Here is a 115,343-nt window from a genome sequence, read left to right as displayed (position 1 = left end):
ACGTGCACAGCGCCGCCCGGGTTCACCAACAATATCCCCTAGAAATAAAATGTTCATTGCACTTTCCTTTCCCTGATTGCCACTCTCGTACCGTAAAAAAATAGAGTAGCCGACGGCTACCCTATTTTGCGTATTCAACGGCTCTAGTTTCTCGAATAACAGTCACCTTAATCTGACCAGGATAATCGAGCTCATTCTCGATCTTCTTCGAAATTTCTTTGGCCACAAGGGCGGACTCAGCATCGTCGACCAATTCTGGTTTCACGATGATACGAATCTCACGTCCTGCCTGGATGGCATAGCTCTTCTCCACCCCGGCAAACGACTCCGCAATATGCTCAAGTTTCTCCAGACGTTTCATGTAAATCTCGAGCGTTTCGCGGCGCGCTCCCGGACGAGCTGCCGAGATCGCGTCCGCAGCCGCGACGATCACCGAGATAGGCGACGAGAACTCCACATCGCCGTGGTGCGCCGCAATACAGTTGATGACAATTGGGTGCTCCTTATATCGGCGCGCCAAATCGACACCGATTTCGACATGAGAACCTTCCACTTCATGAGTCACAGCCTTGCCAATGTCGTGCAACAAACCGCCGCGCCTAGCCAGTGCTACGTCCAACCCAAGCTCGGCGGCCATCATGCCGGCCAGATGCGCTACTTCAACAGAATGTTTGAGCACATTCTGGCCGTAGCTGGTGCGGAAACGAAGCCGACCCAGAAGTTTCACTAGATCCGGATGCAAACCATGAACATTCGTATCGAACGTCGCCTGCTCGCCCTGCTCACGAATCAGCTCGTCAACATCGCGCCGAGCTCGTTCGACCATTTCCTCGATACGAGCAGGATGAATGCGACCATCGGCAACCAATCGCTCCAAAGCCACTTTAGCAATTTCACGGCGAATCGGATCAAAACCGGAAAGGATGACCGCTTCCGGCGTATCGTCGATAATTAAATCGATACCCGTTAAGGTCTCAAGTGTACGAATGTTCCGACCTTCCCGCCCGATGATGCGACCCTTCATTTCGTCATTGGGCAACGTCACGACAGATACCGTGATTTCAGACGCGTGGTCCGCCGCACACCTTTGAACTGCATTGGCGACGATATCGCGAGCACGTCTGTCCGCTTCTCGCTTCGCTTCCTGCTCAATCTGTTTGACTAGCATGGCGGCATCGTGCCGCGTCTCGCGTTCAACCTGGTCGAGAATCAGTTGTCGCGCACTTTCTCTGGTCAGCCCAGAGACGCGTTCCAATTCACGGACCTGTTCCTGACGTAACGCTTCAATCTCCTCACGCAACGCTTGTACAGACTGTTCCTCACGACGCAATTCTTCAGCTTTCTGCTCTTGCAACTCCAACTTTCGATCCAGCGACTCTTCCTTTTGGAGGATGCGCCGCTCCATCCGTTGAATCTCATTGCGCCGTTCGCGAAGCTCCTTCTCCGCCTCCAGGCGGATGCGGTGCGTCTCTTCTTTTGCTTCCAAAACCGCTTCTTTTCGGCGAGCTTCCACATCGCGTTGAGCCGATTCTATAATCTGCAATGCACGCGCTTCAGCAGTGCCGATTTTCGATTCGGCCATCATCCGCCGAACGAAATAACCAATCGCAAGTCCAATCGCTAAACAAACAACGATGACAACTACAAACAGCCAAACGGGAACGCCCAAGGCTATGCCTCCCTGCTCCGGTCGACGATCAACCGTTCGCGTCAACAATGACGTGTTCGAGCTAGAGGCCGTACATGATACGCACTTTCATTGTACGTGTTCTGCCAGAACGGTGTCAAGAAAAGGGCGTTGACGGACCGTCATCAGTATGTTCCATCGCGCTTGCGGCCTTGCGGGCGATTTCCGCGGTGAACCCCTTTTGTTGTAGATACGAAATTAAGCGCAACCTGTCCTTCTGCTCTTTCATGGCACCGCGACGCCGCAAGTATTTCAACGCGTATTGGAAGGCCGCTGTCAGTTGTGCTTCTTCCGATACGGTCTTGACAATTGTCATACGGGCAATCTCCGGAGACACTCCTCGTTGCCTGAGGCGCATCCAAATTTGCCGTTGCCCCAGTTTGTCCGCTGCAGCCTCGACGAACATCGCAGCATAGGCTTCATCGTCGACAATCCCTCTATCGTAAAGCCTTCTCATCACGCGCTCTACTGCATCTTCCGGACATCCTTTGCGCATGAGATAGTGATAGACTTGCTGAGCGGTTTTGACGCGCCCGGTCAAGTACGACAGAGCCTTTTGTTCGACCTCGGCATCTGTTGCACGCATTTCCAATTCCGCATAGAGAACGCTGTCGACATTCATACCTAATTTTAGACCGAGATCGACCCAATCAGTGACAGCGATGACGAGTGAGGCGGCCTGTTGAAAATGCACGCGAACCAGACTGGCAGATTTGCCGCCAGCTGGTTCACGACCCACAATGCTATCAAATGTGTTTTCCTTAGAGTGTATCGAACTCAAATTCATCTTCGCCTACATCCTCTGCATCTGCTTCGAGCGATTGGATAGGCTTAGCACCCGTTACATGGTAATACTCACGGACGGCCGTTTCGATCTGCGCAGCGAGCTCAGGATGTTCCTTTAAGAACAGTTTCGCGTTTTCGCGCCCCTGTCCGAGCCTTTCTTCGTTGTACGAATACCAGGCCCCACTCTTTTGGATGATGTCGATTTCTGTCGCGATGTCGATTAAACTACCTTCCCGGGAAATGCCCTCACCGAACATGATATCGACATCAGCTTGCCGAAACGGAGGTGCCACTTTGTTTTTCACGACCTTGATGCGGGTGCGGGAGCCAACGACGTCGTTCCCTTGCTTAATGGCTTCCGCACGGCGTACTTCGAGACGAACCGATGCGTAGAACTTCAACGCTCGACCACCCGTCGTTGTCTCCGGATTGCCAAACATGACGCCAACCTTTTCGCGAATTTGGTTAATGAAGATGGCGATGGTCTTCGACTTGCTGATGGCTCCCGCGAGTTTGCGCAAAGCCTGGGACATCAAACGGGCCTGTAGGCCGACGTGCGAGTCCCCCATGTCGCCCTCTAATTCATTTTTTGGAACCAAGGCTGCCACAGAATCGACGACAATCACATCAACGGCACCACTGCGGACGAGAGCTTCCGCAATTTCAAGCGCCTGCTCCCCCGTATCTGGTTGCGAGATGAGCAATTCATCGATATTCACGCCGAGCTTCTGCGCGTAGACTGGATCAAGCGCGTGTTCGGCATCGATAAACGCGGCTTGTCCACCGAGTTTTTGAACCTCGGCAACCGTATGCAAAGCTACGGTGGTCTTACCCGACGACTCTGGCCCATAAATTTCAATAATTCGTCCACGTGGCAAACCACCGACTCCAAGCGCGATATCGAGCGCGATGGAACCTGTTGGAACCGTCTCAACATTCATCGAAGCAGACGCCTCGCCCAGCCGCATGATGGATCCTTTACCGAATTGCTTTTCAATCTGCTTGAGGGCCATTTCTAAAGCCGCCCGTTTATCTCCCATCTCACACCATCCTCAAAGCCGGTCACCGGCGGTGAATATCAAACTAGTTCGCGATCCCTCGCGCCTTTCCTTTGACATTATTGTATCAGTGACTGATAGAAATGCAAACACCTGTTCGCTCTTGATGAAAATATTTTCTCCACGCACGTAGTGATAGCTTCATCAAAAAGCCGTCGAGCCACCCCATATAAGGGCTGCTCGACGGCCGCCATGCACCGCCGTCAACGCCGACTTGAACGCGGCTTTGCCGGCTCCAAATTGACACGCGTACCATTGATCCGACTTTGACGCAATGCCTCGTAAACAAAAGGAGCACTATCTTGCTCTACTTCGATAAACGTAAACTTCTCAAACATATCGATCCGCCCCACGGCTTCACCGGGAACGCCAGCCTCTTCCGAAATCGCACGGACAAAATCCGCCGGACTCATGCGCGCGGTGCGCCCAATGTTGACAAAGAAGCGAACCATGCCCGGCCGTGCGCCCGTATCGCCAAAATCGTAGTCATCTCCTTCTGCGCGTGTTCCATCGCCCGAAGTCAATAACTTTAACAGGGCCGATGCGATGTCGATGGGATCGTGCTCGTCCACCAAACCGCCGAGGATCGCCCGGTACTGACCGAGGCCGCCTTCGCGCAGAACGTCTAGCACGCGGTTGCGCCACATCTCCGCCTGGCGTTCCGCGACGTCTTCCAGTGACGGGACGTCACGCACATCCATGGTCACCTTCGTTTCGCGCTCGATCTGTTTCAAAAGCTTATACTCGCGCGGTGTGACCAAGGTGATCGCCAAACCGTGCTTGCCGGCACGTCCTGTACGACCAATGCGGTGCACATACGATTCCGGATCCTGTGGAATATCGTAGTTGACGACGTGTGTGACATCGTCGACGTCAAGACCGCGCGCCGCTACGTCGGTCGCCACGAGCAGCTCGATTTCATTGCGCCGGAATCTGCGCATGACGCGATCGCGCTGAGCCTGGCTTAAATCGCCGTGTAAACCGTCCGCCATGTAGCCGCGTGCCAGCAACGCCTCGACCAGATCGTCGACGCCCCGCTTTGTGCGACAGAAAATGATGCCAAGCTGGATTTCTTCGCTGTCGACAATTCTGCACAGGCTTTCCAGCTTATTGCGATCCAGCACTTTGTAACAAATCTGATCGATACGCGGAACCGTCACTTCGCCACGGTTGACCGTCACGTGACGCGGGTCGCGCATATATCGTCCGGAGAGCCGCTTGACTTCGCTCGGAAATGTCGCGGAGAACAGCAAGGTTTGCCGTTCCTCTGGAGTCTCTCGCAAAATCGCTTCAATATCGTCAATAAAGCCCATATCTAACATCTCATCCGCTTCGTCGAGCACGACCATGCGCACTTGACCAAGCTGCAACGTGCCGCGGCGAATGTGATCCAATACGCGGCCTGGTGTGCCAATCACGATGTGAACACCCTGTTTAAGGGCCCGAATCTGGTGACCAATCGATTGCCCACCGTAAATCGGAACCGAGCGCACACGCTTGTACTTCGCAATCTTTCGGATCTCGCCAGCCACTTGAATGGCAAGCTCGCGCGTCGGAGTGAGCACAATGGCTTGCACGTGCGGATCGGGAGTCATCATTTCGACGAGCGGAATACCAAACGCGGCGGTCTTACCGGTACCGGTCTGGGCCTGTCCGATCACGTCGACACCTTCCATGACAATGGGGATGCACGCCGCCTGAATCGGCGACGGCGCTTCGAACCCCATATCGTGAATCGCCTGCAACACGCGGCGATGTAAACCGAACTCTTCAAACAAAGACATGCTCTCAACCTTTCTTCGACAAATTACATATGGTCATCTATCAACTGCAGGAGGCGCCAACATGCCTGCTTGCAGCTGCGCAACCGAATTTGTGCTCGTGAACCGCGCAACTGTAAACGATAGACGCGCGTCTCGCGATTGTCTGCAACCGCAACATACACCAGTCCGACCGGTTTCGCTTCTGTACCACCGCCGGGCCCAGCGATGCCTGTGATACCAACGCCAAAGTCGGCCCCCAAGGCACGGCGAACACCTTCCGCCATCTCCTTGGCCGTCGCTTCGGACACCGCTCCGTCTTGCGCCAGCGTGTTGGCGTCTACGCCGAGGAGGCGCTCTTTGACCTGATTGGCGTACGCGACGACGCCCCCGACAAAGGCCTCTGAACTACCCGGAATGTCCGTTAGCAGTTCAGCCAACATACCGCCCGTACAACTTTCCGCCACCGCGAGCGTTCGCCCTTGCTTGCGCAGTCGCCCGATCACGACGGACGGCAACGAATCATCATCCTCCCCATAAATAAACGGTTGGAAGCGGCTACGAATCTCCGCTTCGACCGGTTCGATCAGCTTGCGCGCGGCCTCCTCCGTGTCGGCCGTCGCGGTGATCCGCAAAAGCATCTCGCCTTCTCCGGCATACGGAGCAACCGTCGGGTTATCTCCAGAGGTGAGATCGGCAATCTGAGCGTCGACATCCGACTCGCCGATACCACAGAAGTGTAACATTCGGGAAACCAACTTGCGCTCGCCGCCGAATCGTTCGACGAGTCGTGGAATTACATGATCCCGCAGCATGGGGCGCATCTCAAGAGGAGGGCCCGGCAGGAGGAAAAAGTGAACACCGCGATCGAAAATATACTGACCTGGCGCCGTCCCATTTGGATTCGGGAGCCACTGCCCACCCTCGATACACAGCGCCTGTTTACGATTCTGTTCCGGCATCGGCCGCTGTCTGCGCGCAAAATACTGCACGATGTCAGCCAGAGCCTCCTCCGACATCACCAACTTGCGCTCGAGAAAACGAGCGAGCGCCTCTTTGGTCAAATCATCGCCTGTCGGTCCAAGCCCGCCCGTGGCAATGACGACGTTAGAACGCTGGGCCGCCGTCGCAAAAGCATTGACAATGCGCGCTTCATTGTCTCCTACTGCACCGTGATGGTACACGTACAGTCCGTGTTTGGCAAGCTCCTGCGAAATGAACTGTGCATGTGCGTTGTGAATTTGACCAAGGAGAATTTCCGTACCTACCGCCAGCAGTTCGGCGCGGCAGTCATTCGACATGTCCACCATCCCCATCCTTAATGACGGTCTGCGCAAACAGTTGGTTCACCCGATCACGATGCGTGCGGCGTCTGGATCATCTGCTTGTTTTTCAAAAAGTAATCGAGACCCGACAACACGGTCATCGCCACCATGACATAAAGCATGATATCTGCGGCCGGGACATGTACGGCCGAAAACGGAAAATTGTTGAGCATAAGCAAGACCATGCCGACCATTTGCGTAACAGTCTTCCACTTGGCAAACTTGCTCGCAGCGATCACGACACCCTCAGCGGCCGCGATCAACCGGAGACCTGTCACGGCAAATTCGCGACTAATGATGACGATGGCGACCCATGCAGGCAAGCGTTGCATCTGCACCAAACTGATGAGCACGGCAGAGACGAGCAACTTATCAGCCAGTGGATCGAGAAACTTGCCAAAATTCGTGACCATTTTCTGTTTGCGAGCGATGTATCCGTCCAAGCCGTCCGTCGCAGCAGCCAGTACGAAAATAAACGCTGCGATAACTTCTCCGCCCGTGGTCGTCTGTCCATTCAGCGTGAACGACCCAAAATTGTAGTGCAAAAGCAAGATCACGCAAACGACGGGGACCAGAAAAATCCTGGCCAAGGTAATTCGATTCGCCAGATTCAAACGCCCACGCTCCTCTGCTCCGCGTCGATGCCGCTTACCAGCGGCGTGTCCACGGCGCGTCAGCGGTAATTCGTAAACTGCAGAGGAATATCCAAATCGGCTTCGCGAAGCATTTGGATGACCGCCTGCAGATCGTCCCGACTTTTGCCGGACACCCGCACCTGGTCTCCTTGAATCTGCGCCTGTACCTTGATTTTTGAATCCTTGATCAACTTTGTGATGCGCTTTGCTACATCCGCGTCGATGCCTTGTGCAAGCGTAACCGTCTGTCGAACAGTTCCTCCAGCGGCCGGTTCGACCTTGCCCGGCTTCAACGCCTTCAAGGACACATTTCGCTTCACCAATTTGGTCTGCAACACATCATATACTTGCGAGAGTTTGTACTCGTCGTCCGAAAGCAGCGTCAACTGCCCATCTTCCAAATGAATCTCACTCTTACTTCCCTTAAAGTCGAACCGCGTCTCGATTTCGCGGCGCGCTTGGTCGACGGCATTGGTGACCTCTTGCAGATCGACCTTGGATACGATGTCGAAAGACGCTTCTTTTGCCATGGTACCGCTCCTTCATCAAATTTCACATTAACCTTGTCGTTGCAACACAATGACAGGGGCCCAATTGATATTCGGCAAAGCAACCGGATGTCCATTTACAGACAACTGCACGCCTTGCACGTGTCCTAGATGAATCGTGACGTTCTGATTGGCCGAAAACGTCTTGGATTGACCAGCATTCAACAGATCGTTTGGATCGACATTGGCTCCATCTGCGGTTGCACTCATCCAGAGTTGCCCGGATACGACCTGAACATCCACCTGCAGGTGCGTGACATGCAAAACCTTATATGTATAAGCTCCATTGGCGTATGGCTCGGCGACGATTTGCACGGCAGGTGCTGGTTTTACTGGCTTCGACGCCGCCGTGTTGCCAGTGCTGTTAACGGTATTGCCAGTGACACTGTTGGACTGTTGACGATGGACGGTCGTCTGCGGTTTGCTCGCCGTCTTTACAGGCTCTTTCGTCGAACCTTTGGCTCCGCGATGATCGTGAATAAGAACATACGCCCCACCAATGACGACAAACGCCGCGAGGATCAGTGCACCTTGTCCAATCCAAGCCCCGGAACGCCGGACGCGATCGCGCTTTGGCTGACTGCTGGTGCGGTCAGCCCGCGGACGGCTGCGTTGAAACTCGTTGAGTGAACGCGGTTCGACCATCTTCGCGGCCGGTTTGCGCTCCATCTCCACTGAGCCCGTCTCGCGCTTCTGCGCATCTGGCGAAGGCGGGCGCACGGTTTCATGGGCCGATCCACTTTCCCGACCATCGACGTATCGTTGCAACAGTTCGACACCATCGAGCCCTAACACTTCTGCATACGTGCGAACGAACCCGCGCGCGTATACCCGACCAGGCAAGACGCTCCAATCCCCGTCTTCAAGCGCCTCGACGTATCGCTTTCGGATTTTCGTCCGCTCTTCGATATCATCCAGCGTCAACCCAAGAGATTCTCTTTTTGAACGCAGAATCTGGCCAAGTTCCTGCACGGGTCGTCCTCCCTTGTCCACTCGTCACTGATTTGTCCAGGTTGACGGATCGTCTTCCACCATATCATATCGCAATTCCTCTTGAGGCTCGCGCCGCAGTTCAATGATCAAGTCGAATAGATCCCAAGTATATCGCGAACGTTTTACAAATACGTCAGGATGCTCGATCACGATGGGAGCTTTCATGCGAAGAATTTCGTCCACACATTGCAGATGATCCTCCCCGCCGCGCAAAACCGATACAGCACCATCAATAATATACACGAATTGATCCGATAAAAACTCGTTCGACGGGAGCTCGCGCATGATGGTCTGCTTAAGAAGTGTGGAAGAAACGAACAACCACCGTTTATTCGCATAAACACTTGCCGCGACGACAGCTTCCGTCTTTCCGACGCGTGGCTGCCCCCGCACGCCAATGACCTGTTTGCCAGGACGCTTTAACAACTCGCCCAAAAAGTCGACTAGCACACCAAGTTCATCGCGGACAAAACGATACGTTCGCTTTTCCGTATCACTTCGTTCGATAAACCGCCCATGGCGCAAGGCCAACCTATCGCGCAAAGTCGGTTCGCGTAGCGCGGTCACTTCGATGTCTTCCATCGAATGAAGCATCGTCGTCAAGACATCGAGAATATCCGGGCGATCGACGCGAATTAAAAACCCCCGGCCAAACTCCGAAACACCCGATAATTGTACGATGTTCACGCCAAGCATGCCAAGCAGGGACGAGATGTCGCCAAGGAGTCCTGGCCGATCCCGCTTGATTTGATACTGAAAATAATACTCTGCCACCGATTTCGGCTCCTTTCAGCTTTGCCGCACCTTACGATAATCCGAACTCGTTCGCCAACTGCGCGCGCGTGGTTGGAGAAAGCGCGGCAAATTGGGCTTGCCACGAGCTTGCCGTCTGCTCCGCATCCACCTCAAATTTCGCCCAGGCTAGGACAACCGAGGCGGGCACTACGGCTGTATTGAGCGAGACGGAACTCAGATCCACCACGGATTGCTGGCCGGAGCTCCACGACTTTGCCTGCAATTGGGACAGTGCATCCCGAACGCGCGAGGATGCCAGATGCCCAGGTTCAATGGCAGGGGTTGTTCCTGTAAGAGACTGGGCAAAGGAATAGACAGTCGCCGTTTGTGCCGATATCGCAGCGAGTTGAGCCGCACTTGGCTGGTTGCCAACGACTGCGACGGACACAGTTGGATAAAGAATAGGAAAACCGGGTCCGTTGAGAGAAACCAGCGGAATCACGTTTGCCGCGGGATCACTTTGGTAAAGACCCGCGAAAAATGCCTTTTGTTCATCACTCGGCGCGGACGAAGGCAAATATCCAATTTTGGGTTGTCCAGCATATCCGTACGTCGATGTTGATTTCGCGACGAGTTCGTTCATGTTGACCCCTACTAAATAGCCGATGGCATAGGCAATGGTATCGGGATCCATGGCGAGCGCACTTAGGTTGGCCAACTGTGGCAAGGTAGCCGGCCAATCACTGACAACGACAAATCGAACCTTTGGATGTTGGCGTGCAAGTTGCGCAACAGATTGAAGTATCGGGTTTGCAGAGTGAACTACAATGACAACGCCATTGACGCCCTGATTGGCGAGGATTTGGTCTACCTGTGTCAACATATCTCCGGCAGTTGCGTGCACGACTTCCGTTGACACCCCCCCACCCTCTGCCACCGCGGTAGCATTGGCGGCAAACGGTGGGTTGTCTACATCGACGACGATTGCGGCCGACTTCTGAACTTGCGGTTGCATAGCACTCAAATCCGGTGCACCGCAGCCCACGAGGGCAAAACTGAAACAGAGTAAGGAACCCAGATACAGCCGTTTCAAACCCGTTGTCAACTCCTATGCAAATCCCGGTGAGCTCGACATATGCTCACACTCATAGACACCATTGTACCTGTTTCAATCCATGCTTGCCTTTACGTTTTCCGTCTTACATAATGTGTATGAAAGGATGAATCCCATTGGCCTATATGCATGGTGAACATCTCTCAGTCGCGAAGGCATTGTACCAGCTTGAGTTTTATCTAGATCAACTCAACACGACGTTCGATATCTATCATCTCTATTCAGAAGCGTATCGAGAACAGCGTGGGAGCTTCTACGACGAACGGTGGTTATATTACTTAGATGACAACCCACAAGTGCAAGACTGTCTCGATGAGTCGTTTACGTTACAGACCATCGTCGAGACGCTTTTGCGCACGGGCCATGAGCCGTTGGTTCGAGCTCTGATGCGTGCTTTTCGACGCGAGCGAATTTCTATCACGCAACGATTCATGTATGGTGCAACACCAAGGCGGCGCCCGTAACAGGCGCCGCCTTTGCCACACTTGTCTAGTTTTCCGGCTTCAACTCGAGCCACTCCTCATTCGCCGAACTCGCATCGCGCTGGGGAGAGGACGCGAGTGCGGAGGCGAGATCGCCGTTCATCGTCGATGTGGCCAGAGAGTCATACGCGTCTTTCCCCAATCCTGCAGTGCCAACGAGAGTTCCGTCCTCTGTAAATGTGATTTCTGCTTCACTAATTGGCTCCGAGAGAGAATACACATCGCGAAAGAACGCATTAACCAGCGACCGCATCGCCGTATCCGCTGTGCCAGACGGAGGAATCGCTCCGTTTTGCCCACTCACATCAACCATCGCCGACACGACAAAACGATTGTCGCCGAGCCCATCAGGAAGAATCGCCATATCATAGAGACCACTGACGTTTGCCAGAGCCGACGTCACCGTATTCACCATCGCATCTGTCGGCGCCGTATCCGCTGTCGTTCTCCCCGCCGCCACAGGGACAGACGACGCTCCGTTCGTTCTTGGCAACAACCGATTCTGCGTCAGCGCGTAGCCTGCCAGAAGCGCGACCGCAAGCGCCGTCGCGCCCCACCACACACTTTTACCCGACATTTTGACGTCCTCTCCTCGCCCCATCAAAACTGCTACAACTACATATATGGACGGGAAAGGACAAGTATGCTGACCGGGCTCAGCCTTCCTGTGGACGTGTGAAAGACGCTTTGGCCTGCAACCACTGTTCTTTAGAGATCAAAACTTCACGCGGCTTGCTCCCCTCAAACGGGCCTACAATACCACTTTGCTCCATTTGATCGACAATTCTTGCCGCCCGTGAATATCCAATGCGGAATCGGCGTTGCAACATCGACACAGAAGCCTGTCCCAAATCGACCACGAGATCTACAGCATCCATGAACAAGCTGTCCAGTTCCGGTCCATCTTCACTAGGTTCCGACTCTTCGGCCCCGGTGTTCAAATCCACCGTGTAAACAGCCTGTTGCTGGTTCTTTACGTATTCGACCAGACGTTCGATTTCCAATTCCGAAACGAACGCACCTTGAACGCGTGTCGCTTTCGCTGCACCGACTGGCAGGTAGAGCATGTCGCCTCGCCCAAGCAACTTTTCGGCGCCACCCCCGTCAAGAATTGTCCGCGAGTCGGCCATCGATGACACGGCAAACGCGATACGGCTCGGGATGTTCGCTTTGATGAGACCTGTAATGACGTCGACCGACGGCCGCTGTGTCGCTACAATCAAGTGAATTCCTGCCGCACGAGCCATCTGTGCAATCCGACAGATGGCGTCTTCGACATCACCCGGAGCCACCATCATAAGATCCGCGAGTTCGTCCACAATCACGACAATGTACGGCAAAGGATCGAGCCCTTCTTCGCGCAACAAATGATTGTAGCGTTCAATATCGCGTGCCCCCCGCTCCGCCATCAACTGATAGCGATTCTCCATTTCTTGCACGACTTTTTTTAGAGCAAAAGCAGCTTTGCGCGGGTCGATCACAACAGGTGCCAGAAGATGTGGAATGCCGTTGTAGCCGCTGAGTTCCACCATTTTGGGGTCAATCATCAACAGTTTGACTTCATGCGGTTTTGCCCGCATCAGTATCGAGGCAATCATACCGTTAATACAAACACTCTTACCAGATCCTGTAGCCCCTGCGACCAAGAGGTGCGGCATCTTTTGCAGGTCGCCTACAATCGGTGCACCCGTAATATCCCTGCCGAGTGCAAGCGCAAGTTTGGCGGACGACTTTTGAAATTCGGGCGACTGTAAAACCTCGCGCAAAGAGACGATTGCGACCTCATCGTTGGGCACTTCGATACCGATCACGGACTTGCCCGGAACCGGCGCTTCCATTCGAATGTCGCGAGCTGCCAGCGCAAGCGCGATATCATCGGTCAGACCAACGATGCGCGAGACCTTGACGCCCGCGGCCGGTTGCAATTCATACCGCGTTACCGTAGGTCCGCGATTGATCTCCACAACTGTCGCCTGCACTCCAAACGACTGTAAGGTCGCCTGTAGCTTTTGCGCATTTTCGTGCGCACTGGCCGACGAAAAACCCGATGGCGGGGCTGTCGGCATGTCGAACAAAGTGAGTGGCGGCAGTTGGTAGTTGTCGTCATGGACCATTGGCCCCACTTCGTACTCTGGCATCGCCGAGTGTTCCCGAGTCGGCGGCGAAATCGGCTTTTTTGGTGCAGTTACCGCGTCAGGAAAGCGCACGACCAAACCCTTGTCCGCCGTTTCCACCAGAGCATCCTGACCGTCGTCGAATGCTTCCTGGTGTGGCGCGGTCATCATATCCATCGCATGTTGTCGCGCGCGCGCGGCAAAGTCGTGGATGACGGGCGGGGGGACGTCCCTTTCACCCGCGTCGGCAGTCGCCGAAACAGGCTCTGTTGCCCCTGCATGGGTTTCATAGACCTCACCATCGATCACGATGGTGGGCCGCCGCCGGCGACGCGGAGCCTCTTCTTCAATTTCCGGTTGCTCGTCTTTCTCCGCCTGAAAGACAGCCCCGGTTTGCCGCTTGACGGTCTTCCACAGGCCGTCAAGTGCGCGCTCCGTAAAGCGAGACCCCTTGCCAATCGCGCTCACGAGGGAGATCTGCAAAACGAGTGCGATGCCAATCAATCCCCCTGCGACAATCACGAGCCGCGGACCGATCTCATATGTTTGCGGCGAGTTAAACAACATGTGAAGAAGATAAAATATGAAAAACCCCACCAAGCCTCCGCCAGCACTTGGCGGAGTACCAGTCGTCGGTGCGAAGATGTAGCCGCGCAGTTCTTGCAAGGCCGTCCATTCGCTTGCAAGAAAGTGATTCTGCAATCCTTGATCAGCAAGATTGGAATAAAAATTCATTTCGATGAGCGCAAGAATACATAACAATAAAATAAGCAAGCCAAGATGCCGACTATCCCATACAAAACGCGAACGACGAACCATCATGTAGATGGCTGCGTAACCAACGAGGATGGGAATTAAAAAGTACCAACTGCCAGCTAAATAAATGCTCACGGCAGCCAAAAATTGCCCGACATAACCGAGGCGTCCAAGCGCCAAGGCGCATCCCGTCAACATAGCGAGACCGGTGACCTCGTACTTGAGGACATTTTTCTGTTGTTGTTTGCGTGCCACGAACCCCACCAGCCCTTTCCTCAGACTGAAGATTCGTGGCTACGTCGGCATTTTCCTGCCTGTTCAACCGTAAAAGGGCATACCTGGCTGCCAGTCCGGTCGCAAATAATCGCTCGCATAAGGACTGATCAAGCGCTCGATCACGGCTTTCCCATTGGACTGGCGCGCTATGATCAGACGCGCTTGTCCTACGACGGCCTCTTCATATGACACCTTTGGTGGTTCGTTCCAGCCCGCAAAGATTTCAGCGTCGGACAGCGTTGTCCAATGCATTATTGAACCACCCCCGTCACGACTTGAGATGCTTTGCGTTCCTGGATGAGTTCGCGCAACTTGTGCATCGCTTGCCCCAGCCCGCCAACTTCATCACAGAGTCCATACTTGACCGCGTCGCGGCCAATCACCGTGGTTCCGATGTCCTTCGCCATTTCACCAGTGTTTAACATGAGCGACCGAAATACGTCTTCCGTGATTCGCGAGTGTTCGACGACGAAGCGGGTCACGCGATCCTGCATTTTTTCAAGGTACTCAAAGGACTGCTGTACGCCGATCACCAATCCGTTCAAACGAACAGGATGGATGGTCATACTTGCGGATTCGGCGATGAACGTGTAGTTTGCACTGACCGCGATCGGAACGCCGATCGAGTGCCCACCTCCAAGCACGATGGACACCGACGGTTTGCTCAGCGACGCCACCAACTCGGCGATTGCAAGACCCGCTTCGACATCTCCGCCCACCGTATTCAGGATGAGAAGCAAGCCGTCAATCTTATCACTTTCTTCCACCGCCACAAGCTGTGGAATCACGTGCTCGTACTTCGTCGTCTTGTTTTGGGGAGGTAACACCATGTGGCCCTCGATCTGGCCGATGATAGTCAGGCAGAAAATGTCGCTGTCCGGCGCCGTTGCTGGACTCGTCACACCCAGCGCGGAAATATTCTCGCTTTGCGAACTTTGCGCTTCTTCCTCCGCCTCCTGCAAAAGCGGCTCGGTTCGTGCAAAAGGGCGTCCGCCTGTGCTCATGATTGCATCGTAAGCAGCTTTTCCTTGCCTATTCATCGTACCCTACTCCTCTCTGCCGATGTAGTATCGACCCTGACGCAAAAACCGATACGCGCCGTCCAAACACGAAAACGGCTACCCATGCATCTGATGGGTAGCCGCTCATGCACTTGTGGCGGTTAAACATTAAGCTTCCATAATGATAGGCAGGATCATCGGACGGCGCCGCGTTTGTTCGAACAGGTATCGACCCAACGTATCACGAACCGCCGTTTTCAACGAAGACCACTCGCTCACATTGTCGGAGACCAGTTTGGCCAGCGTCGTTTCAACCAACTTGTTCGCCTCATCGAGCAATGCCTCTGACTCGCGAACATACACAAATCCGCGTGAAATGATATCAGGCCCTGACAAAATGTGTCCAGTCGCCTTGGACAACGTCACTACGACAACCAGAATCCCATCCTGAGACAGCAGTTTGCGATCACGCAGGACAATATTCCCCACATCTCCGACACCAAGCCCGTCGATCATCACAGTGCCAGCGGGTACCTTGCCGCCGAGACGAGCGCGTCCATCCTCAAACTCCACGACATCGCCTAATTCTGTTATGAAGATATGATCCGGGTCGACCCCGAGTTGAATGGCGAGATCGGCATGTGTGCGCTGCATACGGAACTCACCGTGTACCGGCAAGAAATATTTAGGCCGCACAAGTTGCAACATCCATTTCAACTCTTCCTGGCTACCGTGACCCGACGCGTGCACGCCGCGGTAAATGACATTAGCCCCAGCGCGGAACAGTTGATCAATCGTGCGTGCCACATACTTTTCATTTCCGGGTATTGGTGAGCTTGCCAAAACGACGGTATCGCCCGGTACGATCTCGATTTTACGATGTGCAGCGCGAGCCATTCGAGTCAAAGCCGACATGGGCTCGCCTTGGCTGCCCGTCGAGAGGATCACAAGCTTGGACGGATCCAGTTTGTTGACATCGTCCGCATCGATCAACGTCTCCGGCATCGCCTCCAAATATCCGAGTTGTAGCGAAGTCTGGATGTTGTTGACCATGCTACGACCAACCACCGCTACACGTCGACCGTACTTTTCAGCAGCCCGAATCATGAGTTGCAGACGGTGGATATTGGAGGCAAACGTCGACATAATCACGCGCCCTGGCGCCTGGGCAATAATCTCGTCGATTTTCGCGCCGACACTGAGTTCAGACGGCGTATACCCGGGTCGCTCCGCATTGGTGCTATCACCAACCAGCGCAAGTACGCCTTTGGCCCCCCACGCCGCTAGTTTGTGCACGTCCGCCTGACGACCGTCGACTGGCGTTTGATCAAATTTGAAATCGCCTGTATGAATCACGACGCCTTCCGGGGTTTCGATGGCGAAACCGACCGTATCCGGAATGCTGTGGTTCACGTAAAAGGCCGAGATCGTAAAATCGCCGATTTGAATATTCGAATTGCCGTCGATGGCGATTAACTTCGCGGAGTCATTCAACCCATGCTCGCGCAACTTGTGCTCGACGAGCCCGAGCGTGAGTCGCGTGCTGTAAACAGGAACATTGATTTCCCGCAACACATAGGGAAGGCCTCCGATATGATCTTCATGTCCGTGTGTCAGGAAAATACCTCGGATTTTATCGCGATTTTCCACCAAGAACGTAATGTCTGGAATCACAATATCGATTCCGAGCATATCCTCGTCTGGAAACTTCAATCCTGCATCGACAATGATCATGTCATTGCCGTACCAATAGAGAGTCATATTCTTCCCGATTTCCCCAACTCCACCCAGGGGGATAATCGAGAGTCTCGATCTGTTTTTAGCCATTCGGCACCTCCATCACAAAACTTTCCAATTCAAGCGACAAGCACACACCGCGAACAAAGCAAACCGCTTAACAGCTCGTCCCTGCTGTGTAGGCAGAATACTTCGCGAAAGCGCTTCGTCCACACGCCGTGCCATATTGTGCCTAGTCGAAAGCGGACAGACTGAACCGTTCCGTTCCCTCAGCCGTCGCGCAATTCGTTTCGCTTCGTTCATCTTGTGTTCGTCCGCACCGATGTACCGCGAATGACAAACGAACACCAAGTCGAGAAGGCCGCACATGTCACTATCGCATTCATTATACCTGGGGAACGCAAGCCGAACAACCCACACGTCCCTTTGCCCGCTAAGATGGCAACAGGCGGCCCGGGATATTCCCAGAGCCGCCTGTTGGATGCGAAGGCCATACTATTTAGATGACACCAAGACCATTAAGGAGTGTGACCAGATGTTCGCGCAGAGCCGCAGAGGCCGGTAGTAGTGGAGCCCGAACAGAGCCGACGTCCATACCGACAACAGACAAAGCCTCTTTGACCGGCGCCGGACTCGCGGTGGCAAACATCGCCTCAAAGATGGGCAACAAGCGTCCGCTCCAGTATGCAGCTTCATCTGTCTGCCCCTGCCAAAACAAATCCATCATCGTGCGAATCTGCTTGCCAACTACGTGGCTTGCAACGCTGACAACGCCTGCGGCCCCGATACTTAACATCGGCAACGTAAACTTATCATCACCGCTATAGAGCAGAAAATCGTCCGGCTTCTCCGCAGCGATATGCAGAATTTGCGTGAAATCGCCACTTGCCTCTTTCAAGGCGACAATGTTCGGGATTTCTGCCAGCTGCAGGGCCGTCTCCGCTTGGATATTGACCCCAGTGCGGCCCGGGACATTGTAAATCATGACAGGCAAAGTCGTCGACTCGGCAATCGTGGCAAAGTGCGCATAGAGCCCGTCTTGTGAAGGTCGATTGTAATACGGCGCTACCAGCAGTATACCTTGCACGCCTAAACGCGCCGCCTCGAGTGTCAATTCGACGGAATCCTTCGTCGAATTTGTACCCGTGCCCGCGATGACTGGGATGCGACCATCGACCGCGCGCAACGTGGCATCAAATACTCTTAACTTTTCGGCATGGGACAAGGTTGGCGATTCGCCTGTTGTCCCTACGGCTACGATGGCCGTCGTCCCCGTTTCGATCAGGTGATCGACCAACGGTTTGAGCGCTCCTTCGTTCAAGGCCCCTGATGTATCAAACGGCGTCACCATCGCCGTGATTAAGCTACCAAAATCCATATCGCTCTCTCCTGTTCGGTTATACCTCCGCCAGTTGAAAAGCCCGATGCAAGGCACGCACCGCATCAGCCATTTGCGAACCGTCCACAAGTACCCAAATGGTCGTATGTGAGTCTGCCGACTGTAAAATGTCGATTCCCGAGCTCGCCAAGGCGTCGACAATCCGCGCCATCACGCCAGGTACTCCCATCATGCCTGCACCTACTGCAGACACCTTCGCGCAACCGCGACGCACCTGGGATCGATAACCTAGTTGCGATAAGTGGTGGACAGCCGTATCCGCTAGCCCATCCGGAACGGTGAACGCCACCTCGGTCGGCGTCACCGAGATAAAGTCGAGCGAAATCTGATGCTCGGCCATCAATTGAAAGATGGACGAACTCCCAATTCCCTCGCCGCGAACAACGATTTGTGCAACGTTTGGCGTGTGCGCAATCCCTGTCACCGACTGATCGAACACACTGGAGTGTTCCAAGCGGCGGGCCGCCTGCGTCACCAAGGTGCCCGGATCGTCCGACATGGTACTGCGCACGCGAATTGGCACATTCCCTTGCATTGCCAATTCTACAGCGCGCGGATGAATCACCTTTGCGCCTTGATAGGCCATGTTGCAGATTTCGGTATACGTTACTTGCGCCAACTGGCGAGCATCATCGACAATCCGCGGATCAGCCGTCATGATGCCGGACACGTCGGTGAAAATGTCCACCACTTCCGCGTGCAAAGCGACGCCGAGAGCGGTTGCCGTCGTATCGCTGCCGCCCCGCCCGAGCGTCGTCACGTCGCCATCTTCATCCGCGCCCTGAAATCCTGCCACAATTGCGATTTCCCCGTCCGCCAACGCCTTGTGCAAGGCATCGGTGCGCACATCAAGAATGCGTGCGTTGCCAAAATCGGAAGAAGTGAGAATTCCCGCTTGCGCACCGGTCATTGCGCGTACCTTGTGGCCGCGTGCACGAAGTTCCTGGGCAAAAACGACCGCTGAGATGATCTCACCACACGCCATCAACATGTCGCGCTCGCGCAAATTGACAGGGGCGGCGCTCGCTTCTGAACTCTCCAACAGGCTCAGCAACGAATCGGTCGCGTAAGGATCTCCACGCCTTCCCATAGCGGAGACGACCACGACGACGGCATATCCGTCCTCCTTCGCCTGCTCAATGTGGCGATATGCGGCGCGCCGCGACTCAGGCGTCGCGACCGACGTACCGCCGAACTTCTGTACCACAATCTTCACAGCGTTTCGACTCCCCCATTCGGGCCCAAACTCAGTTTGCCCGAGCAATCAACGCTTCCGCAATCTGCACGGCGTTCCAGGCCGCACCTTTGAGCAAATTATCAGCGACGACAAAGAACAGTAGCGTATGTGGATCACCTAGGTCCTGACGGATGCGACCGACATAGGTCTCACCTGTATCCTCAGCCATGCGCGGATGCGGATACGCATACGTAGCCGGATCATCAACCACAATCAGATTTTCTGCTTTGCGCATTCTCTCCCGGGCCGCCTCAGGCGTCACCGGCTGCGTAAAGCGAACCGCGACAGACTCGGCATGGCCGTATAACACGGGAACGCGCACTGCCGTCGGACTTACGCGCAGATCCGGCAACTCGAGAATCTTGCGCGACTCGTTGACCAATTTCATTTCCTCTTTGGTATATCCGTTGTCGAGAAAGATATCACATTGCGGAAGTACGTTAAACGCCATCGGATAATGCGTATCCTGCTTCACCACAGGAAAAACAGTTTGTTTGCTCGCTTCTCCCGCACGAAACGCGTCCACCTCGTCGAGCAGGGCGTCGACGGCGGTTTGCCCCATCCCGCTAACGGCCTGATACGTGGAAATCACAACGTGTTCCAACCCGAATTCGCGCAAGCTATGAAGCGCAACCATTAACTGAATGGTCGAGCAGTTCGGATTGGCGATGATACCTTTGTGCGCATCCAGCGCGTGGGCATTGACCTCTGGCACAACCAGCGGAACCTCAGCATGCATGCGATAGGCTGAACTGTTATCGATCACGATGGCTCCACGCTTGACAGCTTCGGGCGCATATTGCTCACTAGCCGCTGCTCCCGCGCTAAACAGCGCAATATCGACATCCGCAAACGAATCAGGCGCCACCGCTTCGACTTCGATTTCCTGTCCGCGAAAAGTCAAGCGCTGGCCAGCCGAACGCGGCGAAGCGAGCAACTTGATATCCTCCACAGGGACATTGCGCCGCTCTAATGTCGACAACATGCGACGTCCCACAGCGCCGGTTGCCCCGAGGACCGCAAAGCGATATCGTTCCTTCTTCTTCATGACACAGCCCCTTTTCTGGTGATAGCTTTCCGGAGCGGTTCAACTCAAGGCCACTTGAATGAGCGAAAAGGGGCGCTCTCCATTACGACGGACGAGCTTCGCGCCACCGCTCAATCAGTACGGGTTGCAATTGCCGGCCGTCGAGTGCGGCCGCGATGGCATCCGGAATCAACGTCATTAACGACACAAGTGAATTCATTTTAACATGCGGTGCATCCTGACCAAACGGAACAAAATAGATGTTTTTCGCATTCATCAACCGAGCTATATTGTACATGCTTAAACCCAGTCCGTCATTCGTTGAAATCGCGATCACGACGGGTCTGCCGTTGCGCAGGGTTGCCTTGGCTGCCATCAACACCGGCGAGTCGGTATTCGCCTGCGCCATGCGGCTTAGCGTGCTCGCCGTACACGGAGCAATGAGCATCGCGTCCAGAGTCTTTGCAGGGCCAAGCGGCTCGGCCTGTGGGATGCTGACAATTGCCTCATTGCCCGCCGCCTCCTCAATTTTCTTTGCCCATTCGCCTGCTTCACCGAAGCGCGTGCTTGTTTCTAGCACATTGTGCGAAAATACCGGGATGACGTTTGCGCCCAAGTCGACGAGTCGCTTAACTTCCGGGAAAATCTCTTCATAGGTACAGTGGCTGCCGGTAACCCCAAATCCAATGGTCTTGCCCTTTAGGTCCACAGTTCTTCCTCCTCGTAATCCAAGTCGTCACTGTCAGCGAGAATTCGCGAGATCGACGCCGCAATGATGCGACCCGCAGTCTTCGGTGCGACCAGCCCGGGCAGACTCGGTGCCAACAGCGCCTTAATACCGCGGCGCTCCGCATAGCGAAAATCAGTGCCGCCCGGCTTGGAAGCGATATCGATAATCACCGCGTCGCGCCGCATATATTTCAGCACTGCGGCAGGTAGTACCATCGCGGGAATGGTGTTAAACACGATGTCCGCGTCGTGCACGGCGTGATCGATATGCTTAATGGGGACGGGAATCAGCGAACGTTCGTGAATGCGCGCGAGCTCGTGTTGGTGCTGTGCACAAACGTGGACGATCGCGCCCATTGCATGCAGCTTATGTGCCAGTGTCTGACCACAGCGGCCGAAGCCAAGCACGACCGTTTTCGCGCCATGCAGCGTGATATCTGTCTCCTGCATGGCAATGGCAATGGCGCCTTCTGCCGTCGGTATGGAATTGAGAATCGCGACCTCGTCGAGCTCCATCAACTTGACCAATTGCAAAGAATAGCGTTCACACCACTCGCCAAGCACGCGCCGTGCAATGCCCGTAAATACATATGTGCCGGGGCGCATCGCCTGAAAGTGCGCCTCGGTCAACATGACGGGTTCTGGGGCAAATTTCGTATCGACCCGCCCATCGTTCTCCATCCCGGCCACCGGCAGCACGAGCGCGTCGGCATTGGCAAATATGTTCTCCGACAACTCGCTAACCGTCGTGTCCGCGAACGTCCGTTGCAGATCTGGAAATCCGATGAGCGTGGCGCTCGCATCGTTGTCAGTCACTTGTGCAATCACCTCAAGTTGCCGAGCGTCGCCGCCGACAAACACGAGATGCTTTCCTGTGAGCATCTGGCCTTCACCCCTCCATACACGTGCCATAGCTTATGTGCCATCGCCCAAGAGGGTGAAACGGCGGCTGACGAAAAACGCCGCCCGCCGGGTAATTCCCAGCAGGCGGCGTCCCATGAAGCCGCTGTTGTTTGGTTTATCTAACGTGTTCCAGTTGAGCCAAAGCCACCTTCCCCACGCTCTGTCGCCGCCAACGATTCGACCCGTCGCCAGTGGACAACGTAAATCGGCGCCACGACCAACTGGGCAATGCGATCTCCGGGCTCGATCACGACCGTGCTATCGCCGTGGTGACTCAATAAGACCTGAATCTCGCCTGTATAATCACTGTCGATCACGCCAACGCCGTTTGTTAGGGCGATGCCGTGTTTGGCCGCCCAACCGCTGCGCGCGTAAACGAGCGCTACAACGTCCTGCCGGGGCAGACCAATGGCGATACCCGTGGGAACGCGCAGATGTGTACCAGGTCGAAATTCGACGGGTCCATCCAAGCACGCCCGCAGATCCATGCCGGCCGCTCCCGCAGACGCATACTGCGGCATGTACTCGTCGCGAAAGAGAGGCGATACAACTTGAATATTCACATCCAACCCATGAGTCACGACGACGCACACACCTTCACGGATCCCTCGAGATCGATGCCGGCCAGCGGTCCGACCGCAGCGACAGCAAAACCTGAACTCAGCACCTGCTTGGCCACCGCTTGAACGGCTTCCGGCGTCACGGCTTCGATACCGGCGATCGTCTCCTCGATAGGCACATCGCGACCCAAGAGCAATTCGTTTTTGGCGATTCGACTCATACGGCTACCCGAACTTTCCAACCCGAGCATTAGAGCACCTTTTACCTGCCGCTTCGCCTTCTCAAGTTCTTCGTTTGTCAGCTTCGACTGCCACATGCCGTCACACACTGACTGCACGAGTTCCAAGACCTGTTCCGCCGTCTCTGGCGAGGTGCCAACATAAACCCCAAACATCCCGGCATCCTGATACCCCGTGTGAAACGAGTATACAGAATACGCCATGCCACGCTCTTCCCGAATTTCTTGAAACAGCCTGGAAGACTGCGTGCCACCCAGCATATTGTTGAGCAAAAGGAGTGGATACAGCTCATCTCGTCCCGCGGGATAACCCGGCGAGGCCAAGCAGATGTGAACCTGTTCGATGTCCTTTTCGCGTACTGTGACACCGCGGTAAAAGGGAGGTACCGACAATTTGCACGGTTCTTCTCCAACCCTTTCCATGTCGCCAAACAAGCGTTCAACTTCACGCACGACCATCGCTTGATCGACGTGTCCGGCAACTGCGATGACCATGTTGGATGGCTGATAATGGCGGCCCACGTAACTCAGTAAATCTTCACGCGTAAACCGCTGTAAATTCTCCTCGCGTCCGAGGATGGTGTAGCCAAGAGGGTGATTCCCATAGACGCCGTCTGCAATCAGATCCATGACCAGTTCGTCCGGGGTGTCCTCGTACATGTGAATCTCTTCAATAACGACGCGCTTTTCTTTTTCAATTTCAATGGGTGCAAACGTCGATCCCAGCAACATATCTGCCAAGGTGTCGAGGGCAATCGCGAAGTGCTCATCGAGAACACGCGCGTAAAAGCAAGTATATTCTTTCGCGGTAAACGCATTGATCTGGCCACCGAGATCGTCAAACAGATGCGCCAGATCCTTCGCGCTATAACGATGGGTACCTTTGAAGAACATATGCTCAAGAAAATGGCTGATCCCATTCTCGGATGGCGCCTCATACCGCGAGCCAGTCCGCACCCAAATGCCTAAACTGACCGAGCGAATAGATTCGATTTCTTCACCGACAATGCGCAAACCGTTGTCGAGTTGTACTCGATATGTCAAAGAAAAAGCCTCCTCATCCTACCCGAACCTACATGCACAGTAGCCCCACTATATCAAACCGTTGGGACAGGGCTCAAGATGGAAGGCGGCATCATCGCCGGGCGCTCGTCGACGACGTCTTCGACCGTCTTTGTATGAAAACCAGCGACGGACAGCATGTGCAAAATCTGCGGGAGCGCTTCCACCGTGCTCTGCGTAGGATGCATGAGGATGAGAGCGCCCGGAGCCATTCCGCGTTTCACGCGATCGACGATCATCTGAGCCGGTGGACGCCGCCAATCGACCGTGTCTACGGTCCAGAGAATTGTGTACATACCTCGTTCGTGAGCCATATTGACCAGCCGGTCATCGTACGATCCCGCCGGCGGCGCGATCAACCTTGGCCGTCTGCCAATCATTCGCGCGATCACATCGTTCGTTCCGTCGACCTGACGCGCTAGCGCGGCTGCAGACAGCTTGCGAAAATCAGGATGGCCGCTGCCATGTGAGCCAATGGCATGGCCGTCTGCCGCTATCTTGCGCAACAAGTCGGGATGTGCCGATGCCCACTTTCCGTCAATAAAAAATGTCGCCTTGACGTTTGCGCGTTTAAACGCAGACAACATGGCGGGTATATATTCCTCGCCCCAAGATACATTGACCATGAGTGCGACCGACTTTTCCGTGTCCGGACCACGATAGATGGGATCCGCCGGCAACATGGAAAGCCGTACACGCGGGGGCACGAGCCGCCACACGAGATGCCGTTTACCATCCGTCGCCATGCGCGTCGCGCGCTCGCTTTCTGCCACATCCAGTCGCCATCCGCACAAACCAGGAATGGCGTGCCAAACCCGGTCAGTGCGGGCATCGACCGGCGGCACGCCCATGTCACGATGATCATCCTGCAGTTGTTCAGTCAAGGATTTGGTTGGCAACGTTTGCCGCTGTGCATGTGTCTGGCCCGCCTGACCACCGGCATGCCGATGGGTCGCATGGACGAACTCAGCGGTTCCAAACAACACGGCACAGGCACTCGCCGCCCAAATCAAAACTCGCTTCATATACACCCCTCCACTGTCATAACAGGGATAGGGTGCCTCAAATTGCGCGGAAAGAATCACAAAGCGCATCAAGTTCGCTCTGACGGACTTGCCACCAGGCCACCTTGTTGAGCTTTCAAGACCTCTTTGCGCGAAAGATTGATACGTCCCTGATTGTCGATCTCGGTGACCTTCACCGTGATCGGATCGCCCACCTGGCAAACGTCTTCGACTTTCGCCACACGATTGATGTCGAGTTGCGAGATATGAACAAGTCCCTCTTTGCCAGGAAGTATCTCGACGAATGCACCGTATTTTTCAACGCGCGTCACTTTGCCGACATACGTCGCGCCGACTTCGACCTCACGCACAATGTTTTGAATCATATCGCGCGCCTTGTCAGCCTGCCCGCCATCCATGCTGTGGATGAATACGCGCCCGTCCTGCTCGATGTCAATTTTGACGCCGGTCTCCTCGATAATCTTGTTGATCACGCGTCCGCCTGGGCCAATGACGTCACGTATCTTGTCTGGATTGATACGAACCGTAATGACGCGCGGTGCAAACTTGGAAAGATCGGAACGCGGCTGCGCGATCGCCTGCATCATCTTGCCCAGGATGAACATACGCCCATCATGAGCTTGCTGTAGCGCACGCTCAAGAATATGGCGGTCAATGCCACTGATCTTGATGTCCATCTGCAGAGCTGTCACACCCTTGGCCGTTCCCGCCACCTTAAAGTCCATGTCGCCCAAATGGTCTTCAATTCCCTGAATATCGGTTAAAATCGCCACTTGGTCGCCCTCTTTGACAAGACCCATGGCGATGCCGGCGACGGGCGCCTTGATGGGGACCCCGGCGTCCATTAAGGCCATGGTGCTGCCGCAGATGCTGGCTTGAGAGGTCGAGCCATTCGACTCCAGAATTTCCGAGACCACGCGGATCGCATACGGAAACTCTTCTGGCGAAGGAATGACCGGATCAAGCGCCCTTTCTCCAAGTGCGCCGTGACCGATGTCGCGACGGCTTGGTGCACGCAGCGGTTTGGCCTCACCGACACTGAACGGCGGAAAGTTGTAATGGTGCATATAGCGATTCGACTTCTCCACCTCAAGGCCGTCGAGCATCTGCTCGTCACCCATAGCGCCGAGCGTACAGACCGACAACGCCTGTGTCTGCCCACGAGTGAACAGGGCTGATCCGTGCGTACGCGGCAACAGTCCGACTTCGCAACTAATCGGCCGAATTTCATCTAACTTGCGCCCGTCAGGCCGAATACCTTCCTGTAAAATCGCCCGCCGCACTTCCTCTTTGAGAATATCGTGCATAATCTCGGCGATCTCGGCCTCTCGCTCCGGAAACGCTTCGGCAAAGTGCGCTTGCACCTCCTCGTTCAAGTTCGACAGCGCTTCTTCACGCGCGAGCTTGTCCGGATTACGCACTGCGATGTTGACACGTTCAGTCGCATATTGACGCACAGCCTGGTTCAGGTCCGGATCCACCTGATGGAGTTGCACCTCGCGCTTAACGACTCCCACCTTCTCAGCAAACGCGAGGATTTCATCGCAAATCTGGCCAATGACCTTGTGACCAAATAAGACAGCCTCGAGTACCGTGTCCTCAGGCACCTCGTTCGCCCCGGCTTCCACCATGACAATGGCATCCTTTGTACCAGCGAGCACAAGGTGTAAATCACTCTTTTCCGCCTGCGCTACAGTCGGATTGATGACGAACTCGCCATCCACCAATCCGACGATCACGCCGCCAATCGGGCCGTTAAACGGAATGTCAGAAATGGTCAATGAGGCGGACGTACCAATCATCGCCGCAATTTCCGGTGCACAATCCTGATCGACCGACATCACGATATCGACAACTTGAACATCGTTGCGAAAACCATCGGGAAATAATGGACGAATGGGACGGTCGATCAAGCGCGAGGCCAAAATGGCTTTTTCACTCGGACGCCCCTCACGTTTGATAAACCCGCCGGGAATTTTGCCAACTGCATAAAGCCGTTCTTCGTAATTGACTGTGAGTGGGAAAAAGTCGAGGTCTTTGGGCTCTTTCGATGCCGTCACCGTCGCCAGAACCACCGTCTCGCCGTATTGCACATTCACGGCAGCCGTCGCCTGCTTGGCCAGCTTACCGGTTTCCAAGATAAAGCGGCGGCCACCCACTTCAAATTCATGACGAACCACCATGGTTCACCTACCTCCTATACCGCCGAGGTTATTCAATCTGTTATGTATGAGCACCTTTCGTGGGAAAACTTCAGTTCCCATGCAAAAGAAGCGGGCCTAAGCCCGCCTCTCCCTTACCTGCGCAGTCCAAGCGACTGAATCAGTTCGCGATACCGGTTGATGTCCTTTTTACGAAGATAATTCAACAGGTTGCGACGCCGACCAATCATCTTGTAAAGCCCACGGCGCGAATGATGATCCTTCTTGTGTGTGCGGAAATGCTCCGTAAGATAATTGATGCGTTCTGTGAGAATCGCAATCTGGACTTCCGGAGATCCGGTATCCGTTTCATGAACCTTGTACTTTTCAACAATCTGCTTTTTTGCTTCTGCGTCCAACATGATGTTGTCCTCCTATTCCTTTCATCCCTGCAACGAAGAACAGGTCGGAGGTATCCTCCTGATCCGCGATGCAGTTCATCGTGTATGACACACAAATCATAGCATAGCACAAAATCAAACTATCGACTACAGTTGAGCCCGGACAAAAGCTTCATCTCTCTCCCGCTACTCGCCTACATGTGTCTGAGACAACCCTAACAACTGGCGCGTCACATCGCAGTCGCGTGCAATTTGTGCCTTCAACTCGTCCAACCCAGCAAATTTCCGTTCATCGCGGATTCGGCGCAAGAACGATACTCGACATTGTCTCCCGTATAAATCGCCGCTAAACCCTAACAGATGAACTTCCAGCCGAAAGGTCGTCCCCTCAACTGTGGGACGCATCCCCGCATTCAGGACGCCGAACCACATCGACTCCGACGACGCACCCTCATCAAGCAACGCCACAGACACAGCGTACACTCCTGATGCAGGCATCACGTACTCGTCTATTCCGCCAAGATTTGCAGTAGGAAAGCCAATAAGCCGTCCTCGCTTGTCCCCATGCACTACAGTTCCGGTCAAAGCATATGGCCGGCCAAGCAATGCCTCCGCTGCCTCAACGCGACCGGCAGCCAAATGCGAGCGTATCTGTGAACTACCGACCTTGTGCCCGCTCTCGACGACAGGGGGGACAACAGTGACGCCGATATCCAAGGACTGGGCGAGTTTTCGCAACACATCGGTCTTGCCACTCCCCCCCTGCCCAAAGCGAAAATCGTCACCCACCACGACATGTCGAACCCCAAGAGCCGGTAAATACGTATGGACAAATGCGTCGGGCGTCAAAGATTGAAATGCTCGATTAAACTGCGCCACGTAATAAGCGCCCACGCCCAACTCCGCAAGCAAGCGCACTTTTTCTGCACGCGGCGTGAGTGTTCGCAGATACTCCGGATTTCGTGTCAGCGCGTAGGTTGGATGTGGCTCAAAACTGAGCACAGCAAGCCTTTCGCCCATCCCCGCCGCTCTACGCGCAGCGTCGAGGATAGCCTGATGCCCAATATGTACACCATCAAATTTGCCGATGGCAAGTACCTGTGGGACCTCACTGGCAGGGGGCATCCCGTGGATCTCGTGAAACAGCATGTTATCCCTTCTTCCAAAACACCTTCTTCGGGCGAATCAGCGTCGGCTCTAAAGACTGCACCTCGCCTACGGCGGCAATGGCACCCGCATGCACAATCAGCACAATCTGACCCGCCTCAGCCCCGGACAGCTCGTCCATACAGCGCACGGTCTGCCCATTGGCCAATCGCGATAAAACGCCCGCTGATGGGTGCCAAATCGGGTACCCGTCGAGATAAAGCAACGGATCACGCAAAAATGCCTCGGGATTTTCACATGCGAGCCACGCCTCAAGTGCAACCGCGTCAGCAAGACGTGCCGACCCGACCGCCGTGCGCCGCAAAGTAGCCATGTGCGCAGGAACGCCCAACCGCTCACCGAGATCGCGGCAAAGTGCTCGCACATAGGTGCCTTTGGAACACGTGACGGAAAAAGAAGCCGAACAACATTCACCTTCGGCGCGAAAGTCGGCCAGTTCGAAATGCGAAACGTGAATTTTGCGCTCCGGCAACGCCACCGTCTCACCTTTCCGTGCCAGTTCGTAAGCACGCACACCGTCGATGTGAACAGCAGAATACGCCGGTACGGTCTGCATGGTTACGCCGAGGAACGCCTCTGCCGCCTTGCGGAGATCGGCAAACGTCAAATGGGCCGCGGAAGCTTGCCGTGTCACACTTCCTGCGGCATCGTCCGTGTCCGTACCAATGCCAAATACAACCGTCCCCGTGTACGACTTATCGGCGCTTGTGAAATACTCCAAGAGTCTTGTGGCATTGCCTACACAGATCATAAGCAACCCACTTGCACCGGGATCGAGCGTGCCGGCATGACCGACCTTGCGTGTGCCGAGCTTGCGCCGCACCTTGGCGACCACGTCGTGTGAAGTCGGCCCGACAGGTTTGTCGACGAGCAACACGCCATTTGCTGTATCGCTCATACTCACACTTCCTTCAACGCCAACTGCACGGCCCGCTCGACATTCGCTTTCGCCTCGGCCAGTGGCCCTGGTAGATTGCATCCAGCCGCCCGGGCGTGGCCGCCGCCGCCAAACTGCTGCGCAATTTGCGCAACGTCGACAAGGCGCTTGGAACGCAGGCTGGCCTTGATCATGCCGTCGGGCCGCTCGCGTAACAACACGCCAACCTCGACCGTCTCGACCGATCGCGCAAATCCGACCAACCCTTCGACATCGTCTTCATTGGCGCGCGCCTCGGCGAGCATCTGCTGACTTACCATGATAAAGGCGTAGCGGCCATCATCCGCGATGACCATGTCGCGCAAAGCGGTCTGCAACAACCGCATTTGCTCCAACGTTCGCGCCTCCAACGCAGGTTCCGCAATATCGTAGGGACGGACTCCACTGGCCAGCAACTCAGCGGCAATTTCGTGGACTTCTTGCGTTGTGTTCGGGTAACTAAAACCACCTGTGTCCGTGAGAATCCCCGTGTACAGACACTTGGCGAGATCGATCACAAGCGGTACGCCGAGCGCGTGCGCAATGTGAAAAATCACTTCGCAAGTGGCAGCGGCCTCCGCGTCGACACACGCGACCGCACCGTAATGAGGATTGGTCTGGTGGTGGTCGATGTTCAGAATACACGCGTCCGGCGCGATCGCGGATGCAACGGAAGCAAAGCGCAATTCGTCCGCACAGTCGACGGCGATCACGCGACGGAATGGTCGAACAGGTGGTTCGGCAAGCTGACGAATCTGATCAAACATCGGCAGAAAACGAAAACGCGCAGGGACAACCTCTCCCACGACAAACGTCCAACGCTTACCCAAGGCCTGTAGAATGTGCGCCATGGCTAAGGCGCTTCCCAGCGCATCGCCATCTGGCCGTTCGTGCGTGACAATGAGCCAGTCATCGTCCGCGGCTATAGCCTTGGCGACCTCCAACACGGCCACCTTCTGTCGAGGTACAGGTTGCCACTGCTCCATGCCTCGTCCTCCCCACATGCAATCGTTACTCGCCTGCCGATCCGCCATCCTCGCCGTCATGAATCGTCTTCAGAACCCGTTCAATCCGATCACTATATTCCCCAGACTCATCCAGTCGGAACAGAAGCTCTGGTGCAACACGCATATGGAGCCTCCGCGCGATCTCGCCGCGAATAAAGCCGGCGGCCTTCGTAAGGGCAGCGAGCGTGCCATCCTTTTCTTCCTGAGAACCAAGAACGCTGACAAGCACCTTTGCGTGTTGCAAATCGCCGGACACCTCGACGTGCGTAATGGTCGCAAACCCGACACGCGGATCCTTGACGCTCGTTCGCACGATTTCGGCCAATTCCTTTTTCATCTGTTCCGCGACTTTTTGTACCCGAATTCGAGACACGCGGGATACACCTCCACCGGCAGCGCTCGCGCCCGAGGGTCAATGGTCAGGCACGCTTGACAGCCTCCATCGTAAATGCCTCGATCACGTCGCCAACCTTGATATCGTTGAACTTCTCCAACGTAATGCCGCATTCGAAGCCTGTGGCGACCTCGCGCACATCGTCTTTGAATCGTTTCAACGAATCCAGTTTGCCCTCATACACGACAATTCCGTCGCGTACCAAACGCGCCTCTGCATCGCGCGTCATTTTACCATCGGTCACATAGCAACCGGCAACCGTGCCGACCTTAGAGATATTAAACGTCTCGCGAACCTCCGCGTGACCAAGCACGACTTCCCTGTACTCAGGCGCCAACATGCCCTTCATGGCCGACTCCAATTCGGACATGACATCGTAAATCACGCGATAGAGTCGAATATCAACTTTTTCCTGCTCTGCGATTCGCTTGGTATTCGCGTCCGGCCGCACGTGGAAACCGATAATAATGGCGTTTGACGCGGACGCCAGAGCGACGTCGGACTCCGTAATGCCACCTGCGCCCTTGTGAATCACACGCACACGCACGCCGGAAACGTCAATTTTTTCAATGGACTGAACCAAGGCTTCGACCGAACCCTGAACATCGGCCTTGACGATCACGTTCAATTCGGCGACATTGCCCTCTTGAATCTGGCGATACAAATCGTCCAGCGTCACGCGAGCCGTGTTTTGCATTTGCTCTTGCTTTTCGCGGCTCATGCGTTTTTCCACGAGGTTACGTGCACCCCGCTCGTCGTCGTACACGACAAACTGATCCCCGGCTGACGGAACGCCATTGAGCCCCTGAATCTCAACAGGCGTCGACGGTCCAGCCGTCTTCAGGCGCCGACCGGTATCGTTGACCATGGCACGCACGCGCCCGTACGTCGTACCAGCCACGACAATGTCTCCGACCTTGAGCGTTCCGTTTTGTACGAGCACTGTTGCCACCGGGCCGCGACCGCGATCGAGCTTTGCTTCGATAACCGTGCCTCGCGGCCGCCCTTCCGGATTCGCCTTAAGCTCTTGTACGTCCGCGACGAGCAGAACCATCTCAAGAAGTTCTTCTAAACCTTGTCGCTTCAGCGCGGAGATAGGTGCAAAGATGGTATCTCCGCCCCATTCTTCCGGTACCAGGCCGTACTGCGTCAACTCCTGTTTCACGCGATCCGGATTTGCATCCGGCTTATCGATCTTGTTCACCGCAACCACAATCGGCACGTTGGCCGCCTTTGCGTGGTTGATGGCCTCGACAGTCTGCGGCATGACACCATCGTCTGCAGCCACGACGAGAATGGTGATATCGGTCACCTGTGCCCCCCGCGCGCGCATCGTTGTGAATGCCTCGTGCCCTGGCGTATCTAAGAACGTGATTTGACGGTCTGCAATCTCGACCTGATAAGCCCCAATATGCTGCGTGATGCCGCCGGACTCCGTGGCTGTGACCTTGCTTTCACGAATTGCGTCCAGCAAGGTCGTTTTGCCGTGATCGACGTGCCCCATGATGGTCACCACGGGTGGCCGAGGCACGAGCGACGCCGGATCATCCTCTTCCACCAGCATGTCCAATGCCTCTTCGTCGACGGGTTCGACAACGTGGAGCGTAACACCAAAGTCGGAGGCAATGAGCTCCATAGTGTCCGTATCGATTTCCTGGTTGATGGTTGCCATGACACCGAGGAGAAGTAGCCTTTTAATGAGTTCAGCCGGCTCGCGCTGCAACAGCTTCGCAAAGTCGCCGACGCTCATCGCTCCTTCGACGGTCACTTCTGTTGGCAATGGCTTGGCCTGCCCCTTGCCGTTAGCACGGCGCTTGGAGCGTTGCAGTTTTGTCTCATTAAATTCCTCGTGCCGCGCGAATCCCTGGCGATCCTTCTTATCCTTGTCCTTACGCAAACTACCGGGCGCGGTCGGCTTCGTTTGCGCGGGAGCAATCGCAGCTGCCGCTGGGCGTCCTCCTCCAGGTCGTCCGCCGCCTTGACCACCGAAACGTCCGCCCTGACCGCCCGCCGGGCGCCCTTGTCCGCCGCCGAAGCGTCCGTTATCGCGACCACCACGATTGCCGAATCCACCTTGACCCTGGCTCTGACCAAAACGCCCGCCGTCGCGATTGCCATCGCGACTCCCGTAGTTACGGCCATCGCGACTGTTTTGACCGTTCATACCCGGCCGATTCCCACTTGTCCCATCGGCTTGGCGAGGACCGCGATGACCAAAGTTGCCGCCCTGCTGCCGATTTCGATTGTCGCGATTGTCGTTGCGAAACCCAGCGCGCTCGTCCCGCTGCCCGTTTCGATTGTCACTGCGCTGCTCGGCTCGGCTGTCCTCGCGGCGGTCGTCGCGCCGCCCTCGGTTTCTCGCATCCTCGCGACCCGCTCCATCGCCATCCCGGCGGCTGCCAGGCGTACGATTTGCGTCAGCGGTGCGCTCCGGCCGCACTTCCGCCTTTGCGACCTCCGCTTCTGGTTGCTCTTCGCGGCGCTTGTGTTGCCGCTCACGCATCTCCTTTTCAGCTTCCTGTGCCCGACGCTCTGCCGCGCGCTTTTTCACATCGGCAAAAAAGCTTTCAACCTTGCGGATCATGTCGTCATCCATGACGCTCATATGATTGGCCACCGGCACATCAAGCCGTCCCAAAATGGTCAATATCTCTTTGCTTGACATGTTCATTTTCTTTGCGTACTCATACACTCGAATTTTCGTCAAACGCTCCACCTCCGAGGGTTTCCCCAATCCGCGACCGCAACTTATTCGCAAAGCCATCCTCGACAATCGCAATAGCTGCAGCTTCTTTACGCCCAATCGCCTTGCCCAACTCCGCCTTGTCGCCAAATTCCACAATGGGCACGTGATAATACGACGTCTTGTCAAACATTTTTTTACGCCCGTTCAAGCCGGAATCGAACGCCACAATCACCAGCTTCGCCTGCCCACTCGAAATCGCCGCAAGAATCCGATCCTGGCCGTCGATCGCGGCTCGCGCCCGCCGCGCCATGCCGAGTAGAGACAACACCGCTGCCGCATCAGGCACCGCCCGCGACCTCCCGCATCTTTTCCGCCAAAGCTTGATACACCTGGTCAGGAATACTCGTCTTCAACATGCGCTCCAATGAACGCCTTTTCTGAGCCGTTTGTAAGCAGCTTGGCTGCGGGCAGAGATAGGCACCGCGCCCATTCTGCTTGCCGGTCGGGTCGACGCGCACTTCACCTTCAGGCGTATGCACCACCCGCACAAGTTCACGCTTCGGTTTCATCTCCTGGCAACCGACACATTTGCGCAGAGGCACTTTCCGCACCTTGTTCATGCCATCCTCCCCCTGCCCCGCACCGCTTAAGGTTCGTTCAGCCAATCGTCAGCAAGCGTACCGACTGCATTGTCATCACTTTCCGGGTCCTCGTCGAGGTTTGTAAACAAGTCCTCACCCGACACCTGTGACTCGCTCTTAATGTCGATCTTCCAACCGGTTAAGCGAGCGGCCAAGCGCGCGTTCTGCCCCTCTTTGCCGATCGCAAGCGACAGTTGGTAATCGGGAACGATGGTCCTCGCAACTTTTTCAGTCTCAAAGATCTGTACATCGACAACTTTGGCAGGAGACAGCGCATTGGCGACAAAAGTCGCTGGATCCTCGCTCCACTCAACGATATCGATCTTTTCGCCATTGAGTTCATTCACGACAGACTGTACGCGGCCGCCACGCGTGCCTACGCACGCGCCAATCGGATCGACCTCAGGATTGCGCGAATGGACTGCGATCTTCGAGCGATATCCGGCCTCGCGCGACACGGCTTTGATTTCGACGACGCCGTCATAAATCTCAGGCACTTCCAATTCGAAAAGCCGCTTTAACAGCCCCGGGTGACTTCTTGATACAACGATTTGTGGTCCCTTCGTCGTTCGTTCGACCCGCGCGATGAACACTTTGACACGGTCTCCCAAGTGCAATTTATCAGTCGGCATCTGCTCCGATTGAGGCATGACAGCCTCCGTATCTCCGAGGTCAACATACGCGACACGCGGCTCGATGCGACTGACGATGCCACTCACGACCTCTTCCTCGCGATCAGCGAACTTTCCATAGATGACCGAACGTTCCGCTTCGCGGATCCGTTGCGTCACCACTTGCTTGGCCGTCTGTGCAGCGATCCGCCCAAAGTCGCGCGGGGTCACCTCAATTTCAACGACATCGCCCAATTGGTAACTCGGGTTGATATCTCTAGCCGCATCGAGCGAGATCTCCGTGCGTGTGTCTTCCGGTTCCTCGACCACCGTTTTTCGTGCGAACACGCGAACTTCGCCAGTATCACGATGAATATCTACCCGGACGTTGCCTGCAGAGTTAAAGTTGCGCTTATAACCAGAAATAAGTGCTGCTTCAATGGCCTCCAACAGAACTTCTTTATCAATGCCCTTCTCGCGGGCGAGTTGCTCCAGCGCGTCCAGAAAATCAACGTTCATAGAAGGGAACCTCCCCCTTGCATTAATCTCACGCACGCCGGCCGTGGCTGCCCCATCCCGGCGATAGCGCTCATAATTCGACGGCCAGACGCGCCAGTGCCACCTTGGCGAGCGGAACGGTGACTTTACGACTTCTCGTTTTCACACGTACGTCGAGTTCCAACTGCTCGCCGTCGTATGAAAGAAGTGTGCCTTCGAACGACTTGGATCCGTCGATGGGCTCGTACAGCGAAACATAGACATGTTCACCGATTGCTCGCTCAAAGTCTGCCGGTTTCTTCAAAGGGCGCTCTGCACCAGGCGACGAGACCTCGAGAAAATAGGATTCGGGAATCGGATCGACGATGTCCAACTGCTCTGACAGTTGCTCACTCACGCGGCTGCAGTCATCAATGTCCACACCGCCGGGCTTGTCAATGAACACTCGCAGATACCAATTGGCGCCTGCTTTTTGAAATTCCACGTCGACCAATTCAACTTGCTCTTTCTCCACAATCGGCAACACCAAACGCTCGACTATGTCCGTCACACGTTCTTTCGCCACGTGCCATCCTCCCCAAGCTCGGGCTCGGTCATCTTGCCATCGCCACGCGTACGCCAAAAAGTGCCTAGCATAAATCAAAGAGTGGGAAATAGCCCCACTCTTGTCCGTACACGGTATACGAAGCCTAACACATGCATTATACCACCTATGGAAGCTCCCTGCAAACGCGGCCAATCGCCAACTGCGTTGTAATCGTGAAGCCTTCGTGCTATCGTGTTTAGCGCAAAGTCAGTGCAAGGAGGACACCATGCAAACCGATGTAACTCGGATGCGGAACGTGGCGATTGTCGCGCACGTCGACCACGGCAAGACAAGCCTGGTTGACCAACTGCTTAAACAGTCGGGACTCTTCCGCGACAATGAGCAGATTCACGAGCGGGCGCTCGACTCCAACGACCTCGAGCGCGAACGCGGCATCACGATTCTCGCCAAAACCACATCCATACCTTATAAAGATTACCGCATCAACCTCGTCGATACACCTGGCCACGCAGACTTCAGCGGCGAAGTCGAGCGCATCGTCAAGATGGTCGACGGCGTATTGCTCGTCGTCGATGCGTTTGAAGGCGTCATGCCACAAACGCGTTTTGTACTTGAAAAGGCCCTCTCTGCCGGACTTGTACCCGTGGTCGTGGTCAATAAGATGGATCGACCCAACGCCCGCCCAGCCGAAGTCATCGATGAAGTGCTGGACTTGTTTATCGATCTCGGCGCCAATGAAGATCAACTCGAATTTCCCGTCGTCTACACATCGGCAATACTCGGTACTGCGACGGACGACCCGAGTGTGCCAGGGACGAATATGGAACCCTTGTTCCAAGCTATTATTGAACACATTCCAGCACCTGACGTCGACGTTTCAGGACCCTTACAATGGCAAGTCACGATGCTCGATTACAATGAATATTTGGGACGCATCGGCATTGGCCGCATTGCACGCGGCGTCCTGCGGCAAGGTGAAACCGTCGCCCTCATCCAACGCGACGGCACCGTCGTCCAAAAACGCATCCAGAAGCTGTTTGCCCATCAGGGGTTACGGCGGATCGAAGTGAACGAAGCATTTGCAGGGGATATCGTGGCGGTTGCCGGGATTCCTGAAATTATGGTGGGGGAAACCGTTGCCGATCCCGCGAATGCAGATCCATTGCCGTTGCTAAGGATTGACGAACCGACTTTGGAAATGACGTTTCGCGTCAACGACAGCCCGTTCGCCGGGCGAGAAGGCACGCACGTGACGTCACGCAAGTTGCGTGAGCGACTGTTCCAAGAGCTAGAGTCCGATGTCAGTCTGCGCGTACAAGAGACAGAAGACGCCGACGTGTTTCTCGTAGCGAGCCGGGGCGAACTTCACCTATCTATCTTGATCGAAACCATGCGTCGAGAAGGCTATGAATTAGCAGTCTCGAAGCCCCATGTCATCGTCAAGGAGATCGATGGCCAGAAGATGGAGCCTATCGAAGAATTTGTTGCGGACGTGCCATCGGATGCCGTCGGATCGGTGATTGAATCGCTCGGTTCGCGCAAAGGCGAAATGGTAAGCTTGGAACCGACCGGTCAAGGAGATATGACGCGCCTGGTGTTCCATGTTCCGACGCGCGGACTGATTGGCTTCCGCACGGAATTCCTCACGATGACGAAGGGTTACGGAACCATGCACCACCGCTTCCATGAATATGGCCCGTGGCGCGGTTCAATCACGACGCGCAGACAGGGTGTCTTGGTCTCGATGGACACAGGTGAAGCCACAGCGTACGCGCTGGGTAATCTCGAGGACCGCGGCGTCATGTTCATCACGCCCGGAACGCCAGTATACGAAGGCATGATTGTCGGCGAACACACGCGCGAAAACGATCTGACGGTCAATGTGACCAAGGCTAAACACCAGACCAATATCCGCTCGGCCACGAAAGACGAAACCGTCCGCCTAAAGGCCGCCCGTACTCTGTCGTTGGAAGAATCCATCACATACATCGAAGACGACGAACTGTGCGAGGTCACACCACAAGCTGTTCGCCTGCGCAAGCGGATCTTGAACAAGAGTGAGCGTGAAAAGGCGCAGCGGCGCACACGCCAAGAGGCATGATAAAACGAGGAAGGTGGCGGGATGTCGGTTTTTCCCGCCGTCCATTTTTCGATGGGAGCGTCGACGTCCTTGAAGCCCATCATTCGCCTATCCATTTGCAACATGTTGTTCTATCTTTGCTCGCAATTTTCGAACCTGTTTATCAACATTTACATCTATCAGGGGTTTTCTTCTCTACGCGCGACGGCGTTATATAACGTGGTCATGTATGTATTTTGGATCGGCGCGTTTATTGTTGGGGGCGCGATCAGCAAATCTTCGACAAAGCGCAACATCATGTTTGGGTCACTCTGGGGCATTGGCGCCATCGCCCTACTCATGATCATTCCGCACGGCGTTCTAGTGCTGGATCTCGTTGTCGCTGCGATGATGGGTATTGCCTCGGGATTCTACTATATGGGATATAATTTGGTTTTGTTCCAGTTCTCGAATGCTGGTGAACGCGGTCAAACCATTGCTCGCTTCAACTTGGCAACCAGTTGTATCGCCGCAGCCATGCCGACACTTTCCGCGACCGTCATTCATGCCTTTGGCTACACGGCGATGTTCACCGTCGTGATCGCCATGTTTACGGCCATTTTTGCATTGGCGCGGCCGTTCCCACGCTTGGCGTTCACGCGTACGGCGGATGTTCCCGCTGTGCCAACTCCACCTCGCCGTCGACTGCTGGGCTTTGGGCTCGGTACTTTTGCCGTCGCCGTGCTCACGTGTAGCCTCTACACGTACTTCGTCAACTTCGCGGCCGGCGTACTGACCTACTCGTATGGCAGCGGGATTTTGGGAGCCGGTTGGCTGAATACCTTGTATGCCTTACTTTCACTTGTCGTCAATCTGGTCATTGGTTACGGAATTCGCGCAAAATCGGACGCAGTCCGCCAGAATTTTGCGTGGATGGGTGGCGCCGCAGCAACGATGGGTAGCGCCTTGTTGTTCATGCATGGATCACACTTACTCATCGCCTTTAACGTCGTCGTCAGCCTGGCGAACCCGCTCTTTTTCAGCCAGGTCAACGCCCAACAGTTTGATGCAGTCGGTCAGCTATTTGATAATGTCGCAATCGGATTCATCGTCCGCGAAGCGCTCTATTCGGCGGCCCGTATTGGATTGTTTTTATATGTTTCTATCTTCGGGTTCTCCGCGGGCAGTCTGCCCTACTTCGTGTGCATTTCGGTGCTGTGTTTGGCTCCCCTCGCCACGGTGGCCTGGAATCTGCGTGCCGTCCGCATGCCAAGCATTTTGCTGCGTTAACAAAACAGGGCGCCCAATGGACGCCCTGTTGTTGATAGCCCCCGTTATCCGGGATTGCGATATACCGGATACACACCTAAGGAAATCACCTCTGTACCATGCGTCGCAAGCTCCTCGACCACATGCTGCAAAGACAATTGACCCTCGTCGCACAGTCCTGCCACAGACACATCCAAATAATAGACGTAGTGGCCAAGCTGGTCGCCCACTGGTCGCGACTCGAGACGTGTGAGGTTTAAATTCGCAGCCGCAAACGCCTGCAGAGCACCCACCAATCCTCCTGGGCGATGCGGCACTCCGCGCAGACACAAAGATGCGGTCTCGTCTGTCCATTCGAGCGCGGTCGGCTTGGGCAGGCTCACTTCCCGCGGACCAATCACTGCAAAACGCGTGACATTTCCTTGATGATCCTCAAGCGGAGCTTCATCGTACGCGAGGCCATAAACTGCGGCCGCACGACGGCTGCCGATGGCAACCGCTGACTTGTCAGACTGCATGGCCACCTGCCTCACTGCTTCCGCTGTACTCGATACGGTTGACGGTACGGCGTTTGGATACCGCACTTTCAGCGTTTGTGCGCACTGAGCCAACGCCTGCGGATGCGAGAGAACAGTGGTGACCTGAAGCGGATCGGTCCCTTCCTGATAAATAGCAAACTGATGTATAGGTTGCGTGACAGCGGCCAAAATCCCCCACGCGGGCGACGCTTGCGAAGGCGCTATACTACATGCCCGCATGACCTCATCCCAGACCTGCCACACGGATCCCTGAATGCTGTTTTCAATTGGGACACACGCAAATGCTTCTCCCGGTGGCGATGCAAAACAAGCGGCTAGTACATCCGAAAACGTAGGCAGCGGGCACAATTCCGCAGACGCCAGGATCAATTGTTGGGCCGCAAGTGCGGATGCTTCATGGCTGTGCGTTCCTTCGGGGCCAAGGTAATAAAGTCGCATCTTGAACCTCCCGTCCGCCGATACACGATCGATTAAGCCTCAGTGCCGGGCTGAAAGAGCTCCAGTTGTTCGCCATTTGGACCGGCAAAGAAAATATAGCGTGCCTGATTGCGCAACGTGGTAATTTCCGGTTCGATGAACGACACTCCAAGCGCTCGCAAGCGCTCAGCCTCCACCTCGATATCGTCCACTGTAAACGCCAAGTGATGCACCTGACCTTCAGGCGCTACGGCGACTGGATAGCCTTCAATCAATTCCAATTCGACCGTCTGACCAGGGAAGGATAGAAATGCAAGGCGCATCCCAGGCTGATTGTGTTGGAGAATCCCTTTGAGTTCCATGCCGAGAATACGCGTATAGAAATCAATGGATTCCTCTAAATTGTTGACCATAACACCTGTGTGTTCCAGTTTTCGAATCGCCATGCGTAGACCTCCTAAAACAGCGAAAGTTGATTGGTCTCAGGCAAACCTTCAAGACACCCAAGCTCGGTAAGTAGATCGATGACAGTCTTGGAGACGCGACCACGAGTCTGCAAATCTTCGAGTGAGAGAAACTCGCCTTGCTGCGCCGCTTCGTACAAATTCCGTGCAGCCGTCTCGCCCACTCCAGATATCGCAACAAACGGCGGTATGAGCGCTTGCTCGCGCTCGTCGATCAAAAAGCGAGTTGCATCCGATTTGTACAGATTGACTGGAAGAAATCTGTAACCGCGCGCAACCATCTCCAAAGCCACTTCCAATACCGTAACGAAGCTCTTCTCCTTCGGTAAGGCCGCATTCCCCTTGCTCTCGATCTCGTCGATCTTCGCCAAAATGGCGTCTCGTCCCTTCGTCATGAGGGCAATGTCGAAGTCATCCGCGCGGACGGTGAAGTACGTTGCGTAGAATGCCAGCGGGTGATGCACTTTGAACCATGCGATCCGCACAGCCATCAACACATACGCCGCTGCGTGCGCCTTTGGAAACATGTACTTAATTTTCTTTCCAGACTCGATGTACCAATCTGGCACGTTGTGCTCACGCATGTATGCCTCGTCTTCCGGCTTGACACCTTTACCTTTGCGGATACCCTCCATGATCTTAAATGCCCGTGCGGGATCGAGACCTTTCTGAATAAGATAAATCATGATGTCGTCGCGGGCACAGATGACTTCTGAAAGCGTTGCGATGCCTTCTCGAATTAACGCCTGGGCATTGTTCAACCACACATCTGTACCGTGGGAAAGACCGGAGATACGAACCAGTTCTGAAAACGTCGTCGGCCTCGTGTCCTCAAGCATTTGACGCACAAAACGCGTCCCAAATTCCGGAATTGCATAGGTTCCCGTAACAGATCTGATCTCTTCCGGCGTCACGCCCAGCGGTTCCGTACCGCGGAACAGTGCGAGCACGTCTGGATCATCGAGTGGGATAGTCTTCGGGTCAACACCAGTTAAGTCCTGCAACATACGGATCACAGTCGGATCGTCATGACCAAGAATATCCAACTTTAGCAGACAGTTCTCAAGCCCTGAGTGGTAATCAAAGTGCGTTGTGAACGTCTCTGCATTCCGGTCATCGGCCGGATACTGAATTGGCGTGAAGTCGTAGATCTCGACGTAATTTGGGACGACCACCTGGCCGCCGGGGTGTTGACCCGTCGTGCGCTTGACCCCCGTACACCCCTGAACCAGACGCTCGATCTCTGCATTGCGCAGAACGAGTCCCTTTTCCTCTGCGTACTTCCGAACATACCCATAGGCCGTTTTTTCCGCAACCACGGAAATGGTGCCAGCGCGAAACACGTGATCCTTGCCAAATAACTCCTCCGTATAGCGGTGAGCACGCGGTTGATATTCTCCAGAGAAGTTGAGATCGATATCCGGAACTTTATCGCCATCGAAACCCAAAAACGTCTCGAAGGGGATATCCTGCCCATCCTTGCGCAACGATGTACCACAGTGCGGACAGGCTTTTTCGGGTAAATCGAAGCCGGACCCATATTCGCCTTGCAGGAAAAATTCGCTGTACTGGCAGTTGGGACAGACGTAATGCGGAGGCAACGGATTAACCTCCGTAATATCTGTCATTGTGGCAACCAACGAGGAACCGACCGATCCACGGCTGCCTACCAAATATCCGTCCGTCAGCGACTTGGTCACGAGCTTGTGCGCAATGAGATAAATGACCGAAAAGCCGTTCGAAATGATCGAATGAAGTTCCTTCTCGAGTCGCTTTTCAACAATTTCCGGAAGCGGACTTCCATAAATCGCCGTAGCTTTGCGGTACGATAGCGTTCGAATCTCCTCTTCCGCACCTTCGATGACGGGTGTGTGAAGTTCGTCGGGAATCGGTTTAACGTCCTCACAAAGTTGCGCCACGGCTTGCGGTTGATCGATCACAACGGAGCGAGCGTCCTCTTCACCGAGGAACGAGAACTCCGCCAACATTTCATCGGTTGTCCGAAAATACAGCGGCGGTTGCTTGGTATCCAGTTTCTGAGACTGCAAAAAGATCTCCCGATAAACATGATCATGCTCGTCCAGAAAATGCACGTCACCAGTTGCCACAACAGGCTTGTTTAGGCGCTTTCCCATATCCACAATTTGCCGCAGCAACTCGCGAACATGTTCAAACGACGGCAGCACCTCATCGCGGATCAGCGGCTCGTAGTGACTGGGCGGTTGAATTTCTAGGTAATCGTAAAACTCGCACAATGCCTCAATTTCATCGATGGATTTACCACGAATAAACGACTCAATAAGCTCCCCTTGCCGACAGGCCGTACCGATGAGCAACCCCTCGCGAAATTGCGCCAGTACACTTTTGGGCAAACGAGGAATGCGATGCAGATATTCGGTATTCGCCATCGATACAAGCCGGTAAAGGTTGCGCAAGCCATCGCGATTGCGCACCAAAATGGTTGCGTGAAATGGCCGCACACGCGCGATATCGACCTGACCCCGCAATTGATTCAGATGTGAGAGATCGACAAGTCCGCGCTCCTTGCAATCCTTCAACATATGCAAGAAAACTTTCGCCGTCGCTTCCGAATCCGCCAATGCACGGTGGTGATTGACCAATTCTACAGAAAACTTCTGGGTCAACGTCTTGAGCTTATAGTTCTTCTCACCCGGATATAGGGCTCGAGCCAAAGCAAGTGTATCGATGACGGGCTCTTCCCAGGCAGGCATGCCGAGCCGTTCCGCACACTGGTTCAAGAAGCCAACATCGAATTCAGCGTTATGGGCTACTAAAATCGCCCCTTGCACAAAGTCGCGAAATTTCGCTAGAACGTCCGCAAGTTTGGGCTGACCCTTGACCATATCATTGGATATGCCGGTCAACTCTGTGATCTTCGGTGAGAGCGGACGTTCCGGATCGATCAACGACGCGTATGTATCGACGATCTCCCCGCCGCGTACTTTCACTGCCGCAATTTCAATCAGGGTGTCCTCACGTGCATTCAACCCCGTCGTCTCGGTATCAAACACAACGAAGGTCGTCTCATCCGTGAATGGCTGCTCACGTTCGCGATACACCACTAAACCGCCGTCGTCAACAACGTACGCCTCAACCCCAAGCAAAAGCCGGATTCCATGTTTTTTAGCCGCTCCATAAGCCTCTGGAAAGGATTGCACGCCGCCGTGATCGGTAATCGCAATCGCCGGATGCCCCCACGCCGCCGCGCGTCGCACGAGATCCGCCGCGCTGACAACCCCATCTTGCGCAGACATGACCGTATGTGCATGCAATTCGATCCGCTTGTCCTCCGCCTCGTCCCGCCGCACAGGAGCCGGTTCGGGGCGCATAGCCTGCGCCATGAAGACGATCTCTTTCGCATACGTATCAAACTGAACCTGTCCTTGCAACTTTACCCACACGCCGTCCCCGAACGTCTCAAGTGCAGCCAAGTCTCTCTCGTGTTGAACAAACATTTTCGCCGAAATGGAATCGGTGAAATCGGTAATGTTAAACTGAATAAGCGTTCTTCCACTCGCCAAGGTGCGACGTTCATGACGAAACACGCGCCCAACAATGGAGGCTCTGCGCATTTCGTCCACAATCTCACGGATAGGAATAGGTTCCGGATCCGGGTACATTTGTCCAACGACGAATGGCTCGGCACTTTCTGCACCGGCATCGCGTCCTGGTTTATTGCCGGAACGGTCCTCCGCTTCCCGCGCTCGGATTCGCGTTTCCTCTTCCGCAAGTAACTGCTGAACTCGTTCTTCCTCTTCTGCCTGCAAGCGCGATCGCAATTCTGCGAGCTCCTCTTCACTTTCACGGCTCACATGCAACGTAAAAGAAAGAGAAAGCCCAAACATCTCTTGGGATTCACGCGTTAACCAGCCGATCACGTCCTTCTGCGCCAGCTTGTCCACCACGGCCTGCGCTGCAAAGCGCAATTCGACCTGCCCGTTTCGCTCCTCGGTCCGGGGAACCACCTGCGCCTGACACAACAGCTTTCCTGCAACGGGTTCCTTGCGACTATAACCATCGCATAAAAGCTTCGTTATCATTTGCAGTTCATCGGAAGAGAGTAGATGATCCACGACGCCCACATTCCACTCACAAGTACAAGCCTCTCGAAAATGTTCACGACAAATCTCGCGCAGTTGGCAAAGATCAAGGTAATACTGTGAGAGTTCCGATGCAAAACGCCTGCCATCGACTTCATTCAGTGCGTTTGAGCATAGAGGATTCGCGACTTCGATCCGCACACGTCGCCCTGCCACGTCGACACGCACGCGCTTTACCCGTTCAAGTGCACGATCTGACGGCGAATGATCTAAGACAGCAGACATCTAACAGACCCTCCAGTGCACCTTAGTAATTCAAAGAAACGCAAAACAGGGGCGAAACGCTCGTCCCTGTTTTTGTGGCTAAAGAAAAGGATCCCTTAAAAAAGATGCGTCACATCGCGGTATGTGATCACGACAGCGAAGAGCATCACTAATGCGAAACCGACGAAATGAACAAAGCCTTCTTTTTCAGGGTCGACACGCCTTCCCCGAATCAACTCAATAACCATAAAAAGCAATCGTCCACCATCTAGAGCAGGAATGGGCAGCAGATTAAACAACCCTAAACCAAGACTTAACGCACCTGCCACGGCAACGACATTCCAAAAACCAAATCGCAATTGCTGTGTAATCACATGTGCAATACCAACTGGCCCGGACAATGTTTGGAATTGATGGTGCACAAAGAGACCGACATAGCCGTGTATGGTAAGTGCAATATCGCGACCCAAGGCCGAGAAACCAGCAGGCACCGTGTGCAAGGGATTATGTGATACTTGCGCGTCAATCCCAATAATAGGAGTCCCGTTAACCATCTTGGGCGTAATCGTTACATCTTGCGCCATTCCATTACGCACGGCAACGACGTGAAGTGGCTGTGGCTGTCCGTTGCGATAGCCGTTGCGCCCCACCACGTTCACCAGATCGCCCCATGAGTGGATGGGCTGATTATCAACCTGAGCAATCCGATCCCCGACGCGTAACCCAGCTGTCTGTGCGGGCATATTTGATTCGACCGTCCCGATTGTCGTCGTCGGTACACCCGTGTATGTGTTGACGGCAGAAAACAGGAAACCAGCCAAAAGCAAATTCATTACAGGGCCCGCCAGAATGATAGCGGCCCGTTGCCACAATGGTTTTCCCACAACTTGTTCATGTTTTTCGACAATCGGCACGGACGAACGTGCATTGAGCATTACGCGCGCGTACGGGCGAACAGGATACGTGCGCACCCCTTGCGCTGTCTGAATGGTCATTTCAAGAGCATCTGTCAAATCGGCTTTGCGTACCGTCCCCACCTCGGCGTCAGGCAAATCCTTGACATCACCAAGCGCAACAATTTCGCCAAACTCATTGACACGAAAGGCAACAGGTTGCCCTACGGGAAACCAAGCTTCCTGAGGCGCCTCGCCGGCCATTTGCACAAAACCACCAAGCGGAAACAGGCGCACCGAGTACTCAGTGCCACCGCGCTTGAACCGACACAACTTCGGGCCAAAGCCAATAGCAAATACCGGAACCGCCACACCGCATTTCTTCGCCACATAAAAATGCCCAAACTCGTGCAGCGTGATACAGACGGCAAAAACCAAAACGATGGCGACAGCCGCCTCCAGATAGAATTCGAGGTGCGCTACGATTGGCAATCCGTCATCAACCCTTCGTCAATAAGAGTCGCGCTCGTTCCCGTGCCAGTCCATCCATGTGCAAAACGTCATCAATGGACGACGGTGATCCTGAATGCAAATCGTCGAGTACATCCGCAACAAGTGACGCGATCCGCGAATATGAAATCTGGTTCCGCAAAAACGCGTCTACAGCCACCTCGTTCGCGGCGTTCAAGACACAAGGCGCATAACCGCCGGCACGTCCCGCATCCATCGCCAACCGAAGCGCGGGAAACTTCTCGAAATCCGGATCCTCAAAGGTCAGCCGACCAACTTCGGCAAGATCGAGCCTTGGCCAAGACAGATCAACACGCTCCGGATATGTCACGGCATATTGGATGGGCAATCGCATGTCGTGCGTCGCCAACTGCGCCATGAGTGAACCATCTTCATACTCGACAAGTGAGTGCACGATGCTCTCAGGGTGTACAAGCACAGCTATCTTATCATATGGCGCGGCAAACAAATGATGCGCTTCAATGACTTCCAGCCCTTTATTCATCATCGTCGCACTATCGACCGTGATCTTCTTACCCATGTTCCAGTTGGGATGTTTCAGCGCATCGGCGACCGTCACGGATGCCAAACGCTCGCGGGGCCATGTCCGGAATGGTCCACCCGAAGCTGTTAAAATCCAGCGTCGGACCTCCGAAGGCCGGCCACTCTGCATACATTGGTGCAAGGCACAGTGCTCACTGTCAACAGGCACGATCTCAGCTTTTGCCGCGATCGCTTCGCGCATGATGAAAGTTCCTGCGGCGACTAGACATTCTTTGTTCGCAAGCGCCAGGCGCGCACCCCGGCGCACGACGGCCATGGCCGGCAGAATGCCTCGGGCGCCCATCACGGCATTGACGACCACCTGTGCAGGCATACTTGCGCAAGCAAGCAACCCCTCGTCACCCACAAGTACCTCAGGCGCATCCGCTGTGCCCAAAAGTGAAAGGAGTCGCTTCCTTGCATCGTCGTCCGCAACTGCGACAAGCTGTGGATGAAAACGACGGATTTGCTCTGCCAACAATTCGACGTTGTGGCCCGCGGCAAGTCCGGCCACCTGATATGTATCCCCCAATGCGGAAAGCACTGCAAGGGTGCGAGTTCCGATTGCCCCAGTACTCCCCAAAATCGTTACATATGTCATACCCAATCAACCTCCGCCTGTCGAACCGGTCAAACGCCGAACCATCCATGCAAACCAATCTCGACCATCCACAGTGCGAACGGCGCTGCAAACAGTAAGCTGTCGATCCGATCCAATAGCCCCCCGTGCCCCGGGAGCAACTTGCCAGAATCCTTCACACCAGCGGATCGCTTGTAGGCACTTTCTATTAAATCGCCCAACTGTCCTGTTACGGATATGAGCGCACCGAGTAACGCATACATGCCGACATGCATCGGATGGGCAATCCAGCCAAACACACATGCCCCAACCGCCGCTCCAACGATTCCGCCGACCATCCCGCTGATGGTCTTTCCTGGACTGATGGCAGGCAGTAATTTTGGCCCGCCTAAAAACCTACCAACAAAATACGCGGCCGTATCCGACATCCATATTGAAATCAAGAAAAGCCACAGCCAGAACCAACCCACCGGAAGCTCTCGAATCCCGATGAGTGCAAAGCCGCCCGCTCCGATGTACAAAGCCCCAAATACGAGCATCGAAAACGGCTTCAAATCAGCAGGGCTTCTCGTGAAGACCGGGACGGCAAAAACAATTGCAACAATTAGGTACAGTAGAAACGGGTGGTACAGTGCGTGTGGAAACCACTCGATCAAGGTGACGAGCAGAGCTCCAAACACAGTGGGAGGACCATACCAACGACGTCCAAACATCACAGAAAACTCGACGACGCCGGCCACAGTGCACATCCACACCAGCCAGCGCCAGCCGATTGTACCGCCAAAGAGCAACACGAACAACACAACTAAACCTGCGATCACAGCTGTGATAACCCGCTGCTTCAACATAAGCGGACACCTACTCGATGGCGCCAAAACGGCGTTTGCGCTTTCCATAATCGGAAATTGCCTGGAACAGATCATCCCGTGTGAAATCTGGCCACAGCACCTCTGTGAACCACAATTCCGCGTACGCCGCTTGCCAAAGCAAGAAGTTGCTCAGACGGATTTCACCGCTTGTTCGTATAATTAGATCGAGAGGAGGTAAACCCGCCGTGTCGAGGTAACGATCAAACTTCGCTTCCGTCAGGTCACCTACCGTCGCACGCCCCTCGGCAACTTCCTTCGCGTACCGCTCAATGGCCGACATCAGTTCCGTTCGCCCGCCATAATTCAGCGCAAAGTTCACCGTCATACCGGTGTTGTGCTCGGTTCGCTGCATCGAGGTGCGAACCGTTTCCTGCGTATAAGAGGGTAGCCGCGAAGTGTCGCCTAGGAACCGAATCTTGACACCTCGTTTGATCAATTCATCGATCTCATTTCGGAAAAACTGTTCCGGCAGGCGCATTAAATACTCCACTTCGGCAACCGGTCTCTTCCAATTTTCGGTTGAGAACGCATATAACGTAACACATTCAATTCCAAAATCGTCACACGCTCGTATGGCCTCACGCATCGCCAGCATGCCCGCATGGTGTCCAGCCATACGGGGCAATCCTCGCTTCTTGGCCCAACGGCCATTACCATCCATGATAATGCCAATGTGCCTCGGTTTGACCTGGAGCGCCGGATGCTCGACTGTGGTTGCACTGGTTCTTTCACCGCGCCCAAAACTTTTAAACAAGTCTGGCATCCCCCTCAGCAACGTCGGACTTTAGACCTGCGTCACGTCCTTCTCCTTATCTTCCAACAGACTGTCGACCTGTGCAATACACTTATCCGTAATTTGTTGAATCTTGTCCATCAAACGGCGAACCTCGTCTTCCGAAACATCACCGTTTTTCTCCAACTTCTTCAACTCATCGTTTCCGTCACGGCGGACGTTGCGAATCGCCACACGTGCTTCCTCCGCCAACTTTCGAACCTGCTTCACAAGTTCCTGTCGGCGCTCCTCTGTGAGCGCAGGTACGGTTAATCGAATGACGGTCCCGTCGTTCGAAGGGTTCAAACCTAGGTCGGATTTTTGAATCGCCTTTTCGATCTCGCTGAGCATCGATTTCTCCCAGGGAGAGATAACGAGCAGACGCGGCTCCGGCGTGGTCACGCTGGCCACTTGATTGACCGGCATTTGCGAGCCGTAGTAATCCACCAGCACCTTATCCAGCATGGCTGGTGTGGCTCGGCCAGCACGTACCGACGCAAATTCGCGACGGAGATTTTGAACCGCCTTATCCATGCGCTCCTGCACGTTCGAAATCAATTGTTCACGCATTCGTGTCACCCTTTCCGACAATCGTGCCAATCTTCTCACCAAGCACTGCGCGCCGAATATTACCTTCCTCATTCAACGCAAAGACCAACAAAGGAATATCGTTGTCCATACATAACGAGGCCGCGGTCGAATCCATTACACCCAACCCCTCGTTCAAAACCTGCATGAAGTCGAGCTCTGAATATTTGGTCGCCGTCGGATCCTTTTGCGGGTCTGCCGTATAAACACCGTCAACACCATTCTTGGCCATCAGGATAACTTCTGCTTCGATCTCGGCAGCGCGCAACGCCGCAGTTGTATCTGTAGAGAAAAACGGGTTGCCCGTCCCCCCGGCGAAGATGACGACACGGCCTTTTTCCAAATGGCGAATCGCTCGCCGGCGAATATAGGGTTCGGCCACTTCAGACATATGAATCGAACTTTGAACGCGTGTTGCCACGCCCATTTTTTCAAGCGCATCCTGAAGAGCCAACGCATTCATGACCGTCGCCAACATCCCCATATAATCAGCCGTGGCACGATCCATACCCATCTGGCTCCCGGCCGCACCTCGCCAAATGTTACCTGCGCCTACCACAACGGCGATTTGTACATGTAATTGCGCAACCTCTGTAATTTGACGCGCAATGTTGCGAATCACAGCCGGATCAATACCAAAACCATGGTCGCCCGCCAGTGCCTCACCGCTAATTTTCAACACGATACGCCGATACTTCGGTGTCGTCACGCGCGCCCCTCCATTGTCTTCTAGGATGTTGCTACCAGACGGAACGCGAGGGAACACCCATGTGTCCCCTCGCTCTTGGTCGTTCATTGACGAACTTGCGCCATGACTTCTTCTACGAAGTTCGACTCCTGTTTTTCAATACCTTCCCCGACGACGAAACGAGCAAAGCGCCGAATAGAAATGTTCTCACCAATGGTTGCAATTTTCTCCTTCAGCAGCGTCTCGATCGACTTGTCAGGATCTTTTACAAACATTTGTTCCATCAGGCAATTCTCTTTGAAGAACTTATCGATTCGCCCGTCGACAATCTTGTCTACGATGTTTTCCGGACGTCCTTCGTTGAGCGTCTGTGCCCGCAGAATCTCACGTTCCTTTTGAACCACTTCGGCTGGCACTTCCTCGCGTCGAACGTATAGCGGGTTTGCCGCTGCGATATGCATAGCAATGTCCTTTACGAATGTGCGGAAATCGTCGTTCTTGGCTACGAAATCCGTTTCGCAGTTGACCTCAACCAGAACGCCGATCCGTCCACCGCCGTGAATATAGGACTCGACGAGTCCTTCTGCAGCAACTCGTCCAGCCTTTTTCGCCGCAGATGCCAAGCCGCGTTCACGGAGCACTTCCATTGCGCGTTCCATGTTTCCGTCCGCCTCGGTCAATGCCTTTTTGCAGTCCATCATGCCCGCGCCCGTCTTCTCACGAAGTTCTTTTACCATAGCTGCTGTGATTTCTGCCATATCCGCAATTTCCTCCTGAGATTCATCGAGATTACCGACAAGCGAATTGTACGCGATGCCGGGCTATGCGTAGAGCCAATGCCGACACAAAAAAGGTGACGAGAGCGCCATGCACCCGCCACCTTTCGCGTTGCATCACGCGGTGGTTTCTTCTCCTTGCGTACCTTCCAGCACCGCATCAGCCATTTTTCCGGTCAACAGGCGAACAGCGCGAATCGCGTCGTCATTCCCAGGAATGACGTAGTCGATTTCGTCTGGATCGCAGTTCGTATCGACAATGGCCACGATTGGAATCCCCAATTTATGAGCCTCAGCAACCGCGATGCGTTCCTTGCGCGGGTCGATCACGAACATCGCCCCTGGCATCTTCGTCATGCCCTTAATGCCGCCGAGGAATTTCTCGAGGCGCTCCGCTTCTTTTCTCAAAAGAATAACTTCCTTCTTGGGAAGCACATCAAACGTTCCATCCTGCTCCATCCGCTCCAGCTCTTGCAACCTGCGGATGCGCTTTTGAATGGTATTAAAGTTTGTGAGCGTTCCCCCGAGCCAGCGTTGATTCACATAAAACATGTTGCAACGCTCAGCTTCTTCTTTAACAGCTTCTTGCGCTTGCTTCTTCGTACCCACAAAAAGAATGGTTTCACCGGAAGCTGCAAGTTCGCGAACAAAGTTGTACGCTTCCTCGACTTTCCGAACCGTCTTTTGCAGGTCAATGATGTAAATCCCATTTCGTTCCGTAAAAATGTACCGCGCCATTTTTGGATTCCAACGACGCGTTTGGTGACCGAAATGAACTCCGGCCTCCAGCAATTGTTTCATTGAAATAATCGCCAAGCTAACTTCCTCCTTTGTGTTTGGCCGCCGAACAACTCATTCACACAGCCAACCCTTAACACTGGGCACCTGACTATGTGTCGTCGCTCGTGTGTACTCCACGTAAGTGGGCCATTGCACTGCTGAATAATATAGCACAGTTCCGCAAAATTCGGCAACCAGTTGCAAACGCTAGTCTTTGCGTGGTGACGGACCGCCGGCCAGTAAGGATTTCACCACCTCAATCTGCTCGTCGGTAACACCGAGTTGCGCACGAATCTGTGCGTAAGTAGCACCGGAATTTAACATATCCAGAATGGAGAAATACACCGCTTCTGAACCTGAGTCAAAGGTAACCCTAAGACTTTTCCCTTCATCCATCGTTTCCTGCTCAGTACCCATCACTTCCGTACTATGGGCTACGGATACTTCACCCTGAGTTTGTACAACGGAAGGCTGGTCGTGCATCCATGTCCCTAACATTTGCTCCAACCGATCTATCCGTTTGGCCAAGTCGTGATACTTCTCGTCGAATTCTGTGTACATATCACGTAGTACCGCAATAGCTTCAGCTACGCCGGCATCTGCAGACGACGAATGTTCACCTGTCTGTTGCCGCGACATTCCCGACGCAAAGCCGTTTGTCGTCGTCATACCTTCGCGAATCCACTGAAAAAAGCCGCGCACCCCACGATATTTACGCCAACCACCCGTCACAACATATAAAATGAGTACAAGTATCACGCAGACAATGGCTAGTATAACCGTCTCGATCAGATGGCCGCCTCCTTCCAATGGATAGTTACTCGTCAGTTACATTTGACGTTCATCACCGCGTGCGGTGCGGATGAGGTAGTGCCGGGAAGGCAACTCAAACCATACGGTACGGCCGACGTTCCCCCCAACATCAGCACCGAGGACAGGGATGCGCAGGCGCTCCAACTGCATGGATACTGCTCGAACATTGCGCTCTCCAATTCTCAAGGCTTCCATTTGTAACGCCTGAAACATCTGCGAACCTCCGGCATACTTCGCACGCAAATGCGCGTGACTCGCCCCGTGCTCCATCAGTGTTTCGTATAACCACGCGATCCCAGTATCGGCGTATTTTTGCGGGTGAGATGGCCGGCCGTGCGGACTCTCTGGCAGCATGATGTGCACCATCCCCGCCAAGAGACGCGAATCATCATAGATAACCAATCCCACGCACGACCCGAGGCCTGCCGTCATCAACGTCCCGGGAGTCGCTAAAATAGCCCCTTCTGCGATCCCAATGCGAATCTGTTCCTTCTCTTCAACCATGCCGTATTTTCCCTCGCAGAATATCGAGTAATACCTCTGTTCCGTCGAGATCCGGCAAGAGAAAGAAGTATGCATCGATGTTATTGCCGTCGTGGACCAGAGACGTACTGATGAGAATCGCCTGATTCTCCTCGTCACCGCTCATCATCAGACCAATATCCAAGAGAGCCGCCGCCATGTCGATCGCGACCGCAGGAATGGATTGGTTCAGCGAAATCCCACACAGATCCGAAATCGCTGCGACGTAGGCACCCGACAGGATATTGCCGACTTCAGCGATCGCGGATTGCTCTAACTCTGTATACTCCTGAGCTTTTCTCGGAGCCGGCAACAACCGCTCCAACAACCGCTCCAACAACCGATCCGCACTTGGCAATGACATCAGCACAAACATATTTCCAGAAATCGTGCCAAATATTCGAATGAACACGGCTGCGACAATGGTTTCTCCGCCCCCAACCACGTCGACGATTTCCGAAAATGGGCAAAGTCGTGCATCCGTTACAGACATCTTGACCCTTCCGCCCAAAAGCGTTGAGAGGGCCGTCGCTGCATGCCCCGCACCGATATTCCCAAACTCTCGCAAAGCATCCAGCGTCACTGGATCGACCTGCAATCGTCTCATCCGTGAACCCGCTTTTCTACTTCGCGTAGTTGATCAACTTCCACGTCGGACAAAATTCGGTTCAGGTTGAGCAAGACGAGCAGCCTTTCATCAAGCTGAGCCACGCCGTGCAAATAAACAGCACGCAATCCCCCAACGACTTCTGGCGGCGCCGACACCTGAGATTCATCGACCGTCACGACATCTTCAACACTGTCGACAATCATGCCGACCAACATCGTATCGACTTCGACAATGACAATGCGCATAGCGTCCGAATCCAACCGCTCTGTTGCCGATAATCCCACCCGTTCGCGCAAATCGATGACAGGAGTGACCGTACCCCGCAGATTGACGACGCCTTTGATAAACGAAAGCGTCCTTGGAACGGGTGTGATATCCATCATTCGCTCAACAGAGACAACCTGCATGACAGGAGCTCCGTACAACTCTTTTCCCATCTTCATCACAACATACTGCTGAGCCATGGTTTCTCAACTCTCCCATCGATCAAAATAGTTGGCGAACATCGATGATGAGCGCCACACGGCCATCTCCGAGGATGGTCGCACCAGAAAACATCTCGACTTGCCCTAAATACCGGCCTAAAGGTTTGTTTACAATTTCCAATTCATCAACAATGTCATCGACAATCAAGGCGAGCCGGCGCTTACCCTCTTTGCAAATTACAGCATTCCACGGATAATCTCCGCGGCAGGGGGCGTCGAAGAACCGATCGCCGAGATCGACAATCGGTACAACCCCATCGCGGTAGCGATACACCGGCTGCTCTTGTATCGAGTCGATGTCTTCAGCTGACAGCCTTGCCACCTCTTCGACACTGCCTGTGGGGATCGCATAGATATAGTTGTCAAGCTGAACAAGCATTGCTGGTAAAATGGCCAACGTCAAAGGCAGTTCAATCACAAACGTCGTTCCCTGCCCTGGCACAGATTCCACTCGGATATCACCGCCAAGGGACTCTACTTTGCCGCGCACGGCGTCAAGTCCGACGCCTCGCCCCGAGATGTCGGATACTTTCTCGGCTGTGCTAAAACCAGACGCAAACAGCAAGTCGTACACCTGCGCATCCGTCCAATTTTGAGCGCTGCGCTCGTCGACCAAGCCCTTGCCAATGGCTGAATTGAGGACGCGATCGCGATCAATGCCTGCCCCATCGTCTGCGACTTCCAGATATACGTGTCCGCCACTCGCATAAGCAGACAAACGAATCGTACCTTTGCGCGGTTTCCCATTTCGTTCACGCACTTCTGGAGGCTCGAGACCATGGTCGGCCGCGTTGCGCAAGAGGTGTACCAGAGCCTCGCCCATTTCGTCCATGACCGTACGGTCCATCTCCGTCTCTAAGCCAGTCATGACAAACTCAAACTCACGGCCTAACGTCTTTTGCAAATCGCGCATCATGCGAGGAAAACGTTGAAAGAGAGATTCCACTGGCATCATGCGCATTTGCATCACGCCGTCTTGCAATGAACTGGTCAACCGAGCGATTTGCTCTGTCACTTCGCGCAATGCATGATCCCCACGTTGCGCCAACAATTCCAGACGCGTTTTGGCAATGACAAGTTCGCTTAACACGTTCATAAACTCATCGATACGCGATACCGGTACGCGCAACGTTTGATCTCGCACTTTGCCGCCGGTACTTGGTGCAGCCGCATGGTGCGCGGGTGTTTCGTTAGCTGTGGCGACCGCAACCGTCGCAGCCGTCTCCTGACGTGCTTGGTTCATTTCGCGCTCACCACTCGCCGATACGATGCTTTCCAACTCGACGACCACAGCCGTCGTAATCTCGGAGATCTCCCGGATGGCCGTAAGTAGTGCGTCTGCATCTTGATGTGCAACCAACATGGCAAGATACGCCGTTGACGCATCAGCATCCGCTTCGAGCGCTTGTACATCGGGATAGACCGCGGCGCACTCGCCAAACGACTCAACGGCGCGCTCGACCATCAGCAAACGCACAGCCTTCATCGTGCACTCCGGGGCAAAAGCGATTTGGATCACCAGCGGTTCGCGCCCGGAACGCAGGATTTCCGCCACACGATCCCGAAAGGCCACCGGCGGCCCCGCCTCCGATGACCCCTCCACAGACCTGGAATTCTGAGTTTCGACGACGGCTGCCAGGCGCTGTAAGATGGCACTGTGATCGATCCCTTCTTCAGATCCACGGTCGCGAATCTGATCGAGATTGGCGGTCAAAGCGTCGATGGCAGCCAACAACGTATCGACGACTGACGGTTGAAACTCCGTTGGATGATTGCGTATGTGGCCCAACGCGTCTTCCATGTGATGCGTCAAATCAGCCATCGCCATAAATCCCATAGTCGCGCTCATGCCCTTAAGGGTGTGGGCAGCGCGGAACATCGCGGCCAGTGTATCATCGCTTGCGCCATCGCGTTCTAAGGCGAGGCAAAGATCATCGAGTGTCGCCAGATTGTCTTCAGACTCTGCTAAAAACGAATCAAGATATTGACTGATATCCACCCTCGTTCCTCCCTGTTCAACGACCATTAGCAAAGTGGACTTGCTCAATTAAGCAGGCGGGAATTTCATGCAGTGGGAGACGAACTGCTGCAGCACCGGATTCCCAGGCAGCACGTGGCATTCCGTAAATTGTCGCTGTCTCAGGCCCCTCCGCTACTGTAAAGCCACCTCGTTCGCGAATCGCCTTGAGACCGACGGCGCCGTCCCGACCCATGCCCGTCAAAATCACGCCAAATAGCCTAACCTTATCGGAAAGCGCCACAGCCGATGCAAACAACACATCGACCGACGGTTGATGCAGATGCCCGCTGACTTCCCTCTGCACAGACATGCGCAACGCCGCTCCCGACTCTTCAATTCGCATCTGACAGCCACCAGGGGCTACATATGCCCCTCCCGCCTCAATCACACCACCGTCTACACCTTCCGCTACGCGCCACGCCGAGAGATCGTTTAACCTTTTCGCAAGGTTGTATGTAAAGCCGGCAGGCATGTGTTGCACCACGCAACACGCCACACCAGGGAAGCAGGGCAGATGCGCGAACAGTTCAGTGAGTGCTTTCGGACCGCCCGTGGAGGCGCCAACCAAAATAAGCGTGTGCACATCGTCAGCCACCTTGATCACCGCCGCGAAATGGCCACCTTCGGCGAACAGCAAAGAGCCGTTCAAAAAATCCGAGCCCCGTTGAACTCCGAGGCACGTCGCCGATCTTCAGTTGCAAATAGCGATCTGCAATCTGTCGATAACACAAAGCAGCACGACTGTTGGCGCTGTGGATCATGAGCGGCACCTGACGCATGACGGCCTGTACAATCGCGCTGTCGTCCATCACGTATCCCAAATTGTCAACCTCAATCGCGAGGAATTTCCCCGCCGCAAGCTGCAAACGTTGCATGGTCTCGTGACCCTCCGCCAGCGAGTGCACGCGATTGACCACCACTTTGGGAGAGACGGAAACGCCGGCCCCCGCCAGCCACTTGAGCAACGAATAACCGTCGGTTAACGAAGTCGGTTCCGGCGTGACCACCATGACAAAATCATCACACGTAGCGGCGATTCGCCGAATCATAGGATCCGCACCTGCAGCACAGTCGAACAAAACGACATCGTACAAGCTACACAGTGTTTGCAAATCGCGCATCAAGCGGTCGGCTTCCGGGTGGTCAAAGATCGACTCCGTGAACAAGCCACTCCCACCTGACACAAACGACAAACCGTAAGGGGATTGTTCGACAATGTCCTCCAAACGGAGGTTCTCAAGCAGATCGAGCAGGCTGTGCGCAGGCGCGATATTTAACAACACTTCGACATTCGCAAACCCGACATCCGCATCGATGACGACGACGCGTAGGCCACGCTGTACCAAGGCAAGGCCAAAATTGACACAAAAGTTGGACTTGCCGACACCACCCTTGCCGCTTGCAACGGCGATCACTCGCGCTGGCTGAACGGCGGGGCGAGACAAGTCTTGCGCCGTTGGCACGGCGGCAGATGCGGGTGATGGCCGCCAGAGTTCCATTTGTTTACGCAACCTGGAGGCTTGATCAGCCATCTTCCTCACCTCCCTGCCAACGGCTCAACAGTTGTTCGATAGAGATGATATCGATGTCATCCGGCACGTTTTGACCTGTTGTCACGCAAGCAACCGGAGTCTCAAACGTTGCAACGAGGTCTGGGATGACGCCAACCGACTGCGTCTCATCGAGCTTTGTAAACACCAGTTTATCCACACCGAGCGGCTTACACAGCTCGGCGACACGTCGGCAATCCGAAGCCTTACTCGTCAGGGCGAGTACAAGAACCACTTCGTCGGGCTCTATTGACCGCAACAGTCGACGCGTTGACTCAATCACTTCGTGCTTGCGAAAGTTGCGCCCAGCGGTATCGACCAGGATTAAATCACACGCTTCCAATTCCGCCAATGCCTCCGACACCTCGTCATCACCATCGGCAACAGCCAATGGCACATTGAGGATTTCGGCATAGGTTTGCAGTTGTTGAACGGCAGCGATACGAAACGTATCTGTCGTTAAAAGTCCCACCCGACGTTGCCCTGCGAGTACATGCAAAGCGGCAATTTTCGCAATTGTTGTCGTCTTGCCTACGCCAGTGGGACCTATAAAGGCCACTACCCTGCTCTCCTTGCGAATCGGGGCAGGCTGCGACAGCTCAGCAAGGTCCGATATAATGACACGCGCAAGTAAAGGCAATGCTTCCGCCAATGACGAGACATGAGGATAAGCGTTGAGCACCATTTGTGACCAACGCTTGCCGTGCTGCCGTTGGATCCCTTCTTCTTCTAAATAGGCTTGCATAGATACTTCAAGTGTTCGCCCCTCAGTGTCAGATGCTGTGAGTTCTGGTTCACGGCGTTCGGCAAGTAAAGTTTTTAACGCAGCAAGTTCTTGAAGCACCAGGGATAAGTCCATGGATCGTTCCACATTCTGATATTCACGTTTATTTTCAATGCTTTGGTACGCCGCCGCGGCCTGTCGCATACTCGCGGCAAAGGCCATACCGTCTGAGGCCAGACCTCGTGTATTTTCATCCTGCACCGGCGGGACCGGGTCCGTGCCTGTGGCGTTGCGCCTATCCATAACGACCTGCTGCGCGAGCGGAATGTCAGATCCCGCGGCGGCGGTAACCTCAATCCGAGTTTGCCAGCGCAATCCTAACCACTTGCGCACACGAATTTTCTTCGTGCTCAAAATGACCGCGTCTTTACCTAATTCTTTGCGAATCGAGACAACGGCTTCTGGCATATCCTTGACCACATACCGTCGGACAATCATGTCAGATTCACCACGCCTCCACTTTGTATCTGAACGCTCGGGTCGAGCTCGCTAAAAGACAACACAGGCAAATCCGGAATGTAGCGACTGATCCAACGGCGGAACGGCAAACGCAAACGTGGATGGACGACCAAGATAGGGGATTTCCCCATGCTTTGCAGGCGCGTCATCTCTTCCTGAATTTTGCGGAACACCATCTGCGAACGAGTCGGTTCCATGCCGATGAATGTTCCCCCGCCGTGATCGACAAGCGCCTGTTGAATTTCACCTTCAACGTCTGCGGCAAGCGTCAGAACAGTCAGTGGTTCATTGGGCGCAACGAACTGATGACAGATTTGGCGCCCAAGCGCTTGGCGTACGCGCTCGGTCAGGACATCGATATCCTGTGTCTGCCGACCGGCATCGGCCAAGGTCTCAAGAATTGTAACGAGATCTCGTATAGATACGCCCTCTTCCAGAAGATTGCTTAAGACGTTTTGTATCTGCCCAAGTGATAACGTACTCGGATACACGTCGTCGACCACTGCAGCGTAGTTTGTTTTAAGATGATCCAGCAACGCCTTGGTCTCTTGCCGGCCGAGCAACTCATGCGCGTGCTTGCGCAAGACCTCAGTCAGATGAGTGGCGATCACCGACGGCGCGTCGACTACGGTGTAACCGCTGGCTTCGGCTTGGATCTTCATCTGGCCGTTGACCCACAGCGCAGGCAACCCGAAGGTCGGATCCTTCGTCGGAATTCCTTGTACGTTAGGGTTGTCCAAGCCAGGACTTAACGCCAACCAGTGTCCAATTAAAATTTCGCCTTCTGCGACCTGAACACCTTTTAATTTGATGACGTACTGTGTCGGTTTCAGTTGAACGTTGTCGCGCATGCGAATCATCGGCAAAACCATACCCAATTCGATGGCCAACTGTCGTCGAATCATGACGACACGTTCCATCAAATCGCCACCCTGTTTGGCGTCAACGAGCGGAATAATGCCATATCCAAACTCAAATTCGACAGGCTCGACCGTGAGCAGCTGATATACGTTTTCCGGCTTCTTCGTTTCCGCACGCTCTGCGCGCGCTTTAGCCTCTTTCTCCTTCGCTTCGACGCGTCGCCGATTTGCCTGCAAACGCCTGGCCATAAGCGTCGCGCCAGCTGAGATCGGCAATACTGGCAAAATCCCGATGGGCGTGACAATCCCGAGCAACAAAATCGCAGCCGAAACAATGTACAGTGCGCGCGAATACCCAAAAACTTGGCGCACCACGTCATCGCCCATATTCCCATCAGAGACTGCGCGAGAGACCATCAACCCGGTCGCGGTCGATAAAAGCAACGCAGGTATTTGACTGACCAACCCGTCACCAACCGACAACATGGTGTAGGTGTGCAAAGCACTTGTAAACGGCTCATGCTTCATCGCCACAGCAATGATGAATCCAGCGACAATGTTAATCGCGACAATAAGAATGGACGCGATCGCATCACCTTTGACAAACTTGGACGCACCGTCCATTGCGCCATAAAAGTCGGCCTCACGCTCGATGTTCTGACGCCGCTGCCTTGCCTCTTGCTCGTTGATCAAACCTGCGTTCAAATCTGCATCGATAGCAATCTGTTTACCAGGCATCGCATCCAACGTGAAACGCGCTGCCACTTCCGCTACGCGCTCCGCGCCCCGGGTAATGACGATAAACTGCACGATGATGATGATGAGAAACACGATAAAGCCGACAATTGGATTCTGACCGATGACAAAGTTGCCAAAAGTGTTGATAACGCTACCAGCATCACCTTGGCCGAGAATCAGCCTGGTCGTCGAAATATTGAGCGACAATCTATAAAGCGTTGTGATTAATAACATCGACGGAAACACGGAAAACTCCAGCGGTTCCTTGGCGCTCATTGCAACAAGTAGAATCGTCATGGAAAGAAAGATGTTTAAGATAATCAGAACATCGAGTAGCGGTTTCGGAACAGGAATAACAATCATGACAATCATGAAGAGTACAAAGATCATCACAATCAGATCAGTGCGTTTCACCCATTTCGCCATCGTCATCACCTCCGCCCGGTAGCGCGCATTCTATAGACGTACGCCAGCACTTCCGCAACTGCCTGATACAACTCGGCAGGCACCTGTTCGCCAATATCGACCATTCGATACAACGACTGCGCAAGGGGCTTATTCTCAACCATGGGTACGCCCGATTCTGACGCTACTACCTTAATCCGCTGAGCCAACGCGTCTGCTCCCTTGGCGACCACTTCGGGAGCGGTCATCGTTGCACCGTCATACCTGAGCGCGATCGCAAAGTGCGTAGGGTTGGTGACGACGACATCGGCCTTGGGAACCGCCTGCATCATGCGACGCATCGCGATTTGCCTCGCTCGTTTACGTATTGTCGATTTGATTTGAGGATTGCCTTCTGTATCTTTCCATTCATCTTTGACTTCCTGTTTGGTCATCCGCAAACTTTTTTCAAATGCGTAGCGCTGATACGCAAAGTCGAGTGCAGCGAGGAGAACCATCGCAACCGCGATACGAATTCCCAGCTGAAAGACAAGGGAACCGACGACAGATGGAATGGACATCACGTCCGTGTCGTCGTATCCTCGGATTTCCCCGGCCATGCGGGAGATAGAGGAATAGCTTAATGCTCCCACGATCACGAGTTTAGAGAGCGACTTTCCGAGTTCGACGAGCGAAGAAGCACTGAACAACCGCTTCACGCCGGCAGTAGGGAGAAGGCGTGAAAAATCTGGGATCAGTTGCTTTACGGTGAGCATCGGACGCACCTGCATGACTGCAACAGCTACCCCCATGACGAGGGCCGTACCGACAATGGGAGCCAAGGCCTTCAACGCACTCATCATCTGCTCGACCAAAAGTTGCTCGACTGTACCCGTAGTCCACGTCTTGGGAGGCGATGTCGAAAAATCGAGTTGAAAAATGTTCTCCCATTGTCCCCAGACCATCGGTCCAACGACGCGCAAAGCAACCAAAAGCGCTGCGAGCGCGATCGCGGACGTCAATTCTGGGCTTTTTGCAACACGCCCCTCTTTTCGCGCCTCTTCGCGCCGCCTGGGCGTGGCGCGTTCGGTGCGCTCTTCGGCAAACCTCTGCAATCGCATTACGCGCACCGTCATCCCCCCAAAACTTGCATGAACGATTGCATCTCACGAAACAAAAACATAAAAACTTGATTAAACAGATAGACTGTTCCTGGCATGACGATGGCGAACATCGCCAACCCAGCGAACAACTTAACTGGCAGCCCAACGACGAACACATTCATTTGGGGAACCGCCCGGGACAGAAACGCGAAGGTCACGTCGCTTAAAAAAAGAGCGGCCAGCACGGGTAAGGCAATCTCTACGCCAAGGGCCATCACCATCCCCATGAGCTGCAGCAAGATTACCGGCCAATTCCCAGGCAAATGAGCGTGACCGACCGGAATAGCGTGAAAAGACTGCAATATGGTGAGCATCAGTCCGTCGAGTCCACCCAAGCCAACAAAATAAAGTGTAAAAAGCAAGTTGTAGAAATTGCCGATGAGTCCAGACTGCACACCACTCCCAGGTGCCAGAAGTGAAGCCATTGAAAAGCCAATTTGAATGTCAATCAACTGACCCGCGATGGAAATCGCCGAGAAAATCCAGGTCGCTAAGAACCCGAGTAGCAGACCTACAAACGCCTCTAGTATTCCATCGACAACGAACATCCCAGGACTCTGCATCACATCCGGCACGCTATCCGATACGCTGGGCACGGCCACATACGACAAACTGAATGCCAAAGCAATTTTTGCCCATGTTGGCCATGCTCGGATAGACGTCAGCGGAGATGCAACAATAAACGCCACAGTGCGCAACGAAATGAGAACGAACAAGTCAAAATGCTGAAGAATTGCGTTCATTTCGTCACATCACGTAGCTCATGAGGTTGCCTAAGATGGAGTTCGCAAAATCGAGCAAATTCTGTAGCATCCAAGGGCCAAACACCAACAGCGCCACGATCACTGCAGCAATCTTGGGCACAAACGCAAGAGTTTGCTCCTGAATTTGTGTGGTCGCCTGAAATATGCTGACCAAGAGCCCGACAGCGAGGCCTAGCAGCAAAACGGGCGCTGTCAGTTTGACGACCAGCCACATAACCTGCGCACCCAGTCCGATGACATAGGTATCCGTCACCTGCATACCTCCTCTACGTCGCGTATCCGGCCAGCAACGATTTCACAACCAAATACCAGCCATCCACCATCACAAACAACAATATTTTGAACGGCAACGAGATCACGACGGGTGGCAACATCATCATGCCCATCGACATGAGCGTCGTCGCGACAACCAAATCAATGACTAGAAATGGAAGATAAATCATAAAACCAATTTGAAAGGCCGTCTTCAACTCGCTGATCGTGTACGCTGGCACCAGTGCAGTCAACGGAATCTGCTCTGGATTTTTTTCCATTGCCGACGTCAACTTTTCATGGCGATAGGATAAGAACAAATCCAAATCCGTGGTCCGGGTTTGCTTGGCCATGAACACCTTGAACGGATCCTCTGCTCGCTCGATTGCCACAGTCTGCGAGATCGTTCCCTTTAGGTATGGCTGCAAAGCCTGCTGGTTCGCCTGCTGTAACGTTGGTTGCATCACGAACAACGTAATGAACAGCGCAAGACCTACCAACACCTGATTTGGTGGCGACGTCTGTAAGGACAGTGCATTGCGGATGAAGGACAGCACCACGATCACGCGCGTAAAACAAGTCATGAGAATAAGCCCAGCGGGAGCCAAGGTCAACACCGTCAACAACAAAATGATTTTTACGGTGTTGGCAACTGACGGAGGGCTATTATCCCCTAGGTTTAAGCTGACGCCGGGAATGGGATTGCTTGAATTCGCGAATGTTGTCTGTACAGCCGCGTGCACATTGGGAGCAACGATAAACCATGAACAGGCGACAATCAGGACGACCGCTATCGCGACAGGTATCACGAAAGACGTGGCGAAACGCTTATTCTTCTCCTGACCTCTCAAGGTTCGTCATTCCTTCGCGAATCCCGGCGCAGTTCTGCCAGAACCTGTTGTAGTGTGCCGCCAAACGATCCCGGTGTGCCAACCTCAGAAGCTGCTGTGTATGAGTCTGTCACGTCCGCAAGCAGTTGAACGTTCTCACCGACGCCCAGCAAATATCGTTTCTGACCAACCTCCACCACCTGTACAGACCGATTCGGTGCGAGTTGTCGGGAAGCTATCACATCAATGGATCCACGCTGCACAACCCCGACCCGCCGGCCCAGGAAACGAAACAGCAACACGAGCAACAGCAAAACCACGATGAATGCCACAATTAACTTCACATAAGCGCCAGCTCCAGACGCGGGGACTGCCGAATTGCTCGCCGCCAAAACCAGCGGTGCGGGCATAGCCCATAACAAGGCCAGCAAGCCCGCCCCGCAGATGCCCGTTCTCCGTATCAAACGCATGCGTTATCGCAACGCCTTCTGTACGGCTTCCACGACGCGATCGGCTTGAAACGGCTTAACAATAAAATCCTTAGCCCCAGCCTGAATCGCGTCGATCACCATGGCCTGTTGTCCCATGGCTGAACACACGATCACGCGCGCGTTTGGATCGATGGCCCGGATACGCTTTAAGGCCTCGATGCCGTCGACCTCCGGCATCGTGATATCCATCGTCACGAGATCCGGCTTCAACTCCTGATACTTGTCTACGGCCTGCGCCCCGTCAGCCGCTTCGCCAACCACTTCAAACCCATTCTTTGTAAGAATATCTTTAATCATCATCCGCATAAACGCCGCGTCATCAACAACCAAGATCTTTGCCATCTTCCTTTACCTCCGCAATCAAAATGTAGGGTTATGCCTGCGTGATACGTTGCTCAGCCTGGACGATGTCCGTGACCCGCACACCAAAATTTTCATCGATCACGACAACTTCCCCAATGGCAATCTTTTTATTGTTCACGTAGATATCAACCGGTTCACCGGCCAGCTTGTCCAATTCCAGTATGGAGCCTGGAGCCAATTCTAAAATCTCGCGTATCATCTTCTTTGCACGCCCCAATTCCACCGTGACATTCAATGGCACGTCGTATAGAAGCGACAAATTGCGAGGCGATGTGTTACGCTCGTCGGCGACTGCGCCAAAATCGACGAAATGGGGACGACGTACGTCCACCCGTGGCAACGGTTCCCGAGCAGCAGCCACTTCTGACATAGAGGGAGGAGCAAATTCACTCATGCGACTCGCGGTCGATTCCTGGCCGCTTTGAGCAGGCGCCGACTCGATGATGCCTTTAATCTCTTCTACAGCCACTGCGGATGACGTTGAGACTGAGACATCATCAGCTGGCGTCGAAGCGCTGGAAGCTGTCTCCTCGCCACCTAATCCCATCGTACGAACGATCTCGTGCGCAAACTCAATCGGCATGAGCTGCATGATGTGGGAGTCGATTAAATCATCAACGCGCAACTGAAATTCGACATTAACCAAATCTCCACCTTCACCAAACGCCTGTTGAGCTTCGCTCGATGTCAAATCGACAACGCGGACAGTGGGCGGAGAAATATTAATGTATCGACCGAACATCTGGCTCATCGACGTCGCGGCGCCGCCCATCATCTGATTCATGGCTTCGCCCACGGCACTCAGGTGCAACTCATTTAATTCGCCAGATGTATTGGTTCCGTCCCCACCCAGCATTAAGTCGGCGATTCGTTTTGCGTCGTCAATCTCAATCGCAAGGGCGTTCGATCCTCGTAAGCCTTCGGTAAAATCCACTTGCACCAGAACATATGGCGTTGGGAAACGCGCTTCGACATCGTCATGGCGGATCAAAGAAACGCGAGGCGTCGTAATATCCACACGATGTTGCAACAACGTCGAAAGAGACGTCGCCGCTGACCCAAAGCTTATATTTCCTATTTCCCCCAAGATATCTGCTTCTTCCGAAGTGAGCTCAAGACGGTCACCCTGCTCCGAACCAACGGTGTCCGTGGCGATCCGATTCGCATTCAGAAGCGCATCGATCTCGTCCTGTGATAACTTCATCTGATCATTCACGATCGATGTCCGCCCCCCATTCGCGTACGATTTTCACAGCATACATGCGATTCTTTTTGCCTATACTCGCCCAAAATGCCGGAGTGCCATCGACATAGACAAGAGCTGGATCACGGATCGACTGCCGAAGTACAATCGTGTCGCCTACGGCCAAATCGAGAATTTCACTCATCTTTAACGTGGTATCGCCAACTTGGACACGCACGTCGACCGGAACGCCAAGAACCCGAGCTTCGATACGTTCGTCCGCTCGCCGTAATCCTTGTGCATGTCTGCCCGGATCCATGTAATATCGATTGCTTAGCATGGGAATCACCGGTTCGACGGTAGCGTGAGGAATGCATAGATTGATGAGACCAGAGGTATCGCCCACGCGCACGCTCATCGTCACCACCAAGACCGTCTCATTCGGTGTCGTCAACTGCAGAAATTGCGGATTGCTCTCAAACGAAACAAATGCTGGCTCAAGTGCCGCCACGCCGCTCCAAGCCTCAGCCAGAATAGACGACATCGGTTCGAACAAGCGGCGCAGCAACGTGACCTCTATATCCGTTAGCTCTCGCTCTCGATAAGGCCCTGTACTGTCGCCACCCATATATTTATCAAGCATGGCAAAAACAACTTGCGGATTCATCTCCAAGACAATTCTTCCTTCAAGAGGCGACATCTCGAATAACTGCAACACCGTTAGTACCGGGACCGACCGAATAAATTCTTCATATGGCACTTGGTCGACCGATTCGACTTGAATCTGGGGAACAGACCGCAACTGCCCCGATAGATGTGTTGTCAACATTCGACAGAAGTGTTCATGCATTCTTCGAAGCACTCGCAAATGATCTTTAGAGAACCGCATGGCTCGGCGAAAATCGTATGACCGAACGCGTACCGTCTCCTGCTCGTTGCGCATGGCTGCCGTGTCGATTTCGCCGCTCTTAATGGCGGACAACAGGGCGTCGATCTCGGACTGCGACAAGACCTCCGACACGATTACACCCCCTTTCACTATTGAACGAGAATTTGTGATAAATAAGCTGCTGTTACCTTGCCAGATGGAAGCAACTTGTTCACGTCGCGAACAATCGTGCTCTTCAATTCATTGAGCCCCGCATCGCTCCGTAACTCGTCGGAACTGAACTGACGCATAATTTCATTTACCTGATCCGAAATTTGCGGTTCCATTAAATTCAATTCCTTAGCGGTAGCCTTGTCGGCCGCCTGCAACGTCAGGGTAAACTGAATGATTCCGGACGCATCTAAATTGGTTGTCATCTGTGGTAAGGTCACTTGCAGTGCCGCCATTTGTTTGGCAGATATACTGACAGGTGTACCACTCGTATGATGGTGCTTTTTTATATAAAGCAACACACCAACAGAAATGCCTGCCAGCACGACAATGCCAATGACAATCCACACCATAGTACGCAGCGCCTGTTTCATGGGCGATCCTCCTGCTGCACGACCGCCCGCGTCAGGCCGATTTGTCGGTATATGTCGATTAACTTTGACGTAATGACCCCCGGATCCTCCACGACCACGTATTTGTGTCCATTTGCCATCGTGATCACAGTGTCTGGGGTCGCCTCGATGGTCTCAACGAGCAAAGGATTCAACCACAATTCAGAGCCCTTGAGACGTGTCACCCTAATCATCGGCCCATTCTCCTTGGCGCGCAGTGTAGCCGCGCGCCATCTCAAAATCGCGGGTCAAGTGCTACATTACGAATTTTTCATGTTAACCAATGCTTGCAAAATTGCATTGTCAGTGCCAATCATGTGCGTGTTCGCCACATATGCGTTTTGAGCGACAATCATCTCTGCAAACTGTTGTGACAGATCGACATTCGACTGTTCCAACTCACCAGCTGCAAGCGTGCCGTATGAACCTTGGCCAGGCGTCCAATAGGTGGCGCTCCCTGCTGGTGCACTCTGCGCATCATACAGGTTATCTCCTGTTTTCACCAAACCAGCTGGATTGGGCACCTGTGCTAAAGCGAGATAACCGAGCGTTTTCGTGGTCGTATTACCCGAGCTATCGGTTACACTTGCTGTGATGGAGCCGTCGCTGCCAATGGTAACGTTGGAAACTTGGTTTCCGGTTCCAGCCAAAGTAAGCACGTTCATCTTCGTGGTTGGAGCTGTCGCACTGGACGAAGTTGGTGCCGTGGCATATCCTAAGGCAATTGTGCCGTCCGGCAAAACCAAATTGCCTGCACTATCGATCGAAAAATCCCCGGCTCTGGTCAAGTAATCATGAGTTCCATCGGTTACCACGAAGAACCCATTGCCCTGAATCGCCACATTGGTTGCAACGCCCGTAGTCGAATCCGCACCTTGCGACATGTCCATCTGTGTCGCGGCAACCTTCACACCCAGGCCAACCTGCTCAGGGTTCACCCCTCCAGTAGTCGTCGAACCTGCATTTCCACCAGCCATGGTTTGACTCAACACGTCGCTAAATTCCGCGCTGTTAGACTTATAGCCAACCGTGTCGACATTTGCGATGTTGTTACCGACGACATCCAAATCGGTCTGAAATGCTTGCATACCCGAAATCGCCGAATTCATAGAGCGTAGCATGACAATTCCTCCTTCAATTGGCGTCGCCTCACCGGATCGGTCGTTCACCGGTAAGCAAGTCCCCGCATTCGCGGTCCAACTTGTCCAAAAATACGACGCTGTCAATCTGTGCAACGATCGGTTGCTCTCGGTGATCCAATGCAGTCACCACGGTTCGCGATGGCAAGTTGACCACAAGCCCGGCGCCCCCAGCGACAAGGTAGGCGTTTTTTGCACCGCGGGCTTCAGCCTGTCGGGCCGCTTTCTCCATCAGAGCAAAATCATGTGTCGATATGGTAATACCGCGCTCGGACAATCGCTGTTGTGCGTGTTGACTCACCTTCCAAGAAGACTCAGCTGCGGCTTGAAACAACACATCGTGAAACGATGTCGACGAAAGCGTAGATTGTCTGGTATAAGACATCCCTTTGGACGGCGAAGATCCCGTTCTATCGGTGGAAAGTCTATTATGCCAATCGCCGTTCCAGCCGGAAACAGCCGTCACGACATCTGCACCACCTGCGTGATTGGATAAGAAATTCCATTGACAACGACTTGTGGACTTCCTTGAGACAACGAGACCGCCGACACGGTACCTTGTACCTGTTGCCCGGAGTTGTCGGTTATCTTCACCTGCGTGCCAAGCAATTGATGCGCCAACATCAGATTGGTCTCGCTCGTCAAGGTCTGGATGGCCGAGAGCACTTGCGAATCGGTCTGTGCAACGTTCGTCATTTGCTCTAAGGCACTGAACTGTGCAAGCTGTGCGATCATCTGCGTATTGTCCTGAGGAGCGAGCGGATCCTGGTTTTGTAATTGCGTCACCAATAGTTGAAGAAACGAATTCTCATTGAGTTGACCATCCGGATTGACAGTGTTTGTACTTGCAGTGTTGCTACTAGGTGCAGTTGCCGAACCCACCATACTCGTGTTGGGCGACGTCGTATTGACAACAGTGGTCATGGACCCACCCCCATGTCACGCATATAAATTCAGTAAACAGACATCCAAGTCGGTCGTTGCTGACGAGCCCATTTGTTTTCCAGAGATAGCCGGGATGAGTTGAACACCGCCCGATCGCATCCGCGAGTCGTCCCTCGACCGACCATCACTTCCTTGCTGTCCGTTCGAGGCCATGGACAGTGACAGGCTATTTACAGCCAACCCGGCCGCCTGCATGCTCTGTTGCAGATCACTCCATTGACCCTGCAACCAGGCAAACGCAGCCTGTTGCGAAGCTACCACTTGCACGTCCATACCGTTTGCCGATTGTGCGACGATAATCTGTAATTCCCCTAAGCCGTGCGGCTGAACCTGAACGTGCAGCACCGCATTTCCCTGTTCGGCTTGAGATGCCACCATTGTACCCAGGGTTGAAACGGCCTCAGGTGCGCGTGCATCGATAATAGCTCCCGATCCAGACGATATCGGCGATTGTGTATCAACGGCATGATTCATGGCGAACGTTGCAGGCAACCCAGTGGACCCTTGTCCGATGTTGCCCGTCGCTGCGAGCACACCCGGCACATCATGTGTGGTACGCTTGTGTGCACTTGCTTGAACCATCGGGTTGGCGACCAAACTTTGCGCTTTGTCAGGCGAAATTGTCATACCGGCTGGAACATCCCTTGCAATCCAAGGCTCTTGTGGCATCGACTCTGTGCTCTGGGAAAGTGCACGGGTCAGACTCCTTGTTACCTCGTCGACAGCACCCAATATTTCTGCCTCAACATTCGTTCCACCGTTAGACGTTTGTACTTCTCTCCCCGATTTCGCGAGCGCCTGAGCAGGGACTTGCTCCTGCATTAGGGTATCGCCATCGCTCGTCGCTGTGATGCCAGTTCTCCAGTCGAACAGTTCTCGTTGACTTGTAGCAACGTTGGCAGGAAGAGCTTTCTTGTGTACGGCATTGGCCACCATCATCGAAGCATTTGCGGTTCCTGTCTCACTCGCACTCATTGCCTTCTGACCGGTGGGCAAATTGGTACGTAACGCAGTTTCTGCCTTCACCATGTTTCCTGCGCCTGTAGCGGTCCTTATCACGCCTTCGTGTATGGACGAATTGCCCTTTGTGGTGCTGCTTGCCTTTTCCATCGCGACAGCCATCGACCCGCTGCCTGTTGCTAGCGGAGCTGTCTTTGAAGCAGATACTCGAGCCGCCCCGAAAGGCTGGACGCCAATACCATTGAATTGCCCCTGTAAACTGCCCAACATTGCGGCGAAGAGATCGGACTCTTTCTCACTCGGACTCGACTTCTTTTCACCGTGGGCAGAATCAATTGGGTCGGTTCCCTGGGCACTCACCGATCGAACCCCCATATTCTCACCCCCTTTCAACGAAACGTTCAGCACCAGAATCACGGCACTGAACTATTGCTATTGGCCCCTCCTAAGCCACTGATTCCGTTCCCAACAGCGTTCGCACCGGAACTGGATGTACCTGACGACGATTGCTGCCGCTCGTCGACGGCAGCTTGCTGCAGAATCGAGCTTGCTGTTGCGGTAGGTAGTGCCTGCAAGATAGGCCCCGAGACATCCGGCGTCATCTCAGCTACAGCCCATGCAGCCTTCGCGAGCGGCATTTTCTCAAGCACGAATGCTGCAGCGGAAGCATCCATTTGCGCTAATACCTTCGCCTCATCAGTGCCCTGTTGCACGTTCGATACCTGCGTCGCCAGTTGTGCTTTCAAAGATTTCACCTGAGCCGCAAGCGCAGAATTCTGAGACTTCGCCTTTTGCCACTCATGTGTTAGTTGTGCCACCTGATTTTGCAAGGACATAATCTGCGCACGCTCAACGACAATTGTCCGATGCAATGACGCAGTGGCATTCTGGTTGCCAGCCGCCGACGTGGAGTGCCCTCCAAACACAGATGACACCTTCTTCCAAACTGGCACACCGAGTACCTGGAGCGCACCGACCAAGACAGCAAGCGCAACAAGCAGAGGGATCACGATAACAAGTAGGATCCAGCCAAACTTATGCCCATTTCTCTCATCCTTCTGCTCTGCGACGCGATCCGCAGTCGAAGCATTCTTCTGCTTTATTGCCATCTATCTTCGACCGCCTTTCGGTAACGTTGCAGTGCAAGTTCGTCCATATCTCCCTGCTCCCGCTTTGCGTTCTCGATGCGATGCTCCAAATCCGCTGCATCGGACAAATGGACCCACGTTTGCGTCGCCACATGGCGGAGGTGGAGGCTTTCGCGAAGCTGCTCCAGTTCGGTTGCTGCTTGCCGCCATTCTCTCTCGACAGCAACAAGTCGCGTCTGTAGCCACCGCCCGTGAGCATCATACAATACCCATTTTCCGGAATCATCCATGATCGATTTACACTGTTGTCGCCTCACATCTTCTATAGACTCCTTAAGCCCATGCCACGCATGCTGCGCGCGCGCTTCGGCATCTACGGCTTGCATGTACTCCCGCAGAGCTACCCGCTCCAGCCCCTCCATCAATTTTCGATAACGGTGTGCAAATCGGCGAAAATCGCTCATGGTGCACCCCCTGTGAGAGCAGCAAGGCGCGCCATCGTTTCGGCAAAGGGAGTGTGTTCGTCCGCTTCTTGTTCAAGCAGTGCCCGAATCGCGGCGATTTTTTCGATCGCGATATCGACCTCAGCGTCTGTTCCGCTACGATAGGCACCAATGCGAAGCAAGTCCTCGACCTCTTGATACCGACTTAACCAATGGCGAACCAGACGAGCTTGCCGTTGATGATCCGAACTTGCCACGGTCGAAAATAAGCGCGAGATACTGGCCAGAATGTCAATTGCCGGATAGTGACCTGCATTAGCCAGCCTGCGCGAGAGCACAACATGTCCGTCCAAAATGCCACGAACCGCGTCGGCAATCGGATCGTTCAGATCGTCGCCTTCGACAAGTACCGTATAAAAAGCGGTAATTGCCCCCGTCTCGCCAGGCCCTGTTCGCTCGAGAAGCTGTGGAAGCAACGCGAAAACAGAAGGCGTATATCCGCGCGAAGACGGTGGTTCGCCGGCAGCCAGCCCCACTTCTCGCTGCGCCATAGCAAAGCGCGTGACCGAATCCATCATGAACGCTACACGTTTACCTGTGTCGCGAAAATGTTCGGCAATTGCTGTCGCAACAAAAGCCGCCTTCATCCGGATGTACGCCGGTTGATCCGACGTCGCGACGATGACGACGCTTCGGGCCAAGCCCTCTTCGCCTAAGTCCCGCTCAATGAACTCCCGGACTTCACGCCCTCGTTCACCCACCAACGCGATCACGTTCACATCCGCTTCGCTTCCGCGCGCAATCATCGACAAAAGCGTGCTCTTGCCGACACCACTGCCGGCAAACACGCCAACGCGTTGTCCTTCGCCAAGTGTCAGAAGCGCGTCGATGGCTCGAACTCCTGTGGCAAGGACATGCTCAATCCGCCGACGGCGAAGTGGGTGCACCGGCCGACCCCAAACCGGACGATAGGTCACATTCCCAGCAATGGCACCTTGGCCGTCATCCGGCTCTCCAAGTCCATTCAACACGCGCCCCAGTAGGCCTTGTCCGCAAGCGACTGCGAGTTGGCGTTGCAAATAGGTAACAGACGCCCCGGGAGCAATGCTCGCGATTTCGGATAAGGGCACCAAGAGCAGTTTATCTTCGCGAAAGCCCGCGACTTCCGCCAGACAAGCGTGCTCCCCCCCATGCACGAGACACAAATCGCCTAGCGATGTCCGTGGTCCCGTAGCCTCAATCGCCGTACCGACCAATTTCGTCACGCTGCCCTCCATCCGCAACAACCGACGGGTGCTGAGTTGCTCTGTTGCGGCCTCAAGCAGAGTCCACATCGCGGGCATCTCCTTCCTCCGCCAGCTTTGCGAGCCAGTCCGTCAATTCTCCGAGTCGTACCTGCATTCGCCCGTCGAGATGCACCGAATCCGCCCAGATATCGCAATCACCCGGATTCATTGACGGATCTGGGATTACCTGCACAGCCCATTTGCCCATGCCGCGCAGTGACCATTTGGGTTCAGCGTCACAGGCCGCCTGATAATCGTCAGGGTGCACACGTACACAGACGGAGGTCGCTTGAATGACCTGTTGCAACATCCCGTCCACGAGTTCGTCGATAGCCACAGGGGCAAGTAGCAGTTCGCGGCCGAGCAAGGCCTTGACAACACTGATGGCAAATTGGCTAAGCGCATGCTTTTGCGCCATCATGCGCCGCTGCCAATCGTCCTGCATATCTTTGGCCAACGCCTCAAGCTTGTCATACTCGGCTTGTTTCCACGAAGCTAATTCCGACGCCGCTGCCGCAAGGCCTTGCTGCATTCCTTCGGCATACGCCTGTTGCCGGACTTGTTCCGCGCTGGCACGCGCCTCTTCGCGTGCGCGTGCCACTATTTCCTGCGCCTCGACAATCGCTCGTTGCAACATCAGAGCGCGTTCCCGCTCGCCTTGCTCGATCGCGATCTGGCGAAGTCGTTGCACTGCTTCCTCCTCCAAGTCGGGGGTTCGCACAGACATCTCGACTTCACCACTCGCAGGACGTCGAACAGGGATATCGGGAATTTCAATCTGATCGACATGCGGGACAATCTGCGCGTGCTTTACGACGTTAGACAATGATATCGTCCCCCCCGCCACGCGAGACGACAATTTCTCCGATATCCTCCAGATGACGAATGACACCAACAATTCGCTGCTGCGCATCTTCAACGTCGCGCAGTCGAACAGGTCCCATGTACTCCATGTCTTCTTGGAACTGCTCTGCCATGCGCTTGGACATATTGTTAAACAGAACGTCTTTAACATCTTCACGGGCAACCCTTAAGGCAAGCTGCAGATCGCGCGCATCGACCTCGCGAATGACTCGTTGAATGGCTTTGGAATCGAGGAAAATGATATCCTCGAACACAAACATCCGCTTTTTGATCTCGTCGACCAAATCTGGATCGCGCGTCGCGAGCTGTTCAAGAATGCTTTTTTCCGTACTGCGATCGACGCCGTTCAATATGTTGACAACAGCCTCAATCCCGCCTGTATGAGAATTGTCCACCGCCGTCATGGTCGAGAGTTTCGATTCAAGAATTTCTTCCACTTCTGCAATGACATCAGGCGACGTGCCTTTCATGGTAGCGATTCGCCTCGCCACGTCCGCTTGTAGCTCCGTCGGCAATTCTGAGATGATCATCGCAGCTTGACTCGGCTCGAGATACGACAGCACCAAAGCCACCGTCTGTGGATGTTCATCCTGTAAGAATCCCAATACCTGATTGGGATCTGCCTTGCGGGCAAAGTGAAAAGGACGCACCTGCAGAGCAGACGTCAAACGGGCAAGCACATCCTGCGCCGACTGGGGACCAAGAGCGCGCTCCAACACCTCCCGAGCGTAGTCGATACCCCCCGTCTGGATATATTCCTTGGCCATCGCGAGATCCCGGAACTCCTCCAGAATGGATTCCCGCTGTTCCATGCCAACTTTGTTGACGTTGGCAATTTCGAACGTCAGCTGCTCCACTTCATCTTGAGATAGGCGTTTAAAAATCTCAGCTGCGACATCTTGACCTAACGCGATGAGAAGCACAGCTGCCTTTTGCTTGCCGGACAAAGACGATCGGCGTTGCATCTCATCGCCTCCTTGCTACCATCACAGTTTGGTCACTCCGATAACCAAGAACGCAGTAAACTTGTAAAATCGTCCGGCCTTTGCTTTGCAAGGTTCACCAGTTGTGAACGAAGTACTTCTTCTTCCGTCAATGGGAGTTCTTCCAACTCGTGTTCAAACACGTCCGATACAACTGTGGGTATCTGCAACTCCTTCGCCTGCATTCGTCGACGACGATACCAGACCATGCCTCCCCCGATAGCAAGTAATAGCAACGCGCCAAGCGCATAAATGAATCGATGTGAACTCGGAGCTACCATGGTTGTCGGTTGTTGCATCGACGTGAACGGAACAGCAGACACGCTGACTTGGTTTTTCCCCTGAGTTTGCGTTCCTCCCAGAACTCCCGCGACAAAATTCTTGATCTGAGCCTGCACAGCCGGGGTAATGCTTTGATCGTTGCTATTCAGTAAGACGCCGACCGAGTAGCCTTGCACTTGCATCGGATCGGACGTAGTCTGCTGGTTTTGATAGCTAAATGCGTAATTGGTTGTCGTGTCAGACGACGTCGAATTTGACCCCGCACTACCACCGGCTGCATAGGTGGAGTTGAGGTTCGGATTGCTCCCTGCTTGCCCTACAGCACCACCTGTTCCGGTTCCATTGGTGGTCTGCGACTTGTCAACCTGAGTGCTCGTGACAAAACCGTTCGTCGAACCGGGGGCATTGTACAACACATGGGAAGTCGTCTCCGTTTGGTTAAACGTGACATTCGCGTGCACCACAACGACCGCGTTTTGTGCGCCAACAATCTGTTGGAGACCCGAAACCAGTTTTTGCTGAAGGTCATTTTCGAGTTTTTCCCGCATCGCTAACTCTGACGAAGCCGATCCCGTGACCGTCGATCCAGTCGACGGCGTATCACTTGACAAGGTATCGCCGTACTGATCCACCACCGTGACATTGCCAACACTCAACCCTTGCACAGAGTGCGCCACAAGTTCTTGGATACCAGCAACTTGCGCCGGTGACAATTGCACACCGGTGCCAAGCGTGACAAACACCGATGCTTTCGCATCCGACGTGGGCTGCGTCACAAACAACTGCTGTTCGGGCATGACGATATGCACCTGAGCGGATTCTACGCCGTTAATACTCGCAATGGTCGCATTCAGGCTCTGTTGCAGAGCATCGAGCACCTGGATATTAAATTGGTCTTGTGTCAACCCAAACGATGTGCTCACGCTTGAGTATCCAACATAACCAGATTGCGGCAACCCAGCCATTGACAGCTGTATGCGAGCTTCATCCGCCTCACGTGCTGGAACTAAAACCGCAGTACCCTGAATTTGGTTAGGGATTTTCAGTGTATCAAGTTCTTGCTGTACCTGGCCGAGCGATTTGTCATCGAGGCCCTCCATAATGGTCACATAATGTGGACGCGAAACGACGAAAACGATGGTCGCAAGTGCGGCCAACGCAGCCACAAAAGCAATTATGGCGTTGCGTCGGGCAAAGGGAGAAAGTCCCACCCATCTCCCTTTCAAATTCGTCCACATCCCCCGCAGGGTTTCATTCAATGCATCTCACCCTATTTCAATCATCGCAATCACAACGATTAAATTTGCATGTTCATCATCGTCGAGTACGCTTGCTGCACGCGAGTCGCCACTTGGGACATCATGTCAACCGCCAACGTTGCTTGCGATTCGGCAATCATCAATTGCGCCGTCGAAACGGGTCCGCCCGCCGCGTAGGAGACAGCCATTTGGTCAGCTGACTGGCTTAACGAATTCACCTGATCCATTGCATGAGCCAGAAACGCTCCAAAACTCGTGCCTGAGGTACTCCCAGCTCCCCCAGACTGGCTTCCACCTAAAGAGCCAGGCGTAGCCAATGCGCTTGACACATTCGACACAGTTGCCGGAATCATGATCAACCATCCATTCCAATTTATTTACCAATACTCAGTGCGCTTACCGCCATTTGTTTTGCGGCATCAAATGCCGTCGCGTTGGCCTCATAGGCTCGCGAAGCTTGAACAAGATCGACCATTTGCGTTGCGATATCGACGTTAGGCATTTTCACATATCCATTCACAGCATCCGGGCTTGATGGGTCATAGACCAGTTGAAAGGGACTTGTATCTTGAGTAATAGAGGAGACTTCAACACCGCCACCTCCATACGTCATGGCTTGCCCGAGCGTAGTTTGAAAGCTTGCCGGCTGTTGTACCGCTTGGAAGTTCACGATTTCCGAGCGATAGGGCCCTCCTTGCGGCGTGCGTGTCGTATTCGCATTTGCAATATTGTTGGCAATCACGTTCATCCAGAGTTGATTGGCCGCCAGCCCGCTGGCACTGATGTTCATGCTGGAATTATCAAGCATTCAACTCAACTCCCCGTAATGGCAGTCCGCAACCGTGTTATGCGATCTGACACATCCTGAACCAACGTGTCGTACCGGACTTGATTTTCCGCGAGCAGCGTCATCTCTTGAGTAATGTCGACGTTATTGCCATTGTTGTCGACAGTTGTCGAATTGTCGGTATAAACAACCGGGGTGACATTGGGCAACGCGTTGAGATTTACGGAATTCTCGTCCGTGCCGACAGGGATGTGATACTGACCCATCAGAGCCTGTCCGGTCCCGTTCAGTGCATTTTGCAGGTAAGACTCAAACGCAACATCTTGACGCTTATAACCTGGCGTTTCAGCGTTTGCAATGTTGTTTGCATACACAGATTGGCGTAGAGTAGAGGCATTTATGGAACTTTGCAGCAGTTGAAATACGTTCATTCGACTCGCCCCGATACAAATTGTGACTAGATTCGATACGAAACTACAAATTCGGCACACCAGAGTCGAATCCTGCTATGTTGATCGATAAACAAAAAAAAGTATTTAATGACGTTCATATTCCATATAAAAAAAGGAGTGAAACCGCAATTCGGTTCCACCCAAATTCTCGATATAACATTGACGAACGCCACAGTCTACAAAATAAATTGGCTTAAATCGCGGTTGACAACAATCCCTCCCAGCTTTTCATCGACATACTGCCGTGTAATTTGAATCGACGGAAGATTGACATCCGGCGCCTCGAATGAGAGATCCTCAAGAACTTTTTCAACTAGCGTGTGCAATCGCCGCGCGCCAATATTTTCGGTTTCCTGATTCACCTGCTGTGCCATTTCGGCAATTCTTGCAATGGCGTCCTCGGTAAACTCAACCCGAATGCCCTCAGTCTCCAATAAGGCCGTGTATTGCTTGAGCAAAGAATGTTCGGGTTCTTGCAGAATGCGCATAAAGTCTTCCTTTGTCAGCGGCTCCAGTTCTACTCGAATCGGGAAACGTCCTTGCAACTCAGGAATCAAATCTGAAGGCTTGGCGACATGGAAAGCGCCCGCGCCTATAAACAACATGTAATCGGTTTTCACCGCACCGTACTTGGTTGAAACGGTGGACCCCTCTACAATCGGGAGGATATCCCTCTGAACACCTTCTCGCGACACATCAGGGCCACGCTGTTCCCGCCCTGCGATTTTATCCATTTCATCAATAAAGATAATTCCATGGTTTTCTGCTCGATAAATCGCCTCCGCCGTCACGGCGTCCATGTCGATGAGCTTCTGAGCTTCCTCCTGCGTGAGCACTTTGCGAGCCTCACGAACGGTCATCTTGCGCTTGCGCGTCGACTTTGGTAAAAGATTTCCCAGCATTTCTTGCAAATTGCCGATGCTCTCAGGACCAACTCCCGGCATAAAGCCTAACGCCGGCGTGGATTGTTCTTCCACATCAATTTCGACGTACTTATCCTCCAGCTCACCCAGAAGCAGTTTATGCTTCGTGCGCCGCCGCTCTTCACGCACGCCATCAGAACTCGGTTCCGCGGTATGGTTTGTATTCGGTGTGCCTCCAAACAACATCTCAAACGGATTTTTGACCCGCGATCGCGCTCCTGGATCCGGTACAAGCGCCTCGACGATGCGATCGTTCGCACGTGCTTCCGCATCGTCCTTTACCTTTTCCGCGTGTTCTGTCTTCACCATACGCACAGCCGTCTCGACTAAATCGCGAACCATAGCCTCGACATCGCGGCCTACATAACCGACTTCGGTGAATTTGGTTGCCTCCACCTTAATGAACGGCGCACCCACCAACTTACTTAGACGTCGTGCAATTTCGGTTTTGCCTACACCAGTAGGTCCAATCATCAAAATGTTTTTGGGCGTTACTTCAGCTTGCAACTCCGGACTTAATTTCGCTCGACGTGACCGGTTGCGAAGAGCAACAGCCACAGCTCGTTTGGCTGCGCGTTGGCCGACGATGTATCGGTCAAGATGCTCCACAATCTGGCGTGGCGTCAATTCACGCTCCATCACCATTCGAATACCTCCTCGTCACTCGACGACTTCCAACACGATGTGATCGTTCGTAAAAACGCAGATTTCAGATGCGATCTCCAAAGACTTGCGGGCAATATCCGCAGGTGGCAAATCGGTATTACGAGCAAGTGCCCGTCCCGCCGAAAGTGCAAATGCTCCACCTGAGCCAATCGCACAAATGCCATCGTCCGGTTGGATGACCTCACCTCCACCGGAAACAATTAAGAGATCCGTCCGATTCATCACGATAAGCATCGCCTCAAGCTTTTGCAAAATTTTATCTGAGCGCCATTCCTTCGCCAATTCAACAGCCGATCGTTGTAGATTTCCTTGAAACTCCTCTAGGCGCTTTTCGAATTTCTCAAACAGAGTAAACGCATCGGCGACCGAACCGGCAAATCCAGCCACCACCTGATCTTTGTAAAGGCGTCGAACCTTGCGCGCCCCTTGCTTCATGATCATGCTGTTACCCAATGTCACCTGGCCATCGCCAGCCATTGCACCTTTACCATCTTTAAGTATGGCGAAAATGGTCGTCGCATGCATCGATATGTCCATCCCGTTCGCTCCTATCGTTCTATTTTAATTCGGCTCGCGGATGCGCCTCGAGATACACTTTTGTCAAACGTTCGCGGCTCGTGTGAGTGTAAATCTGTGTGCTAGACAAGCTGGCGTGCCCAAGCAGTTCCTGAACACTCCGCAAGTCGGCGCCACCATCGAGCAAATGCGTAGCAAATGAATGACGTAAACCGTGCACATGGATATGTCGCAACCCAGGAACTTCGCGAAGCCTTTGATCCAATATACGCCGGACACTGCGATCTGATAGACGCGTACCACGTTGGTTTACAAATAACGCCGAACATGTGGCGACCGTACCTCGCGCATCCAAATATCGTTGGAGTGCCGCGATAGCCTTGCTACCTAGCAACACATAGCGTTCCTTTCCACCCTTACCCATGATATACGCATAGCCGTCGCTCAGTGAAAAATCTCCGATATCAATGCTTACACATTCACTCACACGAACCCCCGATGCGTAGATACACTCGAGAAGAGCCCGATCGCGCAGGGAAGCGAAATCACGTCCGTCAATATGATCAAGAAGTTGCGAAACTTCTTCTTGATATAAGTACTTAGGAACAGGCTTGTCACGCTTGGGCAGCGTCAGCAATTGAAGAATATCGCGCTCGATTGCGCCTTCTCGCTCAAGAAACGCAAAAAAAGAGCGATAGCACGACAATTGGCGTGATACGCTTGCCTTCGATTTGCCTTCCGCCAGTTTATCGGCAATGAACGTACGAATCTCTCTGGTGGACAGAACCGCCACGTCCGTTATGCCCCGCCTTGCGAGCCACGCGCACAATTGCTTTAGGTCTCGCTCGTATGCCTGCAAGGTGTTCGGGCTCCACCTTGCCCTGAATTCGTCTACAAAACGCACAATCCATTCTTCCAACGCCATCATTCAACTCACCCGTGTACTTGCAATACACTCGGACAAATCCGCCAGCGCGCGATGCGCATACGCTTCATTACGTTGCCGTTTATCCTTAATCGGTTCTGATAACGGCGGAAACAGTCCGAACGTGGCATTCATAGGTTGGAAATTATCCCCAGATGTATGTGTGATGTAGTGAGCGAGACTGCCAATTGACGTTGTATGGGGCATTGTCACAGGATCTAGGTTCGCTGCTATACGCGCCGCATTGATCCCAGCAACCAAACCCGACGCAGCCGATTCGACATAGCCCTCGACGCCTGTGATTTGTCCGGCAAACAATAGCTCCTGTCGAGCCTTCGATTGATATGTAGGTAGTAGCGTCCGCGGACTATTGATGTACGTATTCCTATGCATAACACCATAACGCACGATCTCCGCATTTTCGAGACCCGGAATGAGCGCAAACACTCGTTTCTGCTCGCCCCACTTCAAGTGTGTCTGGAACCCCACAATATTAAATAGAGTCGCGGCTCCATTGTCTTGACGCAATTGAACAACGGCGTAAGGTCGTTTTCCTGTTCGCGGATCACGAAGTCCAACCGGTTTCATCGGACCAAACAACAACGTCTGCCGGCCGCGAGCTGCCATCGCCTCAATCGGCATGCAGCCCTCAAAGTACTTTTCCTCTTCGAAATCTTTCAATTCAGCGCGTTCCGCATGAATCAACTCTTCGTAAAAGCGATTGAATTGGTCTTCGTCCATGGGACAATTTAAATAGGCGGCTTCCCCTTTATCGTAACGGGATTGTAGAAATACCTTGTCCATGTCGACAGACTCCTTCGTCACGATGGGGGCCGCTGCGTCAAAGAAGTAAAGGTAATCGTGACCAATGAATCGCCGAATGCTGTCTGACAATGCGGGTGACGTGAGAGGGCCAGTGGCGACAACGCAGATTCCCTCCGAAGGAATTTCCAGAACTTCCTCACGGCGCACTTCAATGTTTGGATGCCCTTCTACAAGTTCCGTAACACGTGCGGAAAAACGTTCGCGATCCACGGCCAATGCACCGCCTGCCGGAACTTGATGTTCATCGGCAGCCTTCATAATGACCGAATCTAAACGACGCATCTCTTCCTTCAATAAGCCGACAGCGTTTGTGATGCTAGCCGCACGAAATGAGTTGGTACACACCAACTCCGCAAACTGTTCTGTGTGATGCGCCGGCGTCTGACGCACCGGACGCATTTCGTACAAAACGACCTGCACACCGCGTTGCGCAGCCTGCCAAGCAGCTTCAGCTCCAGCCAGACCAGCACCAATCACAGTAACCTTCTTCATTGTGAGCACTTCCTTACGAACTGAGTCTTTAAGAAGATTTCCGCGAACCACTTTCAGCAAAAGCCGGGGCGTGCGGATGCGCTTTTTCGTTACTGCAAAAGACCGTGACCTTTCCCTTAGACTGCCTTTCTACCATCGGATGACCACATGTCGGGCAGGACTGGCCAGTTGGGCGTTGCCACAACACGTAGTCGCAATCAGGATATCCACTACATCCGTAAAATACCTTTCTCGTCTTACCCCGTCTTTCGAGTAAGGGCTTCCCGCACTTAGGACAATTGACACCAGCTTCCTTGACAATTGGTTTTGTGTTACGGCACTCGGGAAAGCCCGGGCAAGCAAGAAACTTTCCATACCGTCCGGTTTTGTATACCATCATCCGCCCGCATTTATCGCAAGGCACATCAGAAACTTCATCCTTGATCTCGACATGTTCGAGCGAGGATTCCGCCTCCTCTAGATTCTTCTGGAAGTCGTGATAAAAGTGATCAATCAATGCAACCCAGTTCGCTTCACCATCTTCCACCGCGTCAAGCTCTTGTTCCATGTTGGCTGTAAAATCGACGTCAATCAGTTGGTTGAAGTTTTCCTTCAGCAAATTCACGACAATTTCGCCTAACTCGGTTGGGAGGAAACGCTTTTGCTCCAATACAACGTAACCGCGCTTTAGGATCGTATCAATTGTCGGAGCGTATGTGCTCGGTCTGCCAATCCCGAGTTCCTCCATCGCCTTGACAAGGCTTGACTCCGAGTACCGCGGCGGTGGCTGGGTGAAATGCTGCTCCGGGCGCACATCTGCGACACTCAGCACATCACCTTCCTCGACAGGAGGCAACAGCTTTCCATTTTCATCACTGTCTGCATCATCATTTCCCTCAATATAGACGGCCATGAAACCAGGGAAACGGACCACCGATCCGGTAGCGCGAAACCACGCCCCGTTGATTTCAGAATCCACGGTTGTCGTATCCAAAATGGCAGACGCCATCTGGCTCGCAATAAAACGTTCCCAAATTAACTTATAAAGCCGATACTGGTCTCGCGAGAGATGATCCTTTAATTTGTCCGGATGGCGATGTACAGATGTCGGACGGATACCCTCGTGCGCATCTTGAGCATCTTCATTTTTGGCATATTGTCGCGGTTTATCTGGTACATAATCCACACCATATTCCGCCTGAATAAACGCTCTCGCCTCTTCTTGTGCCGACGCTGCAATACGCGTCGAGTCAGTACGCATATACGTGATAAGACCCACGGTCCCCTCACCGGGGATATCAAGACCCTCGTACAACTGTTGTGCGACCGACATGGTCTTATACGCTCGAAACCCCAACTTCCGCGCGGCCTCCTGCTGCAAACTGCTCGTGGTAAACGGCGCGGCCGGGTTGCGACGACGTTCGGACTTTTTGACGCGACGAACAGTCAATGCCTGATTGTCCATGCGCCGCAACAGTTCTTTTACAGCATCCTCATTGGGTAGGCTCGTCTTTTCTTGATCATAGCCATAGAACCGCGAAATCAACTTTTTGGAACCCACATTCGCGATGGCGTCAACCGTCCAATATTCCTCCGGCTGAAACTTCCGAATTTCATTTTCACGATCCACAATCAAGCGCACGGCAACCGACTGTACACGTCCGGCAGACAAACCTTTTTTGACTTTACGCCACAGTAAAGGACTTAACTGATAACCGACAAGGCGATCCAAGATCCGTCGCGTCTGCTGGGCGTTTACCAAGTCCATGTTGATCTTGCGAGGATGTTTAAAGGCCTGCTGCACGGCGTCCTTTGTGATTTCATGAAACACGACGCGGCAGTCTTCCTCGGGATTCAAGTCGAGGATGTGTTGTAGATGCCACGCGATGGCTTCCCCTTCACGGTCAGGGTCGGCCGCGAGAAACACCTTTTTGACCTTCTTACTTGCGTTGCGAAGTGTTTTGATCACATCACCTTTACCGCGAATTGTAATATATTTGGGTTCAAATCCATGATCCACATCGACGCCCAACTGCGACTTAGGTAAATCCCGTACGTGTCCCATGGAGGCTTTAACGGTGTATCGACTTCCTAAATATTTACCAATCGTCTTTGCCTTGGCCGGCGACTCGACGATAACCAAATAATCCGCCACAGCATATCCTCCTGTTCGTCGTACGCCTTGGCAGTGCCGTTCCTTAGTTCAACCCATATTATCACCGGAACAAAAATCTTTGCAAACAAGGCCACTTTTATATTGCGCGATTTGCAATCGGTTTTCCATCGTGAATCGTGTCGAATTTCTTCTATTATTTATAATGCGAGCAGTGAGTACGGATCACACCAGCACGACAGTTGTACAGCCGAGCGATTGATGTTAACGTGAAATCATATGCGCGGTGTCATCCGTGTTGGATGCATGAGCGAAAGGTGGTCAACAGCAATGAAAATTGGCACCCATCACGGGAAATTTCACGCGGACGAAGTGTTCGCCGTCGCAATTCTGCGTCAACTGTATCCGGATGCAGAGGTGGTACGCTCGCGTTCACCTCAAGCGCTCGCTACCTGTGATATTGTTGTCGACGTAAACGGCTCACCGTATGACCATCACACAGTTGAAAAAGTATACCGTGCAAACGGTTTACCTTTTGCATCCGCTGGGCTAATTTGGAGGGACTTTGGCGCTGCGTTGATTTCGCACTTCGGTGTTGAAGATGAGGGAAACCGCAACATCGTGCACGCACACATTGATGAAAAACTTATTCAAGCGATTGACGCCATTGACAACGGCATAGACCTGGACAGAGACACCCGTATTAAGGGCATTTCTGAATTGGTAGGATCCTTTAACCCGCCATGGAACGCGGCCGATGATGAAAACGAGGCATTCGAACGTGCTGTCCGCTTTGCGACTGTCATTCTCGACAATTATATACGGCACGAAATTAGCCGGATCGATGCGGTAGAGATTGTAAAAACAGCTTTTCAAGCTCGAACGGAGCCATCTCTTATGGTCCTTCCGAGGTTCTGTCCATGGACAGAGACTTTAATGGAATTGGACACACAGGCAAGTGTATTGTACGTTGTGTTTCCAGACAAAACTGGACAGTATCGCCTACAGGTCGTGCCGAAAAGCCCTCGCAGCTTCGAGGCGAGAAAGCCCCTTCCTGCCTCTTGGGCAGGAAAAGAAGGAGCGGAGCTCGCCGAGGCATGTGGTACCATAGACGCTACATTTTGTCATCCAGCGCGGTTCATCGCAGGTGCACACAGTTTAGAGGGCATACTACAGATGGCTCGACAAGCAATCGCGTCGCCAAGCGATGTCGAACTTTCAAAAACAGGTCAAAAACTTCAATAGGGTGGAACATCAGTGTGCTCCACCCTAATAAACGTACGTATCACTTTGCAAAAACCAAATTCCCAATCTGACGAATCACCGGTTGCTGACGTACCCAACTGCCCGCTGGCGTTTCGGACGGATTGTAAAACACCAGCGCACCGGGAACCAGGTCTTGTCCTTTTTGTAGAACGTCCTCTGCTGCTGTAATGCTGGAGCTGTTTGGTGCTGTGTAAATATATCCGTTTGCAACGCTCGTAAACTGGTAGTGGCCGTTACTCACTTGAAACACGACCTGCTGAACCGTGTTCCCGTACCCACCCGCTGCGATACGATGCATAATGACATCTCCTACCGCAATTTGCGCCTGCAGAGATTCCCCGCCTGCTTCAGCGTTAATCACGTGTTCAAGCCAATATAAATTGCTTGTAGTATCGGATGTGGGTGCGGCAACATGGGCATTGACCGCCTGATTTGCTTGTCTGGTTCCATTTGTCGTAGGAGTAGTTTGGGCGGATGTGATCGGAACGCGGATCGTCGAACCAATTTGCAAATTTTGCGGATTGACTTGTGGATTCGCATCCAGCATGGCACTAAGAGTAACTCCATAATGTCGACCAACCGTAAACAAGGTATCCCCTGGCTTGACCACGTACGCTGTGGGGCTCGGAACTTGCACGGTAGCACCCACCTGTAGATTCATCGGATCCATACCAGGATTCGCTGCTTCAATACTTTGCACAGAAATACCAGCACGATGAGCAATTGACCATAGCGATTGCCCCGGTGCGACTTTAACGGTCGCGGCCATCGCGGTCGAAACACCAAATGCACTGGTCAGACACATCGTCGCTGCTGCGAGTAACCAATGTTTTTTACGCAATCTGCCCAAATCCTCTCGTTCTGCCTCCGGGGTTAGTTGTCGGGTTCGGGTGACGAGACACCCGTCGCAGATGGCGATTCACCCCAAGGTCTTACAACCAAGAAGTCCCCCGTACCCCAGATCATCAATCTGGAGATTCGGCTTAGTATTTGACGACGAAGAGTATAACAGCAAGGACATAGCGTATGTAAGATAAAAAGTATTACATCACATGATATATATGGTGACTTGATGGATGTTAGTGTTGGTCTTGCGGATCACCAATCGTTACCAACGTTCCGTAATCCGTTAACTCCCATAACCGTTTCGAGTCGTGAATGGCCAATTCCACACATCCCGCACTTTGCGGAATACCGTAGCGAGATCTGGAAAGGCCATGCAGCGCTTCACCCTGGTAGAAAAAGCTTACATACGGTACATGGTCTACATGATACGGTTTGCCGCTTGGTCCAACACCGTCCATGCTTTGCTCCCGATTGCGTAGGTAAATCACATGCGTGCCTGTGTGCGTAGGTGCCGCATCGACGCCGGTACTGCACGGGGCCGAGAAGATCCAGGATCCGTTTTCCCATACGCGAACTATCTGCGGGATCGACTGCTTGACATATACATACCGATACGGGCGGAACGTGCCAAGGACACACGTGGAAGAGAGCGCAATCGCCCGAAATACGGCTGGACCCGCGAATCCATCCGGCCGCAGACCATGATCCATTTCAAAAGTCATGACTGCACCTCGGGTCAACTCGTTATAGCGACAAGGGTCCCATAACTCCCGTAGGGTATCCGGTACGTTTGTGTATTTCCACGTAAATACACCGATATCTGGATCGTCCCGGCCTGCTCGATACAATCTGTCCGTCGGGACCAAAGGACGGAAGGTGAAGGGTAAATACCCTAGTTCGACCAACTGCTCATGTAACCAATACACACGCGGATCTGTGTCGCCAATTGTAAGGACATGTGGAGCGACCGAAACTCGATCTCGGTCACAATAGTCCGCACCGTATGCGCAATGCGCAGGTACAATTGCAACGCTCATACAAGTCAAACACACGCTGCACCATCGTACGCATCTCTGAATCCAAGTACGCGCCGTATCGAGACCGAACACTGCGATCACCCCATAGACCTAGGGTGATATGCAAGTCTTCAGCTTAGACAAGGAATCATTTTACACACATGAATCATCAATCCCATTTTACAATATCACCTGGTATCGACCGTCGGGCAGCTTTTCAACCAGGTGCTCCACCTCTAGTTCCAATAATGTGGCATAGATGTGCCCAGGGGGCATTGACAATAAGAGTGCCAATTCTCCGGCCCGAAGCGGACCGTCCTCGGCCAGCCTATCGTACACTTGGGCTATATGTTTTGGCACTTGTTTGCGCACGGTTGTCGTTGCGTCTCCAATGCCAAATTGGTCCTGAAGCAATATTGCCGGATCGACCAGCGGGATGGCTCCGTCAAATAACAATTGGTTCGATCCGCGACTGGCGCGCGAGGTGATGGGCCCCGGCACGACGTAGACGTCGCGGCCAATATCAAGTGCGACGGCCGCTGTGCCAAGTGCACCGCTACGCTCGCCCGCCTGTACTACGACAGTACTATTGGATATACCCGCAATGATGCGGTTGCGCTCCGGAAAATGGTGCTTACGTACCAAGGAACCTGGAGCATATTCGCTCAGAAGTAGTCCCCGCTCGCCAATTTCGGCATAAAGTCTCGCATGAGATGGTGGATAGCACACATCCACGCCGGAACCGAGAACGGCGACAGTCGCTCCACCTGTCGCAAGGGCTGCTTCATGTCCAATGGCATCGATCCCCAACGCCATACCGGAAACGACAATGCCTCGGGCTTCCGCCACCGTCGTTGCGATCCACTTGGTGGCGGTCACTCCATAAGCAGTGGCGCGCCGCGTCCCAACCACAGCGACGGACATAAAAGAATTGAGCAAATCAACATTGCCCCGCGCAAACAACACCTCGGGCGGATCAAACAAAGCTTCAAGTTTTTGTGGATAAATTGGATCACCGCGTACGATACACACAATGTTCTGTTCGTTGAGACGAGCCTCCAACACACTGATGTTGGGGGACGATTCCCGCCATGCTACCATGCGGTGAACGGTTTGCGCATGCAACCGTACAGACTCGGCCCAGTCTGATTCATCCGCGTTTGACAATGATGTAGCCGAGCCAAACACGTGCAGCATTCGTCTCCATGTGCCTGGTTCCAATCCTGGGCAGAGCGCCCAGAAAAGTCGCAGTTCCCGTTCCGTCACAAGTACCCACACCTTCCGTCATCGACCTAGCTTTATTGTCGAATTCGACATAGGAAGCGTCGATTGCAGATCGTAAAAAAGCCACCCGAGGCATATCGCTCGGATGGCTTTTTGTCACAATTCGTTAATGGGTTTTGCAGACTTCCAACAACCCGCGTTCCTCTAACAACGTATACAGTGTGGATCCCATTTCCGACGGCGTCGGTGCAACGCGAATACCGCACTCTTTCATTTTCTCGATCTTGGATTCAGCCGTACCCGATCCGCCCGAGACAATAGCACCAGCATGGCCCATGCGCCGGCCAGGAGGCGCCGTCGCACCTGCGATAAAGCCAACTACGGGCTTTGTCATGTTCTGCCGGATCCATTCCGCCGCCTCTTCTTCTGCTGTACCACCAATCTCGCCAATCATGATGACCGCTTCAGTGTTCGGATCATCATTAAACATTTTTAACACGTCGACGAAATTGGTCCCATTCACCGGATCGCCACCGATACCAACAGCAGTAGACTGGCCAATACCGCGAACCGTCAATTGGTATACAGCTTCGTAGGTTAAGGTACCAGAACGCGAGACCACGCCAACCTTCCCTGGCGTGTGAATGTACCCTGGCATAATACCGATTTTGCATTCGCCAGGTGTAATCACACCCGGACAGTTTGGCCCGATGAGCCGCGTGTGCTTACCTTCCATGAACCGCTTGACCTTCACCATATCCAACACTGGAATACCTTCGGTGATGCAGATGACGAGGTCAAGTTCAGCGGCGACCGCTTCCATAATTGCATCGGCTGCAAACGCGGGTGGTACATAGATGACGGACGCGTTTGCACCAGTTTCACGAACTGCTTCCTCGACTGTATTGAAGACCGGCAGCCCTTCTACCGTGGTACCGCCCTTACCAGGTGTCGTACCGCCGACGACATTCGTGCCGTAGGCCAAAGCCTGTTGCGTGTGAAACAAGCCTGCCGAGCCGGTAATGCCCTGAGTAATAACACGCGTATCTTTATTTACCAAGATGCTCATGATGGAATTCCCTCCTTACACAAGCGCGACGATCTTCTGCGCCGCATCGGCCAGCGAATCGGCCGCCACGATGGAAAGACCTGATTCGTTGAGAATCGCCTTGCCCTGTTCAACGTTCGTACCTTCCAATCGCACAACCAACGGTTTGTCCAATCCGACCTGCTTGGCTGCCGCGACCACACCATTCGCAATGACGTCGCACTTCATGATGCCACCGAAAATGTTGACGAGAATTCCTTGTACTTTCGGATCGGAAAGGATGATCTTAAATGCTGCCGTCACCTTTTCTTCGCTCGCGCCACCACCGACGTCCAGGAAGTTAGCCGGAGCCCCGCCATAGTATTTGATAGTGTCCATCGTCGCCATCGCCAGGCCGGCGCCATTGACCATGCAACCGATGTTTCCATCGAGCGCGATATAGCTGAGGCCGTACTTGGAAGCTTCAATTTCCTTTGGATCTTCCTCGTCTTCATCGCGCAGAGCCACGATATCAGGATGGCGATACAACGCGTTATCATCAAAGTTCAATTTGGCGTCCAGCGCAAGAATGTCGCCTTCGCCCGTCAAGACGAGCGGATTAATCTCCGCGACGGAACAATCCTTGGCAACAAAAGCGTTATAAAGGCCCATCATAAATTGAACCGCCTTGCGGACAGCCGTTGGCGGCAACTCGAGCTTATACGCCAGATTGTTGGCTTGGAATGGATTTAATCCCGTCGCCGGATCAATCGTTTCGCGGAAAATCTTCTCTGGGTGTTGTGCTGCAACCTCTTCGATCTCGACCCCGCCTTCTTGGGACGCCATCATCACGATCCGCCCTTGCGCGCGATCCAGAACTAGCCCTATGTAGTACTCCTTTCGGATGTCAGTCAGCTGTTCAATTAAAAGTCGCTTAACAACTTTGCCCTCCGGGCCAGTTTGGTGAGTAACCAAGGTTTTCCCAAGCAACTCCCGTGCGTTGGCCTCAACTTCTTCGAGCGACTTCGATACTTTGACGCCGCCCGCTTTACCGCGGCCGCCCGCGTGAATCTGAGCCTTTACAACAGCCTTGCCGCCAAGCTCCTTCGCCGCAGCAACCGCTTCCTCAACGGTAAAGGCAACCTTGCCTTGCGGAACCTTCACGCCAAACTCGGCCAGCACGGCCTTCGCCTGATACTCGTGGATGTTCACGATGCCAGTCCTCCTTTGTCCACCCGTACCGAAACGGTACCATAAAAACCGGACGAACGTCGTCTGAGCGTTCGTCTTGTTTTCTCTATCAGAATAGAACTTCTAGGAGCGTTTGACAACGTCTCGTCCGGTTTAGGCCCTGTAAACGCATACAATCGAACCTTGACAAAACGATACTTCATTTCATAGCCACGGGTGTAGGAGACAGCATAGATAAGCGAACGCAAATGTTCCGACGAGCGTACCAAGCACTTTCATTGCCCCCCGCTCCTTCAATACATAGAGCGTCAGTCCCAAGGCAAGACCAATCGTATTCGTGAACAGGCTGACGACGAGAGCCCCGGCCCTCCATCCGACAGGACACAGTCCCACGATCGCAAAAGCCACAGCCACGACAGCCAACGCGTAGCAGGTGTAGCGCAAAAGCCACAGCCCAGTCAGCCCTTCGTACGGTGCACCACGGTGCTTTCTATCTCGGCGACGCTGATAGGCTCGTAAGTCAATCACCTGCCCCCGCTTGCCATGGGAGTTGGATTTGTCCATTCGTTTTCGTGGGCTTTCCATGTCGGCTCCCTCCTGAAACTCGTCTCCTAGTGAGACGATGCGAACGAGATTCTTCCCTACATTATGGCTGACATCCCCGCAAATTGCTATATCTAGTCCATGCTCAGACTTGCGTGATCGCACGCAATCACGAAGAGGTGATTACATGCTAGGACGTGCCGTCAGCGCCGTTCACAATGGCATTCAATCTGAACTCGTGTATGTCGAGGCCGATGTTAGTTCTGGTTTCCCTCGTTTTTCCATCGTAGGGCTACCCGATTCTGCCGTTAACGAGGCCCGCTTACGAATTCGCTCGGCCTTTCACAACTGCTCTTTACCATTTCCCAAAGGCCGTATCACGGTGAACTTACAACCAGCCTCTCTCCGCAAACAGGGCTCGGGGCTCGACCTCGCCATCGCAATCGCCATCCTTCGCGCTGAAGGTATGCTGGTAGAAAGAAAACAAACGGCTTTTCTTGCGGAACTAGGACTTGATGGCTCACTCGTCCCGGCCGAGGCGACCGTCGGACTCGCTTTGCGCCTAGCCGAAGCAGGCATACAAGAGTTGTACGTAGCACCAGGTCCACCCATTCCAGGACCACTTGCCAGTCTCATGAACATCGTAGCCTCGTCTACCCTGACACAAGTTGTCGCTCAGCTTACAAACCATCCGCCAGTGTGTGCTGTACCATCAAGAACATCAATGGACGACAAAACCTCTCGACAAGATGCGACAATTCCCTTCGATATGCTCGATTCCCTGCCCAATCGAGCATTTGAAAAACGGCTACTTGCCATTAGCGCTGCAGGCAGACATCCACTTTTGTTCATCGGGCCGCCTGGCGTTGGTAAAACGACGCTGAGCCATCGTCTCATCGATCTCTTACCAAATCTGTCTGAAGCGGATGCGTTGCGCTCATATGCGTACCACGAGTTGGTGAATCCGAATGCCCAATTTAGTTTGCGACCACCACTGCGGGAACCACACCATACGCTAACGCCAGCCGGACTGACTGGAAGCGGATCGCCCCCTCGTCCAGGAGAAGTCACACTTGCCGATAACGGCGTTCTCCTCCTTGACGAGTGTTTCGAATTCTCAAAAGCCACTTTGAATGCTCTTCGCGAACCGCTCACGAGTGGGGTAATACATGTTTCACGAAACGGACGCACAGCCAGTCTGCCAGCGCGCTTCTTACTTGTCGGCACCGCCAATCCATGTCCCTGTGGATGGCGAGGCTACGGAGAATGTCGATGCCTCGAACATGATGTCCGTCGATATTGGAGTCGCTGCCCGGGGCCGCTTTTGGACCGCATCGACTTGATTCACTATATGAACCGTGTTCCAGACGGTACGAATAATCCATTAGGCAGCCGCGATCCTGTAGCATTTGAATTGCGACAAGCGGTAAGCCAAGCACGCGCGATACTTGAACCTGTCGACGAGTTAGACCCCATAAAGCAATTTCAACCCCGAGCTGTCTCCATGTTGACACACCTGTGCGACAAACTCTGTGTCACAGAGCGCGTTGTCGTACAAACCGCTAAGTTAGCGAGGACCATCGCCGCGCTGGATCGACGAGATGAGATTCGTGTAGAGGACGTCGAGGAAGCATTTGCGCTTCGTTCATCAGCAAGACGTTAGGTATTGTGGTGTACGGATAGAAGGACTGAGGGTATGGAATATTAAGGTGAGTGACTTCGCGGGAGGGAGACACGTTTGCGGTTTACACGAAAAAGATGGCTTTTGACATACTTCACGTTGACCTCGATCGGGAGCTGGTTTTGCATCCCGGCGACAACAAATGCGCAAACGCCACCAACAAACGAAAAAGTACTCTATCTGACGTTTGACGATGGCCCAAGCGAGCGGTACACGCCCAAGTTGCTTGATGTCCTTCGCGAATCAAAGACACCGGCTACATTCTTTGTCCTAGGTCACCGGTGTGAACAGTTCCCTGCCATTGTCCGCCGTATGGAGCGCGAAGGGCATGAATTGGGAAACCACGGTTTTACGCATACAGATCCCGCAAAACAAGCTGTCACGACAATGACTCGCGATATCGAAATGGCAGACTCGGCCATCATTCGCGCCTGCGGCAAAAAACCAGTTTATTACAGACCACCTTACGGTTCCATTAAGCCAGATGAAATCGCGTATGTCCACCGCCTTGGCCATCCGATCGCGCTGTGGACAGTCGATTCGGAAGATTGGAAAGCCGAATCCTCCCGCAGTATCGTCGAACGCGTTGAGCAGGAAGCTCACCCAGGTTCCATCATCCTATTTCACGATGGCATCAGTACCAGTCGGTACACGGTGGAAGCCATCCCGACCATTATTAAGGACTATAAAGCAAAAGGGTACATATTCCGCACACTCCCCGTGTAAATCGACTTAATCCGGGTAGATTCGCACATGCTGGATATCGACCACGACGTTCCGATGTATACGGAGACCTACCACGTCTAGGCAGACATGTTGCGCAATATCGCGAGAAAGGCGCGCCGCATATCCTTCAGCCTGGTGAACAAGGCGGATCAACTGTGCGTTGCATAGGGCCTCGAGCGGCGCGCCAAACCTATCTGACCGACGCGTCTTGACTTCGACAAACACGAATGTTGTTCCGGTTTTTGCTACAATATCAATTTCGCCATATGGTGAACGGACATTTCGATCTATTACTTCCCAGCCGAGACAGCGGATCAGATAATTTTCCACAAATTTTTCGCCAAACTTGCCGATGGCGATCGAGTTACTGCTGTTTTTTAGATCGGTAAACATATGCCAGAACCTCGGCAACTGCCCGATACAACTCGGGAGGAATAACGTGATCGACCTCAAGGCGGATAAGGGTGTCGACAAGTTCCTCATTTTCTACAATCGGGACCGTATTGGCTGTTGCCGTGTGGATGATGGCCTCAGCCACTTCGCCGGCACCCTTCGCAACCACTCTCGGCGCTCCTTCGCGTTGCCGGTCATAACGCAGCGCCACGGCACGCTTTTGCACCACGTCAGAAGACCTCCTCATGTGTACTGACAGACCATCCTGCAAGTTCCCAACCATGCTGGGCCAAGGGCTTTTGGAGGGCTTGGCGCCCATCTGCGAGATATTGATGAATCGAAAGATTATCACTTGTAAAGTGCACAAACATTTGTGGCCGTTGCGCCGTAATAAGACAGGTAACCGGCGAGCCGTTAACTTCGAGATCAATTTGAATGCGATGAACTAACTTACCTGCATGACCGATTCTCGTGCGCCGCTCAGCCTCCCACTTGACAGCTCGATAGGGAGGTTTGTCTTGGCCGGGCAAAAAAAACAATCCTGCCCCCCGACGTTCATATGCGTTATCCATCACAGCGGCTGTAAGTCTATCCTGCAATGTCCAATGTTCAATGCGACGACGATCAGCGGCACTATGTGCCTGTGCAAAGACCTCATTCCCAACCGAAGCGAAAGGCAGCAAAGGGGGATCAGTTTGCATTTGCAAGGAAACCTCTTTCGTTGTGGAACTAGACTCAGACGCGTCAGAGAGTATGCCCCATAATGCCTGAACCGCTCGCTCAAAATGATTCACTTGCTCACTTTGCGAGGTCGCAACTGCCTCACCAGACATGATTGCCCCATCTTCTACCGGAATGTTCTCCTCATCGACACTTGGTAGCGTCCGTTGCTGTTCGAGATGCGTGTTCGAAACGGCGCTATGGGACGTAAATAAATGCTGCACAAGCAATGCCTTCCACGCCCATTCTGCCTTCAGCCATATCGGATTTTGCAGCAATCGATAAGGAATGTGCTGCTCTAATGAGAACAGTTCCTCGTCAAGTGCAACCAGTGCGGCTTCCGGTAAGGCGCGTACAGACCCTTCGGTGGTTCTTTGATCTGTACGATCCAAAGGCAACCTAGGCGCGGGACGGACTTCCTGCGTCGGTGCCGGCGCACGATCCAGCCTTCCCGACGAGATTGGGGAATTATCCACTTTCCTCCATCCTCCTATCGGCTAGGCAAGCTCGAACGGGTGCAAACGTCAAGCGATGATACGGCGTGATACCATATTCACGAAGCGCGTTCAGGTGCAATTTCGTCGCGTATCCAACATGGCTGTCAAATCCGTATTGAGGATACTCGCGATGTAACCGTATCATCCATTCATCGCGATACACTTTTGCCACAATAGAAGCTGCCGCAATAGACAGAGACCGCATGTCGCCTCCAATCACGGGTAGACACGCCAGATGTGTAGATGCCGGCACATGGCCGTCAATAAGAGCCAGCTCGACAGGAACATCCAATTTTGCGAGGGCTCGTCCCATAGCAAGTTGGGTGGCGCGCAAGATATTGAGTTCATCGATTTCTCGTGAACTGACTTCGCCGATCCCGATTGACACTGCACGTTGACGTATGAGCTTGGCCAACTCCTGGCGCCGTTTTGAAGTGAGCTTCTTGGAATCCGTCACACCTATCAAATCTAAAGACGCATCTTCTTCGAGCGGAAGAACGACCGCCGCAGCCACGACTGGGCCCGCGAGACACCCTCTGCCAACCTCGTCTACGCCGGCGATTGTCAACGAACCGGCCATCGCCGAATCAAAACGCGCACGACTGTACCAAGCCTGGCGAGATCCCAGCATGCAACCGCCTCCTCAACATCCAGTCTACGGCCAGTCACATGCAAACGCCAGACAAACTTAGGAGATGTTATTTTCTCTATCGCAATGCGGTTCGATCATCTTCAATTGATTGAGGCCACTCAAATGTCATATGCCCAAGCACACCATCTTGTACTTCCTTGATAACCATCTTTGCCACCCGTTCTTCGTCAACCACCCCACCACGGCCCAACATGCCGCGCTTGCGCCCAATCTCCTCTATCATATCCGCAATCTGCGGCCACACGGTCGGCAAATCTGTCCACTCGACAACAGGAATATGCGACAAGCCGTATCGCTGTATTAAAAGGTCCGGGTAATGTTGACTCGCGAAACACAGGAAGAAAGCAAGGCCCTCTTCCATATCGTAGATTTGGTCCTTAACCGCCCCGCTGATCGCCAAACGCAATCCTTGTTCAGGCGTTTCAATTTTCGGCCATAATACACCGGGTGTATCGAGCAACTCAATATCGCCCATCCGAACCCATTGTTCCGTGCGTGTCACGCCAGGCTTGTTTCCTGTCTTTGCGACGGATCGCTTGGCAAATTGATTAATAAACGAAGATTTCCCGACGTTAGGGATCCCAACAACCATAGCACGCACGACGGAGCGTTGCAGACCCTTCTCCATAGCGCGTTGAATCTTCGCTGCGGCAAGCTTACGCAAACCATCCCGAACTTGCGAGAAACCGTTACCGTTGGTCGTATTGACGGGAACGGCCAAGATATCGTCAGATGCGAACGCAGCCAGCCAGGCGTGTGTAGCTCGTGGATCAGCCAGATCCTCGCGCGTCATTACCACAAGTCGTGGCTTCTTGGACGACAGATCTTGCAACGCGGGATTGCGGCTGGAAAGCGGGAGACGAGCATCCACCAGTTCTATGACAACATCCACCTGTCGAACTCGATCCTCCATGATTCGCCTAGCCTTCGCCATATGACCGGGGTACCATTGTACAGGCACGGATCTCCCTCCCTATATGTAATATGTTAGGTTTTACGTTTAGCATGTCCAACCGAAACCGATACAAAAAGGGCGCAGAGGCAAACCCTCCGCGCCCAGTTGCTTACCGCCGAACTTCTTTGATGCGCGCCGCCTTCCCGGACAATCCGCGCAAATAATGCAGCTTTGCGCGTCGCACTTTGCCTTGGCGAACCACTTCAATCTTCTCGATCTTCGGCGAATGCAATGGGAATGTGCGCTCCACGCCAACACCGTACGAAATTTTACGCACAGTATACGTGGCGCTAATCCCACTGCCGCGTCGACGAATGACGACGCCTTCGAACACCTGAATGCGTTCACGTTGACCTTCTCGGACCTTCACGTGTACGCGAACAGTGTCACCAGGGCGAAACTCTGGAATATCAGAGCGAATCTGGTCTTCCACCACTGAACGTAGCAAGTTCATGGCCAGACCTCCTTCCCACAAGTGTTCATGTCCACACACGCGACAGAGGACCACTGTAATTACCCGCGCTATTATACCGTATCATTTGCGATAAAGCCAACCTATCGCCAAAAATTTTTGTGCAAAGTCTGCATATAAGGAATGATCCGCGTCCAGACATACCTCTGGCATCGCGAATTCAAACCGTCAGGAAACTTCAACTCAAATAAAAAGCGCCACGGGTCGCCCCGCAGCGCTACAGACATCAATCAACGTTAACGTAGGGTTTGCTTTTCCGTATCGCCGCTTTGCACGTTACGGACTCTGCCTTCCTTGCGCCCCAGATGTTTTAGCGCAAGTTGAATCTCCATATCGCGGACATACTGCGGCAATTCTGGCTTTACGACCATCTCGACCAGCTCCTTGACTGAATTTGATCCTCAGCCAAGTTCCTTTTGGAACACGCTTGATCTTCCTACAACGCTTACGGAGTTAGCTGACGGGTTCGGGTGTAGGATACCCTACGAGATCTAAGAATCTCGATTCACCCCACTTACCATGGGTCCTCCGCTTCCCAAAAACGGAACTCAGCGATAGGTCATGCAAGCATTGTACGCCACATCACCGAATTTGGCAACTATTCAACACCATGTTCCAATTGACCAACCAGGGATGAAGGTATTTGAACTTGCGCTAATTGCGCATTGTCAATATCCGAAAAAATGGTGGACGTCTGAATTGACAAGGAACCAACAGCGTCGACGACGTTGACCGACTGGGTTTGGACCTGCCGGATGTACCCACTCGATTCACCCACATAGAAGATGTACTCAACCGGACTGCTGTGACTAGCAATGGACGGGATCGAAGTGCCTGGCGTCTGCTGCAGAAAGGTAGGTAGACCGGCAACGCCATTAGGCACGATCACGCGGTAGACATCACAATACTCATCCACGACGTAAGTCCTATCCATTTGCGCCAATTGAAGATGGTCTTGCATGGCCTTATCAATAATATCAGCATACCCCTGATAAGCATCCAGATTTGCAACCGGTTCCGTTTTCGACCAAACGGTGCCATCTTGTTGATAGGCGACCTGCCCCTGTTGATACAACCCAATATTAAAGTTGTTTTCATGCACCTGAATATTGGCCATATTGGGCATTTGAAGAGTTCCGTACTCCGTAAAACTGGTCTTCAAGTTCGCGTTCTGTATCGTTACCGTCGTCAGCAACTTGTACTCTTGTGCTTGCTCACTCTTGTGCAGCGCCGCGACAAGTGGTGCAAAAGAGACGTCAGGTTTCACGATGGTTGTCGCCGTTCCGGAAGCGATGGATGCCTTTTGAACCCCGGGTGCACAACCGACCAGAAGCGCAACACAGAAAACAACCGTACCTGTCAGCGTTGCCAACTTGCCTCTCACCGGCGTTCCCCCTCCTTGCGCCGCGAAGGTCTGTACAACCATCCGCCTATGAATATCAGTGCCAACACAACACATGAAAGTGGTAATAGTGGCCAGTTTGTACGAGCGATGACCAAGTAGTCACCCGTTCCGTAAATATCCAGCGCGAGCGCATCGGGAGCTGACGAAGACAAACGAAGCGGTGTCACGTTCACAACATTCGTACGGAACACCCGCCAGTCGCGCACAAGTTGTCCGTGCCCATTCCCATCCGGAACGAAACGATACGCCGAGAAATAGCGAATGGGAGAATTCCGTATCATCGATGGATCGTTAGTGACAATCTCCGGCGCTCCTTTTCCATTTGAAAGCACCGTTTCGAACCGGAACGTCGGACTCGTCGCGGTGTACACGCGTTGCCACTGCCCGTTTGCCCGCACCGTCAAGATGTACGCCGGCGAGGCATTCACAAAAATCGCATCCCGACCACCACTCGTGATCGGCCCAATTTTGATGTCGTTCGGCACTGGGCTGCCAATCGTTCCACGATACGTCGCGACAACCTTTCCAGTTTGCAAATCGACGATATGCAGTGCATTGTTACCAACAAGCAACACCTGATCCGATTGGGTGCTTGTAAAGTGTCCAATCCCTACGACACTGCTTGCCTTGACCGGGATCGAAATCGGACGTCCGGCATCCGTGCCTAGCAATTGATCATTCTGCACATACACGCCTGTGCGATGCGGTGTAACGCCCAACTGCGCGAGACAATCATTCCAATTCGCCGTCTCCGCGGCTGCCGCTTGATTTGCGATGGCTTGGAACGAAGCCGGATACGCGGCCGGGTCAAGTGCAGCCTGCACGGCTTCAGAATCCGTTAGATAAGGGGTCAAATATTCATAAATACGACCATGACTCACGTACCAATTGGCCTTTTCGTAGGGGAAAAAGGCCCGAACAAGATCCATTGGATTCACTTCCGCCAAATCAGCAGGTGTCGGATTGACCTTTTGTAGCTTCCCGTTCACGTCCTTAAGCTCAATGATCTGGTACTCACCATCCGCCGTCTGCAAAACGTTGAACAACGCATCTGGCGAATCAGTGGCCGCAAGAGCCATCTGTTCCAATTCGGTCGAAGACGGGACATAACCGTCGATGGTGATAATTGCGTCACCACCGTTTGTCGGAACGATAGCCATAGGAGCTTCCGGTGAGTTTTGCGCCTGCAAATTCACATGCGAATCATCAAGCACCCGAAAGTGCGGCAAAAACGCCCAATCGTTGAGCGGCAACACGATTTGCGACAGAACGACCGCGATGCCGCCAAGTAGCGAAGCCCACGGACGTGTCTTGCCAAACCAAACGGCAATGATCCACAAACCGACGATCATGACAACGGTGACTGCGATCAACTTCGCTGTGCTTCCAAACGAAAGCGTCGCAAATCCTTGTGCTAGCATCAGAACAAACAACGTGTATGATACCCACGATCGACGCAGCGATCTGTCGATTGTGGAGAGCCAAACGACACCGATGGCAGCGACCAAGAGTACACCGTACATCGCAAGGTCATCCACGAGTGGACGCAATACCCATACGTAAATGGCATTGACAAACAATGCCCAAAAGACAAACCAGATCCAACGAACGATAGTCGCAGGAATCGATTTCGACTTATTCATGCTTCTCCTCCTGTCGTTCTAGGGTACGGCCCCATAAGAGGAGCAAACTCAGCATGAGGAAGTAATTCAAGAAGTTCGGCGCATACTCAAACACGTTTTCTACGACATCGTGGACTAACAGCGCTGTTACACCGATCAGTCCACCAAGCGCGAGATATCGATCCCGCCCAGTGGCCTTGCGTACTGTCTTGTTGATCACCTCGACGACGATACGGACGTGCATCGCCAAGAACAACACCAATCCTACGAGCCCCGATTCACCGAGAATCTTTGCGTAGTAGTTATCCGAATAGATCGAAAAGCCGTGATCGGAAGCAACTGCACCACCATAGCGGCCGAGACCGACGCCGAATAAGGGATTTCCTGACATTTGATCAAACGCCGTTTGCCAGCGAATTAAGCGACCGCCCTGTGACGACTTGATGTAATAGACAGGCGAAAACAAGTCCATGATGCGATGATGAATAGGCGGCAAAAAGAAACCAATCACGCCTAGTACGACGATCACGATGAGCAATCGGCGCTCGTAGGCGACGGCCACCAACACCAATGCAATACCAAGTCCCATCCAAGCGCCACGCGTGTAGGTGAGCAATAGTGTGAGCAAGCAGCAGACTCCACCTATCGCATACACAATGCGCCGCGCCCGACTCCGATCTCCTAGACAAAGCCCGAAGATAATGGGTGTCATCATTTCCATGTACGCACCGAGCTCGTTCGGCGATTTGAGAACGGAAAAAACGCGTGTGCGAACATGTTCACCCACATCCACCCAGCCTGGAGGAATAGGTGGAGCCAGCACATACTGGACAACGCCATGAATGCCAATCAATATGGCTACGGTTGCAGCCGCGTATAAATACTTCTTCGCGTCTTGCGGGTCGATGACAAACGGCATGAGCAGGCCAAACAACATATAGTAGACATCGGCCCGAAAGCCATCGAAGGCGACACCAGGACTGCCAAGCCCCGCAAAAAACAAGGCAACCAAATACAGGATATACCATCCTGCATATTTGGACCAACCGAATGCCGGTGGACGATGCCCACGCAATACACGGTTCAATGCCACGATAGCGAGTAGCAGAAGTACCACCTTGTCCCAAATCGACCCAATTGGATGAATGAATGAAAGCCGCAACGTGTAATCGACAATTGGAAACGCAACAAGCAGGTATGTACACCATTTGGCAATGCGTGCACCAAACGGTTGGGAAGATTGACCATCTTCCGCAGCCAGGTAGACCTGGTCTAACATGAACTTCAACTCCCACCTCAACATAGGTTGTCCACTGTCGTCCAGTACCACTGGAACCGGAGCCTACTTCGCCCGTTCGAGCATCGTTTGATACCTAGTCCGCAAGCGTGGCGAACCTAGGATTCCTGACGAACCCTAACAAGAACCTTTTTTCGTCACACAGGCAACCTTTACGTAGCCGCTCCCAAGACACGTTTCAAAAGACGGCCTGAAAGGCTCATAAGTTCTCTTTCAATGTTATGGAAAGATACCACGAACCGTTGGGAGGTACGACTTTCGCCGCGGACGCAGGGGGCGAGATCGGGCCTAACGGTCATCGACAATCGTGCAGTCTTGGGCTCTGTTTTTATCACCCCAAGGTAGGAGCTTATTGACGTAAAGAAAACGGGTACAGGGGCGACTCGATTTGGCGCGAGCTCACGCTGTACCCGTTCCATCTGTCAAGTCGTGCTCTCCATTCGACTGTCCATCGAATACAATACCACATTCAACGAAAATTCGGGACTGCTGTCGAACGGAAACGACGCAATGGTTCAACTTTTGCGTTCTAAGACTGTTTCGCGCGTCACGTGCTGTTTCTGCCGTTCCCATTGGCTTAAGTACCCCGAGGGACTGAAAGCCCACTCGTGCAGACCAGTGTCTTTATAAATACCGAAGTGTAGATGAGGTGGGAATTTTCCTGAAGTCCCAGGCGGTCCGTAACCACTGCTACCGACATAGCCAATTACCTGTCCTGGTCGCACCAGATCGCCTTGATGCAGACCTTTCTGGAACGAAGATAGATGCGCATAGTAGTAGTACATGTTGTTCGCATCGCGAATTCCGATTCGCCACCCTCCGAAGCGATTCCATCCCATCAACTCGACGTAACCATAGCTGCAAGCGAGCACAGGGGTGCCATAGCTGGCAAAGATATCGACACCCTCGTGAATACGCCGGCCACCATAGCTACGCCCTGCTCCGAATGTATGTTTGACGGTGTAATTGTACCGCTTATCTATCGGAAAGCAGGAGCCTGTCGGGCTCAGGCCGAACGTTCGAAAAAGCCGGGCAAAACCGTCGATGCGATCCATGGCCACAGGATCCTGAAATAAGTTCCAGATCGCAATCTCTTCGTCTTCGCCCGACTCCATATCCAACCAATGGGCTAAAGCTTTAATCCGATCCGCTGGATCGAATGGCAACGCCAGCATGTCGCCATTTGCATCCTGACCCAAGCCGCCAAACAGTTGGATCTCGGGTGCAAACATATCGTCTGCATTCGGATTGGCAATGCCGGCCCAAGCCGCTGGATAAAATGAAAAACCATAGTATGGCGCTTCCTGTTTGGCAGTTTTCGTCTTGGTTAGCTCAGCATACCGATCGATAGCCGCAAGTACGGCCCAATCCACGTCGTACTCGGACCCATACAACTTGTACAAAGGATACAACGATGACTGTGGATGGCTGCGCTCAGCCGCCCATGCCGTAGCCGGCCAACAACCACTTGCCAGCACCATGCCCACCACGAGCGATTGCCATATTCCCGCGCGGGCACGCATGATAGAATGGAGTTGAAGCAATCTGACCACTCCTTGTCGGCGTCTGATATGCTTACACTCTCCCAGCCCGTTACAATGTATGCTGACAATCTGGCTAAATGGGGTTCAATGCAGATGGGAATCACACAAATCACAATCACAGTTCGATGCACCGAAATCGACGTGAATGGACATGTCAATAACGCTAAGTTTGTGGAGTACTACGAGTGGGGACGAGAAGATTGGTACGAGCAGCATCAGTTGCCGTACGAAACGCTCTCCAACATGGGTTTCATCACTGTGGTAGCGCGAGCCGAGATCGATTATCGACAACCCGCGCACCAAAATGAGCAACTCCTGGTCACCACTTGGCTCAGCGACGTTGGACGCACCAGTTTCCGCATGCGACAACGCATCACCGGCACAAATGGGTATTTGGTCAGTGAAGCGCAATTTGTCATCGTGACCGTCGATCCAACAACTCGTCGTCCCGTTCCGGTGCCCGATGCTATCTCCAAACACCGCAGTTCATCGTAGCCTCAAGGTGTGTGCAAACGCGTCAGGTCGTAGCCCAAGCTCTCGAGCTTGCGCTTAAAACGCTGTGGAATGGGAGCAGTCAGGTCGAGCTGGTTGGCCAATCGCAAATGCACGGCGTGCAAAAAGAACGGTTCGCCACGAGTCGGGCGCGCGCCGTACTTAAGATCGCCAACGAGCGGATGCCCAATGTGCGCCAAGTGCGCCCGAATTTGGTGTGTGCGGCCGGTTTCGAGTCGCACTTGCAACCATGACGTGCCTCGGCTGACGTCAAGAGGCTCGTAATATGTCGCACTGCGTTTTCCGCCGTCGTTCGCGATCCGGGTGACCTGGCCGTCGCGCGTCAAAGCGGCTTCGACGAATCCTGGTTGGCGCACTTCACCTTCGACAAGAGCCCAGTACTCCTTGATGACGTCCCCACTTTGAAATGCCTGCGACCATCGCTTAGCTGCACGCGAGGTTTTGGCAAACACAATGAGACCACTCGTGTTGCGATCGAGCCTATGTACTGGTGCAGGATGAAATGCCTCTCCTGCCCGTACAGGCCTGTTGGCGTAGACATACGCCTCGACGCGGGCCTGCAAGGTCGAGGCGTATTCTCCCTCCGCGGGGTGAACGAGCACGCCCACAGGCTTATTCACCACAAGGATGTCGGCATCCTCGTGCACGACTTCGATATCTCGACTCACTCCGGCATACTTGGGCCTCTTCGGTCGAGTTAAGTTCGCAAAGTCATCCTCTGCCATATACAAATGAACGACATCGCCCTCCACGAGGACGGTCTCCTGTTTGGCGCGCTTGCCATTGACCTTGACGCGGCCTGTGCGAATACATTTATATATTCCTGAAAGCGGCATACCAGGAAGTAACAAACGCAACCATTTATGAACGGGTTTCCCGTCATCCACTGGTCCGATTTGCATTTCGACCACCATTGTCCCCCCCATGGACTATCCAATAAACCAGTATCCTAGCACACGGCGGCTGATTAGGCGAATCCTACCCTGCTGTCATGATTCGCTTACCAGACCTCTCCGCGGGCCAAGCGTCGTGTCGTCTGTCCGTCATGCAATCGATAGTAATAGAGCACGTCTGGCATGTTGTCGACGATCGCGCCGCGCGTGACATACCTCGCGATGAAGTCAAAATCCGACGCTGCACCAAGCGCCCTTGTCCACCCTCCGATGGCGTCAAAGGTTGTTCCCCGCAATAGAATCGTTCCATCGCAAACACAGTGCAACCCTCGTGCATAGGCGTCGCGAATTTCCTCGCGTCCAAAGCGCAGCCACCCTGAGTAGGCTAGCGTTGACGTGGCAAGACTTTCCCCAGCGAAGGTCGCATAGTTCGTACCCACCATATCGACGTCTGGATTTGCTCGCATGTATGCGACCTGCCGTTCAATGCGGATGGTAGCTGAAATGTCGTCAGCAGCCTGACATGCGATAAATTCTCCACGTGCTAAAAATAATCCACACGTTGCACTTCCCGCTTGTTTAACGTTGCGTGGCAACCGTAAATACACAAATGCTTCGGAGGGCAAGTGCTGCCGGTGCATGGCCTTCCACTTTGCCACCCACCTCGGGCAATCGTCGGTCGAGCAATCATCTACCACAATGATTTCGATGTGACGGTAGGTTTGCGCAAGGATGCTGTTCAAACTCGCTTCAAGATAGGGCAAGGCGTTATATACAGGAATCACAACGCTGACTAAACCAGGTATTCGCTGATCCATAGATACACCCCCACTTTTCATCTTCCAAAGTACGCCAGTCAGGTACGCACCGCAAAGGCAGTTGTCCGCACAGTCCGTAGACGATGAGTCCAACAAATGTTTTACGGTGTGGAAAGCCCTGGCACCCCTAGAAATCCAGCATATCCCTTGTAGGGAATATGTTTCTTTACGAAGGGGGAAGCCCATGAAAATTCTCACCTTGTGTGGCACAAGACCGGAAATTATTCGACTCAGCCTGATCATACGGAGCCTTGATGAAACGCTTCACGACCATGTACTCGTGTATAGCGGGCAAAATCATCACCGGTTACTGTCCGGCATTTTCTTTGAGCAGCTTGGCCTTCGACGTCCCGACGTCTCGCTCGGTGCTCATACGGGAACAGTCGGCAGTCAGCTAGGACGCATGTTCAGTGCGTTTGAAGCAGTCCTTCAGACTCATCGACCAGACGCCGTTCTCGTCCTTGGGGATACAAACACCGCATTGTGCGCCATCGTCGCTGAACGTGTTGGCATCCCCGTTTATCACATGGAAGCCGGGAACCGCTGCTACGACCGAAGCGTTCCGGAGGAAATCAACCGGCGTGCCATCGACGCGGTCGCGTCATTCAACTTGCCTTACACCGCTATGAGCCGTGACAACCTGTTGCGCGAAGGTATCGCGCCGCACCGGATCTGGATTTCTGGCAATCCGATTTATGAAGTGCTACAGGCGTATGGCTCACAGATAGACAAAAGCGAAGTCCTGGACCGATATGGACTACATCCGCGCCGTTATATCGTCGTCACCGTGCACAGGGCGGAGAATGTCGATCGCGTTGACCGGTTGCAGGCTATCGTCAATGCGTTGCAACGTGTCGCGAAACGTTTCGATGTGCCGCTGGTGATTAGCCTTCACCCTCGTACTCGCGACCGCCTGCAGCACTTTCACATTCCGCTTGCAGATCCGCGCTTTATTGTGATCGACCCGCTCGGGCTGTTTGACTTTGTGCAGTTACAAAAACAAGCGTGGTGCGTGATAACGGACAGCGGCACGGTCCAAGAAGAATGCTGCATCCTGCACGTACCCGCCGTGACCATTCGCCGCAGTACGGAACGCCCGGAAACCGTCCTCTGCGGCAGCAACGTCGTCGCCGGCCACGATCCAGAACACATCGCTAGCTGTGTGGAGCAGATGGCGAATTCGCCTCGGGATTGGGCTTGCCCCGAAGGATATTGCGATTCCAGGGTCTCTCGAAAAGTGGTTCAGTGGTTGACAGGAGGACTGAGCGATGTTTGAAGGACAAACCGTCGTCATCACTGGAGGTACCGGTTCATGGGGAAAACAACTGACCCGTACCCTATTACGCTATCGCCCGCAAACAATCCGCATCCTTTCTCGCAACGAGTTTTCGCAAGTGGAGATGGAACGTGCATTTGCAGACACGGGCCGCCTCCAGTTTTTCATTGGCGATGTTCGCGATCTCGATGCAGTCCGCAAGGTTTGTTCGGGTGCGGATTACGTGTTTCACTTAGCGGCACTCAAACACGTCCCTGTCTGCGAACGGCACCCGCGCGAGGCGATGAAGACCAACATTCTCGGCACGCAAAACATCATTCAAGCAAGCATCGAATGCGGCGTGAAGAAGGTCATTGACGTCTCAACGGACAAAGCTGTCGAGCCTATTAACATGTATGGCATTACGAAGGCACTCGGCGAAAAACTGATCCTGCAAGCCAACGCGGAAAGCCAACACACGCGGTTTGTCTGCATCCGCGGTGGCAACGTCCTCGGTAGCCACGGTAGCGTGGTGCCACTGTTCATCCGTCAGCTACAAAATGGCCATCCCATCACCCTAACGTCGCGCGCGATGACTCGTTTTTTTCTCACCATCGAAGACGCCATTGACCTCCTCATCCACGCCGCGACGATGTCGTTAGGAGGAGAAACATTTGTCATGCGCATGCCATCCTGCCGCATGCTCGATCTCGCCAGCGTGATCGCAGACTATTACGGTCAAAACAGTCCTGCCATTAAAGAAATTGGCATTCGGCCAGGCGAGAAATTGCACGAGGTGCTTGTCTCTCGTCAAGAAGCGCCTCGCACATACAGATTGGACGATCGCTACTTCGTCGTGCTGCCGATGGATCCAAACACCGATCTCGTCGACAGATATGGCCGCCTCGATCCGCTTGCACTTGCGAGCTATGAGTCCAATATGCAACTACTACCCGAAAATAACATTCGCGCACTCTTAGAGCGAGGGGGATTCTTAGCGTGAAGATTCTTATTTTTGGCGTCGGCGGCATGGCTGGGCATATGATCTATGAATACTTCCAAAGGCACGCTGTACACGACACCTTTGGAACGGTCTTGCATACGTGTCCGCAGTTTGCAAACCCTGTGACAAACCACATCATACGCTTGGATGTACGAGATACCCAACGTGTCCAAACGCTCATTGCCGTCATCCGCCCAGATGTCGTCATCAATGCGGTCGGGATACTTCCGGCTGTCGCGAACCGTGAGGTCGCGACGGCCATTCGCGTCAATGCTCTGTTCCCACACGAACTCGTCGAGATTTGCAACGAATACGATTGTCGGCTCATTCATATCAGTACCGACTGCGTGTTTGACGGCGCAACGGGCATGTACGCGGAACGCGATCTGCCAAACGCATACACCGTTTACGGACGGACCAAAGCGTTAGGGGAGATCATGGCCGGGCCGCACCTTACCATCCGTACCTCCATCGTTGGGCCCGAGCAAAAGAACGAAGGAACCGGCTTACTTGCCTGGTTCTTGCGACAACAAGGAACGGTATCTGGCTTTTGCAACGTATTTTGGAACGGCGTGACCACACTGCAACTCGCAAAAACCATCAACTGGGCCTTGACACGCCCGATTTCAGGGCTTGTCCATTTAACCGGGCCGCACCCAATTTCAAAATATGACTTGTTGTGTATGTTTCAGAAGACTTGGTATCAAGCCGGCCGCGAGATCGTAGCCGTGGAAGAGCCCAGAATCAATCGAACACTACGAAATACACGCGCTGATTTTCGTCCCGATGTGCCTTCCTATGCCGAGATGATTGACGATCTCGCTCATTGGTAGATGCTTAACGGGTGGGTCCGACTCCCACCCGCTCATACAACGCGAGCAGCGGTTCACATACCTTCTCAATGGCAAATCGCTGTGCAACCCATCGTCGGCAAGTATCACCGAGGGCAGGTAAGACTTCTCGCATCGCAGTCACTTGGCTCATGGTGCGGGTGAGGACAGAGCGTGTAACAGGCAGAACGGCATCGTGATCGCCAAAATACATATTCCAAGCCAGATCAAACGTCTTCGGCTCGACGAGGCCAACAAAGCCGTGCGATCCCACCGCAACGACCGGCTTACCTGCAGCCATCGCCTCAAGTGCGACCCGACCTGTCCCTACCACAGCATTTGCAACATTGTAGACACAATTCATGTTATCCGATCCGCCGAGCACGTGAACCCATGGCATACGTCTCCGACCGTTCCACTTGGCCACAAATTGCTCTAACTCCGCTCGCTGGGCACCGTTACCCACGATCAGAGCATGCGCGTCCTGATATGCCTTGTGCACCCCTGTAGCGGAAAGGACGAATGTCTTCGCGATTTTCGCCTTCTCCCATGCTATACGCCCTGTATACAACCAGACAAATGCCTCGTTCCAAAGGCCTAGTCTGGTCCGCAGGGAGACTTCGTCAACGGGATGGAATTCATTCAGATCCACCCCGTTGGGAATTACCACAGATTGATATCCCCAATTTCGAAGCTGTGTTTCGAGTGGTGGGCTGACCGCAATCACACCAGAAGCGCCTCGCAGAACAATGTGTAGTTTGTCTGGATCTTCGTAGGTACCATGCACGGTATACAAAAACGGCACCCCGTGTTCTTGTGCAGCAGCCAATGCCACAAGGCCCGTTGGCAGTTGGTGTGCGTGGACGAGGTCAATTTGTTGCGTAATCATCACGTCGCGTAAGATGGCCAACGTCTCTTGCCGATAGCTATCCGTTAGTGCAGTCAACGTGGACCATGCAGGCTTCGGTAAACGCACGTTCGGGATTTGAAGATCTCGAACACGCGTCAGTAACGGACCATCTGCAGCAGCAACCAAGACATTCACATGCTTGCGCAAAAGTGTCTTTGCAATGGATAACACATGTGTTTCCGTACCACCAAGGTTCCACTCATCCAGAACCATGAGGACGCGCATGCGCAATGCCCCCTCCCTGTGGTTCAAAATCGACGTCTAAATCCCTTCGTACCATTATTTGTATGATGAGACGTAGATTTCGTGTGAGGCAGACATCTGGTTCGAGGAAACACAGACTTTGATGTTGAACACAACCATTCACATTATCCAATTTTTATATAAATAGTTATTTATACGTGGAATATGCATGTACACATCCATACAACTGGTACAAACCCGCAGAAAGGATGATGGACATGGCACAACTTCGGTTGCCTGGCCAAACGGCCGCTGACCGCGCGCAGGTTCTGATTCAAGCGGTCGAGGAAGCGTTGACCGACGTTACACAAACGTTGACTCAAAGCGGTCTAACGACTGCTACGTCGACGCTGACCAACACGCTCAACAGCGTATTGACCTCTCTTGAAAATTTGCTTGCCAGCCTGACAAGCTCATTGTCAAACACCTCGTCGCGACCGACGACCGTAACAGGCGTCTTGCAAAAACTGCTGGACCAGCGAGTAACGATCACGACACCCTTCGACACATTGACCGGCACACTGTCCTCGCTGCAGTCAGATTATGCCACATTGGTAGAGCCGTCTGGCAGTCTGGTACTGATTCCACTCAACCGGATCCAATCCGTACAGCAAGCCTGAATGGAGTTTGTTACGCGAGGAGGGGATTTGTATGAACTTGCAACCGACACTGGCAAATACACTGAATCAACTGTTGGGGCAAACCATTGAAATTGCCATAGGTAACAACCTGATTGAAGCAGTGGTCAGCTTTGCTGGAAATGAAATTCTCGCTGTGGTCGAGTTGGGGACTGGCGGATATGGATATGGCACCAACAATCTGACGACCTACGTTGCACGGTCTGCCGTTGACTTTATCCGCATCTTGTAACAGATAGCGCCGGGCGGCCACCGCCCCCGGCGCTATCGGCGATAGGGGTGAACTTATGTGCCGAGTCATCGTTTTCACATCCGCATCCTGCCCGGCGTGGCGCTCTACGATGCACTCCTTACTGCGCCATGGTTGGCGGTACGAAGACATCTCACTCGTGAGGACAGATGAAATGGGAGATGCAGGACCAGCGGCTCAGAGGTTAGGTATGAGCACGTGGTCACGCGAAGATTTGTACAAAGCCATCCATGACAACGCCATGTATGTGTTCCTATGTGCCGGTGAGCAGCTTACAGAGGCGGCAATTGTACAAGAGTTTGCATATAAGGAGTACGCTGTCTTGACGATTGCTAGCGGCAATGGTCTAGATAGACGCGTGCTCGCGATGCGAGGGTACATCCTTGCCAACCACTGGAAACGAGTGGCTCACCTGTTACGCGTCGATCCTGTGTCCGCGCTTTACGCGTGGTCTGAGCTAGCTCCCGAGGACGAGACGTACACGCTTGACCGAAACATTGTCCGATCTCCACGCGCCAATCAACTTCTTCAGACCTATCGCGCTCAACTGTCAGGGCGTCCAAACGAACTTGATACAAGCTGTCCAACTGTCGCGATCGCGCTTGTCAACTACAACATGCACCGACACCTCGCCTTGGGTTTGGCCTCCATTGAGGCACAAATCGACGACCTACACGAGATTTGGCTGATTGACGACGGATCAACCGACGGCTCCCAAGATCTCCTGCATGACTTTGCGAAACGCGTACCTAGGGTATCGCTGGTCACACTCCCGCACAACGTAGGCAAAGCTCGCGCTGCAAATGTCGCCATGGAACAGATCAAGGCGGACTTTCTTCTCGAAATGGACGCGGACGACTGGCTCGATCCGCACGCCGTGCAGATCATTCGCCATCAGCTATTGACGTTGGACGATGACATCGACTTGCTATACGGAAATATGCGCAATTGGCGAATCGATGCGCGCGGAAGCTATCGGTTGACGGGCTTGCAAAAAGGTGAACCCGTACGCACAATGCAACAACTCGCAACGTATCGATTGCCTCTGGGACCGCGCGTGTATCGCACCTCGACATTACAAGTTGTAGGCGGATTCCCAATCCTTTCGTTTGCCGACGGACGTCTATATGAAGATGTTGCACTCATCCGAGAGCTCATGCGAGTCGGGCGGATCGAATATCGAGACTTTACCGTGTACAATCGCTTGCTTCATCGCGAAAGTATCACCCATCAGCACGTGAAGCTTTGGCCTCTATTTGCGGAATCGTACTTGACCCAGTAAGTTCGACTGGCACCCATCCCCGTACGCTATTGATCCACCAAAGACGGTCGACCATGGCGATTTCGGAGATATGCAGAACGCGTTCCACAACGCGTCCTTCCTGTAACAAATATGCACGCAATGTACCTGGCAATAGCCCGCATGAAACTGGGGGCGTATAAAGGCCTCCTTCCCACTCGTAGACTAGGTTTGCAATCGTGAACTCTGTAACCTCCCCAGCCTCATTGAACATGATGGCATCGAATCGGTCGCCCAAATGCGCACGAATCGCGTCATACCACTCGCGGCGGGTGGTCTTGTGATATAACCAACATTCGGCTGATGAGACGGGCATGTGGGCCAACACAACTGGCTTCACGACGTTGGATAACGCGTCGGCCGGATTCCAGGCGCATGGCTCCAATGGCTTCCGGCCCATCTCAACCTCTACATCTCCAGACCTCGCCAACGTCATGCGCACTCGCCATGCACCTGTCGGATGTCGCAGCGCGCAATCGGAAAGAGCCTGCTCTACCTTGGCGCGATCGCACGGGATTTGAAAGTATTCCGCAGACGCGAATAAGCGTCGAAGATGGTATGTGTATAGCGCATATTCTCCGGACTCAAGGCGCAAGGTTTCAAGTAAAGCGAACTCCTGCTCAGCATCCTTTAACACCTGTGCCTTGGCGTGGAGTTCGTCGTACTCATCCCTTGCTTGTGAATCCCATGTGATGCCACCCCCTGTCCCGTAGGTGGCTATGCCCCTCGCGCGATCAAGTTCCACAGTCCGAATGGCTACATTGAACACAGCGCGATCCTGTGGCAGCAAAAGTCCAATGCTTCCGCAGTAGATGCCGCGCGGCTCGGCCTCTAGCTCTGCGATTTGAGACATGGTGCTGATTTTAGGCGCACCTGTGATGGAGCCACATGGAAATAAGGCCTCAAAGATACCAACGAGATCAACATCATCACGTAACTCGGCGACGACGGTCGAGGTCATTTGTAACACAGATGGATATGTCTCGACCTCAAAGAGTGCTGGTACACGCACACTAGCTGGTACAGCGATGCGGCCGATGTCATTGCGAAGTAAATCGACGATCATCACATTCTCGGCGCAGTCTTTCTCCGAGTTGCGCAGCCGCTTTGCAAGCTCGGCGTCGTCGCTAAGCGTAAGTCCGCGCTTGATCGTTCCCTTCATCGGACGTGTTGTAATACGACAGCCGTCACGAGCAAAAAAGAGTTCCGGTGAGATGGACAGGATGGACCAATCATCGCTGCGTATGTAAGCCGCGTATGGCGCCCGTTGGGCCAATCGCAGCGTCTCATAGAATGCGAAGTCATCGCCGGTAAACGAAGCCTTGAGGCGAACCGTATAGTTCACCTGGTAGGTATCACCGGCAGCAATGGCCTGGCGTATTCGGCACACGGCCTCACTATAGCTCTCAGGCGATGTCTGCAAACTCCACGTTCCGACTTGATAAGCGCCTGCTCCTATGTGCGCCGCTAAGGCCGTGGAATCTGCGGCGTGATCGAAAACAGCGAACCATGCGAATGGAAGCGTCGGCTTCACAGGGGTGCGGACTCGGTATGCGGGATCGAACACGGGAGCCGCCTCGTAAGTTACAAAGCCTGCTGCGTAGTACCCTTCCTTGGCTGCGGCTTCTACCTCGCGCAAGATTCTAGGTACATCTCCCTCGCAGGTCGCCGTATGAATGCTTATGGGATTCGTAAATACAAGGCGTTTTGGCGGATGGACGTCGATTGAAAAATCGAACACCAAAAGCGGATTCAAACGATGGACTTCTCCCTTCAACTTAGGTCTACACTCACCGTTGCCTTCCACACGTCGTCTTACCGGCACATGTGCCGGGCGGGTGGCTGTTGGCGAGGGACTATCTATATAGCAAAACAGAGCCAGGCCACTTCGCCTGACTCTGTTCTCTCTTGCCTGGCAACGACCTACCTTCCCAGTCCCTCTCGAGACAAGTATTCTCGGCGCTGGAGGTCTTCACGTCCGTGTTCGGGATGGGTACGGGTGTTTCCCCTCCGCTATGGTCACCAGACTAGTCCGCTTCGTTGGTTCCTCGCTCACACGGCTTCGGCCTTCGGCCTGCAGATGTGTTCGCTCGGACCCAACTTCGCTTCAGATGGTGTTTCACGCAACCCTTGCGCTGTGTTCGTTTGTCCTGGCGCTCACGTGGCTTTGGCTCTCGCCTGCCGGTGTGCTTGCTCGAACCAAACTGCGCTTCAGATGATGTTTCACGCAACCCTTGTGCGGTGTTCGTTTGTTCTGGCGCTCACGTGGCTTTGGCTTTCGCCTGCAGATGTGTTCGCTCAGACCAAACTGCGCTTCGGGTTGTCTACTGCTATGTACCTTTGCTTCTGCTATGAAATGACCTTGCTTGCGGGTGAAGCCCTCGACCGATTCGTATCTGTCCGCTCCACGTATCACTACGCTTCCACGCCAGACCGATCTACCTTGTCTTCTTCAAGGGGTCTTACTCTGTTGTCCAGATGGGATACGTTATCTTGAGGCGGGCTTCGCGCTTAGATGCTTTCAGCGCTTATCCCTTCCCGACTTGGCTACCCAGCGGTGCTCCTGGCGGAACAACTGGTACACCAGCGGTCGGTTCATCCCGGTCCTCTCGTACTAAGGACGAACCCTCTCACGTATCCTGCGCCCGCGGCAGA

At 53.6% G+C, this 115,343-nt stretch carries 117 protein-coding genes, 2 rRNA genes and 2 riboswitches (1 of these 121 running past the window's edge); of the genes, 13 read left to right on the top strand and 106 right to left on the bottom strand.

What is annotated here, in order from left to right:
• The 11 genes from BLU70_RS04305 to BLU70_RS04255 form a co-directional block, all read right to left on the bottom strand.
• A protein-coding gene (locus BLU70_RS04305) for a TIGR00282 family metallophosphoesterase (protein WP_040290201.1) crosses the window boundary here: on the bottom strand, nucleotides 1-57 show its beginning. 717 nt of this gene lie to the left of the window's left edge; only the first 57 of its 774 coding nucleotides appear in the window; the start codon lies at nucleotides 55-57; its stop codon lies beyond the left edge, outside the window.
• A 64-nt stretch (nucleotides 58-121) separates the two neighbouring features.
• Complete coding sequence (gene rny, locus BLU70_RS04300) at nucleotides 122-1,669, bottom strand: ribonuclease Y (protein WP_006447698.1); 1,548 nt, start codon at nucleotides 1,667-1,669, stop codon at nucleotides 122-124.
• 115 nt (nucleotides 1,670-1,784) lie between these two features.
• A complete protein-coding gene (locus BLU70_RS04295; RefSeq protein ID WP_074692369.1) occupies nucleotides 1,785-2,474 on the bottom strand; it encodes a regulatory protein RecX in 690 nt (229 codons plus the stop codon).
• Nucleotides 2,449-3,513 carry a recombinase RecA gene (recA, locus tag BLU70_RS04290; protein WP_040290202.1) on the bottom strand — a complete coding sequence of 355 codons (1,065 nt, stop codon included), beginning with the start codon at nucleotides 3,511-3,513 and terminating at the stop codon, nucleotides 2,449-2,451. The genes BLU70_RS04295 and recA overlap by 26 nt, the downstream gene beginning before the upstream one ends.
• Before the next feature lie 221 nt (nucleotides 3,514-3,734).
• A complete protein-coding gene (locus BLU70_RS04285; RefSeq protein WP_074692366.1) occupies nucleotides 3,735-5,315 on the bottom strand; it encodes a DEAD/DEAH box helicase in 1,581 nt (526 codons plus the stop codon).
• Between the two features lie 23 nt (nucleotides 5,316-5,338).
• Nucleotides 5,339-6,592: a competence/damage-inducible protein A gene (locus tag BLU70_RS04280; RefSeq protein WP_074692464.1), complete on the bottom strand. Its 1,254-nt coding sequence runs from the start codon at nucleotides 6,590-6,592 to the stop codon at nucleotides 5,339-5,341.
• Between the two features lie 53 nt (nucleotides 6,593-6,645).
• Nucleotides 6,646-7,230 carry a CDP-diacylglycerol--glycerol-3-phosphate 3-phosphatidyltransferase gene (pgsA, locus tag BLU70_RS04275; RefSeq protein WP_040290205.1) on the bottom strand — a complete coding sequence of 195 codons (585 nt, stop codon included), beginning with the start codon at nucleotides 7,228-7,230 and terminating at the stop codon, nucleotides 6,646-6,648.
• Nucleotides 7,231-7,289: 59 nt separating this feature from the next.
• On the bottom strand, nucleotides 7,290-7,781 hold the full coding sequence (locus tag BLU70_RS04270; protein WP_006447704.1) for a YajQ family cyclic di-GMP-binding protein: 492 nt from the start codon (nucleotides 7,779-7,781) through the stop codon (nucleotides 7,290-7,292).
• A gap of 27 nt (nucleotides 7,782-7,808) precedes the next feature.
• Nucleotides 7,809-8,771, bottom strand: a complete 963-nt coding sequence (locus BLU70_RS04265) for a helix-turn-helix domain-containing protein (protein ID WP_006447705.1) — start codon at nucleotides 8,769-8,771, stop codon at nucleotides 7,809-7,811.
• Nucleotides 8,772-8,795: 24 nt separating this feature from the next.
• Nucleotides 8,796-9,566 carry a DUF3388 domain-containing protein gene (locus BLU70_RS04260; RefSeq protein ID WP_006447706.1) on the bottom strand — a complete coding sequence of 257 codons (771 nt, stop codon included), beginning with the start codon at nucleotides 9,564-9,566 and terminating at the stop codon, nucleotides 8,796-8,798.
• A gap of 31 nt (nucleotides 9,567-9,597) precedes the next feature.
• Nucleotides 9,598-10,620 (bottom strand): type 1 periplasmic-binding domain-containing protein, encoded by a 1,023-nt coding sequence (locus BLU70_RS04255; RefSeq protein ID WP_074692361.1) that lies wholly within the window; start codon nucleotides 10,618-10,620, stop codon nucleotides 9,598-9,600.
• 146 nt (nucleotides 10,621-10,766) lie between these two features.
• On the opposite strand from BLU70_RS04255, the gene BLU70_RS04250 reads away from it, so the two are divergent.
• Nucleotides 10,767-11,105: a hypothetical protein gene (locus BLU70_RS04250; protein WP_058094976.1), complete on the top strand. Its 339-nt coding sequence runs from the start codon at nucleotides 10,767-10,769 to the stop codon at nucleotides 11,103-11,105.
• Nucleotides 11,106-11,130: 25 nt separating this feature from the next.
• On the opposite strand, the gene BLU70_RS04245 is transcribed toward BLU70_RS04250, so the two are convergent.
• From BLU70_RS04245 to rimP, 24 genes are all read right to left on the bottom strand, one after another.
• Nucleotides 11,131-11,700, bottom strand: a complete 570-nt coding sequence (locus BLU70_RS04245) for a hypothetical protein (RefSeq protein ID WP_074692358.1) — start codon at nucleotides 11,698-11,700, stop codon at nucleotides 11,131-11,133.
• Between the two features lie 79 nt (nucleotides 11,701-11,779).
• Nucleotides 11,780-14,248 carry an FtsK/SpoIIIE family DNA translocase gene (locus tag BLU70_RS04240; RefSeq protein ID WP_074692462.1) on the bottom strand — a complete coding sequence of 823 codons (2,469 nt, stop codon included), beginning with the start codon at nucleotides 14,246-14,248 and terminating at the stop codon, nucleotides 11,780-11,782.
• A 63-nt stretch (nucleotides 14,249-14,311) separates the two neighbouring features.
• The gene (locus tag BLU70_RS04235) at nucleotides 14,312-14,521 is read right to left on the bottom strand and encodes a YlzJ-like family protein (RefSeq protein WP_006447713.1); all 210 of its coding nucleotides are present in this window, start codon (nucleotides 14,519-14,521) and stop codon (nucleotides 14,312-14,314) included.
• Complete coding sequence (locus BLU70_RS04230; protein ID WP_006447715.1) at nucleotides 14,521-15,309, bottom strand: ClpP family protease; 789 nt, start codon at nucleotides 15,307-15,309, stop codon at nucleotides 14,521-14,523. The genes BLU70_RS04235 and BLU70_RS04230 overlap by 1 nt, the downstream gene beginning before the upstream one ends.
• 129 nt (nucleotides 15,310-15,438) lie before the next feature.
• Nucleotides 15,439-17,097, bottom strand: a complete 1,659-nt coding sequence (locus BLU70_RS04225) for a ribonuclease J (RefSeq protein ID WP_040289478.1) — start codon at nucleotides 17,095-17,097, stop codon at nucleotides 15,439-15,441.
• 409 nt (nucleotides 17,098-17,506) lie between these two features.
• Nucleotides 17,507-18,385, bottom strand: coding sequence for a 4-hydroxy-tetrahydrodipicolinate synthase (gene dapA / locus BLU70_RS04220; RefSeq protein ID WP_006446994.1), 879 nt, complete (start codon nucleotides 18,383-18,385; stop codon nucleotides 17,507-17,509).
• 19 nt (nucleotides 18,386-18,404) lie between these two features.
• Nucleotides 18,405-19,622, bottom strand: coding sequence for an aspartate kinase (gene dapG / locus BLU70_RS04215; RefSeq protein ID WP_006446995.1), 1,218 nt, complete (start codon nucleotides 19,620-19,622; stop codon nucleotides 18,405-18,407).
• A gap of 31 nt (nucleotides 19,623-19,653) precedes the next feature.
• Complete coding sequence (locus BLU70_RS04210) at nucleotides 19,654-20,691, bottom strand: aspartate-semialdehyde dehydrogenase (RefSeq protein ID WP_074692354.1); 1,038 nt, start codon at nucleotides 20,689-20,691, stop codon at nucleotides 19,654-19,656.
• A gap of 82 nt (nucleotides 20,692-20,773) precedes the next feature.
• Nucleotides 20,774-21,379 carry a dipicolinate synthase subunit B gene (locus BLU70_RS04205; RefSeq protein WP_058094938.1) on the bottom strand — a complete coding sequence of 202 codons (606 nt, stop codon included), beginning with the start codon at nucleotides 21,377-21,379 and terminating at the stop codon, nucleotides 20,774-20,776.
• Complete coding sequence (gene dpsA / locus BLU70_RS04200) at nucleotides 21,370-22,281, bottom strand: dipicolinate synthase subunit DpsA (protein ID WP_006446998.1); 912 nt, start codon at nucleotides 22,279-22,281, stop codon at nucleotides 21,370-21,372. Before dpsA ends, BLU70_RS04205 begins: the two co-directional genes overlap by 10 nt.
• Before the next feature lie 140 nt (nucleotides 22,282-22,421).
• Nucleotides 22,422-22,883: a dUTP diphosphatase gene (dut, locus tag BLU70_RS04195; protein WP_237716451.1), complete on the bottom strand. Its 462-nt coding sequence runs from the start codon at nucleotides 22,881-22,883 to the stop codon at nucleotides 22,422-22,424.
• Entirely contained in the window at nucleotides 22,880-24,145 is a 1,266-nt protein-coding gene (locus tag BLU70_RS04190; RefSeq protein ID WP_074692350.1) for a M16 family metallopeptidase, read from the bottom strand. Before BLU70_RS04190 ends, dut begins: the two co-directional genes overlap by 4 nt.
• 53 nt (nucleotides 24,146-24,198) lie before the next feature.
• Nucleotides 24,199-25,188 carry a polysaccharide deacetylase family protein gene (locus BLU70_RS04185; protein ID WP_244885117.1) on the bottom strand — a complete coding sequence of 330 codons (990 nt, stop codon included), beginning with the start codon at nucleotides 25,186-25,188 and terminating at the stop codon, nucleotides 24,199-24,201.
• A gap of 68 nt (nucleotides 25,189-25,256) precedes the next feature.
• Nucleotides 25,257-27,371 carry a polyribonucleotide nucleotidyltransferase gene (locus BLU70_RS04180; RefSeq protein ID WP_074692343.1) on the bottom strand — a complete coding sequence of 705 codons (2,115 nt, stop codon included), beginning with the start codon at nucleotides 27,369-27,371 and terminating at the stop codon, nucleotides 25,257-25,259.
• Nucleotides 27,372-27,484: 113 nt separating this feature from the next.
• Nucleotides 27,485-27,751, bottom strand: a complete 267-nt coding sequence (rpsO, locus tag BLU70_RS04175) for a 30S ribosomal protein S15 (RefSeq protein ID WP_006447003.1) — start codon at nucleotides 27,749-27,751, stop codon at nucleotides 27,485-27,487.
• 165 nt (nucleotides 27,752-27,916) lie between these two features.
• Complete coding sequence (locus BLU70_RS04170) at nucleotides 27,917-28,879, bottom strand: bifunctional riboflavin kinase/FAD synthetase (protein WP_074692339.1); 963 nt, start codon at nucleotides 28,877-28,879, stop codon at nucleotides 27,917-27,919.
• Between the two features lies 1 nt (nucleotide 28,880).
• Nucleotides 28,881-29,795 (bottom strand): tRNA pseudouridine(55) synthase TruB, encoded by a 915-nt coding sequence (truB, locus tag BLU70_RS04165; protein ID WP_074692334.1) that lies wholly within the window; start codon nucleotides 29,793-29,795, stop codon nucleotides 28,881-28,883.
• A 2-nt stretch (nucleotides 29,796-29,797) separates the two neighbouring features.
• Nucleotides 29,798-30,799 (bottom strand): DHH family phosphoesterase, encoded by a 1,002-nt coding sequence (locus BLU70_RS04160; protein WP_006447006.1) that lies wholly within the window; start codon nucleotides 30,797-30,799, stop codon nucleotides 29,798-29,800.
• A 25-nt stretch (nucleotides 30,800-30,824) separates the two neighbouring features.
• Entirely contained in the window at nucleotides 30,825-31,193 is a 369-nt protein-coding gene (gene rbfA / locus BLU70_RS04155) for a 30S ribosome-binding factor RbfA (RefSeq protein ID WP_074692329.1), read from the bottom strand.
• A gap of 46 nt (nucleotides 31,194-31,239) precedes the next feature.
• The gene (gene infB / locus BLU70_RS04150; RefSeq protein ID WP_276326108.1) at nucleotides 31,240-33,885 is read right to left on the bottom strand and encodes a translation initiation factor IF-2; all 2,646 of its coding nucleotides are present in this window, start codon (nucleotides 33,883-33,885) and stop codon (nucleotides 31,240-31,242) included.
• A gap of 13 nt (nucleotides 33,886-33,898) precedes the next feature.
• Nucleotides 33,899-34,246 (bottom strand): L7Ae/L30e/S12e/Gadd45 family ribosomal protein, encoded by a 348-nt coding sequence (locus BLU70_RS04145; protein WP_074692322.1) that lies wholly within the window; start codon nucleotides 34,244-34,246, stop codon nucleotides 33,899-33,901.
• Nucleotides 34,239-34,520: an RNase P modulator RnpM gene (rnpM, locus tag BLU70_RS04140; protein WP_040289482.1), complete on the bottom strand. Its 282-nt coding sequence runs from the start codon at nucleotides 34,518-34,520 to the stop codon at nucleotides 34,239-34,241. Before rnpM ends, BLU70_RS04145 begins: the two co-directional genes overlap by 8 nt.
• A gap of 26 nt (nucleotides 34,521-34,546) precedes the next feature.
• Nucleotides 34,547-35,671, bottom strand: coding sequence for a transcription termination factor NusA (nusA, locus tag BLU70_RS04135; RefSeq protein ID WP_074692317.1), 1,125 nt, complete (start codon nucleotides 35,669-35,671; stop codon nucleotides 34,547-34,549).
• 70 nt (nucleotides 35,672-35,741) lie between these two features.
• Nucleotides 35,742-36,215 carry a ribosome maturation factor RimP gene (gene rimP / locus BLU70_RS04130; protein ID WP_040289483.1) on the bottom strand — a complete coding sequence of 158 codons (474 nt, stop codon included), beginning with the start codon at nucleotides 36,213-36,215 and terminating at the stop codon, nucleotides 35,742-35,744.
• A gap of 247 nt (nucleotides 36,216-36,462) precedes the next feature.
• Here rimP and typA point away from each other — a divergent pair, with 247 nt between their 5' ends.
• On the top strand, nucleotides 36,463-38,298 hold the full coding sequence (gene typA, locus BLU70_RS04125; protein ID WP_074692313.1) for a translational GTPase TypA: 1,836 nt from the start codon (nucleotides 36,463-36,465) through the stop codon (nucleotides 38,296-38,298).
• 21 nt (nucleotides 38,299-38,319) lie between these two features.
• Entirely contained in the window at nucleotides 38,320-39,546 is a 1,227-nt protein-coding gene (locus BLU70_RS04120) for an MFS transporter (RefSeq protein WP_006447015.1), read from the top strand.
• Between the two features lie 44 nt (nucleotides 39,547-39,590).
• Here BLU70_RS04120 and BLU70_RS04115 read toward each other — a convergent pair whose 3' ends face one another.
• The 48 genes from BLU70_RS04115 to topA form a co-directional block, all read right to left on the bottom strand.
• Nucleotides 39,591-40,502: a prephenate dehydratase gene (locus tag BLU70_RS04115; RefSeq protein WP_074692310.1), complete on the bottom strand. Its 912-nt coding sequence runs from the start codon at nucleotides 40,500-40,502 to the stop codon at nucleotides 39,591-39,593.
• A gap of 32 nt (nucleotides 40,503-40,534) precedes the next feature.
• Nucleotides 40,535-40,927, bottom strand: a complete 393-nt coding sequence (locus BLU70_RS04110) for a VOC family protein (protein ID WP_006447017.1) — start codon at nucleotides 40,925-40,927, stop codon at nucleotides 40,535-40,537.
• An 11-nt stretch (nucleotides 40,928-40,938) separates the two neighbouring features.
• Entirely contained in the window at nucleotides 40,939-45,291 is a 4,353-nt protein-coding gene (locus tag BLU70_RS04105; protein ID WP_074692308.1) for a PolC-type DNA polymerase III, read from the bottom strand.
• Nucleotides 45,292-45,386: 95 nt separating this feature from the next.
• Nucleotides 45,387-46,655 carry a M50 family metallopeptidase gene (locus BLU70_RS04100; protein WP_006447020.1) on the bottom strand — a complete coding sequence of 423 codons (1,269 nt, stop codon included), beginning with the start codon at nucleotides 46,653-46,655 and terminating at the stop codon, nucleotides 45,387-45,389.
• Between the two features lie 7 nt (nucleotides 46,656-46,662).
• Nucleotides 46,663-47,817, bottom strand: a complete 1,155-nt coding sequence (locus BLU70_RS04095) for a 1-deoxy-D-xylulose-5-phosphate reductoisomerase (protein WP_074692304.1) — start codon at nucleotides 47,815-47,817, stop codon at nucleotides 46,663-46,665.
• A 29-nt stretch (nucleotides 47,818-47,846) separates the two neighbouring features.
• On the bottom strand, nucleotides 47,847-48,644 hold the full coding sequence (locus tag BLU70_RS04090; protein WP_006447022.1) for a phosphatidate cytidylyltransferase: 798 nt from the start codon (nucleotides 48,642-48,644) through the stop codon (nucleotides 47,847-47,849).
• 10 nt (nucleotides 48,645-48,654) lie between these two features.
• The gene (locus BLU70_RS04085) at nucleotides 48,655-49,428 is read right to left on the bottom strand and encodes an isoprenyl transferase (protein WP_244885116.1); all 774 of its coding nucleotides are present in this window, start codon (nucleotides 49,426-49,428) and stop codon (nucleotides 48,655-48,657) included.
• A gap of 21 nt (nucleotides 49,429-49,449) precedes the next feature.
• On the bottom strand, nucleotides 49,450-50,007 hold the full coding sequence (gene frr / locus BLU70_RS04080; protein ID WP_006447024.1) for a ribosome recycling factor: 558 nt from the start codon (nucleotides 50,005-50,007) through the stop codon (nucleotides 49,450-49,452).
• Complete coding sequence (pyrH, locus tag BLU70_RS04075) at nucleotides 50,000-50,734, bottom strand: UMP kinase (RefSeq protein WP_040289488.1); 735 nt, start codon at nucleotides 50,732-50,734, stop codon at nucleotides 50,000-50,002. Before pyrH ends, frr begins: the two co-directional genes overlap by 8 nt.
• Before the next feature lie 83 nt (nucleotides 50,735-50,817).
• Complete coding sequence (gene tsf, locus BLU70_RS04070; protein ID WP_006447026.1) at nucleotides 50,818-51,471, bottom strand: translation elongation factor Ts; 654 nt, start codon at nucleotides 51,469-51,471, stop codon at nucleotides 50,818-50,820.
• Between the two features lie 135 nt (nucleotides 51,472-51,606).
• Nucleotides 51,607-52,305 carry a 30S ribosomal protein S2 gene (gene rpsB / locus BLU70_RS04065; protein WP_040289489.1) on the bottom strand — a complete coding sequence of 233 codons (699 nt, stop codon included), beginning with the start codon at nucleotides 52,303-52,305 and terminating at the stop codon, nucleotides 51,607-51,609.
• Between the two features lie 171 nt (nucleotides 52,306-52,476).
• Nucleotides 52,477-53,079, bottom strand: coding sequence for a hypothetical protein (locus tag BLU70_RS04060; RefSeq protein WP_040289490.1), 603 nt, complete (start codon nucleotides 53,077-53,079; stop codon nucleotides 52,477-52,479).
• A gap of 18 nt (nucleotides 53,080-53,097) precedes the next feature.
• Nucleotides 53,098-53,586, bottom strand: coding sequence for a chemotaxis protein CheD (locus tag BLU70_RS04055; RefSeq protein WP_074692295.1), 489 nt, complete (start codon nucleotides 53,584-53,586; stop codon nucleotides 53,098-53,100).
• The gene (locus BLU70_RS04050; RefSeq protein ID WP_074692292.1) at nucleotides 53,579-54,211 is read right to left on the bottom strand and encodes a chemotaxis protein CheC; all 633 of its coding nucleotides are present in this window, start codon (nucleotides 54,209-54,211) and stop codon (nucleotides 53,579-53,581) included. Before BLU70_RS04050 ends, BLU70_RS04055 begins: the two co-directional genes overlap by 8 nt.
• Nucleotides 54,208-54,678, bottom strand: a complete 471-nt coding sequence (locus tag BLU70_RS04045) for a chemotaxis protein CheW (protein ID WP_074692288.1) — start codon at nucleotides 54,676-54,678, stop codon at nucleotides 54,208-54,210. The genes BLU70_RS04050 and BLU70_RS04045 overlap by 4 nt, the downstream gene beginning before the upstream one ends.
• A gap of 22 nt (nucleotides 54,679-54,700) precedes the next feature.
• Nucleotides 54,701-56,698: a chemotaxis protein CheA gene (locus tag BLU70_RS04040; RefSeq protein ID WP_244885115.1), complete on the bottom strand. Its 1,998-nt coding sequence runs from the start codon at nucleotides 56,696-56,698 to the stop codon at nucleotides 54,701-54,703.
• A 16-nt stretch (nucleotides 56,699-56,714) separates the two neighbouring features.
• Entirely contained in the window at nucleotides 56,715-57,302 is a 588-nt protein-coding gene (locus BLU70_RS04035) for a CheB methylesterase domain-containing protein (protein WP_192811471.1), read from the bottom strand.
• A gap of 4 nt (nucleotides 57,303-57,306) precedes the next feature.
• Complete coding sequence (locus BLU70_RS04030; protein WP_083341146.1) at nucleotides 57,307-58,251, bottom strand: P-loop NTPase; 945 nt, start codon at nucleotides 58,249-58,251, stop codon at nucleotides 57,307-57,309.
• The gene (gene flhF, locus BLU70_RS04025; RefSeq protein WP_074692279.1) at nucleotides 58,244-59,491 is read right to left on the bottom strand and encodes a flagellar biosynthesis GTPase FlhF; all 1,248 of its coding nucleotides are present in this window, start codon (nucleotides 59,489-59,491) and stop codon (nucleotides 58,244-58,246) included. The genes BLU70_RS04030 and flhF overlap by 8 nt, the downstream gene beginning before the upstream one ends.
• Nucleotides 59,488-61,536 carry a flagellar biosynthesis protein FlhA gene (flhA, locus tag BLU70_RS04020; RefSeq protein ID WP_074692276.1) on the bottom strand — a complete coding sequence of 683 codons (2,049 nt, stop codon included), beginning with the start codon at nucleotides 61,534-61,536 and terminating at the stop codon, nucleotides 59,488-59,490. Before flhA ends, flhF begins: the two co-directional genes overlap by 4 nt.
• Before the next feature lie 5 nt (nucleotides 61,537-61,541).
• On the bottom strand, nucleotides 61,542-62,624 hold the full coding sequence (gene flhB / locus BLU70_RS04015; RefSeq protein ID WP_040289495.1) for a flagellar biosynthesis protein FlhB: 1,083 nt from the start codon (nucleotides 62,622-62,624) through the stop codon (nucleotides 61,542-61,544).
• 2 nt (nucleotides 62,625-62,626) lie between these two features.
• Nucleotides 62,627-63,400 carry a flagellar biosynthetic protein FliR gene (gene fliR, locus BLU70_RS04010; RefSeq protein WP_006447040.1) on the bottom strand — a complete coding sequence of 258 codons (774 nt, stop codon included), beginning with the start codon at nucleotides 63,398-63,400 and terminating at the stop codon, nucleotides 62,627-62,629.
• A gap of 4 nt (nucleotides 63,401-63,404) precedes the next feature.
• Nucleotides 63,405-63,674 carry a flagellar biosynthesis protein FliQ gene (gene fliQ / locus BLU70_RS04005; protein ID WP_040289496.1) on the bottom strand — a complete coding sequence of 90 codons (270 nt, stop codon included), beginning with the start codon at nucleotides 63,672-63,674 and terminating at the stop codon, nucleotides 63,405-63,407.
• 13 nt (nucleotides 63,675-63,687) lie between these two features.
• The gene (gene fliP, locus BLU70_RS04000) at nucleotides 63,688-64,431 is read right to left on the bottom strand and encodes a flagellar type III secretion system pore protein FliP (RefSeq protein WP_420865891.1); all 744 of its coding nucleotides are present in this window, start codon (nucleotides 64,429-64,431) and stop codon (nucleotides 63,688-63,690) included.
• A gap of 89 nt (nucleotides 64,432-64,520) precedes the next feature.
• Nucleotides 64,521-64,973: a FliO/MopB family protein gene (locus tag BLU70_RS03995; protein ID WP_100218634.1), complete on the bottom strand. Its 453-nt coding sequence runs from the start codon at nucleotides 64,971-64,973 to the stop codon at nucleotides 64,521-64,523.
• 3 nt (nucleotides 64,974-64,976) lie between these two features.
• Nucleotides 64,977-65,336 carry a response regulator gene (locus BLU70_RS03990; protein WP_058095466.1) on the bottom strand — a complete coding sequence of 120 codons (360 nt, stop codon included), beginning with the start codon at nucleotides 65,334-65,336 and terminating at the stop codon, nucleotides 64,977-64,979.
• Between the two features lie 31 nt (nucleotides 65,337-65,367).
• A complete protein-coding gene (gene fliY, locus BLU70_RS03985) occupies nucleotides 65,368-66,576 on the bottom strand; it encodes a flagellar motor switch phosphatase FliY (protein WP_074692272.1) in 1,209 nt (402 codons plus the stop codon).
• Nucleotides 66,566-67,561, bottom strand: coding sequence for a flagellar motor switch protein FliM (gene fliM, locus BLU70_RS03980; protein WP_074692268.1), 996 nt, complete (start codon nucleotides 67,559-67,561; stop codon nucleotides 66,566-66,568). The genes fliY and fliM overlap by 11 nt, the downstream gene beginning before the upstream one ends.
• A gap of 17 nt (nucleotides 67,562-67,578) precedes the next feature.
• Entirely contained in the window at nucleotides 67,579-68,013 is a 435-nt protein-coding gene (locus BLU70_RS03975) for a flagellar basal body-associated FliL family protein (protein ID WP_074692264.1), read from the bottom strand.
• Nucleotides 68,010-68,225, bottom strand: a complete 216-nt coding sequence (locus BLU70_RS03970; protein WP_040289502.1) for a flagellar FlbD family protein — start codon at nucleotides 68,223-68,225, stop codon at nucleotides 68,010-68,012. Before BLU70_RS03970 ends, BLU70_RS03975 begins: the two co-directional genes overlap by 4 nt.
• Nucleotides 68,226-68,291: 66 nt before the next feature.
• Complete coding sequence (locus BLU70_RS03965; protein ID WP_074692259.1) at nucleotides 68,292-69,152, bottom strand: flagellar hook-basal body complex protein; 861 nt, start codon at nucleotides 69,150-69,152, stop codon at nucleotides 68,292-68,294.
• Between the two features lie 28 nt (nucleotides 69,153-69,180).
• Complete coding sequence (locus BLU70_RS03960; protein ID WP_244885113.1) at nucleotides 69,181-69,636, bottom strand: hypothetical protein; 456 nt, start codon at nucleotides 69,634-69,636, stop codon at nucleotides 69,181-69,183.
• A complete protein-coding gene (locus BLU70_RS03955) occupies nucleotides 69,633-70,094 on the bottom strand; it encodes a flagellar hook capping FlgD N-terminal domain-containing protein (RefSeq protein WP_006447051.1) in 462 nt (153 codons plus the stop codon). The genes BLU70_RS03960 and BLU70_RS03955 overlap by 4 nt, the downstream gene beginning before the upstream one ends.
• A gap of 15 nt (nucleotides 70,095-70,109) precedes the next feature.
• Nucleotides 70,110-71,450 carry a flagellar hook-length control protein FliK gene (locus BLU70_RS03950; protein WP_143027478.1) on the bottom strand — a complete coding sequence of 447 codons (1,341 nt, stop codon included), beginning with the start codon at nucleotides 71,448-71,450 and terminating at the stop codon, nucleotides 70,110-70,112.
• Nucleotides 71,451-71,488: 38 nt separating this feature from the next.
• A complete protein-coding gene (locus tag BLU70_RS03945; RefSeq protein ID WP_083341145.1) occupies nucleotides 71,489-72,184 on the bottom strand; it encodes a MotE family protein in 696 nt (231 codons plus the stop codon).
• Nucleotides 72,175-72,627 carry a flagellar FliJ family protein gene (locus BLU70_RS03940; protein ID WP_074692252.1) on the bottom strand — a complete coding sequence of 151 codons (453 nt, stop codon included), beginning with the start codon at nucleotides 72,625-72,627 and terminating at the stop codon, nucleotides 72,175-72,177. Before BLU70_RS03940 ends, BLU70_RS03945 begins: the two co-directional genes overlap by 10 nt.
• A complete protein-coding gene (locus tag BLU70_RS03935) occupies nucleotides 72,624-73,940 on the bottom strand; it encodes a FliI/YscN family ATPase (protein ID WP_143027477.1) in 1,317 nt (438 codons plus the stop codon). Before BLU70_RS03935 ends, BLU70_RS03940 begins: the two co-directional genes overlap by 4 nt.
• Nucleotides 73,924-74,718 carry a FliH/SctL family protein gene (locus BLU70_RS03930; RefSeq protein WP_176780836.1) on the bottom strand — a complete coding sequence of 265 codons (795 nt, stop codon included), beginning with the start codon at nucleotides 74,716-74,718 and terminating at the stop codon, nucleotides 73,924-73,926. The genes BLU70_RS03935 and BLU70_RS03930 overlap by 17 nt, the downstream gene beginning before the upstream one ends.
• Entirely contained in the window at nucleotides 74,711-75,721 is a 1,011-nt protein-coding gene (gene fliG, locus BLU70_RS03925; protein WP_040289508.1) for a flagellar motor switch protein FliG, read from the bottom strand. The genes BLU70_RS03930 and fliG overlap by 8 nt, the downstream gene beginning before the upstream one ends.
• Before the next feature lie 32 nt (nucleotides 75,722-75,753).
• Nucleotides 75,754-77,280 (bottom strand): flagellar basal-body MS-ring/collar protein FliF, encoded by a 1,527-nt coding sequence (gene fliF / locus BLU70_RS03920; protein WP_074692244.1) that lies wholly within the window; start codon nucleotides 77,278-77,280, stop codon nucleotides 75,754-75,756.
• Nucleotides 77,281-77,318: 38 nt separating this feature from the next.
• Entirely contained in the window at nucleotides 77,319-77,633 is a 315-nt protein-coding gene (gene fliE, locus BLU70_RS03915) for a flagellar hook-basal body complex protein FliE (RefSeq protein ID WP_074692241.1), read from the bottom strand.
• A gap of 20 nt (nucleotides 77,634-77,653) precedes the next feature.
• Entirely contained in the window at nucleotides 77,654-78,088 is a 435-nt protein-coding gene (gene flgC, locus BLU70_RS03910) for a flagellar basal body rod protein FlgC (protein WP_040289511.1), read from the bottom strand.
• Between the two features lie 5 nt (nucleotides 78,089-78,093).
• A complete protein-coding gene (flgB, locus tag BLU70_RS03905) occupies nucleotides 78,094-78,498 on the bottom strand; it encodes a flagellar basal body rod protein FlgB (protein WP_074692235.1) in 405 nt (134 codons plus the stop codon).
• Nucleotides 78,499-78,695: 197 nt separating this feature from the next.
• Nucleotides 78,696-80,087 carry an ATP-dependent protease ATPase subunit HslU gene (hslU, locus tag BLU70_RS03900; protein WP_083341143.1) on the bottom strand — a complete coding sequence of 464 codons (1,392 nt, stop codon included), beginning with the start codon at nucleotides 80,085-80,087 and terminating at the stop codon, nucleotides 78,696-78,698.
• Nucleotides 80,088-80,102: 15 nt separating this feature from the next.
• Nucleotides 80,103-80,645 (bottom strand): ATP-dependent protease subunit HslV, encoded by a 543-nt coding sequence (gene hslV / locus BLU70_RS03895; RefSeq protein WP_006447063.1) that lies wholly within the window; start codon nucleotides 80,643-80,645, stop codon nucleotides 80,103-80,105.
• Nucleotides 80,646-80,664: 19 nt separating this feature from the next.
• Entirely contained in the window at nucleotides 80,665-81,549 is an 885-nt protein-coding gene (locus tag BLU70_RS03890) for a tyrosine recombinase XerC (RefSeq protein ID WP_244885112.1), read from the bottom strand.
• Between the two features lie 3 nt (nucleotides 81,550-81,552).
• Nucleotides 81,553-82,866: an FADH(2)-oxidizing methylenetetrahydrofolate--tRNA-(uracil(54)-C(5))-methyltransferase TrmFO gene (trmFO, locus tag BLU70_RS03885; protein ID WP_074692227.1), complete on the bottom strand. Its 1,314-nt coding sequence runs from the start codon at nucleotides 82,864-82,866 to the stop codon at nucleotides 81,553-81,555.
• Between the two features lie 28 nt (nucleotides 82,867-82,894).
• On the bottom strand, nucleotides 82,895-85,000 hold the full coding sequence (gene topA / locus BLU70_RS03880) for a type I DNA topoisomerase (protein WP_074692223.1): 2,106 nt from the start codon (nucleotides 84,998-85,000) through the stop codon (nucleotides 82,895-82,897).
• A 288-nt stretch (nucleotides 85,001-85,288) separates the two neighbouring features.
• On the opposite strand from topA, the gene BLU70_RS03875 reads away from it, so the two are divergent.
• Entirely contained in the window at nucleotides 85,289-86,203 is a 915-nt protein-coding gene (locus BLU70_RS03875; RefSeq protein WP_244885111.1) for an MYG1 family protein, read from the top strand.
• A 40-nt stretch (nucleotides 86,204-86,243) separates the two neighbouring features.
• On the opposite strand, the gene BLU70_RS03870 is transcribed toward BLU70_RS03875, so the two are convergent.
• The 6 genes from BLU70_RS03870 to BLU70_RS03845 all read right to left on the bottom strand — a co-directional run bounded on the left by BLU70_RS03870 (nucleotide 86,244) and on the right by BLU70_RS03845 (nucleotide 92,113).
• A complete protein-coding gene (locus BLU70_RS03870; RefSeq protein ID WP_040289515.1) occupies nucleotides 86,244-87,065 on the bottom strand; it encodes a LysM peptidoglycan-binding domain-containing protein in 822 nt (273 codons plus the stop codon).
• Nucleotides 87,066-87,072: 7 nt separating this feature from the next.
• Nucleotides 87,073-87,218: riboswitch (cyclic di-AMP (ydaO/yuaA leader) on the bottom strand.
• An 85-nt stretch (nucleotides 87,219-87,303) separates the two neighbouring features.
• Complete coding sequence (locus BLU70_RS03865; protein ID WP_244885110.1) at nucleotides 87,304-88,107, bottom strand: L,D-transpeptidase family protein; 804 nt, start codon at nucleotides 88,105-88,107, stop codon at nucleotides 87,304-87,306.
• A 159-nt stretch (nucleotides 88,108-88,266) separates the two neighbouring features.
• Nucleotides 88,267-89,352 carry a DNA-processing protein DprA gene (dprA, locus tag BLU70_RS03860; RefSeq protein ID WP_074692214.1) on the bottom strand — a complete coding sequence of 362 codons (1,086 nt, stop codon included), beginning with the start codon at nucleotides 89,350-89,352 and terminating at the stop codon, nucleotides 88,267-88,269.
• A gap of 124 nt (nucleotides 89,353-89,476) precedes the next feature.
• Nucleotides 89,477-90,379 carry a succinate--CoA ligase subunit alpha gene (gene sucD / locus BLU70_RS03855; RefSeq protein ID WP_006447072.1) on the bottom strand — a complete coding sequence of 301 codons (903 nt, stop codon included), beginning with the start codon at nucleotides 90,377-90,379 and terminating at the stop codon, nucleotides 89,477-89,479.
• Nucleotides 90,380-90,394: 15 nt separating this feature from the next.
• Nucleotides 90,395-91,549, bottom strand: a complete 1,155-nt coding sequence (gene sucC / locus BLU70_RS03850) for an ADP-forming succinate--CoA ligase subunit beta (protein WP_006447073.1) — start codon at nucleotides 91,547-91,549, stop codon at nucleotides 90,395-90,397.
• 183 nt (nucleotides 91,550-91,732) lie between these two features.
• Entirely contained in the window at nucleotides 91,733-92,113 is a 381-nt protein-coding gene (locus BLU70_RS03845) for a hypothetical protein (protein ID WP_040289517.1), read from the bottom strand.
• A gap of 145 nt (nucleotides 92,114-92,258) precedes the next feature.
• Here BLU70_RS03845 and BLU70_RS03840 point away from each other — a divergent pair, with 145 nt between their 5' ends.
• Nucleotides 92,259-93,734, top strand: coding sequence for a YifB family Mg chelatase-like AAA ATPase (locus BLU70_RS03840; protein WP_074692211.1), 1,476 nt, complete (start codon nucleotides 92,259-92,261; stop codon nucleotides 93,732-93,734).
• Between the two features lie 75 nt (nucleotides 93,735-93,809).
• Entirely contained in the window at nucleotides 93,810-94,478 is a 669-nt protein-coding gene (locus BLU70_RS03835) for a polysaccharide deacetylase family protein (protein WP_244885109.1), read from the top strand.
• A 6-nt stretch (nucleotides 94,479-94,484) separates the two neighbouring features.
• On the opposite strand, the gene BLU70_RS03830 is transcribed toward BLU70_RS03835, so the two are convergent.
• The 11 genes from BLU70_RS03830 to BLU70_RS03785 form a co-directional block, all read right to left on the bottom strand.
• The gene (locus BLU70_RS03830) at nucleotides 94,485-94,871 is read right to left on the bottom strand and encodes a YraN family protein (protein WP_074692206.1); all 387 of its coding nucleotides are present in this window, start codon (nucleotides 94,869-94,871) and stop codon (nucleotides 94,485-94,487) included.
• The gene (locus BLU70_RS03825; protein ID WP_006447076.1) at nucleotides 94,843-95,100 is read right to left on the bottom strand and encodes an EscU/YscU/HrcU family type III secretion system export apparatus switch protein; all 258 of its coding nucleotides are present in this window, start codon (nucleotides 95,098-95,100) and stop codon (nucleotides 94,843-94,845) included. Before BLU70_RS03825 ends, BLU70_RS03830 begins: the two co-directional genes overlap by 29 nt.
• A 1-nt stretch (nucleotide 95,101) precedes the next feature.
• Entirely contained in the window at nucleotides 95,102-96,067 is a 966-nt protein-coding gene (locus BLU70_RS03820) for a hypothetical protein (RefSeq protein ID WP_074692201.1), read from the bottom strand.
• The gene (locus BLU70_RS03815; RefSeq protein ID WP_074692196.1) at nucleotides 96,060-96,719 is read right to left on the bottom strand and encodes a ribonuclease HII; all 660 of its coding nucleotides are present in this window, start codon (nucleotides 96,717-96,719) and stop codon (nucleotides 96,060-96,062) included. The genes BLU70_RS03820 and BLU70_RS03815 overlap by 8 nt, the downstream gene beginning before the upstream one ends.
• Nucleotides 96,720-96,795: 76 nt before the next feature.
• Nucleotides 96,796-97,701 carry a ribosome biogenesis GTPase YlqF gene (gene ylqF, locus BLU70_RS03810; RefSeq protein WP_006447079.1) on the bottom strand — a complete coding sequence of 302 codons (906 nt, stop codon included), beginning with the start codon at nucleotides 97,699-97,701 and terminating at the stop codon, nucleotides 96,796-96,798.
• A 103-nt stretch (nucleotides 97,702-97,804) separates the two neighbouring features.
• Nucleotides 97,805-98,149, bottom strand: a complete 345-nt coding sequence (rplS, locus tag BLU70_RS03805) for a 50S ribosomal protein L19 (RefSeq protein WP_040289522.1) — start codon at nucleotides 98,147-98,149, stop codon at nucleotides 97,805-97,807.
• A gap of 254 nt (nucleotides 98,150-98,403) precedes the next feature.
• Nucleotides 98,404-98,538: a hypothetical protein gene (locus BLU70_RS14870; RefSeq protein WP_272942623.1), complete on the bottom strand. Its 135-nt coding sequence runs from the start codon at nucleotides 98,536-98,538 to the stop codon at nucleotides 98,404-98,406.
• Nucleotides 98,539-98,594: 56 nt separating this feature from the next.
• Nucleotides 98,595-98,731, bottom strand: a riboswitch (cyclic di-AMP (ydaO/yuaA leader).
• Between the two features lie 34 nt (nucleotides 98,732-98,765).
• Nucleotides 98,766-99,551, bottom strand: a complete 786-nt coding sequence (locus BLU70_RS03800) for a hypothetical protein (RefSeq protein WP_244885108.1) — start codon at nucleotides 99,549-99,551, stop codon at nucleotides 98,766-98,768.
• Nucleotides 99,548-101,215, bottom strand: coding sequence for a hypothetical protein (locus BLU70_RS03795; RefSeq protein ID WP_074692192.1), 1,668 nt, complete (start codon nucleotides 101,213-101,215; stop codon nucleotides 99,548-99,550). Before BLU70_RS03795 ends, BLU70_RS03800 begins: the two co-directional genes overlap by 4 nt.
• A complete protein-coding gene (locus BLU70_RS03790) occupies nucleotides 101,208-102,473 on the bottom strand; it encodes an O-antigen ligase family protein (RefSeq protein ID WP_040289523.1) in 1,266 nt (421 codons plus the stop codon). The genes BLU70_RS03795 and BLU70_RS03790 overlap by 8 nt, the downstream gene beginning before the upstream one ends.
• A gap of 533 nt (nucleotides 102,474-103,006) precedes the next feature.
• A complete protein-coding gene (locus BLU70_RS03785) occupies nucleotides 103,007-104,044 on the bottom strand; it encodes a M23 family metallopeptidase (RefSeq protein WP_083341141.1) in 1,038 nt (345 codons plus the stop codon).
• 84 nt (nucleotides 104,045-104,128) lie between these two features.
• Here BLU70_RS03785 and BLU70_RS03780 point away from each other — a divergent pair, with 84 nt between their 5' ends.
• Nucleotides 104,129-104,530, top strand: coding sequence for an acyl-CoA thioesterase (locus tag BLU70_RS03780; protein ID WP_040289524.1), 402 nt, complete (start codon nucleotides 104,129-104,131; stop codon nucleotides 104,528-104,530).
• A gap of 2 nt (nucleotides 104,531-104,532) precedes the next feature.
• Here BLU70_RS03780 and BLU70_RS03775 read toward each other — a convergent pair whose 3' ends face one another.
• Entirely contained in the window at nucleotides 104,533-105,462 is a 930-nt protein-coding gene (locus BLU70_RS03775) for an RluA family pseudouridine synthase (protein ID WP_006447086.1), read from the bottom strand.
• Nucleotides 105,463-105,548: 86 nt separating this feature from the next.
• Entirely contained in the window at nucleotides 105,549-106,259 is a 711-nt protein-coding gene (locus BLU70_RS03770; RefSeq protein WP_074692188.1) for a glycosyltransferase family 2 protein, read from the bottom strand.
• A 184-nt stretch (nucleotides 106,260-106,443) separates the two neighbouring features.
• On the opposite strand from BLU70_RS03770, the gene wecB reads away from it, so the two are divergent.
• From wecB to BLU70_RS03755, 3 genes are read left to right on the top strand one after another with little or no spacing between them, the layout of a single operon-like run.
• Nucleotides 106,444-107,535 (top strand): non-hydrolyzing UDP-N-acetylglucosamine 2-epimerase, encoded by a 1,092-nt coding sequence (gene wecB / locus BLU70_RS03765; protein ID WP_074692184.1) that lies wholly within the window; start codon nucleotides 106,444-106,446, stop codon nucleotides 107,533-107,535.
• Entirely contained in the window at nucleotides 107,528-108,517 is a 990-nt protein-coding gene (locus BLU70_RS03760) for a polysaccharide biosynthesis protein (protein ID WP_074692181.1), read from the top strand. The genes wecB and BLU70_RS03760 overlap by 8 nt, the downstream gene beginning before the upstream one ends.
• Complete coding sequence (locus BLU70_RS03755; RefSeq protein WP_074692178.1) at nucleotides 108,514-109,350, top strand: dTDP-4-dehydrorhamnose reductase family protein; 837 nt, start codon at nucleotides 108,514-108,516, stop codon at nucleotides 109,348-109,350. Before BLU70_RS03760 ends, BLU70_RS03755 begins: the two co-directional genes overlap by 4 nt.
• Before the next feature lie 4 nt (nucleotides 109,351-109,354).
• Here the strand turns inward: BLU70_RS03755 and BLU70_RS03750 are convergent, their stop codons facing one another.
• Entirely contained in the window at nucleotides 109,355-110,482 is a 1,128-nt protein-coding gene (locus BLU70_RS03750) for a glycosyltransferase (protein WP_074692173.1), read from the bottom strand.
• A gap of 236 nt (nucleotides 110,483-110,718) precedes the next feature.
• On the opposite strand from BLU70_RS03750, the gene BLU70_RS03745 reads away from it, so the two are divergent.
• The 3 genes from BLU70_RS03745 to BLU70_RS03735 all read left to right on the top strand — a co-directional run bounded on the left by BLU70_RS03745 (nucleotide 110,719) and on the right by BLU70_RS03735 (nucleotide 112,670).
• The gene (locus BLU70_RS03745) at nucleotides 110,719-111,120 is read left to right on the top strand and encodes a hypothetical protein (protein WP_074692170.1); all 402 of its coding nucleotides are present in this window, start codon (nucleotides 110,719-110,721) and stop codon (nucleotides 111,118-111,120) included.
• Nucleotides 111,121-111,151: 31 nt separating this feature from the next.
• Nucleotides 111,152-111,370, top strand: coding sequence for a hypothetical protein (locus BLU70_RS03740; RefSeq protein ID WP_074692166.1), 219 nt, complete (start codon nucleotides 111,152-111,154; stop codon nucleotides 111,368-111,370).
• A gap of 208 nt (nucleotides 111,371-111,578) precedes the next feature.
• Nucleotides 111,579-112,670 (top strand): glycosyltransferase family 2 protein, encoded by a 1,092-nt coding sequence (locus BLU70_RS03735; protein ID WP_074692161.1) that lies wholly within the window; start codon nucleotides 111,579-111,581, stop codon nucleotides 112,668-112,670.
• Here BLU70_RS03735 and pabB read toward each other — a convergent pair.
• From pabB to BLU70_RS03720, 3 genes are all read right to left on the bottom strand, one after another.
• Nucleotides 112,612-114,444, bottom strand: coding sequence for an aminodeoxychorismate synthase component I (pabB, locus tag BLU70_RS03730; protein WP_143027476.1), 1,833 nt, complete (start codon nucleotides 114,442-114,444; stop codon nucleotides 112,612-112,614). The genes BLU70_RS03735 and pabB overlap by 59 nt on opposite strands.
• A gap of 154 nt (nucleotides 114,445-114,598) precedes the next feature.
• A 5S ribosomal RNA gene (rrf, locus tag BLU70_RS03725) occupies nucleotides 114,599-114,715 on the bottom strand.
• 342 nt (nucleotides 114,716-115,057) lie between these two features.
• A 23S ribosomal RNA gene (locus BLU70_RS03720) occupies nucleotides 115,058-115,343 on the bottom strand; the annotation flags it as partial.

The organism is Alicyclobacillus hesperidum (assembly GCF_900107035.1).
GTDB lineage: Bacteria > Bacillota > Bacilli > Alicyclobacillales > Alicyclobacillaceae > Alicyclobacillus > Alicyclobacillus hesperidum.
Note: the sequence above shows the minus strand (reverse complement) of the source record. Positions and strands in the feature narration are given on the sequence as shown.

Coding starts and splice junctions, on each gene's coding strand:
- BLU70_RS04295 (WP_074692369.1), bottom strand. CDS start 2,474: ATGAATTTGAGTTCGATACACTCTAAGGAAAACACATTTGATAGCATT.
- recA (WP_040290202.1), bottom strand. CDS start 3,513: ATGGGAGATAAACGGGCGGCTTTAGAAATGGCCCTCAAGCAGATTGAA.
- BLU70_RS04285 (WP_074692366.1), bottom strand. CDS start 5,315: ATGTCTTTGTTTGAAGAGTTCGGTTTACATCGCCGCGTGTTGCAGGCG.
- BLU70_RS04280 (WP_074692464.1), bottom strand. CDS start 6,592: ATGTCGAATGACTGCCGCGCCGAACTGCTGGCGGTAGGTACGGAAATT.
- BLU70_RS04270 (WP_006447704.1), bottom strand. CDS start 7,781: ATGGCAAAAGAAGCGTCTTTCGACATCGTATCCAAGGTCGATCTGCAA.
- BLU70_RS04250 (WP_058094976.1), top strand. CDS start 10,767: ATGCATGGTGAACATCTCTCAGTCGCGAAGGCATTGTACCAGCTTGAG.
- BLU70_RS04245 (WP_074692358.1), bottom strand. CDS start 11,700: ATGTCGGGTAAAAGTGTGTGGTGGGGCGCGACGGCGCTTGCGGTCGCG.
- BLU70_RS04235 (WP_006447713.1), bottom strand. CDS start 14,521: ATGCATTGGACAACGCTGTCCGACGCTGAAATCTTTGCGGGCTGGAAC.
- BLU70_RS04230 (WP_006447715.1), bottom strand. CDS start 15,309: ATGAATAGGCAAGGAAAAGCTGCTTACGATGCAATCATGAGCACAGGC.
- BLU70_RS04225 (WP_040289478.1), bottom strand. CDS start 17,097: ATGGCTAAAAACAGATCGAGACTCTCGATTATCCCCCTGGGTGGAGTT.
- dapA (WP_006446994.1), bottom strand. CDS start 18,385: ATGGATTTTGGTAGCTTAATCACGGCGATGGTGACGCCGTTTGATACA.
- BLU70_RS04210 (WP_074692354.1), bottom strand. CDS start 20,691: ATGAAGAAGAAGGAACGATATCGCTTTGCGGTCCTCGGGGCAACCGGC.
- dpsA (WP_006446998.1), bottom strand. CDS start 22,281: ATGCTCACAGGAAAGCATCTCGTGTTTGTCGGCGGCGACGCTCGGCAA.
- BLU70_RS04185 (WP_244885117.1), bottom strand. CDS start 25,188: ATGAAGCGAGTTTTGATTTGGGCGGCGAGTGCCTGTGCCGTGTTGTTT.
- BLU70_RS04180 (WP_074692343.1), bottom strand. CDS start 27,371: ATGGTGGTTCGTCATGAATTTGAAGTGGGTGGCCGCCGCTTTATCTTG.
- rpsO (WP_006447003.1), bottom strand. CDS start 27,751: ATGTTGGACGCAGAAGCAAAAAAGCAGATTGTTGAAAAGTACAAGGTT.
- BLU70_RS04170 (WP_074692339.1), bottom strand. CDS start 28,879: ATGCTGTTTCACGAGATCCACGGGATGCCCCCTGCCAGTGAGGTCCCA.
- truB (WP_074692334.1), bottom strand. CDS start 29,795: ATGAGCGATACAGCAAATGGCGTGTTGCTCGTCGACAAACCTGTCGGG.
- BLU70_RS04160 (WP_006447006.1), bottom strand. CDS start 30,799: ATGGAGCAGTGGCAACCTGTACCTCGACAGAAGGTGGCCGTGTTGGAG.
- infB (WP_276326108.1), bottom strand. CDS start 33,885: ATGAACATGTCAAGCAAAGAGATATTGACCATTTTGGGACGGCTTGAT.
- rnpM (WP_040289482.1), bottom strand. CDS start 34,520: ATGAACAAGGTGCGGAAAGTGCCTCTGCGCAAATGTGTCGGTTGCCAG.
- nusA (WP_074692317.1), bottom strand. CDS start 35,671: ATGAACGTTGATTTTCTGGACGCGCTGGAGCAACTCGCCCGCGAGAAG.
- typA (WP_074692313.1), top strand. CDS start 36,463: ATGCAAACCGATGTAACTCGGATGCGGAACGTGGCGATTGTCGCGCAC.
- BLU70_RS04120 (WP_006447015.1), top strand. CDS start 38,320: ATGTCGGTTTTTCCCGCCGTCCATTTTTCGATGGGAGCGTCGACGTCC.
- BLU70_RS04115 (WP_074692310.1), bottom strand. CDS start 40,502: ATGCGACTTTATTACCTTGGCCCCGAAGGAACGCACAGCCATGAAGCA.
- BLU70_RS04110 (WP_006447017.1), bottom strand. CDS start 40,927: ATGGCGATTCGAAAACTGGAACACACAGGTGTTATGGTCAACAATTTA.
- BLU70_RS04105 (WP_074692308.1), bottom strand. CDS start 45,291: ATGTCTGCTGTCTTAGATCATTCGCCGTCAGATCGTGCACTTGAACGG.
- BLU70_RS04095 (WP_074692304.1), bottom strand. CDS start 47,817: ATGACATATGTAACGATTTTGGGGAGTACTGGGGCAATCGGAACTCGC.
- BLU70_RS04090 (WP_006447022.1), bottom strand. CDS start 48,644: ATGTTGAAGCAGCGGGTTATCACAGCTGTGATCGCAGGTTTAGTTGTG.
- BLU70_RS04085 (WP_244885116.1), bottom strand. CDS start 49,428: ATGCCAGACTTGTTTAAAAGTTTTGGGCGCGGTGAAAGAACCAGTGCA.
- frr (WP_006447024.1), bottom strand. CDS start 50,007: ATGCGTGAACAATTGATTTCGAACGTGCAGGAGCGCATGGATAAGGCG.
- tsf (WP_006447026.1), bottom strand. CDS start 51,471: ATGGCAGAAATCACAGCAGCTATGGTAAAAGAACTTCGTGAGAAGACG.
- BLU70_RS04055 (WP_074692295.1), bottom strand. CDS start 53,586: ATGGTTGAAGAGAAGGAACAGATTCGCATTGGGATCGCAGAAGGGGCT.
- BLU70_RS04050 (WP_074692292.1), bottom strand. CDS start 54,211: ATGAGACGATTGCAGGTCGATCCAGTGACGCTGGATGCTTTGCGAGAG.
- BLU70_RS04045 (WP_074692288.1), bottom strand. CDS start 54,678: ATGGCTCAGCAGTATGTTGTGATGAAGATGGGAAAAGAGTTGTACGGA.
- BLU70_RS04030 (WP_083341146.1), bottom strand. CDS start 58,251: ATGGCTGATCAAGCCTCCAGGTTGCGTAAACAAATGGAACTCTGGCGG.
- flhF (WP_074692279.1), bottom strand. CDS start 59,491: ATGATTGTCCGACGGTATGTGGTCAAGGATATGCCAGAAGCCGTTGTC.
- flhA (WP_074692276.1), bottom strand. CDS start 61,536: ATGGCGAAATGGGTGAAACGCACTGATCTGATTGTGATGATCTTTGTA.
- fliR (WP_006447040.1), bottom strand. CDS start 63,400: ATGAACGCAATTCTTCAGCATTTTGACTTGTTCGTTCTCATTTCGTTG.
- BLU70_RS03995 (WP_100218634.1), bottom strand. CDS start 64,973: ATGCGTTTGATACGGAGAACGGGCATCTGCGGGGCGGGCTTGCTGGCC.
- BLU70_RS03990 (WP_058095466.1), bottom strand. CDS start 65,336: ATGGCAAAGATCTTGGTTGTTGATGACGCGGCGTTTATGCGGATGATG.
- BLU70_RS03975 (WP_074692264.1), bottom strand. CDS start 68,013: ATGAAACAGGCGCTGCGTACTATGGTGTGGATTGTCATTGGCATTGTC.
- BLU70_RS03970 (WP_040289502.1), bottom strand. CDS start 68,225: ATGATTAGGGTGACACGTCTCAAGGGCTCTGAATTGTGGTTGAATCCT.
- BLU70_RS03965 (WP_074692259.1), bottom strand. CDS start 69,152: ATGCTACGCTCTATGAATTCGGCGATTTCGGGTATGCAAGCATTTCAG.
- BLU70_RS03955 (WP_006447051.1), bottom strand. CDS start 70,094: ATGACCACTGTTGTCAATACGACGTCGCCCAACACGAGTATGGTGGGT.
- BLU70_RS03950 (WP_143027478.1), bottom strand. CDS start 71,450: ATGGGGGTTCGATCGGTGAGTGCCCAGGGAACCGACCCAATTGATTCT.
- BLU70_RS03945 (WP_083341145.1), bottom strand. CDS start 72,184: ATGGCAATAAAGCAGAAGAATGCTTCGACTGCGGATCGCGTCGCAGAG.
- BLU70_RS03940 (WP_074692252.1), bottom strand. CDS start 72,627: ATGAGCGATTTTCGCCGATTTGCACACCGTTATCGAAAATTGATGGAG.
- BLU70_RS03935 (WP_143027477.1), bottom strand. CDS start 73,940: ATGTGGACTCTGCTTGAGGCCGCAACAGAGCAACTCAGCACCCGTCGG.
- fliG (WP_040289508.1), bottom strand. CDS start 75,721: ATGCAACGCCGATCGTCTTTGTCCGGCAAGCAAAAGGCAGCTGTGCTT.
- fliE (WP_074692241.1), bottom strand. CDS start 77,633: ATGATTCCGGCAACTGTGTCGAATGTGTCAAGCGCATTGGCTACGCCT.
- flgC (WP_040289511.1), bottom strand. CDS start 78,088: ATGCTTGATAATTCCAGCATGAACATCAGTGCCAGCGGGCTGGCGGCC.
- flgB (WP_074692235.1), bottom strand. CDS start 78,498: ATGAACGTATTTCAACTGCTGCAAAGTTCCATAAATGCCTCTACTCTA.
- hslU (WP_083341143.1), bottom strand. CDS start 80,087: ATGGTGATGGAGCGTGAATTGACGCCACGCCAGATTGTGGAGCATCTT.
- hslV (WP_006447063.1), bottom strand. CDS start 80,645: ATGGACATATCGATGCATGCGACGACCATTTTCGCCATACTTAAAGAT.
- BLU70_RS03890 (WP_244885112.1), bottom strand. CDS start 81,549: ATGGCGTTGGAAGAATGGATTGTGCGTTTTGTAGACGAATTCAGGGCA.
- trmFO (WP_074692227.1), bottom strand. CDS start 82,866: ATGAAGAAGGTTACTGTGATTGGTGCTGGTCTGGCTGGAGCTGAAGCT.
- BLU70_RS03875 (WP_244885111.1), top strand. CDS start 85,289: ATGAAAATTGGCACCCATCACGGGAAATTTCACGCGGACGAAGTGTTC.
- BLU70_RS03865 (WP_244885110.1), bottom strand. CDS start 88,107: ATGAGCGTTGCAATTGTACCTGCGCATTGCGCATACGGTGCGGACTAT.
- sucD (WP_006447072.1), bottom strand. CDS start 90,379: ATGAGCATCTTGGTAAATAAAGATACGCGTGTTATTACTCAGGGCATT.
- BLU70_RS03845 (WP_040289517.1), bottom strand. CDS start 92,113: ATGGAAAGCCCACGAAAACGAATGGACAAATCCAACTCCCATGGCAAG.
- BLU70_RS03840 (WP_074692211.1), top strand. CDS start 92,259: ATGCTAGGACGTGCCGTCAGCGCCGTTCACAATGGCATTCAATCTGAA.
- BLU70_RS03830 (WP_074692206.1), bottom strand. CDS start 94,871: ATGTTTACCGATCTAAAAAACAGCAGTAACTCGATCGCCATCGGCAAG.
- BLU70_RS03815 (WP_074692196.1), bottom strand. CDS start 96,719: ATGCTGGGATCTCGCCAGGCTTGGTACAGTCGTGCGCGTTTTGATTCG.
- rplS (WP_040289522.1), bottom strand. CDS start 98,149: ATGAACTTGCTACGTTCAGTGGTGGAAGACCAGATTCGCTCTGATATT.
- BLU70_RS14870 (WP_272942623.1), bottom strand. CDS start 98,538: ATGGTCGTAAAGCCAGAATTGCCGCAGTATGTCCGCGATATGGAGATT.
- BLU70_RS03795 (WP_074692192.1), bottom strand. CDS start 101,215: ATGAATAAGTCGAAATCGATTCCTGCGACTATCGTTCGTTGGATCTGG.
- BLU70_RS03790 (WP_040289523.1), bottom strand. CDS start 102,473: ATGTTAGACCAGGTCTACCTGGCTGCGGAAGATGGTCAATCTTCCCAA.
- BLU70_RS03780 (WP_040289524.1), top strand. CDS start 104,129: ATGGGAATCACACAAATCACAATCACAGTTCGATGCACCGAAATCGAC.
- BLU70_RS03775 (WP_006447086.1), bottom strand. CDS start 105,462: ATGGTGGTCGAAATGCAAATCGGACCAGTGGATGACGGGAAACCCGTT.
- BLU70_RS03770 (WP_074692188.1), bottom strand. CDS start 106,259: ATGGATCAGCGAATACCTGGTTTAGTCAGCGTTGTGATTCCTGTATAT.
- wecB (WP_074692184.1), top strand. CDS start 106,444: ATGAAAATTCTCACCTTGTGTGGCACAAGACCGGAAATTATTCGACTC.
- BLU70_RS03760 (WP_074692181.1), top strand. CDS start 107,528: ATGTTTGAAGGACAAACCGTCGTCATCACTGGAGGTACCGGTTCATGG.
- BLU70_RS03750 (WP_074692173.1), bottom strand. CDS start 110,482: ATGCGCGTCCTCATGGTTCTGGATGAGTGGAACCTTGGTGGTACGGAA.
- BLU70_RS03745 (WP_074692170.1), top strand. CDS start 110,719: ATGGCACAACTTCGGTTGCCTGGCCAAACGGCCGCTGACCGCGCGCAG.
- BLU70_RS03740 (WP_074692166.1), top strand. CDS start 111,152: ATGAACTTGCAACCGACACTGGCAAATACACTGAATCAACTGTTGGGG.
- BLU70_RS03735 (WP_074692161.1), top strand. CDS start 111,579: ATGAGCACGTGGTCACGCGAAGATTTGTACAAAGCCATCCATGACAAC.